Origin of the sequence: Lysinibacillus sp. NPDC098008 (genome assembly GCF_044760715.1) — a bacterium.
Lineage (GTDB): Bacteria > Bacillota > Bacilli > Bacillales_A > Planococcaceae > Lysinibacillus.
In genome coordinates this window covers 28835-136581 of the sequence record NZ_JBIWBA010000006.1, presented here as the reverse complement: position 1 = coordinate 136581, position 107747 = coordinate 28835, and the positions used below count along the sequence as shown (strand labels likewise).

Sequence of the window (107747 nt, the reverse complement as noted above, 5' to 3'; positions counted from 1 at the left end):
TGCAAAATAGCCAACTATCCGAAAAAAATCTAGGATAGTTGGCCATTCGTCGTGCGTACCGTAAAGGTGCGCTATTTTTTATATTTCGGGCTTACGGTCTTTCTCTGTATAGAGAAAGTGGATTGAAATTAAAGCTGCAGCACGGTTACCAATAAAGCGCGTTTGTCTTTCTCTGTATAGAGAAAGTGGATTGAAATTCTATAAATGATTTTGCAATATCTCGCTTAGATGTCTTTCTCTGTATAGAGAAAGTGGATTGAAATGGCTCTTGGAATAACGCTATTGAACTTGCAGGGTATGTCTTTCTCTGTATAGAGAAAGTGGATTGAAATACCATTGCAAGCCCTAATCCTGAAATATCTGCAAGTCTTTCTCTGTATAGAGAAAGTGGATTGAAATCCAAAGGCATCACCTCATTATGCTAGTTGCTTTGGTCTTTCTCTGTATAGAGAAAGTGGATTGAAATTTTTGTAATACGTTGTAGTTCACTGTATACGTAGTCTTTCTCTGTATAGAGAAAGTGGATTGAAATGAATATCCCGCATTACGTCTTTGTGTTGACGCCCGTCTTTCTCTGTATAGAGAAAGTGGATTGAAATGTCTGATTAATAGAATCCTGCATTTGCTGATAAGCCGTCTTTCTCTGTATAGAGAAAGTGGATTGAAATTAAACTAGGCATTGGTGCTCTAAAGATAATGGACGTCTTTCTCTGTATAGAGAAAGTGGATTGAAATTTGCTTGAAAACGAAACATATTTCGAAGAATTGGTCTTTCTCTGTATAGAGAAAGTGGATTGAAATGTTGATGGTGCTGGGATGACATTTGATTAATACGTCTTTCTCTGTATAGAGAAAGTGGATTGAAATATGCACAATGACTTGTAATTGATTCATGGTAAAACGTCTTTCTCTGTATAGAGAAAGTGGATTGAAATAATCAGATCCAGCACCAATCCATTGGGTAACATGTCTTTCTCTGTATAGAGAAAGTGGATTGAAATTAAATATCTAAGTTGCTGCATAGCGTAGTGTGGACAGTCTTTCTCTGTATAGAGAAAGTGGATTGAAATGTTAAATTGTGATATATTCATAGCCCTCACAAACAGTCTTTCTCTGTATAGAGAAAGTGGATTGAAATAACATTCCGCGTGCTGTAGCATCGATTGAACGTGCTGTCTTTCTCTGTATAGAGAAAGTGGATTGAAATAATGAATGCTATTAAAGGTTGGACTTTTGGTGATTGTCTTTCTCTGTATAGAGAAAGTGGATTGAAATATCTGCTACTTAGTTGTGGATGGCGATACATTTGTCTTTCTCTGTATAGAGAAAGTGGATTGAAATAGAACCGTTCGTGAGATGGCTAATCAAGCGATTGGTCTTTCTCTGTATAGAGAAAGTGGATTGAAATCAAGCAGGTATAAATGCTTTTCGTAAATGCTCTGTGTCTTTCTCTGTATAGAGAAAGTGGATTGAAATTACCAGCGCCTAGCCCTCCCTGGAACAAAATATGTCTTTCTCTGTATAGAGAAAGTGGATTGAAATCGCCACCTTGTACCAATCTGTGTAATCTAGCATTGTCTTTCTCTGTATAGAGAAAGTGGATTGAAATCACCATATTAGTTACTGCTGCATCTGTTTGTACTGTCTTTCTCTGTATAGAGAAAGTGGATTGAAATACTCACTAACTCTATGAAGCATATAGCCCCAAAGCGTCTTTCTCTGTATAGAGAAAGTGGATTGAAATAAAGAAAATGTGTTTTTGGTAGTAACACACCGTTGTCTTTCTCTGTATAGAGAAAGTGGATTGAAATAACTGAAGGTTGAAAGGGATTCGAGAGCTTGCAAAGAGTCTTTCTCTGTATAGAGAAAGTGGATTGAAATAATTTTGCGCTGGCGCATTGTACTCATGTCATCGTCTTTCTCTGTATAGAGAAAGTGGATTGAAATTGCTGGGGCTAGTAATACCCCAGCAGAAAATACGTCTTTCTCTGTATAGAGAAAGTGGATTGAAATTTCTTGCGCTAAATCCAAAAAAGAGATTGGTACTGTCTTTCTCTGTATAGAGAAAGTGGATTGAAATTGCGTTACAGCGAGTATGTCCGCCTGCGTATCGGTCTTTCTCTGTATAGAGAAAGTGGATTGAAATGTAGATGGGGATGTAGTAGATGATCGCTCGCTAGTCTTTCTCTGTATAGAGAAAGTGGATTGAAATATAATCCATGGTTTTGCGATGCTCCAAAAGAACCGCGTCTTTCTCTGTATAGAGAAAGTGGATTGAAATGGTTTTTTACGTTTATTACCAATATTACAAATTGGTCTTTCTCTGTATAGAGAAAGTGGATTGAAATCTCCTTAGCGCTTAAACACGCCCACTTTATTAATTGTCTTTCTCTGTATAGAGAAAGTGGATTGAAATAAGCTATCTTGAACGCCAATACAAGAAGGACAACCGTCTTTCTCTGTATAGAGAAAGTGGATTGAAATAAATTCATTTGCCGTTTCTGTTGCAGCCCCTGTAGTCTTTCTCTGTATAGAGAAAGTGGATTGAAATAAAATCATCGCCAATTATACCTGTTTGAGCTGACAGTCTTTCTCTGTATAGAGAAAGTGGATTGAAATTGCTCATAAATAAAGACACGTCTTACTGAGATAAAGTCTTTCTCTGTATAGAGAAAGTGGATTGAAATTTACAAAGGCATTGAATTAGTCAATACAGTATTGTCTTTCTCTGTATAGAGAAAGTGGATTGAAATTCTAAAGAGAATGGCGAAAGAATGATAGTAAATGCAGTCTTTCTCTGTATAGAGAAAGTGGATTGAAATCCTGTACCAGGAGAAGATGACGATACAGAAACGCGTCTTTCTCTGTATAGAGAAAGTGGATTGAAATTGATGACAACGGTTGATCTGTTGGAGTTGAACTCCGTCTTTCTCTGTATAGAGAAAGTGGATTGAAATTATGGTATTGAGGCTTCTAAACTATTGAAGAAAGTCTTTCTCTGTATAGAGAAAGTGGATTGAAATGATCAATAACAGTTAACAGTCCATTTCTTTCACCGTCTTTCTCTGTATAGAGAAAGTGGATTGAAATGGCTCCTTATCCTCCTTGCGCTACGCTACAGTCCGTCTTTCTCTGTATAGAGAAAGTGGATTGAAATGTTGTATTTTTCTTCGGACAGGCTCTTTTTTCTGTCTTTCTCTGTATAGAGAAAGTGGATTGAAATACTATTATAGCTGCTCGTCCGAGTATGGGGAAAACGTCTTTCTCTGTATAGAGAAAGTGGATTGAAATCAGCCAGTCCTCAAAAGTAATGTAAGGCACAGTTGTCTTTCTCTGTATAGAGAAAGTGGATTGAAATCAAAACTGTTAAGTTATGAATACGTTTTAATATACGTCTTTCTCTGTATAGAGAAAGTGGATTGAAATGGTTATCGACAGACTTGACGATTTAGCTGGCAGTGGGTCTTTCTCTGTATAGAGAAAGTGGATTGAAATAAGATAATCATATGGTGATTGATGGTAAAACATAGTCTTTCTCTGTATAGAGAAAGTGGATTGAAATAAAATAAACACCTCAATCAAAAAAAGGCAATTGGCGTCTTTCTCTGTATAGAGAAAGTGGATTGAAATGATAGTATCTAACCGCATATCTTTATCGAGTAGAGCGTCTTTCTCTGTATAGAGAAAGTGGATTGAAATTTCGAGATGAGGTAGAGGGAGATACGATAAAAACGTCTTTCTCTGTATAGAGAAAGTGGATTGAAATCAAAAATCGAAACAATTGAAATGACAACTGGTGCGTCTTTCTCTGTATAGAGAAAGTGGATTGAAATTTTTATTAGCTCGTAGACGTCTACTGATTCAGGTGTCTTTCTCTGTATAGAGAAAGTGGATTGAAATCCTTTGCCGTACTCATTTAAAAATCCCTGGTATTCGTCTTTCTCTGTATAGAGAAAGTGGATTGAAATCACAATTTTTGCAGTGGATGAGGATGGACGTGAGGTCTTTCTCTGTATAGAGAAAGTGGATTGAAATTTTAAAAGCCCCGACTATATTCATGCCGATGTAAAAGTCTTTCTCTGTATAGAGAAAGTGGATTGAAATGTTGTGGAAGGCTCAACCGTTTTCTTACCACGTAGTCTTTCTCTGTATAGAGAAAGTGGATTGAAATAATTGTTTATGCATAGTTGTCACGCTTAACTACGTCTTTCTCTGTATAGAGAAAGTGGATTGAAATTATATGTCGATGTGATTGTGGGAATATCACAGAGGTCTTTCTCTGTATAGAGAAAGTGGATTGAAATCTCAAATGATTGAAAATGAGGAATCAATGGTATCTGTCTTTCTCTGTATAGAGAAAGTGGATTGAAATTGTAGATGAAAAAACAAAGCGACACATCATCACGTCTTTCTCTGTATAGAGAAAGTGGATTGAAATGCCAAAACAGCCGAGGAAGTACATTTACTGCATGTCTTTCTCTGTATAGAGAAAGTGGATTGAAATCATTGGCAATTTACCTTATGAGCCACAAGCCCAGCGTCTTTCTCTGTATAGAGAAAGTGAATTGAAATGATAGTTAATTGCTCATCATAAAAATCAACGTGGTCTTTCTCTGTATAGAGAAAGTGGATTGAAATTTCTAGGATCAGATCGTTGTAGTGATAAGCCTGTGTCTTTCTCTGTATAGAGAAAGTGGATTGAAATCTGGTGAAGACTATGACGTGTGAATGGGGTCATGTCTTTCTCTGTATAGAGAAAGTGGATTGAAATCAGTCGTAACATTTGAAGAAATCGATATGGTACACGTCTTTCTCTGTATAGAGAAAGTGGATTGAAATTATCTAAAAGTATGATGATTGAATGGTATGGAGGTCTTTCTCTGTATAGAGAAAGTGGATTGAAATGCGTTGATTTATTGCCCTTTTCGTCTGTCGCCTCGTCTTTCTCTGTATAGAGAAAGTGGATTGAAATCTAGAAGATGCACCGGAACAAGCGAATGAAAAAAAGTCTTTCTCTGTATAGAGAAAGTGGATTGAAATTATAGCAGCTATTGGGGCTACGGCAGTAGTTGGTATGTCTTTCTCTGTATAGAGAAAGTGGATTGAAATGCTCACCTTTATATGACCAACTGGCAGGTTCTGCGTCTTTCTCTGTATAGAGAAAGTGGATTGAAATACAATTTCGACTTGAGCTTTTGTCGCACCTGTCGTCTTTCTCTGTATAGAGAGAATGGATTGAAATCTTTATAACACGGGCAGGTGTGTATATTGGGAGTTTCTCTCTGTATAGAGAAAGTGGATTGAAATGTATTAGTATTGGCTTGAGCATATGAGAATACGGTCTTTCCCTAGATAAAAACCATTGTAAATCCTATATTCGACTTTTCTGAAGCCTTACGCTGAAACAGGGAAAGATCGTGTGAATGTATTTTTAGTAATAACTAAATGAACGCTCTAGCTTACCATCAGGACTAAAAATGGTTCGGTAGGATGCGGTAGGTAGTAGGCGCTCGCAAAAGAGCTGCGCCGTATCCTCAACTGCCATTCCCCGCACTGCCCCGTATAAGCTGCTTTATAAGAAAACCTCCTCCGCAAGCAAACCTCCTCTAGCCATTTCTTTAAATCATCTTAATACTGCCTTTACATTTATTTTGTATGATACGAGAGATTACGTTATTTTAGTTGGAGGTTTACGATGAAATTTAAAAATTTAGCCGCATTCACAGCAGGAATGACCATTGCACTCACGAGCTTTCACACACCGTCAAGGGCTGAAGCATTGTTAAATATGGATGTTACGTCCCGCTATGATTCAGGTGTACAAAATGAGGATGGCGGTGCGACAGAGATTGTTGCTTATAATGCTGACAATCAAAAATACTATGTTATTAATGGTACAACGAAGCAAATTGAGGTAGTATCTTTCCCAAATAGCACAGCATACAGTGCCTTAAAGGCTGACAAAAGCATTAATCTTGAGGAAGGGCTGAAAAAAATGAACCCTGCCTTTACATATGGTGATGTAACAAGCATTAGCATCAACACAGAGCTTAAGACAATTGTAGCAGCAGTACAAGCTGCAGGTACAAACGACAATGGCTTAGCCGTATTTTTAACTTATGACGGTACGATTCAGCATGTCGTCGAAGCAGGTAAGCAGCCAGATATGATTACCTTTACATCTGATGGCAAAAAAGCGCTTGTCGCAAACGAGGGTGAGCCGCGTGAAGGCTATAACAATGCCATTGATCCAGAAGGAAGTATAACGGTCATTGATTTAGCAGATGGTGTCACAAATGCGACAGCCCAAACCGTAACATTTAAGGCGCTAGATGAGCAACGTGAGAAATTAGTAGCACAAGGGGTAATCATTAAGAAAAATACCCTTCCTTCCGTTGATTTTGAGCCAGAATATATTGCGGTCGATCAAGCAAGCGATAAAGCATATGTCACATTGCAGGAAGCAAATGCCATTGCGATATTTGATTTAACCACAAACGAATGGCTTGATGTAAAATCGCTTGGGGTAAAGGATCATAGCTTAGCTAAAAATGCACTAGATTTTAGAAAAGATAAGAAAATCGCTATTCAGCCTGAACATATATTTGGGCTTTATATGCCAGATGGAATTGCTAGCTATGAGGTAAATGGTCAAACGTATTTAGTAACCGCCAATGAAGGCGATTCACGTGATTGGGACGGCTATCTTAACGAAATTGAAACGGAATTAGATGGCAATGAAGTCGTTTTAGTTGACGCATCTGATTATGATGGTCTAGATACAACGAAAGCCTATAGCTTTGGTGCGCGTTCGTTTTCCATTTATGAGGCAGATACAATGAAGCAAGTATACGATAGCGGCAGTGATTTTGAAAAAATAACAGCAGAAGCTTTCCCGGAATATTTCAATGCCTCCAACAATAATACAAAGCTGGATAATCGCAGTGGCAAAAAGGGACCTGAGCCAGAGGATGTAAAGATTGGACAAATTGGCGACCGCTTCTATGCCTTTGTTGGGCTTGAACGTATCGGTGGCATAATGATGTATGATATTACAAACCCACATGCTCCAACATTTGTGCAATATGTCAATAAGCGTGATTTTAGTGAGGATATAAAGGGCGATGTATCACCAGAGGGGCTAGCATTTATTGCGGCAGAAAAAAGTCCAACAGGCTTGCCAACTTTACTGGCTGCACATGAAGTAAGCGGAACAGTAGCAACCTATACAATTGGTGTGCCAGTAACATTTACTGATATTCAAGGTCACTGGGCACAAGCAGCTATTGAGCAGGTAGCAAGAGCGGGGATGTTCAATGGTGTGACAAAGGAGCAATTTGCGCCAAACAAGCCAATAACAAAAGCCCAATTTATTACAGCTCTCAGTCGCACACAAGAGCTAGCACCATCTGCACAAGCACCGTTTACAGATGTAAAGGCAACACACTATTTTGCAGCTGCTGTTGCATGGGCATACAATAATAGATTGGTTGATACAACAAGCAAGCAATTCAAGCCAAGCAATGCCATTACACGTGAGGAAGCAGCACAAATACTCTATCGCTACCTACAGCATACAGGCTATGAATTGTCACAACAGCAAGCACAGCAAACTTATGCAGATGATCCAGCTATCTCACCAGCAGCAAAAGAAGCAATCTATGCATTACAGCAAGCTGGCATTATGACAGGCAATCAGCAGCAATTCAACCCACAAGCCACTTTAACAAGAGCGGAAGTAGCCAACATTTTACACATCCTATTTTCATAATGGATACATTCGTAAGCCCTGAAGTATTTTCGGGGCTTTTTACTATTTGGTAGGAAGCATTCAATAAATTTTTTATGTAGCTTGGAACTTAATGCAAATTGATGCAGTCTAATACTATAAAGTTTATGGTTTATCGATATAAACTTATTGATAAACAATAAATAAGTTGTCGATATTGAATGCTATCGTTTTGCACTAGATGAATAATGATAGCCGTACGATGAAAAGGAACTTTGAGGTGAAGCAATTTGGCAAATAGGATTGAACGTAACAGAATGCTAGCAGTATTGGGGAAGGCTCGTATCACAATGACGAGGGCGACAGCTATTAGAAGGTGGGGAATAAAATATGAAGCATAAGTTAAAGCAATTGCTCTATTTTGGGCGAGAGCAAGCATTATCCTGTCTTTTTCCAGTCGTTATTTTTGCGTCATTAGCCTTAACAAAATTTATTCCACTACCATTTCTTGCAAGATACGATTGGCTCCTTATGATATGCATTGTAATGCAATGGTGGATGGTGCGCTCTGGTCTTGAAACAAAGGATGAGCTCAAGGTAATTACATTATTTCATTTAATTGGGCTAGCTCTTGAAATTTTTAAAGTGCATATGGGCTCATGGGCATATCCAGAACACGGCTTTTTCAAAGTTTTCGGTGTACCACTCTACAGCGGCTTTATGTATGCTAGTGTCGCCAGCTATTTATGCCAAGCATGGCGTCGCTTACATGTCGAGCTTGTTAACTGGCCGCCATATTTTGCAGTTGTGCCGCTTGCCTCAGCGATTTATCTAAACTTTTTCTGGCATCATTTTTGGCTGGATTTACGCTGGTGGCTAGGATTATGCGTTATTATCGTATTTTGGCGTGCCTCTGTTCGCTATAAAGTAAATGGTATTACCTATCGTATGCCGATTGTGCTTAGCTTCGCCTTGATTGGCTTCTTCATTTGGGTTGCAGAAAACATCGCCACCTTCTTTGGTGCATGGCAATATCCAAACCAAACACATACATGGAGCCTAGTGCATTTAGGAAAAATCAGCTCTTGGCTGCTCCTAGTCATTGTAAGCTTTTTAATTGTAGCAGAGCTGAAGAGAGTAAAGGGCCGAGAGGGAAATTACGTCCGTTAATCAACAAAGAGCCTACCTAATTCAGGTAGGTTCTTTGGTAGTTTGACTATACATAACCTATCGTAATTTGATAAGGATAGTATGCTTTATGTTGCTTTAGGAAAATTTATATTCCACTTAGTTAATAGAAAACAAGCATTATAATGTTATATAGATATATCACAAGAATACACAGAAACACAACGACTACAGATAACCCTAAAAGAAGCGGATAATAAAACAGCGTTGTCCAGTCCATTCAGGACGTGAAATCAAATTCAGGATCATCGAAAAACCTATACCGATCGTTATTTACTCTGGCATTAAACATAAAATTAAGTCCAAAACCAAAGAACAAAACAACAAGTAGAACACAAGCATTAATCATCCAAGCATTAATCATTTCTACTCCTCCCTTGTATAAAAGTCATCAAATCACTAATCCTAACGAATATAATCAGCTATTGTGATCATTGCTACTACAGAAAAGACTATTCCGATCATCATAACTGTCTTTAGAAGCACATCATAAAATTCATACTTATCCAAATTTTCATCCCCTATCTTTCAAATCAATCGGTTAAAACCTATAATCATTAACTCTCCTCCTTCTTACCCTTTCGTTTATATACAAAAAGACAACTTCTACACTTAAGTAAAAGTTGTCTTAATCGGAGCGTAGCCCTAAAGAATATACAATATGAATATAAACCTTGTTTTTTCGTCCCTTTATATTCATATCGTTAAGGACAACTAGAGGTTATCATACTATGCTTGAGGTTATCATACTATGCTTGATTTTTCAATCCCTTCTCCTAAAATTCTGCTACTGCTTTGTACGTTGACCACTTACGCAGAGAAGTCCTTTTTGATAATCAAAATATACAGTAAATATTTCTCCATTATAAACCTCTCCGGTATCAATTGCCCAATTGATTACTTCAACAAATTTTTCATATGTTGTTCCCGCATTGTCTGCACTCATCTGCAATTTTTCAACTAAGCTTTTTGGGACAAAAGGAGAAGAAGAATCATTGTTTTTCCAAAAATCAGCTTCAATAGTAAAGCTAGTTTGATAACTATGTTTATTTTCAGCGATAATTCCTTCTACTATTTCAGCATTTTTCTTTTCATGTTCTCCCGCTACATATCCTTTTGGACGTGGGATTTTAGTATTAATATCATCTCGACTCCAATCACTGTACTTAATCGGACTATCACTTGTTGGACTGGATGGTTCTGGCTTCGGTGTTGGCGATGGTTTTGGCTCAGGTTTTGGCGTTGGCGTAGGTATAGGTTCTGCAACGAAATCATTATCTAGGTTCATCGCACGGTGCATGAATAGTACGTAATGAACACGAGTTAGCGAATTATCCAACTTAAAAGTGTAATCTTCATAGCCTGTCGTTACTCCGTTGGAGTAAAGGGCCTTTACATATTCCTCATACTCTGAACCTTTTACATCCTGGAATACGTAATCTGCCTTCACTTCAAGGTTAAAGGCCACTGCAAGGATCTTTGCCATTTCGCCGCGCTTCAGCTCAACCTTCGGATTGATATTGCCCTTTGCGTCTGTTTTTAGTAATCCCGCTTCGATCAGCATCTTAATATCATCATAGTAAGGACTGGTAGTGCTTAAATCCTTTGGTTGTTTGAATTCTACTTTCTTGTCTAGCGTTAAATCGTTAATCGTTAATGCGCGGCTCACAAGAGCCGCCGCGTGTTCACGACTGATCGTTGTGTTAGGACGGAAAGTGCCGTCCTCATAGCCACGAATAATACCGGCATCTCGCATTTCATGAATCATCTGATAATAAGGATTGCTAATCTTAACGTCTTTGAAGGCATCCGTTGCAATAACAACAGCTCCTTTAGATTGAGCAGCTTGAGCATGTTCCGTAGGAACTTGAGCCGTCATTACGGGAATAGCTACAGCAGCAGCCAGGACCGTTAAATATAGATTTCGTTTTTTATTTTTTTTCATCATAATTCCTCCCCATCACTATTTTTTATCGTCATAGTGGTCTTTTAATTAATTTACATTCTACACAGCTCTTGACAATCAGACAATTTAAATCCATCCACTCAGTTAATGTAAAACGATAAAGTAAAGGAATATTTCGGGGAGGCTCTTAAAAATTTATATTCCACTTAGTTAATGTAAAACTTTTGCGTTACGTAATGGTGGGATTTTTAAAGAGTAATTTATATTCCACTTAGTTAATGTAAAACCTGTGGTGCAAGCGATTCGTCAGCAAAAGCACTCATATTTATATTCCACTTAGTTAATGTAAAACATGATGAATGTAGTCGAACTATGAGACATCTTGAAGATTTATATTCCACTTAGTTAATGTAAAACACTTTTCCCTGTCCAAAATGCTAAGTGATTACATAATTTATATTCCACTTAGTTAATGTAAAACTTTTCTTCAATGCCGATTTTTTTTGTAATGAATTCAATTTATATTCCACTTAGTTAATGTAAAACCCACCTTTATCATAATCAAAAACCCTTATTTTTCAATACTTGATCAACTTGTAACTCGTCATCTTTTGGGATGGTTTGCAGTGAATCGGGAGTTTGGTAATGGCGTTTTTACACCAATAGGCCTTACAGCTAGTGGTGGTATGCTTTGGAGGCATTGTGTGCTGTTAAATGATTCACTGCAATTTTGTTATCATACATAGTCGTGTTGTAGTTTTCTACCTACTTATGTGTACAAAAAACAAACCGTTATTTAGAGATTTATTAAAAATAGCAAATAATTTTGTTCCGAAGAGGAATGTAATGAAGTTTTAGATAAAAGTAAATAAAGTTAAAGAGCCTTCCTATACATCAAATGGTAGGAAGGCTCTTCTTTTACATGTTAAAAATTAAAATAGTTTGTGATTAAACATTCCACATAGTTAATAAAAAAAGATAATTTTCAAATCAATTAAAATTTACTTGGAAATATACATTTACATTCCACATAGTTAAGGTGAACAGTATTTTTCTATCTTATCAAAGTGAATAAAGAAAATAAATAAAAATAAAATATAATTTCTATAAGTTATAAAAGTATAACCAGTATAATTACATGTTAATTTAATTTTAAGAAAATTATTGACTAAGAATAAAATATTTATTACTATAGAGGTAAGCTTTTTAAGAAATTATCTACATTATTAACTTCAACTAAGCTTACATTTGATAGTAGGAGGTGAAACCATGAAATTACAAATTATCTTCGAAACTAAAAAAATCCCAAGGCACTATAATTTTTTAGGTGTCAGTGTTGTTAAAGCTGGTTTAACTGCTGCTAATTCGGAATTAAAAGAAAGTCTATATCACTTGGATGATAAACGAGCGAATAAGGCGATGCGTCCTTTTACAGGGGCAATTTATTTGAATGGTTACACGCTAGAAAATGATGAGTTTTTGATTCATCAAGATATCCGAATGACAATTTCCTCTCCTGATATTGGATTTATGCTCAACCTTTACAACGGCTTGCTTGAACAAGAACAAATCCAATACAAGACCTATACATTAATGATTAAAGACATTAAGTTTTTACCCGAAAAATTACCAACAAAATCCCAAGCTTTGTTTAAAACGAATAGCGCGATTGTTGTGAAGAATCGCAACAATCGATACTTAAATATTGGTGATTCGAACTATGAGAAAGAATTAAATTATGCAGCAAATGAATGCTTGAAATCTATAGCTGGACGACCATTATATCAATCGCTTGTATTTACGCCTGTAACGATGAAGAAGAAAGTAGTACAGCTAAAGCATGAAAAATTTAAAAATTTAAATGCAAAAGGCTTACTCTATTTAAATGCATTTGAAGGAACATTTGTATTAGGTGGGCATCCTGAGGATTTAGCAATTCTAGCACAAGCAGGTTTGGGCTTTAGAAGATCACAAATGCTTGGCTGTATCGAGATGATAAATGAATAGGAGGTGAGAAAATGATTGAATTGCAATTGGAGGAAACGATTTACAATGCTAGTATACTTGGGCTTTGTCGTATTTTGGAATATGCAAATTTGGATTACGAAAAAGATGGTCAAACCATTCGCTTTCCAGAAAGTTATTTGGAAAACTTTCACGAACACTATTTTGCCTACTTAGCGAATGAGTATGGACATGAAACAAACTACTATCGAATGACGAATGGTGTTATAAGCGATTTTTTGCAAAAGGCAAGGAAAGATATTGTAGATGCTAAAAATTTAACGCGTTTAAATGACCATATTGACAAAGTAAAGTATTGGTTATCATCCAATAGCTATAAAAATGTGTATCCATTTTTATCTGCCATTCCTTTTGATTTTTTAGAAGCAGGGAAGAGTTTGAAAAAGGTGACACACAAAAAAAGTGAGACACTTGAGCAAATACAGCCACAAATTGTCAAGGCTGTAGATGCATTATTAGAAATTATGAAGCATTTAAAGCATGCGGATGCGAAACGCTATATTGTACCGCGCGTTCTTTCGTATCAAATTATTCAAAGTTTTTGGTCAAATGTTTCATTTTTGAATAGTACAGCGAGCAAAAAGGATTTATATGAGGAATATTTTAACTATTTCATCCAGCCCGCAAAAGATTTTTTAGCTGCGAAAGAGGATGTTAAAAAATATGAAAAGAACAAGCTGACATGTGCGTGTTGTGATCATAAAATGAAATCAGTTTCAAAGGCATTTGATTTGACATGGGTACAAAATTTAGGTGTCGATGGTGCAAGGAAATCTTCGCATTACTGGAATCACCAGCGTAATTTGTTTATCTGCCCAATCTGTAATATTGTGTACAGTTGCTTACCATTAGGGTTTACATTGAAAAATGGAGTAGGGCTATTTATTAACAGCAATCAATCCATTGAGAAATTAATAGCTTATAATAAGATTCAGCTGCGAGATGCTAAAGGAGAAGAATATTCGCGAGATAAGCTTGAGGCAATGGCCTATTCAAAGATTGTTGATGAAATGTACCAACATGTTGAAAATAAGAAAAACTTTGAAATCGACAATATTCAAATTGTTAAGTACGACCGAAATCATGCCACAAGACCATACACATTTAATATGTTATCACGTGAAAAAGCACAACAGCTTTATGATAGACGAAAAGATTTTCACTATTTAACGGGGAAATTTGCACAAGAGAGAGGCGAATATATCAGTCTGTATCAAGAAGTTCTTCGACGATTTTATAATGGACAAAGCTTGCATGATTTATTGTACTGTCTGCTTCGATTGAAAGTAGAAAAAGAGTATCAAGATATTTTTTCTATCTATAGAATTTTGAAAATTTCGAATTCAGGAGGGAAGCATAAGATGTCAGACCAAGAATTAAGAAACATTCGTATTAGTGGCTATAAGCTAAGAGAATTGTATAGGGGACAAGAACCAAAATTAAATGCGATTTCACACCGCTTGTTAAATGCTTTAAAAGTGAAAAATCCAAATAAATTTATGGAAACGATTGTACAAGCCTATAGCTATAAACGCCATGAAAAATTAGGTATACCGCTATTTTTTACAAAAGCATTAAATAATCCAGAAAAGTTTCAAACGATTGGCTATGCATTTTTAATTGGATTAAACGGGGCAGAATTTGAGCAAAAGGATAAAGTGAAGGAGGAGAAAGAAAATGAATAAAAAGGGACTAACAATTAGCATTATATTCGAAGCGGAAAGTGCGAACTATGGGGAAGGTGTAGGGAATGTGGCTTCGTTGAAAAAGATTTCGCGCGGAGATCATGAAGTTTACACGTACATTTCTCGACAAGCATTGCGCTATAACATTGTTGATCAAATGGGCGTGAATAATACGCCATTAGGAGTGGATGGCTCAGTTATTCAATTTCACCCAGAGGCAACAATTGTAGACTATCCAGAAATTGATTTATTTGGCTATATGAAAACAGTAAAGCCGACGAAAACACGTGCTGCAGTTGCACGTTTATCGAATGCAGTTGCGCTTGAAAGCTATAATACAGATTTAGAGTTTTTAACAAATAAAGGATTATTTGATCGCCATCAAAGTGCCACTACAGGGGAGGAATTAAGAGGAGGCAATATTGCACAAAGTGAAATTCATAAATCCTTCTATGCTTATACATTGACAATTGATTTAGATAAAGTGGGAATTGATGCGAACGATAACATTGAAATTCCATTGGAAGAACGAGCAAATCGCGTAATTTCATTGCTCCGTACATTGAAGTTCCTATATCGAGATATTAAAGGGCGTCGTGAAAACTTAGCACCGATTTTTGCGATTGGTGGCGTCTACGATTTGAAAAATCCATTCTTTGAAAATCGCTTAAAACTTCAGAATAATAGGCTTGCGGTATCGACGGTTGAAGGGATTTTAGCATTGGATGCTCATATTCAAGAAAATACACATGTTGGCTTAGTGAAAGGATTATTGGCGAACGACGATGAAATTGAGCATAATTTACAGGCAAAGCTAATGGCAGATTTTTTCGCACAGCTTGAGCAAGCAGTTGCAGACTATTATAAGTAGGTGAACATATGAAGGGGATTCGGATTGAGGCTTATCAAAATTTAGTGAACTATAAGAAGCCAACGAGTTTTCAATTAAAAGAATCGTATCCATTACCCCCATACTCGACTGTCATTGGCATGGTGCATGCGGCATGTGGCTTTACAAGCTATGTGCCAATGCAGGTGAGCATTCAGGGGAAATATCATTCAAAGGTCAATGATTTATGGACACGCTATGAGTTTGCGGGGAGTTCCTATGAGCAAGGACGTCACCAATTAAAGATCGAATTATCAGATGGTAAAGCACACGGGATTACACGAGGCGTTTCTACAACAGAGCTATTAGTCGATGTTGAGCTCATTTTGCATGTTGTGCCAGAGGACGAGCAGTATATTCCAATAATTGTCGAGGCACTAAAATCACCTGAGGAATATTTGTCTTTAGGTAGACGTGAGGATTTATTACAGGTGAATTTGGTGAAAGAGGTGGAGATAACATCAGAAAGAACAAAGCGACGGCAGCCAGTTCCTTACGATATATTTATGCCACATGCAATTGCGGAAGAGAAAGGTATCTATAAAAAGAATGGAACATCATATCGTTTAAATAAGACCTATGAGTTAATTGAAATTGCTAAAGGAAAGCAAATTCGCCAATGGGAAAAAGTGAATGTATTCCACGTTCCTGCGACATTAACAAATATAATGTATGGGCGTAAAGAATTAGAGTTTGACGAAGATGGTTTTACTGTATTGTTAGCATAAGAATGGAGAAGAATCTCCATTCTTTTTTGTAAAGGAGGATAGTATATGTTCAAAACATTATTAGCAAAATCAGCAAAAAAAGACAAGCCCGCACAAACAATTGCGGAGCATACAAGTGAGCTGATTAAACAATGGGATTTATTTTGTAAAATATACCCTCGTGCATTGTCCGAGAAAGATAAGGAAATTTTATTACTCGCAGTAAAGTATCATGATGTAGGAAAAGCAAACACTAAATTTCAAAATAAAGTACGTGATATAACAGAAAGGATTAAAGACTTGCTCCCTGAAATTGCTGAAATCCCTCATGGCTATTTAAGTTGTGCATTCATACCAATAGATGATTTATTGGAACAATATAGTGAAGAAGAGGTTACTATATTGATTTTAGCTGTTTATTATCATCATGAACGTGCAGAACAAAATTTTGATGATAGCCCTGAAGAGCTCGAAAAGGAATTAGAGCAATATATCCCGATGTTGATTAAGGATTTTGACACATTTAATACAACAAAGGATATCGTTATTCGTGAAGAGCCTGTATTTGATTATGAGGAATTCACTGAACGCGAGTATCTCGAAAATAGTAACCACCTCTACCATTTCGTACGAATCAAAGGGTTGTTAAACAAAATAGACTATGCAGCGAGTGGGGGCTATGAGGTTGAAATCCCACCTGGTAATTTGCCGAAAAAGATGGAAAAATATTTTGATGATAATAACCATACAAGGAATGAGCTACAGGAACATTTATATGCTCATCAACAGAAGAACCACATCGTTATTGCTTCGACAGGAATTGGAAAAACAGAAGCAGCTCTTTGGTGGCTCGGCGATGATAAAGGCATTTTCACACTACCACTAAAAGTGTCTATCAATGCGATTTATGACCGATTAATTGAGAAGATTGGCTGTGAGAAAAAGAATACAGGGTTACTTCACAGTGATATGCATGCGGAGTATGTGAAACGTGCAGATGACCAAGACTTAGATTTAATCACCGTCACACATGCCAAAAATTTATCAATGCCATTAACTGTAACGACTATTGACCAAATTATTGATTTTGTCGGTTTGTATCCAGGTTTTGAAATAAAGCTTGCTACATTGTCCTACAGTAAACTGATTATTGATGAAATTCAAATGTATAGTCCACGATTAGCTGCCTTTATTGTACTAGGGCTGAAATATATTACGGATATGGGTGGCAAGTTTTTAATTATGACGGCGACATTACCACCAATTTTTGTAGAAGCGTTGGAGGAGTTAAAAGTCCCGTTTGTTAAGCCAGAAAAACCATTTTTAAAATATAATAAAAATAATGAAATGATCAAACGCCACTATATGCAAATTGTCGAAAGGGATTTAACAATTGAGGAAATTGTTAAGCATTCATTGAATCGAAAAGTGCTGATTATTGTCAATACCGTTATGAAGGCACAGCAACTATATCAGGAGTTTCGACATGCCAAAATAAAAGCCTCTTTATTACACAGTCGCTTTATAAGCAAACATCGTCAGAAAAAAGAAAAAGAAATTTTGAGATTGGGAGATAGAGATTGCTCTGATACAGGTATATGGATTACGACACAGCTAGTAGAAGCCAGTGTTGATATTGATTTTGATATTTTGTTTACAGAGCTTTCAGATGCATCAGGATTATTTCAGCGAATGGGGCGTATTTATCGTGAACGGGATTACGTAGAAAATAGCCCGAATATTTATGTGTTTACAGGGGATGAGCTGCCATCGGGGATTGCCAATCATACCAAATCAGTTGTAGATTATGATATTTATATGCAATCAAAGAAAGTGCTATTGCAATATAACAATCAATTGATTGATGAGCAAACCAAAATGGATATTGTTGAGCAAGTGTATAACAGAGAAGCGCTAGGTGAAGAGTGCAAATATATGAAAATATTCGATGAAACATTAAAGTGGTATAAAGATTTAATCCCCTATCAAGAAGAGCAAAAGCCAACACTGCGCGATATTCAAAATCAATTAGTGATCCCTTATACAGTATATAAAGATAATGAAACTGAAATAGAAGATATAAAAGATAGACTGTCAGAAAAATTACAATTGGAAGAACGAACTAATGCATTAATCAAGCTACAAAAATTTACTGTACCCATTGCGACTTGGGCATACGAAAATGCTAGGAAACGAAAAAATGGAGAGATTTTTTCAACCATTAAAGTTGATTGCTATACAGAATATCCGATTATCACTTATAAATATACAGAGGAACTTGGTTTAATTTTTGAACATGATTACGATGCGCTGTTCCAATAACCATTCATGAAGGGGTGAAAGCATATGCAATTTGAAGATTTGAAGGCAACTGGCTTGCAAGTTCAATATTTAAAAGTATGCGAACGGAAGTTATGGTTACATGCCCATCAGCTCGGCTTTGAGGAGGAAGATGATCGTGTACAACAAGGGAAAGTGCTGCACGACACGTCCTATCAGCGTCAAAAATCGAAGGAAGTATTAATTGATAATTTGATTCGTATTGATATGATGGACAAGCATTATGTCGGAGAAGTGAAATCAAGCAGTAAAATGGAAGAGGCAGATAGGGCACAGCTTCTATACTATTTATTTGTTTTAGAACAAATGGGGATTTATCGAAAGGGGAAAATACACTATCCGAAAGAAAAGCGGGTAGACGAAATTGAATTAACAGATAAAAATCGAGAAGAAATTCCACAATGGTTAGCTCAAATTCAACAAATTATTCAGCTAGACAAGCCACCAAAGAAGAAAAAATTTAGGTATTGTACTAAATGTGCTTATTATTCTTTCTGTTGGGTAGGTGAAGAGGAATGAAAAATGTCTATTTATTTAATAATGGAAGAATCCAGAGAAAAGATTCTACGATTTCTTTAGTGCTAGAGGATGGCACAAAAAAAGCATTACCAATCGAAAATACAGAAAACCTTCATGTATTTGCGGAGATGGACTTTAATACCTCTTTCTTTAACTTGATGAATCAAAAAGATGTTAACATTCATTTTTATAATTACTATGGCTACTATTCTGGTAGCTATACACCTCGAAGAAAAAAAGTGGCGGGCTTTCTTGATGTCCAGCAGGCTGCACATGTGCTTGATTTGGATAAACGATTATATATCGCACAGCAGTTTATCTATAGTGGCGTTCACCATATATTGCGCAATGTTCGGCGATACAAAGAGGAAGTCGAGCCATTCATCAATGAAATTGAGCAATTAAAGAGCCAAGTCGCTGAGGCTTGTGACATCCAAACTTTAATGGGAATTGAGGGGAAAATTCGCTTTACTTATTACCAATGCTTTAATTCGGTTATTAAAAATCCTGATTTCCAATTTACAAAACGAGAAAAACGTCCACCAACCAACCCTATCAATGCACTTATTTCATTTGGTAATAGTTTGATGTATACAGCTGTACTATCTGAAATGTATAAAACACAACTTAATCCAACAATTAGCTATTTGCATGAGCCAGGTTCACGAAGATATTCGTTGTCACTAGACTTAGCAGAAATTTTCAAACCATTAATAATGGATAATTTGATTTTTATGTTAATTAATAAAAAGATGATTCGTGCGGAACATTTTGAATATGTTGAAGAGCATATTTGCCTGTTAAATGAAATGGGGCGTAAAATTTTTATCGCCGAATTTGAAAAACGCATGAACACAACAGTTAAACATCGAAAATTAAACAGACAAACGTCATATCGTTTTTTAATTCGATTAGAATGTTATAAGCTCATTAAGCATCTAATTGGAGATGAAGATTATAAAGCATTGAAGGCGTGGTGGTAGGATGTATGTACTAATCGCTTATGATGTGGATGTAAAGCGTGTAGGAAAAGTTCATAAAGTCTTGAAAAAGTATTTAACATGGACACAAAATTCCTTATTTGAAGGCGAAATTACAGAAGGGCTTTTAAAGCAATGCTTAGCTGAGCTCGCCACAAAAGCCAATCCCAATGTCGATTCTATTTATGTCTATCGAATTGCTAATCCAAAAAATATGAAAAAAACGGTCTACGGTGTAGAAAAAGATTTTGAAAGCATGTTTTTATAGAGAGTGCATAAGACATAGAGAATCTATTGGATTCAACCGATGCTTATCAAAGTGGAATCCAATAGATTCTCTTTTTTAGAAGATTGCAGTGAATCATTTTTTAACACAAAACCACTTCAAAGCACACCATATCTAGCTTTACGGCACATTAATGTCAAGGACGAATTTTTCAATTACCGATTGACTGCAAATTACTTAAATTCACGGCTACCCCCACCCCGCCAAACCATTGAAAAATAAGGGTTTTTTCATTATGATTAAGGTGGGTTTTCTATTAACTATGTGGAATGTAAATTCTACATAGCGTTGTATCGTGCCTTGCGAAAACCCGTTTTCTATTAACTATGTGGAATGTAAATCAAGAGTTTGTTTTGCTGAAATTTTGAGAAAAAACCGTTTTCTATTAACTATGTGGAATGTAAATCAAGTTTGACATGTCACTCGTTGATTGTCGGTGTCTGTTTTCTATTAACTATGTGGAATGTAAATTTGGGTCGTATCGACTATGGTAATTCCCTTGTGCTAAGTTTTCTATTAACTATGTGGAATGTAAATAAGGTATGGTCGTTTTGGATTTAGAAAGTGAAATTCGTTTTCTATTAACTATGTGGAATGTAAATTTTTCTAAATTCAAGAAACGTTTTCGTAATCTATCAGTTTTCTATTAACTATGTGGAATGTAAATCAGTTGAGGAAGTGGTAGCGAGCGCATTATTAAATTCGTTTTCTATTAACTATGTGGAATGTAAATTATATTTCTCTGCCACTCTCTACTACCTCCTTTCAGTTTTCTATTAACTATGTGGAATGTAAATTTTGTAGTTGCTCATCGTCTGGAAACGCTATAGCGTTTTCTATTAACTATGTGGAATGTAAATACTTAGCACTCGCAGAGTTAGCGCGTGACTTTAGCGGTTTTCTATTAACTATGTGGAATGTAAATTATTATCCTTTGGCGTAATTCTATTAGATTGCGATTGTTTTCTATTAACTATGTGGAATGTAAATTTAGTCATTCCTTGTATGATACGGTTGCAGAACCAGTTTTCTATTAACTATGTGGAATGTAAATAATACAGAAAAACAAGCAGATGAATTTTGGGAAAAGTTTTCTATTAACTATGTGGAATGTAAATCGGCAACGGTGAAAGGCTCAAGTCAAAACGTTCATAAGTTTTCTATTAACTATGTGGAATGTAAATTCATCTTCAGTCGTTTCATCTGGCTCATTTTCTTTCGTTTTCTATTAACTATGTGGAATGTAAATTTACTATCTACTGCATAAGCTTGCTTTAACATATTCTCGTTTTCTATTAACTATGTGGAATGTAAATCTTGATGTTTTATCAGTAACCGCACCTGTCGTTGAGTTTTCTATTAACTATGTGGAATGTAAATCTCGTTTGAGTGACTTAATTGTTTATTGAATTTCTACGTTTTCTATTAACTATGTGGAATGTAAATATTTTTATGATAAAAAAGGCGAAGCGGGCTATATAGTTTTCTATTAACTATGTGGAATGTAAATTGCTTTTATGATGCAGGAACAGTACAGCGATTTAAGCGTTTTCTATTAACTATGTGGAATGTAAATGTAACAGTAATCCAAGCGCGATACCGCAACTCTTTGCGTTTTCTATTAACTATGTGGAATGTAAATTTGATACAACAGCGTGGAAAATGATTGTGGCACTCGGTTTTCTATTAACTATGTGGAATGTAAATATTACTTCCAAAATGTTAACATACCCCCCTATCCAGTTTTCTATTAACTATGTGGAATGTAAATCTAGGCAACGTAACCGTTAAAAAGTCCAATCCGTTTGTTTTCTATTAACTATGTGGAATGTAAATACATTTATTGAAACGTGACCACTTGAAACCGTTTGAGTTTTCTATTAACTATGTGGAATGTAAATTTTTATCTTCATATTTATCGAACATTCCTAAACATTCGTTTTCTATTAACTATGTGGAATGTAAATCAATGCTATCAGCGTTATCCTTATCAATTAAGCTAGGTTTTCTATTAACTATGTGGAATGTAAATCATTAACAAAAATAGACAAGTTTTAGGGTTGGAACCAGTTTTCTATTAACTATGTGGAATGTAAATCGCTTAGGCTTATCTGTAGCATCTGCGCCCGGTACGTTTTCTATTAACTATGTGGAATGTAAATTTTGAAAAACAACTTAATGAATATTTACGCATGGAGTTTTCTATTAACTATGTGGAATGTAAATAATGAATCAACTCTGACCTTAAACCAATTGTCACGAACAGTTTTCTATTAACTATGTGGAATGTAAATTTTAATCGAAATGCTTGGCATTGTGGGGACGGTGGAGTTTTCTATTAACTATGTGGAATGTAAATTAGAACAAGCTGAAAGGAATGCAAGAAAACGAGATGCGTTTTCTATTAACTATGTGGAATGTAAATGTATATAATCATAACTTTTATACAAAACGTCTTTACGGGTTTTCTATTAACTATGTGGAATGTAAATTTTTCAATCTATTGACACATCATTATCATCAAGTTTTCTATTAACTATGTGGAATGTAAATATAAATTATTTTTTTCAAATGCAGAAAGAGTATCAGTTTTCTATTAACTATGTGGAATGTAAATTCTTTGGGCTTGATTCATATAAAAATAATCTACATAGTTTTCTATTAACTATGTGGAATGTAAATCATTCATATCCACAGTAGCAACCTCAATGTTCTGATAGTTTTCTATTAACTATGTGGAATGTAAATGACAACATATGTGTCTGCCACTCCATATTCGCATAGGTTTTCTATTAACTATGTGGAATGTAAATCAAAATCGTGAGCGCTACTTCATGGTAGGGATACGCGTTTTCTATTAACTATGTGGAATGTAAATCATAATGATCCGCATTTAACTCGTCAAGCTCATCAGTTTTCTATTAACTATGTGGAATGTAAATTAATTAATAGGAATGATTATCTTAGGATTAACTTTGAGTTTTCTATTAACTATGTGGAATGTAAATCATTAACAAAAATAGACAAGTTTTAGGGTTGGAACCAGTTTTCTATTAACTATGTGGAATGTAAATCGCTTAGGCTTATCTGTAGCATCTGCGCCCGGTACGTTTTCTATTAACTATGTGGAATGTAAATATCTACAAACCATCTTATCCTACTTGCCCTTGTAGCGTTTTCTATTAACTATGTGGAATGTAAATCAAGGCAAGGCGCAATTAATCACTTCATCGAACTGCGTTTTCTATTAACTATGTGGAATGTAAATACATTTGAAATGTATGACGATTTTGGCAGTTTAATGTTTTCTATTAACTATGTGGAATGTAAATATACTTCATCCAAATAGTTTCTACACGTAAAAATCGTTTTCTATTAACTATGTGGAATGTAAATTATCATGCGGTAACGGGTCATCTGTGTCAGATAACTGTTTTCTATTAACTATGTGGAATGTAAATTCGTCAAAAATTTTGACAAAACTATTTCAATCTACGCGTTTTCTATTAACTATGTGGAATGTAAATCCTTTCTGAATCTATAATAACATTGTTTCGGAAGTGTTTTCTATTAACTATGTAGAATGTAATAGCGAGGCGGCAATTATTGTGTTTGAAGCTTCCAACGGTTTTAAAGGAAATGTAAATGCCAACGGGCGACACAGCGATGGTTATTGGTATGTGGTTTTCAATTATCCAAGTGGAATGTAAATCATTGAATAATTATCAGTGTGTTCGGTATATAAATAGGGTATGACTATTTTTATGCTGAAGGAGCGTGTGTATGGCAACACTTGTGGTGAAGAGGAGCATTATGCATCGGTATCAGAGTATCGGGCAGGCGATTGAAGAGGCAGCGCCGGGCGATACGATTGAAATTCGGGATGGTATTTATGAGGAAAGCTTGGATATTGCGAAGCGGCTGACGTTTTATGGGGTAGGCAATGTGACGATTAAAGGTGGCGTGTTTATTCGCTATCAAACACATGTCAGTATGCGTAATTTGCGTTTTCGTCAGGGGCAGGGCATCTATGTTAAAGGCGATTTACAGCTAGAAAATTGTGTGATTGAGGAGCAATTGATTCGCACACAAATTATGGTTAGCTATGGCAGCTTGTTAATGCGAAATTGTGCTGTGCTGGCAACACCGCTTAATCATTTTGGGCTAAAGGTGGCAAATGGCTCAAGCGTGATCTTGGTCGATACAACCTTTGAGCATCATGAGAAGGCACAGATTATTGCGCAAAACTGTGAGCTGACCTTAACGAATTGTATGCTGCTGGAGGGGAAAAAGCATGGAATTTTTGCGATACGTCATGTTCAGCTAACAATGAATGAATGTGAGCTTCATGGGCATCAGCAGGCACAGGTTATGGCAGCCTCCAGCCAGCTTACTATCACCAATAGTCTAATTCATCAAGGGCAAGGAGTGGGGATACAGCTTTTTGATAGTGCCACCTTGCGAATGGATGGCTGTGAGCTAAAGGAGCATCTTGACACCACGCTCATGGTGCATCGCAGTGAGCTGATGTTATCGGATTGTACATTTGCGGATGGGCAGGGGCACGGGCTATACCTTGGCGAAAAGGCAGAGGCAAAGCTTTATGATTGTCAGTTTTACCGTCATGTAAAGGCACAAATATTGGTGGAAAATAGTCAGGCTGAGCTGCGGAAATGTCGCGTGCAAAATGGCATGGCAGTGGGTGTGATGATTGTGGAGGAGTCGGATGTGACGATGACGGAATGCCAAATTCAACATCATCAGCAATTCCATATCATTGTGGATGCAAGCGGGCTTCAGCTACAGCGATCCACCCTACAATTTGGACAGTCAGGTGGTATTTATGGCAATGAGCATGCTAAAATTACCTTGCAGCATACCGTGATGCGTGAGCTGAAAAGTCATCATGTTTACATTAATCAGGCACGCTTATTTACACAGCATTGCACCTTTGAGCAAATGCAAGAAAATGGGATTACGTGTATTGATGCTATTTTTGAGGTAGCCCATAGCCATTTCAAAAACGGGATAACAAGCCCCTATGCCATTGTCTGGTCTGATCGCTCAATGGGGCGAATTGAATATTGCCAGGTGGATCAGGCAGCACGTCCATTTTTAGCCTTGTCGAATCAATCATTATTGGAAATGCGCCATACGGATGTTCATGCGCTGAAAATACCCGCGGTTGTGCAGGAGCGTAGTCAATTATATGTGCAGGGCTGTGACAATACGGCGACATGGCAAAAGGATACAACCTCTCGTATAACAACAAAATATGTGCAATAAAAAGTAGTTTCAAATTTGAAATTACTTTTTTTATGGATATAATAGACGAAAAATACTAAAATTCGACATAGAATGGTATAGACAGCCTATTTAAAATGTAGGTAATATTCCGAAATATTATAAGAAAGTCAAAAAAATTATAATACAAATAATAAAATTTTTTAATGAATGTAAAAATTTTATTAAATAAACCTCCACCATCGATTGATTATTTTCCATGTTTTAGCCTATAATTAGTAAAAATGGTTCATAATTAAGGTGTTGTTTCGTTCGTTAAAAAGTATATGTCATGATTTTACAATAATAAACAACAAGAGAGGATGCGGTGACAAAATATGTTTGGGCTGACAAAAGAAGAAATTATGCTGCTATTGGAGGAAAGTGATTTAGCAGAAAAGCAAAAAAGTATCATTGCTGATATTTTTCATCTTAATAATATGCGCATCGAACAGCAGCTTGCATTTATCGTGCATGTAATTATGGAAGAACGCGAACAAAATATTTCTAATAATACATATTTAAATTAAATCTAGACATAATGAAAAATCACAAATGTGTCCATGTAAACATTTGTGATTTTTTGCTGTATAACGAAACAAAATTCCTGTAAAAACGTACAAACTAGTAAGGGCTGATTGGCAAAAAAATGCATATCTCACATTACTTTTTAAAGCGAGGGAATTTTATCATGTCATTATTACAAACATTTATTGAGCAGGCAAAAACCCCCACTGGCAAGGTAGGTGCATGGATGCTGCGTATCATGAATCGGGCACATCAAGGTATGTATGCTTGGTTTATGAGGCAGGGGGCAATCAATAATGGTGATTGTGTATTAGATATTGGCTGTGGTGGAGGGAGGATGCTGCAAATTTTATCGAACCTAAACCCAAATGGTATAATTTATGGGATTGATATTTCCGAGCAGGCTGTCAAGGAATCGCTAAGGCTGAACAGGGGGAATGAACGTATTATCGTGACAAAGGCATGTGCGTCCCATATCCCATATCAGGATCACTTTTTCGATACAATTACAGCGATTCAAACACATTATTTTTGGCCGTCACTCGAGCAAGCAATGAAAGAAATTAAGCGCGTGCTGAAAAATGGCGGGAAATTGATTGTAATGGCAGAGCATTATAAAATGCAAACGCATATGGAAGTCTATCAAACACCTGATGCTGTCAAGCAATTATTGGAGCAACTAGGCTTTCGAACCGTATATATTACTGAAAAAGCTAGTAAAGGATGGCTATGTATTACAGCCATTAAATAATGGGAGGAATCACAATGACAAGATGTGCATGGGTAAAGCTGGATGAGCCATTATATGTCGAATACCACGATAAGGAATGGGGTGTGCCTGTTTATGATGACCAGCAGCTATTTGAAATGCTTTGCTTAGAGGGGGCACAGGCTGGCTTAAGCTGGTGGACAATTTTACAAAAGCGTGAGGGCTACCGAGAGGCCTTTGACCAATTTGATGCTGAAAAGGTTGTTAACTATACAGAGGATAAGCTCGCAGCATTACAGCAGGATACACGCATTGTCCGCAATAAATTAAAAATTGCGAGCGTGGTGTCAAATGCTAAAGCCTTTTTACATATACAAGAAAAGCATGGCTCTTTCTCCGATTATATTTGGGCATTTGTTGAGCATCAGCCGATAATTAATGAATGGTCATCCATTGTGGAAGTGCCTGCTACCACAGCACTTAGCGAGCGTATGAGTAAGCAGCTAAAGAAGGATGGCTTTAAATTTGTGGGGAGCACTATTTGCTATTCATTTATGCAGGCTGTAGGGATGGTAAACGATCATACAATGGATTGCTGCTGCCGTCGCACGGAGGCTACAGATGACCATTAAGAGCATCCAGACACAGCTTGCTAAGCAGGCGACGATTTTTCAAACAGGTGGTATACGACCAACACACCAGCTCTTGGAAAGCTGGCTTGGCTATGTCGGTTGGTCCTTACCAGAGGAGCAGCAGCCAGCAGCGTTTCAGCCGCTTGCCACCTTCTTTTTAAAGGATTTACCCTATCGCCCTCAAGCGTTACAGTCACTGGAATTAATAACGCTATTTGTGCATAAGGATATTGTTGATTATTTAGTGGAGGATGATTTAAGCGCTTATTTTGTGATTCGTGCATATCCAGCATTGGATGGCTTAGTGAGGCGTGAATGGCAGCACCCCGCTATCCGTGCCTTTCCACTTGTACCGCAAAAAGTGACAAATGATTATCCAGTATGGGGTGGAGGCGGTATACCATCACAGCTGGAGGATAAGATTTTACAACTGGAGCAGGAGGGCAAGCTCGATTATTTTGATGATATTGTCGAGTCGCTCTATCCACTGCATAAAATCGGTGGCTATCCAACCTTCTGCCAAAGTGGCTATGATTTTGGTGAGGATTATCCGTTTGTGCTGCAGGTTGCCTCAGATGCTAAGGCAAATTTCAATATTGTTGATCATGGCAATTTTTATTTTTTCTACAATCCAAACAAGCGGCTGTGGCGTGTGCATTGCGATTTTTACTAGAACTAGCGCTGTTTGGAGCGACAAGGAACAGGGTATAGAGCAGTAGCGTTCATAATTTTAGAGCGATTAGCATAAATAACAAAGTGCTCTTTTCACAAGAAGTATGAACGTAGAAGAAAGGTTGATAGAATGACACATCAAGTAACTGCTTTAAATTATGTAAATGGCAATGCTACAGGCGTGGATGGTATTTTGCAAAATGTAGCATTTATTTTATCGACATTTGCCCTACCTTGTTATAGCATGAGAAAAATTAATACTAAACGCCTCATTGAATGTATTCAGCGCTTTGAGCCAAGAGCCATTGTGGTGGAGGTTGCTTATTTGGGTGACATGTATAGAGGAAAGCTAGAGCCGACTGTAAAAGTAATTGTCAATGAATCTTAAAAAGGAAATGGAGCGTATGGATGAAGAAGATGATGCAAGGCTTCTTCCTGCTGTTATGCTTATTGATGGTTATCTTTGTGTGGACGGGACAGCAACAGCCAACAGCCGCACCGAAAAATACACACACATCTGCTCTCTATGCCGAGGAGCTAAGTAAAAAATTACAGGCAACCAATTTTACCCAGCAAGTGATAGAGGCATTGCGAGAAGCGGGCTATTCTCCTGACAGTACGATTGGCTATTTAATTGATTCACCAAACTATCAAATTATTACAATTCAACTGCACGATGGCGCAGAAATTGATAAAAGCGCGGAAGGCAAAATTCAATCCATTATTAATAAACTAACAGCTACACATCACATGCATCCATTTATTGTGAATATAGAATTACTAGAAATCAATTAAACAACGGGGCTGTGTAAAAAGGGATCATCTTTTTTGCACAGCCTCTTTCCAAGAGGTGGCAATCATGAATATTTTAATAGTAGGGGCTACAGGACGTGTTGGCAGGCAGCTTGTCACACGAGCCTTAAAGGAGCAGCACCATGTCACAGCCCTTGTGCGTAACCCAAGCCAGATGCCAGTCCATCATCCACAGTTACGCATTGTTCAAGGCAATGTATTAGATAAACAGGCACTTGAGCAGGCGATGCTGCACATAGATGTAGTGGTAAGCGCACTTAATACCGATGGCAGCACAACACTATCCGCCAGCATCCCACTTATTCTAGAGGCAATGACTGAGCATAATGTGACACGCATTATTACAATTGGTACAGCAGGCATATTGCAAAGCCGTGTAACACCAACGCTGCTGCGCTATCAATCCAGTGAATCAAAGCGCAAATCTACCTTTGCCGCGCAGGAGCATCAATATGTGTTTGAGCAATTACAGCAATCAACAATGAATTGGACAATTGTTTGCCCCACTTATTTACCTGATGGCGACCTCACAGGTAGCTACCGCGTTGAACGCAACTTTTTGCCAGAGGGCGGCACACATATTTCAGTCGCCGACACAGCCGACTTTGCCTACGAGCAAATTTTTAGTAAGAAATTCCTTAATACGCGTGTAGGTATTGCGTATTAAAAAGAAGGGGATATGGCAATTATGTGAACTTAATTACCTAATTTAAACACTATATTCATAAGAGTGAAAAATATATAGAAATTTTCCTTTTTATAGAAGGTTTGCTATACTTTACGTTGAATATAGTATGTAGAGGTGATTGTATGGACAAAGAGATCATAAATAATTGCCAATATCCTCACCACCTAACAAGTCACCATGAAAATGACACAACAGAGTTATATACGATAAAAATTACAAAGGAGCATGTGGATCGGTTAATTGAGGATATTGATCAAACATTAAAGGCGTCAACGTGACGTCTTTTTTTTCTGGAAAAAAGGCCACTTTCTCTATTGGAAAGTGACCTCAAAACAGGAGTGTTTCAGTAAAGCTAGATTCACTTTACATTACTATATATATGACAATATAGTTTATTACGCTAGCCATTTGTCTACAGGCTAGATAAAAATTTCTTATTGATTCTATTAAGCTTTTATGTACAGCTACTAGTCCCTTTGACATGAAAAGGAGTAATTCAGTGCCAAGTAATCTCTAATAATGGTTGGCTGTCCTCCATGTTCCAGACATAGCTTGCTAGCAATTTGTATTTCCTTTTGATTGTAGTACGATTGCATCCCAATTAAAAACATGCCAGACAGTATCAATAAAGCACCGATTGCGATGCCCCGCTTCAATCACCTTACCTCCCTTATCCTTAAAATCCTTACACTCCTATTCTATGTTTCACTATAAAAGCAATATGTTTGATTGACAAAATGTATACCTTTGTATACAATTATCTTAATTAATGTATGCGTATGTATACAAAAGGAGGAGTTTTATAATGAGAGGCGAAGGTTTTAGAGAAGGGCATCATCGCAGAGGACGTCATCGAGGCATGGAGGGCGGCGCTCCACAACGCGGTGCTAAAACATTCCGTCGTGGCAAAGCAATTACTTTTTTAGAAATGCTGCATGTCAAGCGTGCCACAATTAAACAGCAATTAGAGCAACCAGAGTTTCAAGCCATTCAGCAGCTTCTAGTCGGTGAATTAAAAGCCATTGATATGGTTATTCAGGAATTTAGCCAGCTCTTTGATATTCAAGAAAATGAAATCGAAGAACAGCAAGCACATGAACCAACCGAATAATGTTCTATCCGTCAATTCGAGCATCCTATCCGCCAGTTCAAGCGTTCTATCCACTTAAAGAAAGAATTTTGTGGTAGAATAAGGGTATAACGGGAGGAGATGGCTATGAAATATGCAGTGATTGGCACGATTGTGGCGGTGTTAAGTGTTGTCGTTTCGATGATGCTATTGGGTGCAGAAAGAGCTTATTTTCTGCCAGGTATACTAGGCTTTATATTCCTTGCCGTATCGATGCTCTTGTCTGGTACGCTAGTAAGCGGAGATCGAATGCGTGCGAACTTTGCCACAGAAACAACAGCAAGCCGATATACACGTCATGGCGTGATGACAAGTGCATTACTGCTTGCTGTGCCGAATCTTATCGTTGCTATAATTGCGTATACGCTCTATCCATGAAAATCATGTAAAAGGGTCACATCTAACTAGGTGTGTCCTTTTTAGTTGCATTTACTAACAATAAGTACATTTGCAATAGAGAGGTGGTACAATGCAACTAACAGATGGCACATGGCTATTTGATACAGAGGCGATTGATGAAGCAGCGAAAAAAGTACAGCGTGATGAGCAGGAGCGGGAAATGCTTAATGCGTTTGCACGCTATGCCTATACGCGCTATAAGCAAATTCGAGATAAGGTCAATCCGCGGAAATGCAAATATATGTTTATCCATCAAGTACGCCAGCAATTAGCCTCACCCGCTAGATTACAGCGTGTTTGTAGGCTATTAACGATGACGGAGGAAGAAGTTTTATATATTGTGGAATTTGTACGCAAATATTTAAAGTACGTGAAATAAAGGTGATTATTTTTCAACGACCCACGCTTATAGTATGATAGATGTGGATAAAGGAGTGTGAGCCGTTGAGAATACTAAAATTTCTAGTTGTTTTGGTGATTTTTCTTGGTATTGCTGGCTATGGCGTACTTCATTTCGGTACAAAATTTGCCTCTGAAAAAATCGTGGATACGCTCTCAACAGAATTAGAGAATAGCGGGCAAATGGAAGAGATTAAGCAAACGATTGAAAATGATCCAGAGCTAAAGGCATTTATGGAGGAGGCTCAAACGGTCGATAGCAGCACATTGCCATTTACGACAAAGGAAGAGGCAACGAAGGTCTTAATTCAAAAGGTAGGCATTACAGAGCTAAATGATATTCGTGTGAAATTGCAGGATGGCTCGATGACCAAAGAGGAAGCGCTGCAGCAAGTACAAGGAAAATTATCAGCAGAGGAAATCGCTGCGTTAAAAGTGATTGTCTATAAGGAACTTTATGAGTAAGGACATACTGCCAAGGTATGTCTTTTTTTATGCCCTTAAAATGTCCTTTTTCCTGCATTTTTTTGTATATAACAAATAAAGCGGAAAGAGGGAATGGCGATGGCTATTTATCGAGTGCCGAAAAAGGGCAATTTTGTTGTGTTAGATAAGGGCTTTTTAAATGATCCACGCTTAAGCTGGAAGGCAAAGGGGCTGCTTGCGTATATGCTGTCATTGCCCGATGATTGGTCATTTTGCATGGCAGATTTAGCAACGCGCAGTAAATGCGGACGGGAGGCAACCACCAATATTGTGAAAGAGCTTATGCAGGCAGGCTATTTGCAAAAGGAGCAGTCAAGGACGGCGAAGGGAAAGTTTAGCAGGGTGGAGCTTTTTGTGTTTGAAGCACCGCCTCATGCTGCCATTCCGTTAACGGGAAAACCATCCACGGCATTACCACCAATGGAAAAGCCGCCACTACTAAATAATCAATTACTAACTAACCAGTTACTAAAAAAGATAGATAATCAGCAAGCACCTACTGCTGTTTATCAATTTTATGAGCAGCAGGGCTTTGGCTTTCGTTCAGCCCATATTACAACCCAAATGCATCACTGGCTAACGATTTTTTCAGAGGAGATCATGATCTATGCGATGCAGCTTGCTGTGGAAAATAATGTGCTACGCTGGCGCTATGTCGAAAAAATTTTGCAAAACTGGCATGCGAAAAAGCTAAAAAATATGGCGGACATTCAAGCAGATAGACAGCAATTTCAAGCATCTAGGAGAGGGCAAAGGCGTGAGGTGGTGCCAGAGTGGTTTTACCAGCGTCATCAGCAGCAGGAGGAACAGCCATCCACCATTGATTTTGCAGCAGAGCGTCAAAAAATATTGGCGATGCTAGAGGATGTAAAAGAAAGGAGCGAAAGCACAATTAACTAGAAAATATAGATTTACGTGCATTTATTAAAAGTAAGTGAATAGCTTTGTATTCACGAAAAATAAAGGAAAGGAGGGACGGAGATTGAGCTATATTATTGAAAAGCAGTTGATGTCTGGCTTGCCGAATCTACCGCTCACCGCGATTAAATATATTGTCGCCCATGAATCAGGCAATCCTAGTAATACAGGGCCAAATGCATTAGAAAATGAGATTGCGTATATGAGGCGCAATAAAGCGAATGCCTTTGTGTCCCACTGGGTTGGTGGTGGTGGGCGGATTGTACAAGTAGCACCTGTCAATCGTGTGCAATATGGCTGTGGTCCAAGGGGGAATCCTTATAGCTATGCACAGGTGGAATTGGCACGAACGGCTGATCCGCAGCAATTTCACAAGGATTATGCGGCATATATTTGGCTCTTACGCAAGCTGGCGATAGAGGCAGGCGTTCCGACGATATTAGATGGCAATGGGAATGGCATTAAATCACATCGCTGGATTACTGACAATTTAGGTGGTACAACGCACCGTGATCCATTTAGTTACTTAGGGAGCATGGGGATTTCTGAGGCGCAGTTCCGACAAGATATTCAATATGGACTTGAGGGGGGATTAACATTGTCACAGTACAATGAGCTAAAGCAGGAAATCGCAGCCTTAAAAAGCTTACTTGTAGAAAAAGCGAGCATCCAGTCAAATCAAAATGTAGGTGCATCGCATAAAGAGGCATGGGAATGGGCAGTGAAGGAAGGATTGATTCGAGGAGATGGTAGTAAAAATATGAATCCAGCAGGCGTGTTAACGCGCGAACAAATGGCAACGATTCTTAAACGTTATTACGATAAATTTATTGCCGATTAATCGAAGAAGGATAAAGCTTGTTAGAATCGTAAGCTTTATCCTTTTTTTAATAAATAAAGGTCTTTGAAAATTTTTGTCGAATAAGGTATAAGAGAGGAGATGTTTCGATGTTAACCAAAATTAAAAAGGTAAAGTTGGAACAAGCAAGAAAAAAACCATTATATCAAGTTGTGATGGAGTGTCCCAATGGCAAACAGCTTTATGTAAAGTTTGATTACACGTATGCAACAAAAAATTTCTGGCCGCTAAAGGTGAATTATAATCGCAAAAACTACGGAGCTAAGCTAGCATGGTATACCAATGAAGTTGAAAATATGACAGTCGCCCTATTTTTAGAAACAATCGCGCAAAAAATTAATAAGCAATACCAATTTGACTTAAAGCAGCATCCATAAAAGGACGCTGCTTTTTTTGATCGCGGGTAAGGCTATTTTGTTGCAATATGAACTGTTAATGTTGCTTCATCAAATGTGACATTTGCACCGAGTGCTTGGCTGACAAAGCGTAGTGGCACCATTGTTGTTCCTTGATAAATTTCAGCAGGATGATTAAGTGTAATGGTAGATGTTGCGCCATTTGTATCAACATATGCGACTTTATTGCCAACGCCAATGACAATTTTTTTATTGTCCTTGATGGCAGTTACTTTTTTTGTTGCATTTTCATAAGAAACTGTTGCGCCAAGTGATTGAAAAATAGCTTTCATTGGTACTAATGTTGTGCCATTTTTCATATAAGCGCCAGGTGCATAGTTTTGCTTTGTGTTATTTAGGTAAACGGCAACCTTTGTAAGTGCTGGAGCTGGCGTCGCCTTTGGTGGCTGCGGATTGTGGCTATGACTATTTCCAGCATCACCGTTATGGTAATGGTAGCCAGAGCAAAGCCCCTTTGCCTTGGATTTGTCGGAGCAGTTGTGACCGCCATTGCTGTCTAAACGTCCTGGATGCGCCTCAGCAATAGAGGCTGTTGTCAAAAATACTGTAAGCATTGCCATCAATAAAACCAATTTTTTCATAGTTATCCTCCAATTTTTAAAATATGTAAGCATTATACTATTAAAAAATGGAATTTGATATATTTTTATTGTAAATAAATGAATATGCAGCTATCTAGACAATAAATTGATTGTCAATGGTTTGTTGGAATAGCCGCTGAAGCACCGTGGCAAAGGCTGCGACAATGCTTGTTGCCAAAATGCTGATAAGCGCCAGCATCACAATAGCTGTCATATCTTCTTTGCCATAAAAGACAATGAGCGATGTCACAATGCCTGCTACAAGAAGTAGCACGATGCTGAGTGCACAATGTTTAATTTTGACTAAAGCCTTTATAGAGGAGGCAGAAAATGTTTGATTGCGACTAATATTTGTGAATAGCAGATAGACTTGATACAGTGCTATCAAAAATGGCACACAGAGCATATATGCATACAGTAAAAAAAGATAGGATATATAGGTTGTATCAGGATGTGCTGCGGCATCTTTCCTTGCTATTTCTGGTAATCCAAATAGCGCTACAGCCAAAGCAGCCACACCTAGCATGATCACAACACCCTTTAAGAACAGAAGCGCTCCTTGTTGACGTTTCATCATAACACCTCGTTTATTTTGTGATAGATTGATTTTAAAATAAAATTTATCGTTTATCAATAAAAAAATATTGCAAAACAAAAAGGCATCAATCCATTACGGATCAATGCCTGTCGTTTAACATCTTACATATTTGCGTTTAAAGCCAACTCTGCCTCGTTCTATATCCTTTTGAATCGTTTCATAGGCATGGAGAGTGGCATTTTTTTTATTGTCACGCTTCATTTCCACTGGTCCGATTGCTTGTGCTGTTGCGACAGCCTGCTTATGAAGCGGCACATAGGAAATAGCAACCGTATAGAGGAACGTATTCATGGCTGACTGTGTACGTGGAGGCGCCTCAGTAATCGTATTTTTCACCGTTTCCAGCATAGCGGCAAGCTTGCTTTCGGAAAATTCATGGTCTTTGCGATTGCCAATTAGCCAGCAGTAGCAGCTCCAGCCCGCTGACATGCGCAGCTCATCACTGCTTGCAATCCATGCATCCGCAACCTCCTGTGCAATAGGTGCTTCCGCCAATGTAACGGCTACCACATAGTCCGACAGCATATAAAAATAAGCCCCGTCCATCCAACGGTCAAAATCTGCCGCTGTCATTGCCTTCGGGTCTGCAATTACCCCTGCAAAGTACATAGCATCATAATTGCCTGTTGCATAAAGCTCCTCTGCTAAAGCTTGATTAATCTTTATTTGCTTTGCGAGAGGCTTCATTGCACCTGTTGCTACACCAAATAATGGCTCCTGCGCCCCATTTGATAGATACATTTTTTTCGTGCGCTCCTTGCCCAGAGCCTCTAGCTCCTGCATCACTGTTGCTGCGTCCATTGATTCACACATCCTTTTTATTATTACTACTAATTATCCTATAAGAAGTACCTATTTGTCATGGCTTGCGCTTTATTTGAATAGTAAGCTTATGGTAGTGTTAGAGAAAAAGCAGAAGGAGTGATAGTATGACAATTCCATCAATTACATTAAATGATGGGCTACAAATTCCGAGTATAGGACTCGGCACATATGCATTAAATGGCGCACAAGGTGTAGCGGCTATCCAAAGTGCCTTAGACAATGGCTATCGCCTGCTTGATACGGCCTTTAATTATGAAAATGAAGGAGCAGTTGGTGAGGCGATTCGCAGAAGCTCTGTTGCTAGAGAGGAAATTATTGTAACATCTAAGCTGCCTGGCAGACATCATCGCTATGATCGGGCATTAAAAACCATTCAGGAATCATTGTATCGCTTACATGTCGATTATGTAGATATGTATTTAATTCATTGGCCAAATCCAAAGCAGGATTTGTATGTCGAGGCTTGGCAAGCATTGATTGACGCCAAAAAATGGGGCTTAGTGCGCTCCATCGGCGTCTGTAATTTTAATGCGGAGCATATTGATCGTTTAGTACAGGAAACAGGTGTTGCCCCAAGCATCAATCAAATTGAATTACATCCGCGCTTTTCGCAGGTCGAGCAGCTTGCCTATAACCAATCACACGGCATTGTGACAGAGGCATGGAGCCCGCTGGAGCGCTCAGGCACTGTGCTACAAGACGAAAAACTACTCCAGCTTGCCCATCAACACGGCAAAACACCTGGTCAAATTATTTTACGCTGGCATATTCAACTAGGCACTGTGCCATTACCAAAATCAGCTTCACCAAAACGCCAGCTTGAAAATCTCCAAGTTTTTGATTTTGCATTAAATGAACAGGAGATGCAAGTAATCTCCTCCCTGACAAGCGCAGCAGGTCGCATTAACAATCAAGACCCTGCCGAATACGAGGAGTTTTAAAAACAGCCTTCTCACTCAATAGCTTTGAGTGGGGAGGCTGCTTACTTAATATTATCTATATAATAATATATTCAGAAAATAAAATATATTTTAAATATTATATATCAACACTTTTGTTTTTTTAGAAAATACAGTTGTATTATTGTAATATACATTGTATGATTATTTTACAATAAAATAATTATACATCTAAGGATTGTGGAGGAAGGAAATGAAGGCATTATTTCAAACATGGAACCGTATCAATCTCGTTAGTCGCATTGTGGTGGGGATTATTGTCGGTATACTTTTAGCAGTAACGGTTCCAGAGGCAGTAAGTGGCGTGTCCATTTTAGGAACGCTATTTGTAGGGGCATTAAAGGCTGTTGCGCCTGTCCTTGTATTTATTTTAGTGATTAATGCACTGGCATCCCATGTGAGTGGCAAGGCAACAAATATGAAGATGGTGATTGCGCTCTATTTAGCAAGTACATTTTTAGCAGGATTAGTAGCGGTTATTGTCAGCTTTTTATTCCCAACAACGCTCACATTAAAAACAGGTGCGGAGGAAGTTGCTCCACCAAGTGGGATTACAGAAGTATTAGAGTCACTTTTATTTAATATTGTATCCAACCCTGTTAGTGCCATTATGGATGCGAATTATCTTGGTATTTTAGCATGGGCAGTGTTATTTGGGATTGCATTAAAGGCAGCTAGTGACACAACCAAAACAATGCTTAGCAATGTATCAGATGCTGTAACAAAAATTGTGCAATGGATTATTAGCTTAGCACCTATTGGGGTTATGGGAATTGTTTTTGATATTATTTCATCAACAGGCTTATCGGCATTGGCAGAGTATGGACGATTAATTATTATTTTAGTGGCAACAATGTTCTTTATCGCTTTAGTGGTCAATCCATTGATGGTTTTTGTGGTGGCACGTCGCAACCCATATCCACTTGTATTAACATGCTTAAAGGAAAGCGGCACAATGGCATTCTTTACACGTAGCTCGGCTGCCAATATTCCAGTCAATATGGCGTTAGCTGAAAAGCTAAAGCTCAATAAAGATACATATGCAGTATCCATTCCATTAGGCGCAACAATTAATATGGCGGGAGCGGCTGTGACGATTTCGATGTTAACAATGGCAACAGCACATACGCTCGGCATTGAAGTAGATATTTTAACAGCGGTAATTTTAATGGTACTAGCAGCGGTATCAGCGGCTGGTGCATCAGGTGTGCCGGGCGGCTCCTTATTATTAATTCCACTTGCTTGTAGCTTATTAGGCATTTCGGATGATATTGCGATGCAGGTTGTAGCAATTGGCTTTATTATCGGCGTTGTACAGGATTCCTGTGAAACAGCGTTGAACTCATCATCAGACATTGTCTTTACAGCGGCTGCGGAGTATGCAAAGGAACGACAATCATAAACAACAAAGTACCTTTTCTCAGGAGTATGAGGAAAGGTATTTTTTATTTGCCAAAAACTTTATTTTTTAACCTAATTTTAACCTTCCATCATTATAATGCGGGATAAGGCTTTGAATGTTTCAAAGGAAGGTGATAAAGGGTGGATTTTTGCATTTTACTATTTGCTCATTAAATAGGGCTAGCATTAGGCAGTGGTGCTGCAAGAGGGCAGGCACATGTTGGCGTACTAAAGGTGCTGGAGGAAGAGGGCATCCCGATTGATATGATTGCAGGCACAAGTGTTGGCGCAATTGTTGGAGGTGCCTATGCTGCTGGGATGTCTGTTGCAGAGGTAAAAAAGATTTGTGCAGAGGTAACATGGGGAAAATTGGTACGTCCAGCGCTATCCATTCGTTCCTTTGTGCATAATACCCCGATTATCAGCTTTGCGGAGCAATACTTAGGGCATCGTTTAATTGAAGAATTACCGACGCCATTTGCGGCTGTGGCGTCCGATTTGGCGACAGGCGAGGCACATATTATGCGAAAAGGCTCTCTAGCCCATGCCATGCAGGCGAGCTCTGCCATTCCTGCTGTGATGAAGCCTGTGCATTATGAAGGCAAAACATTGGTGGATGGAGCCGTTGTGCATCCAGTCCCTGCCGCGCTTGTGAAAAGTATGGGGGCGGATATTGTGATTGCCGTTAATATTTGCGCAGAGTCCTTTGCCAAAGGAACGACAAGGCATTTTATTGATTCCTTAATGAATACGATTGATATGATGAGCGCAAAGATGGTGAAGGAAGAACTGCAATTAGCCGATGTAATTTTACGGCCAGATTTAGGCTTCCAGCAAATTCGCTTTGGCAAAGAGCTAGCATTTTGTATGGCGGCAGGAGAAGCTGTTACAAAGCAATCCATTGAAGCTATTCGTCACACTCTCAATGCCAAAAGCTAACTTGTGAAAATAGGGCATAAATTGAGGCAAGTAGGGCAAGGTAATACTACTTGGAGGTGATGATGTGACAAAGGGAAAGCAATATAAGCGTGAGTCGGAGCTGGCAGAATTGGCGATGGATTTAAGTCCAGATGATCTAGATGTGCGTGAAGATAATGCGTTAACACAGGAGCAAAAGAACAATGCAGATAACCATAACGATTCGAAAAAATCCTCAGCACGTAAAAAATAAATATAACGTAAAAGGCTATGGAGAACGTCGCAACCTTCTCGATAGCCTAATTTTATTGAGCGAGTAGCCAAAAATCAGCTATCATGACATTTTCCTCATCATGTGGCTAGCGATTCTGATGCCAGCAATCCATACATACACAAAGCCTATCATAGCAAAAAGAATCGATATTTGCTGACAGATAGCGTAAGATGAAAAAATAGAGAGAAATGCTGGAGGGAATAACGATGATACGATTTGATAATGATTATGCAGAGGGCGCACACCCACAAATTTTACAGCGTTTAGTTGCCACAAATGAGGAGCAATCACCAGGCTATGGTATGGATGAGCATAGCGAAAAAGCGAGAGCCTATATTCAGCAAGCAATTGGGGCAGAGCATGCGGCTGTTCATTTTTTAGTTGGAGGCACACAAACTAATACGACTGTGATTGCCTCAATTTTGCGACCTTATCAGGGGGTGATCGCTGCTAATACAGGTCATATTGCCGTGCATGAAACAGGGGCTATTGAAGCAGCAGGTCATAAGGTTTTAACCATTGCTAGCGATGATGGCAAAATTACCGCTGCACAGGTAAAAGCCCTTTATGATGGGCATTGGCAGGACAGCACACATGAGCATATGGTACAGCCAGGCTTAGTCTATATATCGCATCCTACAGAAAATGGCACAACCTATAGCAAGGCAGAGCTAACAGCCCTTAGCGAAATGTGTCGTGCTTGCGGCTTGCCATTATTTTTAGATGGCGCACGCTTGGGCTACGGGCTTGTTGCGCAGGGAAATGATTTATCTTTAGCGGATATTGCTCGGCTTTGTGATGTTTTTTATATTGGTGGCACAAAGCTGGGCGCAATGTTTGGTGAGGCTGTTGTGATTATGAATCCTACCTATCAAGCACATTTTCGCTATATGATGAAGCAACGAGGCGGGCTGCTTGCCAAAGGTCGCCTGCTAGGCATTCAATTTGAAGCATTATTTGAAGATACGCTATATTTGGATATTGCTCATCATGCTGTAGCAATGGCCATGCAAATACGTCAGGCATTTGTTGCTAAAGGCTTTACATTGCGCTATGATTCCAAGACAAATCAGCAATTTCCGATTTTGCCAAAGCCGATTTTAGAAAAATTAAGTGAAGCATACTCCTTCGCAATATGGGAGCCGTATAGTGATACACATACTGTTGTGCGCTTTTGTACAAGCTGGGCAACAAAGCAGGAGCATGTGGATCAGCTTATCGCGGAGATTGAGCAGCTATGACTACATATATCGCACTGTTAAGAGGCATTAATGTAGGTGGGCATAATAAAATAAAAATGGCTGCATTACGAGAGGCATTGCAAACATTGGCACTCCATAATATTCAAACCTATATACAAAGCGGCAATATACTGTTTGAATCAAGCGAAAGTGAAGCTGTGCTGCAACAGCAAATTCACGCTACGATTCAGGAGGTGTTTGCTATTACAAGCACCGTCATTATTAGAACGGCTGAGGAATTTCAAGCAATTGTGAAGGAATGTCCTTTTTCAGCGGAGGAAATAGCAGCGGCAGGTGCTACCGCTATAGGAGAGTGCCTTCATGTTGCATTCCTGCCAGCGCCGCCAACAGCGGTAAGTGCTGAAACCTTTTTAGCCTATGCCAATGATAAGGAACGCTGCGTGATAGCGGGAAGAAATATTTATTTATTATTTTATGAAAGCGTCCGCAATGCCAAACTCAGTCAAAAGCTCCATCAGCTAGAGCTTCCAGCAACTGTTCGTAATTGGAAGACAATCACAAAGCTGGCGGCGATGGCTGATGGCATTTAAGTAGCAAGTGAAGCGCGGGTATTTGACATCAAAGTGCGGGTATTTACTATTCAAACGCGGGTAACAGTTCAACAATCGCGGGTAACGATAGCCACCAGTTCATATAGAAAAAAGCTGTAGCGTCAACATAGACACTACAGCTTCAGAATTGGTTGATGCCCTTTGAGGTTCTCAAATGCATTATAACATATTAACAATGGTTCTACCAAGGTGCTGCCCATTTTTGATAGCATCAATTGTTTGAGGTACTTCTTCCAGTGTAATTTCCTCTGTTAAGGCATTGTGAGCAATATTCCAATCGTTTGCCATTTTTGCCCACACATCTGCTCGTTGTTCAATTGGTGCATTAACCGAATCAATGCCTAGAAGCTGAATGCCTCGTAAAATAAATGGTAAGACATTCGTTGATAACTGAATCCCACCAGCATTGCCACACATGCTAATGCTACCGCCATAAGCAATTTGTGGAATAACTGTAGCAGCAACATCTCCGCCTACTGTATCCAATACATAATCATATTTTTGCTGTTGTAATGGCTTTTTCAGATCACCAAGCTCACTAGCAAAAATAATATCCGTTGCGCCTAAAGACTGTGCCACAGCCACTTGATGCTCTTTTCTCACCAATGCCGCAATATTGCTATAGCCGATTGTTGTCAGCATCTGCACAGCAAGGCTACCAACACCGCCTGTTGAGCCTGTTACAAGGATGCGTGGATTATTCTCTACCTTCATGCCATGCTGCTCTAGGGCGATAATCGACAATGCCGCCGTATAGCCTGCTGTGCCAAAAACCATCGCCTCTCGTAAATCTAAATTCGCTGGTAACGGCACAATCCACTCAGCAGGCACACGCGCATATTTGGCAAATCCACCTGTATGCGTCATACCCATCGCAAAGCCTGTAACAATTACTTGCTGACCTGCTGTAAAGCGCCCATCTGCCGATTGAACGACTGTCCCACTTAAATCAATACCGGGAATCATTGGGTAGTTGCGAATCACACCGCCATTTTTCTGAACCGCCAGCATATCCTTGTAGTTAATGGAGGAGTATGCCACTTGAATTAGCACATCACCTGCTGATAAATCGTCCAAAGTAACAGTATCTACCTCATATATAATTTGCTCGTCCTGCTCTTTGACAACTAGTGCTTGAAAAGAATCCATAGTAATCGTCTCCTTTGATTTTAGTGCAAAATAGTTTTGATGCAGAAATATTTCCAATCAAAAGTTATCATGATAAGATAGGTATTGTCAAGATGGAGGAGATTACATGGAATTACAGGAATGTATAAACTTTTTATTAAGCACAAGTCAAAATAAGGTGTTTAAACATTTTAGCAAGCTATTAGAGGCATATGAGGTAACACCAGCCCAGTACGGTGTATTAAATTGCTTATGGCATGAGGGGCAGCTGCTTCCTAAGCAAATCGGGGAAATGCTGTATTTAGAAGCGCCAACGGTTTCTGGTATTTTAGATAAAATGCAAAAGGCGGGCTTCATTGAGCGCTCGGTTGACCCTGAAAACCGCCGAACGGTATTAGTCGTTGCCACACCAAAGGCAAACGAGCTAAAGGAAAAAATCGACAAGGCAACAGAGGCATTGAATGCAACAGCTTTCCAGCATTTATCAAGCCATGAGCAGGAGGTGCTAAAAAAGGCTTTAGTAACAATGATTAATACGGAATTTTAATTGAAGATATTTAATTTATACTGCAGAGTGATTGTTTATAATATATTTTAGAAATTTTCAATAAATAAATAGATAATCAGTTCTCATTAAATCAGTGTTATAATTATGGTGCATAGTAAATGTACAGAAGGAGTTATACTGATGTTAAAAATTGAAGAACGTGGTAGAGGTAGATTTAAACCAGCCCCAAATTATAATATTGATGATGTAAAAAAAATACTCTTGGAAAAAATAGAAGAAGAAGTGCGAAACCAGTCTACGATAAATGATTATGATGCAGGTGAATTAGTTTACAAAACAGATAAAGTTAACGTTATTGGTTTATTTGCTGGTGCTGGGGGATTAGATTTAGGTGTGGAGCTAGCTGGATTAGATGTAGTTATAGGCAAAAATAAAACAGACTCTGTTCTATCAAATTATGCTGATTTTAACAGAGTAAGAGAAAAAAGTATTTTCCATCATCTTTATGTTAACGATATTTTTAAGGAAGCGTTAGAAACATACAGACATAACTTTCCTAATGGTGTATTAATACATTTACAAGATATTCGCAAGGTAAAAGATTTTCCAACTGCTGATGTTGTATTAGGGGGACCACCTTGCCCTGGATTTAGTGAGGCAGGACCAAGATTAGTAGATGACCCAAGGAATTTTTTATACATTCACTATATTCGTTGTTTAATGCAAGTACAGCCTAAATTCTTCATTATGGAGAATGTAAAAGGCATGCTGACACTTGGAAAAGGTGAAGTGTTTAGACAAATCAAACAAGACTTTGAGGCAGCAGGATATCGTGTGTATCATAAATTAGTTAATGCAAGAGATTATGGGGCACCACAAATACGTGAGAGAGTTTTTTTAGTTGGGGTGCGTAATGATATTAACTATGAATATGAATTTCCTGAAGCGACTCATGGAGAGGGATTAAAGCCGTTCGTGACCTTAAAAGAAGCCATTGGTGACTTAGAATCTAACCCAGGACCTTACTTTACAGGTTCTTATTCCACTATTTTTCTAAGTCGTAACCGTAAAAAGAAGTGGCATGAACAAAGCTTTACTATTCAAGCTAGTGGTCGACAAGCACCTATTCATCCAGCAGGCTTACCAATGGAGAAAGTAAAAAAAGATAAATGGATTTTTTCAGATGGAGAAGAAAATAATCGTCGGTTATCAATTAAAGAAATTTCTCGAATCCAAACATTCCCTGACTGGTTTACTTTTAGTGATGGGGATAACCTGAAAATGTCTGAAAATGGTAGATTGGATAAAATCTATAAACAAATAGGGAATGCTGTACCTGTTGTATTGGCAAGAGCAATTGCAACTCCAATAGCGGAGTGGTTTTACCAACAAGATAAAGGAGAGAACAAATGTCATTCAGACCAACTACAAATGTTTTAATTGCATTAGCTAATATTTTAAAAAGACAACAAAATACAATGCCGATTGTTCTTGACCACGTTAATCAAAATCGAATTAACAGTACAGGAGATCTGCTTGAATATTATGTAAAAGATGCGTTTTGTAATGAAGCTGCAGAAACAGAATTAACGAATGAAAAGTTAAAAGCTTATCAAAATACATTTAGTTATCTTGGAAATTCAAACAATCCTCCTGACTTTGTGGTAAGGTATGGACCAGCTATAGAGGTAAAAAAATTTGAAGGTAAAGGAACAAATGGGATTGCCTTAAACAGTTCTTTTCCTAAAGATTATTTATATGCGAATGATATTAGAATAAAAAAAGAATGTGTGAGTTGTGAGGATGAATTTGGCGGCTGGAAAAAGAAGGATATGATTTATGCTATTGGTAATGTTAGCAAAAATCATTTACATAGCTTGTGGTTAATCTATGGAGATTGTTATGCAGCTAGCAAAGATACTTATGAGCGAATCACTAATACAATTAAAGAAGGCGTATCTAGTATTCCAGGTGTCGAGTTTGGGATAACAAAAGAACTTGGTAGAGTTAATCGTGTAGATCCATTAGGCATTACTTATTTACGTATAAGAGGTATGTGGGGCATAGAACATCCATCTGCTGTGTACCGTCCGTATATCAAAACAGATACAGAAAAAACAAATATCTATGTATTGATGAACAAAGAAACATATAGAGAAATACATGATAAACCTAATTTAGAACCATATTTATCGAAAAATATTTTAACAATGGAAGGTATACAAATTCCTAATCCAAATAATCCAGCTAAAAATATAGATGCAATCCTATTTTCAGCATCATTCTAAAGGCATGTGTATAAAGAGAATGAAAAAATAGTTTTATTAAAAGGAAAGCCGAACCATCTGAAAAAATTCTCTAATGAAGAGTCCATGATAGTTCGGTTTTTTCTTGTTTTGTTTATGCATAGAAATGTTTATAAAAATACTTACTCACAACCAACCCCATCACCATCTCGGTCAAGATGACGAGCATAGCCCGGTTCACCGCTGTAAATAGGAGCGGCTCCTGCTGCACGCACTTGGCTACAGTTTTTATAGAAGACATGTTGGGAAGAGCTTGAGGATACTTCCTCTGTTTGGCTTGTTGTTGATGTGCTGCTATTTGTATTGGCTGCTTGAGCACTTGCAAGCTGTGTAGTAAGTGCTTCGTTATCTTTTTGTAATGCTGTCACCTGCTCTTGGAGTTGCTGTTGCTTCTCCTGCAACATTTTTTTCTCTTCCTCGAATGCTTGAAGCTGCATGTCTTCCGCTTCCTTTATTTTTTGACTAGCTGTGGAAGCCTGCGCTAGCTCCTCTTTAACACCCTTCAGTTCACTCGTTAATGTATCCACCTGTGCTTGTAAATCTTTATTTAAACCTACTTGCTCCTGATATTGTGCACCAGAAACAGTATCAAACTGCATGGAAATTGCTATTAATACTAAACTACCAACAAATGTTGAGAAAAAGAGCTTTTTTGAAAAAGTACGATGCTTTTTAAGCACCCTCATCATCATAAAATAAATAAGATAGCCTATCGCAAAAAGCAGTGCAAGGCTTCCTAATACATCTAAGACAACCATTTTACATTTCTCCTTTTTATAAAGATGACCTATTTACATTGTCCTGCGTCAATATAACTACAAGTGAGGTAAAAAAATTTACCTATTAAAAATATTTTAACAATGAAAATATAAAATAGGCTCTTTCTTATAGTAGGATGGAAATAGAGGATTGTCCATACATGATAGGGAAATTTTTCATAATTAAAAAGAGCTTTTTTATTGATGGCATTAAATTACTATGATATTTAGTGATTTAGTAATAGACCTCTTAAAAAATTGAATGTGACCATCGATCTTTCACTACAGCCAGTAAAATAGCACTGATTACTCATAGTATAATGAACAAAGATTGTCCATACATATTAGGGGCATATTCCTTTGTAAATTAGCAACATGAGATATTTAGTTGTATAATGAAACGTTAGCAAATGTGCAAATTAGAAAGAAGGTCCTTAGATTGTTAGAAAAACTGAATCGCTTTTTCCAAAAATGGATGCCTGTATTAACGCCATTAAGCTTAGTCATAGGTGTGCTTCTTGAACAGATAGGCGAGCATTTATTATTTATGGTATCCTGGCTATTTGCCTTTATGACATTGGTGAGTAGCTTAAGCATGAATCTAAAAGACGTCAAAGTATTTGTGAAATACCCAAAAACCATCCTTTTTAGCATTGCTTTTTTACATATTATTATGCCTGTTTGGGTTTATTTTTTATCCACGATTATTTTTCATGATCATCTCTTAACGATTGGTTTTATTCTCGCTGTTGCTGTGCCAACAGGGGTGACGAGCGTCATTTGGATTACCATTTCAAAGGGGAATTTACCGCTTGGTTTATCCATTATTTTAATTGATACATTCATTGCGCCCATTGTTATGCCTGCATTGCTACATGTCATTGTCGGTGAATCCATCACGATTGATAGCACCGCACTGATTTTAGATTTAGTATGGATGATTGTATTGCCATCAATTGTAGGAATCATCTGCAATGAACTGTCGAAGGGTGCGATTCATCAAAAGTATGGTAAGAAGCTTGCACCTTTTTCCAAGCTTAGCCTTTTTGGCATTGTGATGATTAATAGTAGTGCCATTGCACCATATTTACGAAATATCACATGGGAATTAGTCGGCGTCATTGCGCTTGTCTTTTTCATTGCTGTTTCAGGCTATATGTTTACGATGCTATTAGGGCGGCTGATTTGGAAAGACCAAAGCATCACGACGACATTTGTTTTTATTGGGGGCATGCGCAATATTGCGGTAGGCGTAATTATTGCTACCACGTATTTCCCATCGAAAGTAGCGATGCCTGTTGTGTTCGGGATGCTCTTCCAGCAAGTATTAGCATCTGTCTTTAGTAAAATCATCGAGAAAAAACAGGAGAAGGAGAGTGTGTATTGTTAAAAATTTTATTTTGGTTTAGTAGAGTTCAAACGCTCACTGAATCAAAATAAAAGCCTCGGCAGATGTTGAGGAGCTTTTCGAGGGAGCTCGAAAAATCCGAACGCATTAGCGTCAGGGACAATTACGCTGGAGTGTAATGGATACATGATATTTGTGATCATCAGCAGGCTATTGCTTGGTGATGAAGGACTTCCAGTTGAATTTTTTAATGCTTCTCTTTATGGGACTGGCACTACTTGTTTTAGCAATTAGAGAATTTCAACAACAACGTAAATTGTATGTTTATTTTCAATATTTGTTGCCATCCAAAGTCTTGCCCTAACATGAAACAGTATGTAGAGGGCGTTCTTTGAAAAAGTAATGATAGAATTTCCGCTATGCGCCATGTATAGTTAAGGAGAAGGGAGATTTATCGATGAAAAAAATTTTACTAGTATTACTAACAGTTATGCTAGGGGTTATACTTGCTGCATGTAGTGAAGATAAAAAATCTGATGAGCTGGCAGAGGTTACGATTCCTGCAACATTCTTTGAAGGACAGGATATTGATGCGGCGATTGCAAGTGCCAAACAAAGCGGCATAAAAGAGGTTAGCAAGAACGATGATGGTTCTGTCACATATAAAATGACGACAGCTGAACATGAGGAAATGCTCAATGGTATTAAGGAAGGCATTAAAGCAACGATTGAGGATATGAAAACGGGTGAGGATTTTCAATCTATTAAAGATGTAACCTATAATGATACCTTCTCAGAGTTTACGCTAGCGGTAAATAAAGAAGAGTTTGACAAGGGTCTTGATTCCATTGCATCCTTTGGGCTTGGGATAGCAGGCATGTACTACCAATTATTTAATGGTGTTGCTGTCGAGGATTATCAAGTAACAGTGAGCTTTACAGACGAAGCAACAGGTGAAGTCATTAAAAAAATCGTTTATCCAGATGAATATAAAGAGTAATAAATGTAATGGGGCTATGCAAAAGGCGAAAATCTTTTTGCGTAGCCCTTTCTTTTATTTATAGCTAATTGGTAAATTTGTTTATTAGTGGCTCAGTTGCACAATCGTCAATGAACGATTGGTATAGCCAGCAAGCGGTGAGTTTGAGGATACACTAACGCCCACTTGATCACCCGCAGCCAATTCTGCCTGTACAACAAATGTGGAACTACTTCTATTGAGAACGTTAAAAAGCGCTAAGCCTTGGAGAAAAATAGGTGCGCCATTCACGGTAATACTAGCTGTAAAAAAAGATTGCGTTGGGTCAGGCTCGGATGTAGCGACGGCATTCAGTGATACTGTAATTTGATAGACACCGCTTTCCATCACGACTAATTCATTACCTGTACCGCTAACGCTCACATTACGCAAAGGTCCAGCGACTGAAAATGGTACAGGTGTTGCTGTAGGAAAAACAATTTCAGCCGTTTCACCTCTTAATGAACCAAAGCCAAGAACATCAGCAGCAGGAGGCATCTCAGGATTGGACGTCGCAATAATTTTTGCATAATAATTTTTCGCACCGTCACAGCAACATTCATTTTTACGGGTAAATGACATATGTCAACCCTCCTTCCTATCATCTATAGTATGTATAGGCATAGAAAGAGGAAATGGTTATTCACCCTACACTTGTTACTTTTATTATGGAAATAACATTACTATTGCAATAAATAACAAAATAGGGGTGATGCTTGTGAAAGGTATAAATTTTCACTACTATTCGTGCTGCTTCTTGGGACAATTAGATAAAAGATTTCATCTTCAACCAGCTACAGAAATTCTTGGAGGTGTTGTTCAACTCAATTGAAGAGGCAGCTATTTATTTCGAATGAGGGCATAGTGCTGCTAATGGTCAAGCTTCACCATGAGCAATTACTAGAACAGCTAACTGTAGAACAACAAAAGAGGACAGTCACTGCCTTTGTAAAATTACCGAATAGCTCTTCATGTATCAGCTCGTATTGCTGGAAATGCGTCTTAGGGTTGGTCGCATAACTCTTATACAATGAAAAGACTAGATAGGGTAGAGCATTAGGGAGCTATATGAAAGAAACGTTAAGCAATAGCATTATTCTGGAAATATGTATGTTGACATTTAAAGCACTCTAAGCTAAGCCGAAAGCTCTTGTGACCGTAAAATATGTTAAAATAGGCTATAGTATAAATAGGGAGGAATGGTTTTGGTAACCGAAAAAAGCTTAAGAACTTGTGACAAAGGTCATCAGTATTATAAAAGCACGGACTGTCCAAGCTGTCCTGTTTGCGACAAAGAAAATAAACCAAAAGATGGCTTTCTATCAAAGCTTAGTGCACCTGCAAGAAATGCACTGCTCCATGAGGGGATTGCTACCTTGGAAAAGCTATCCACGTATACAGAAAAGGCTATTTTACAATTGCATGGGATTGGTCCAGCTTCCTTACCCGTGATGAGGGCGTCACTAGAAGCAGAAGGATTATCATTTCAACCAGCTACTGCAAGGAGGAAAAACAAGATGACAAACAGCAAAGAGCTATCAGCACAGCAGCGCGAGCAATTACTGCAAACCTTACAGGCACGCTTTGAGAAACATACAAGCCGTCATGAGGGGCTTGAGTGGGCAAAGGTGCAGGCAAAGCTTGAGGCGAATGAGGACAAGCTATGGTCGCTTTATCAAATGGAGGAAACGGGCGGCGAGCCTGATGTTATCGGCTATGATGAGGGAGCGGAGGCTTATATTTTTTATGATTGTGCAGCAGAAAGCCCTAAAGGTCGCCGCAGTGTTTGCTATGACCATAAAGCATTGGAGGCACGCAAAAAGCATAAGCCTGAAAACAGCGCAGTTAGCATGGCAGCCGATATGGGCATCGAGCTATTAACAGAGGAGCAATACCGAGCATTACAGCAGCTTGGTGAGTTCGATTTAAAAACATCAAGCTGGGTGCAAACACCTGATTCGATTCGAAAGCACGGAGGAGCTATCTTTTGTGATCGCCGCTATGATACGGTTTTTGTTTATCACAATGGCGCAGATTCCTACTATGCTGCACGAGGCTTCCGCGGCTCACTCTACGTATAGCAATAGTTTGGTGGCATTTTAATGGAACCACGGCAGGAGCTACAAGGATGGCTATAGAAGTAAGGGCTGTCTGTCTATTCAGACAGCCTCTTTTAAGTGCTATGCTGCAAGTATGAAATATGAATTTGCGATGAAAGAGGAGTTACGATGAATGTAAAGTTCGAATTTAAGGATTTTCCTACATTAGCAACAGAACGTCTTATCCTACGAAAAGGAATAGTTGATGATTGCCAAGATATTTTGGCGCTTTATGCTGATGAAAATGTAGTAAAGTATCTTCCATTAACATTATTTACTGCAACGGAAGATGCAATAGCTGAGTTAAACTGGTATGATAAAATTTTTCGGGAGCAGACTGGTTTAAGGTGGGTCATTGAAGAGGCTAAGACCAAAAAGGTTATTGGGACATGTGGCTATTTGAATTATGAAAAAGTGCATAACCGTATAGAAATCGGCTATGATTTAAACCCTGAATACTGGGGGAAAGGGCTAATGCAAGAGGCTTTAAGCAATATTATACATTTTGCCTTTACAGCAATGGAAATAAATAAAATCGAAGCAAAAATAGAGCCAGAAAATATAGCATCGATAAAATTATTGGAAAAGTTAAGGTTTGCTAAAGAGGGTGTTTTAAGACAGCATGAATTTGAAAAAGGGAAATATGTAGACCTCGCCATCTTTTCAATATTGAAAAATGAATACTAGAAGGCTTATCAAAAAATTCTCCCAGCAATAAAAACAGCGGTCGCTATGGGCTACACGAAATAATTGTTGTAGGCTTCTAGACATATACATAAGAGCATTTTCGCACACAACTACTTTTTCAAAATCCTGAAACTACTGAAAATCGAAACATTATACTTTCATACAAAACCTTGCTATAATAGGCGTTGCGAATACATATGAAAGAGGGCGAAGAGATGAACGCTTATGATGAATATATGAAGCAGGTCGTGAAGCCGATGCGTGAGGAGCTGGTGGAGGCTGGATTTACGGAGCTAACAACGGCTGATGCGGTGAATGACTTTATGGCGGAGGCAAAGGGTACGGCGTTAGTGGTGATTAACTCGGTGTGTGGCTGTGCGGCAGGGCTTGCGCGTCCAGCAGCGCGTGAGGCGATTGCGGCGGTAAAGCCAGATCATCTTGTGACAGTGTTTGCGGGGCAGGACCCTGAGGCAACGGCGGCAATGCGTGGTTATTTTGAGGATGTGCCACCAAGCTCACCATCGATGGCGATTTTAAAGGATGGGGAGTTAGCGTACTTTATTCCACGCGAGCAAATTGAAGGATTCCCTGTGGAGCAAATTGTGGCGCATTTAACAGGTGTGCTAGAGCAAACATGCGCGAAATAATAACGATTGTGACGACAGCGGGCAGACCAGACGAGGAATCAATGGCGCTCGCTGCTTTTGCATGCAAAGAATTAGGTGCTGCGTTTGAGCCACGCAAAAAGCGCTCCATTCGTAAGATGTCGCAGGAATTACAGGCACATGTAATCGTTGCGGGAAAAAATCGCTATGATTACTATGCCTATGGTGCACAGGAGCCGTTTTTCTTTCATCCTAATTCGGCTGCGTTTCGCTTAAAGCGAGTAGCGCGTGGGGAGCGTGAGCCATTTTTAGCGGCGGCACAGCTTCAGCAGGGTGATACGGTGCTGGATTGCACGCTGGGACTAGCAGCGGATGCCATGCTGGCAGCTTATGCGGTTGGTGCAGCGGGGCGTGTTGTCGGGCTAGAGGCAAATGCAAATGTGGCGTTTATCGTCAAGCAGGGGATGCAAAGCTATGATATTTCGGAGTTGCCATTAACTGCCTGTATGCGACGGATTGAAGTTGTGCAAAAAGAGGCAGTGCATTATTTACAAGCATTGCCTGATCAATCGTTTGACGTTGTTTATATGGATCCGATGTTTGAGGAAACGATTGAAGAGGCGAATAATTTTCAGGCATTACGACAGGCTGGGGAGCATGTTACATTGACGGATAAATGGGTTGCGGAAGCGAGGCGTGTAGCGAGAAAGCGTGTAGTATTAAAGGCACATTTTCGCTCGGAATGGTTTGCGAACTATCATTTTCGGCAATATAAACGAGCAACGGCGAAATTTCATTACGGTGTTTTAGAACTTTCGAGGGGGAATTAGATGGCAAAGCATGAGATAAGAACCTCTTTTGAGCTGGGCTTACTTGCGAAAGCACAGTCATTAAACTGTACGAAGCCCCCTAGTCCTTGGGTGTATGAAACGATTATTCCAGCCGCTGGGGTATTTGCCTGTGGATGGGATCAGGATGAAAATGTAGTGTTAATTAGTGGGTCAGGCTATAGTGTGACAGCGCCAATAACAGGTAAACGTCTTGATCGGGAGCGGGATGCAGATTTCACCAATAGCTGCATTAGTAACGATTATTTATTTTTTCAGCTACCATCATCACAGCAACGAATTTCAATTTTTGGCTTTGAGGCAGGAGATGGCATTCATCTAACGGCAGATGGCTGGCAGGTTGAGGTGATTTACCCTTGGTGGCCGCGTGCAACAGTTGTGCTTGATTATCTTTTTACAACGCATTATCAATATTTACAGCAGGCAACAGCGATTGACCTTCAGCGCTTGGATGGAGCCATTAAATGTGGCTTTTCGCCATCAGGCAATCACCTTATGCTGATGGGTTCAGGAGGAGCCTTGATTTATTCGAGAAAGGAATGAGGCGATGTATTATAACAAGGATGGCTATGTGTCCATATGGGCGGGCAAGGTTCATAGTGAAGTACAGCTTTATACATATTTAACAACTGTTTATCAGGGCAGGGAGGAAACAGATCAGGCTTTTGCTGAAAAGCTTGGGCAGCTTTTTTTGCCTGAACATCAATGTCGGGCTTACGAGAGCGACTTGAAAGCTCTTTTTGATGACTATTATCATCAATTTACCTATGATTTTGGCATAGTATTTGATGAAGATTTTTGTGAGGCACTCTATTATAAAGCGCCCTCCAATGAGCTTTCACAATTAATTCATCCTGATTTTTCCTATGTCGAGCACTTTACAGCTAATTTCATCGCTAAAATGGGCAATAAGCTACCTGAGTCATATAATGCGGTGATTATCTTATACGATTGTCACTATGATGGGCATATTGCATCTGTTCGACATGAAGCCTATCAAATTGATTTTCTTGGTGCTGTGGAAATGTCTTTACTTTTATAAAAAATAATGCTATAATAACAAACGTGCTATTTTAGGTAGCATATTTCCGTAATCTGGCATTCTGCTTTTTGTTTTTGTAGATACTTATTCACACTGGCGCATGCTTTGGGGCTGCAAGGACGCAAAAGAAGGTAGGGTTTGCGTTGCTTAAGTTAGAAGGCATACAGTGGAATTTTACCGCGGTGATGAAACAAGGTTGTTTCAAGATAATATTCCCCAGACGATTGGGTTGAGACGTTAATAATTTACGAAAATGTTACCTATAAATACTAAAGGGGTGGCTTCGCAATAGCGAGGCTACCCCTTGTCTAATATGAGGGCTTCCAATATTTAGTTGGTATGCATTGCCGTTTACGCCACTCGTTAAATACGTAATAATAAAGACAAACAATGAAAAGGCGAGGGATTTTTATGGCAACAACTATTTTGACACAATTAACGGCAATGGCGGAGGCACAGCAAAAAAGCTTAACACAATTGCTGACAGCCTATTGTCAGGAGAGGCTGCTATATCGTTTATCAGTATCCTCCTACAATGACCAATTTTATTTAGAGAACATAGCCTTACAAGAGATTGCATTATTAACAACCGCAAATGCCCAGCAAGCTACGATTGCCAAGCATGCTTTTCAGGAAATATGTGCAATGGAAGGCTTAGAGGATGAACTTATATTTTTAGGAAGCGAATTAGCAAGTAGTGTTACGGCTAACTGTATACGGCTGAAGATTCCAGCCAAAATCGCTGACAAAACCATATACATAGAAGTAATGATTTATTGTCAGGAACGCACTCGCATCACACCAAAGCTTAGCAGTGTGCCAGCCTTACTTGACATGGAACCTGCTATGCTGTATACATATCCAGTAGAATTTGTGCTAGCACAAAAAATCGTAGCACAGGATGATAGAGCCATTGTTCAGCTTATGGCAGCTCATCCTATCGAGGGGCGTGCATTGCAGGGCTATGTTGAGGAGCTGCTTGATCAGCAACGACTGACAATGGAAGCCTGCCAATCACTTACCGTTCATCAGCAGCTACAGCCATTTTTGGCAGCCATCTTAACAGAAAATGAATATTTCCAGCAGTGGTACGCTAATAATCAGGCTTGGCAATAGAGTGAACTAACAGTAAGCTGCTTTAATAAGATTATCTCGATTGAGGTAATCTTATTTTTTGTCTAGAGCATTGGATAATCTCTTTAAAATAATCGAAAAACTACGAACTGCATATGCCCTTTTGCCCCAAAATCATGTCCTCCATCATTATCACCTGAGTTACGCTTTGAAGTATAAATAAAATCGAAATGGATAATTTAATATTTAGAGATAGCAGTAACTTTAGGCGTTATAGCTTGCGCGATAGCGTTAAAGATTATGGATGAAAGAAGGTAGAGGATGGACAAGAATTTGCATTATGGTGAAGATTATAAATTTATTCCTGCTACTTCTGTTCGGAGTGGTGTAGGCATAGAAGTGTTGCCTGATTTATATCAATATACGATTCAAATTGTAAACATTGTGCTTTATGGCGACCCAAGCACGAAGGAATTTGTGCTTATTGATGCAGGGATGCCAAAAAGTGCAGAGGCCATTATTTCAGTAGTTGAAGACCGCTTTGGACGTGATTCTCGACCGAAAGCAATTATTTTAACTCATGGTCATTTTGATCATGTTGGAGGCATTATTGAATTACTGGAGCATTGGAATGTTCCTGCCTATGCCCATCCTTTGGAAATGCCGTATTTAACAGGAAAAGAAAGCTATCCACAACCTGATCCTACTGTAAGTGCTGGCATGGTGGCAAAAATGTCACCTATTTTTCCAAATGAGGCGATCAATTTAGGTGAGCGTATTACAGCAATTCCTTCGGATGGGAGCATCCCATATATGCCAGACTTTCGCTGGATTCACACCCCAGGACATACCCCAGGACATATATCTTTGTTTCGTGAGCAGGATCAGGCACTGATTGCAGGAGATGCATTTGTGACGGTTAAACAGGAATCTCTTTATAAAGTTTTTACCCAAACAAAGGAAATCAGTGGTCCCCCTCAATATTTAACAACGAATTGGCAAGCTGCTCAAGCATCTATTGAAAAATTAGCTGCATTAAAACCGTCCGCTGCTATCACGGGGCACGGATTACCAATGCAAGGTGAAGAGCTTACAAGGGAACTGAGGAAGCTTGTCGATCATTTTGAACAGATCGCTTTACCAAAGCAAGGCAAATATTTAAACTAAAGTATCGAACAGTTGCCTAGAACTCGAAAACGTATGATTCTAGCCTGCGAAAAAATATTTGATATTGCTAGTGATGTAGTCAGAAATCATAAAGGGTCACTCTGGCACAGTGACCCTAAGCCCCACAATAGTAGGAATCAGCTATTTGTTGACCAGCATTAAACTTGTGTTACTAATTCTACAGCCTCTACTACTAATGGTGTTCCTGCTGTGATTGTACCAGTCACATCGTTAAATGTTAACTCCGTTGCAGAGATTGTATAGGCCCCCCCTTCCTGTAAGACGCCATTAATATAGAAATTATAATAACCATTTGCTACTACAGGAAAAGCGGTTGCGGCATTGCCACTGTCATCTAAAAAGGCAGTTGCAGCAATGGTAGTCCCGTCTGTGACAGCTAAATTGGCTGCTAAAATATTAAAGAATCTAGTCGAAGAGCCTGTAACATTTACATGAATATTGATAATCGAAAGCGCCATTTTCTTCACCTCCTTTCAAGAACAGCAATATTTATTGGAAGCCTAAGGATTCGATAATAATTGGCGTTCCAGCAAAAATAGTGGCATTAAATGGGTTAAGGGTTAATGCATCTGGGGTTACATTATAGGCGCCGCCCTCTTGCATAACGGCATTAATATAAAGATTGACGTAGCCGTTAGGGTGAAAAAGCGTAAATTCGGTGATAGGAGCGCCATGATCATCTGTAAATAAATGAGCTAGAAGGGTTGCTCCATTTGTTAAATTAATAGCCTCTGTCACAATATAGAAATATCGATTGATAATGGGCATAATCGTTCCTGCAGGGATAACGGCTGGAGGAGGTTGAATAGCACCTATGTCAATAGCCTTTATACGGGACCAAAAAACGCGATTATTGTCACAGCAACTGTCACAAGCCAACTTTTGGAGGTCCAATTTCTTCATGATTTTTCTCACCTCTCTTTTCAATATGTTTTTGCCCCCGAAAGTGATAGGCATTTGTTACAGAAAAAGATGTTTAAAGAATCTATCTTACTGTTACTAATAGTCTATGAATTAAAATGGGAGGGTGATTGGCACTATGTCTATTTAATCGAGAGTATTTATAAAGAAGTAGCGTAGCCATTGTTATTGTGCAGTAGCTAGTAAAAGGTTCCGATATATTCCGTATCGTAAATATCGAGTAAACCATCATTTTTATCGCTAAGATGTAGTTGTAAAGGAGGGAAATGAATGCTACAACAATTTAATCATTTAATGGACTACATTGAAAACCATTTAACGGAAGAAATCTCTGGCAAAGAAATATCAAAAATTGTAGGGTTATCTGATTATCATTTTAAAAGAATGTTTTCGTATATGGCGGGCATGTCATTGAATGACTATATCAAAAACAGAAGATTATCAGTTGCCAATGTTGAATTAATTAACGGTGCAAAAGTAACCGATATTGCCTATAAATATGGCTATCAATCGATCGAAGGGTTTTCAAGAGCCTTTCGTGAATGGAGCGGTTTTTTACCGTCAGAAGTAGCGAAAAATAAAATTCAAAAATCATTTCCCAAATTTTCATTTTTTATCGATATAAGAGGAGGGATATCAATGGAATTTAAAATTGAGAGGAAAGAGAAGTTTCATATCGTAGGTGTATCGAAAAGAGTACCCATTCAATTCGAGGGTGAAAATAAGGCTATCATAGAGCTAGCCCAGTCCATTACCGAACAGCAAAGACATGAAATGCATCAATTAGCTGATGTATATCCACATCAAGTCTTGAATGTATCCTATGATTTTGATGATGGTTTCTTAGAAGAAAAAGGATATTTAACGCATATGATTGGTTTTGCAACGACAAAAGAAAACCGATTCGATGATTTAGAGCAGCTTTCGATTGAAGAAAGCTTATGGGCAATTTTCCCTAATCGAGGGCCATTTCCTGCTACACTGCAAGAAACTCATGCTAAAATCTATGCTGAATGGCTACCTTCGTCCGATTATGAGGTAGTGGATATGCCTGGGATTTCCTTTACAGAGCACAATGGTACTTCGGAAAATGTCTATAGCGAAATTTGGATGCCTGTGAAGGAAAAAAATAGCGGGCGATAAACGCGAATAATTATTATAGGGCAATACTAGACCAGTGAGGAAAAACCCTGCTGGTCTTGTTGAAATGGTTGTGTAATCGAAAAGCTTATTACTGACACGGAATTCTCAATACACATCCTAGTTCGTTGAAGTTTGACTTGTGTTCAGCAGTTAGCTCATAATATGGAATCATAAAGCTCTATTTACTTAGAATGAAGGGGGGGAATGTCAAGATGGAGGTAGTATATTTTGCAGGCGGATGTTTATGGGGCGTACAAGCCTTTATAAAAACCTTACCTGGCGTTCAGCTTACAGAAGCAGGAAGAGCGAATGGCACAAGCCAGACACTGGAGGGGGATTATGATGGGTACGCCGAATGTGTAAAAACAGAATTTGACCCAACCGTTGTCACAATCAAGGAATTAATGGGCTATTTCTTTGAAATCATTGATCCATACAGCTTGAACAAACAAGGACAGGATGTTGGGGAGAAATACAGAACAGGCGTCTATAGTGAAAACCCTAAGCACTTACAGGAGGCGAGGGCATTTATTGATAAGCGAAATGATGCCAACCTTATCGTTGTTGAAGTATTACCACTGACAAACTACATAAGAAGCGCAGAGGAGCATCAAGACAGACTAACTAGATGTCCAAATGATTACTGTCATATTCCAGAAGAACTATTAAATAAGTATAAGTAGGAGAAATTGCTGAAAAATAAGTTGACATAGCGAATTCAAAGGTAACTGTCCTTGTTGCAAAAAAGGTCAAATGATTGATCGTAAAACGTTCATTGGCTGTAGTGAGTACAAAAATGGCTGTAAGTTTTCTATTAATAAAACAGTTGCATTTAAAAAGCTCACTGAGAAAAACATCCTAAAGCAAGGGGTTACAGCTGTCATTAACGGTTTTAAATCCAAAGCGGGTAAATCGTTTGATGCAAGATTGAAAATTTTGGATGGAAAAGTGACTTTTGATTTTTCCGAATAAATTGTTTTGAGGATTCACCAAAATATGTTTCAATAAGTAAATATAATTCTCCTTATTTAAGCAAGGAACGTAACCTAAGATAAGTATAATTGTCGTATGTTAATAAATTTGATATGATTATTTCGTTGTAAATGAAAGGAGCATTAGATATGTGTTGCTCATGTTGTCCAGTAGTAGATATGCAAAAGTTTCTATAATTTTAAAAAATATAGGAGGTTATTTTGTATATGCTATTACAGGAAAAATTAATTAATATAATTAAAGAGAAGTGTGAAAAGGATCCTCGTATTTCTGCGTGTATGATGTATGGATCGTTTACAAAAGGTGAAGGGGATCAATATTCGGATGTTGAGTTCTACATCTTTTTAAAGACTACAGAAATTGAACAATTTGAGTCTTCTGACTGGATTAGAGATATTGCTCCATATGATTTACACTTCATTAACGAATATGGGTCAGAAGTTGTCGTGTTTTCCAATTTAATTAGAGGAGAGTTTCATTTTCTGTCTGAATCTGAGATTGAAGTTATTAAGACATTTAAAGAAACAGGTGTTTTCCCTGACACAGAATCCATGTTTATTTATGATATAACAGGTAAATTAAAAGTATGTTTAGATTATCTAAAGGGTGAAGGACCAGAAAGAATGACAAATGATAATGTCAATTCTGCCTTTAATAACTTTGTTAACGCATGGATAATGGGTATAAATGTTTTGAAAAGAGGGGAAATTGCACGTTCGTTGGAATGTCTAACATATGTTCAAAAATACGTTTTACAATTGATTAGAATTCGTGAAAAAAGCGTAGAACGTTGGCTAAATGCTACAAAAAATTTGGAAGATGATCTTTCAGAAAAGGCATATAGTGAATATACTTCAATTACGTCAAAGTTGGATAAAGAAGAATTATATCATGCTTATTCAAATGCACTGCATGTAGTTGAGGGATTGGCTTGTTTACTTGTTGATGATTATAAATTTGACATTAATTTAGCATTTCTAAAGAAATTACATTCTTATTTAACGAATCGTCCTTAAATTGTAAAGGGATAGTTAATAAATAGGAGAGGGTACCAAAAATTTGGATACCCTCTCTATTTTTTGATTAGGTATGTGAAAAGCAGGTGGTCGGATATTCCTTTATCTTTAAAAGCTCAAGCTTTATTGAGTACAATAGAAGAGTACCTTGATAGTAATGGAGTTTGTCTAACAAATGAAATTGTTGGAACAGGTGTATTTATATATGGCAATACAATGTTATCTCCATCACCTTTAATAACAGAAGTATCCTTCTAAAGGTAAGCCATTCAAGAGCATTACTTTAGACAGCCATTAATGGATAGGTGGCTATGTGAAAAAACATTGATAGATAGTTTAGTTTTCGATTAAACTTTATTCCAAAGCTACAAATGTTATATAAAGTATTTTGCAATTAACACCGTAGTTCACATATGCAATATATATGGATTTTTATAGTGAAAAGATTCGCCAAAGCCAAAGCTGGCGAATCCTTTTTATTTTATATTATAAATACTATTCTGCATTTTCAATAATACAGCAATGTGTATAGGTGGAAAAGATAAGTCGAAAACTATTTTATGAAATGTCTAACTATTAATGTACATTCAAAGACTTCGTGCATTGTTGCACTAAGTTCTCATACATATATATAATCTCGTTGGTTAATTTCTTCATCAGTTTTTTTTCATTCTGTTTTTAACACCCTCTATCTTTTCTGATAATTGTCGTTGGCGCTGTTCTAGTTTGTGTAAAGCCGTTCTTTATTCAGTTTTTCTCGTAAAGCTACTTTTAGTTCTGATCGGTATAGATACTCAATCGGGTTTATGTCTTTCTTATGGTGAAAGGCTCTCTTAATCTTATATTCTAATTGTTGTATGTCCAACTCTAATTGATATTGTCGTTGTTTAAGTAGATGTAAAGCTTGTTCTATATCAGCCATGTTATGCCTCCTTTTTAATGGAGTTAATACTCATGATTAATGATGCAGGTAATTTTAAGTTAGCTTTTCAAAATTTTTTAAAACTCAATCGCTGGTACTAAGTTTGTTAATACCATCTGTTCAGTTTTAATTCTATAACTTACACGCTGCCAAGCAATTTTTTTAGCCCCAACTCCGTGCATTGTTTTGCACTAAAATGCAATGTAAAGAAAAATGGAAAAACCCCAGAAAACCTTTCAGATCAAGGTAACTGGGGCATAAAAGAGTGTTTATTGCAAAATAATAAAATTAGTCCGTGAAGCATAAAGATGATAAGTAACCTAACATTAATAAAAGACCAATACCGATTGCGATATCCATGCTTGTACCTCCTTTAAAAAAACGACACATTATTCATAAATATTGTACAATGAATTATAGAAATATGAAACCTTTTAATGGCGAGAACGTATATAATAATAAGGAGAATTACCAATTTGTACATAAAGAGTAGGTGTGAGTAAATGAAAACGTGGGTGAAAAAAAGTATTGTTATCATGGTGGCGTTTTTAACATTTGGTTTAATTACGCCGACACATGAAATTTGGGATGCATTTGATCAAGGCTCTTCTAACCGCGCATCTATCGGTTCTGCATCGGGGACAGGCACGGCGGTTGCAGCAGAAACAGCGACTAGCTGGGAAGAAGAGAGCCAAATACAGGAGGAAGTGGTTGATTATAATGCCCTGCTTCTCGATGCAGCAAGGGAGCAATCGTACATAAAGTTTGGTACAAAAATCGGTCCGAAAATTAGCCATGAATTCGATAATATTATCTTCCCAAAAATCGAAGAAGCTATTGCAATGACCGTAGCTAGCTTGGACGAGCAATCACTAGCATCCTTAACAATCTCTGAAAAGCCAAGCGGTCATTATGGTGAAAAAATTTTTAATGTGATCAATCATGCAACAGGCACAGATGTCATTCGCTTCCATGTACGTACGGAAAAAAGACCGTTGGAAGGCTACTACTACAACTTCCATTACCACAGTGCCGAGGACAACTTTATGGCACATCACAACCTAGGCGATATCTATTGGAACAAAAACACACCACCGAAATGGTTATCATAAACGACCAAAAACACTCGTTGAACATGCGAGTGTTTTTATTTTGATAAACATTACTTGGAAGAGTGACGGATAGAAGTCCAAATGTGGTGGATAGAAATGCAACTATGACGGATAGAATCCAAAATTTGCAGGATAGCTTGTAATAAAGGCTCCCAGTTAAACAGAAAAGGCAGAGGTGTTGTTTTTACACAACATCTCTGCCTTTTTGATTGATTATTTTTGTGTAATGCGCTCGAAAAATGCGATGGTTTTATCTATGTCTGTTACATGAGCATTGCACGTTTGGCTATCTGCACAAATGTAATTGCTGTGGTTGGTATAGGTCCCTACAGCTTGCCCTTTAACGGAAGTGGTAAAGAGCCCTACATCTGAATGGCGATTACAGACAGCACAAATCCCACGAATTGTATTGTTGGAGAATGTGCCTTTAATGGCTTTAAACTGTCCATCCTGCTCAAGCACCACATATTTACGATGTGTGCCAGGGTCATCCCAAGCTAAATAGCAAATTTGAGAGAAGTCAAGCTCCTCCAGCTTTGGTAGCTTGAGCTTTTTCTCTTTTTTAAATAAGCTTTTTAGCGTGCTGACTGTAAGAGGCGTGAACGGCATAACGTAGGGCTTAATCTGCGCTAAAAATGCCTCACCTTGTGCGCGATCTGTCACGGTAAATAGCTGTTCAATAAGCTTTGTTTCCTCTGTGGAAAGGGCTAATTTTGTCGTAATTTCATGGTCCACAAGACCACGTACAGCTAAAATTACGTTTTGATCCTTTGTCGTTGTTAATGCATGTAAAATTTTATTTAATTGCTGCTCAAGTAAATGATAGTTAGCAACCGTTAAGAACGGCTGAATTGTTTGGTTGTCCATTTGAAATCTCTCCTGTAATGTAGGCTTTTTTGTGCATTTGGCCTAAAGAGATCCTTCAATGTATATTTTATAGACCTCTTTGACCAGAAGAGGTAGTTCTAGAGCAGGCATTACAAGTGAATGCGTTCAAATTGATTCCTCCTTAAAAGAAAACGATTGGTATAGATACCTATAGATATATTAACATGAAAAAAACGATGCTGTGCGGAAAAAGACATAAAAAAATATATCTAAGCAAAGTAAATTCTAGCTTGCTTATTTTTTTATGAATTTTAATAACTGAAAATAACAAATATGAAGGCTTATTCTAATAAATAGGTCTTATTATTTTAGTTAATTTGTAATAAAAGTAATTATATAGTATTATAATACTGGTTTATTTTTTGAATTTTATGTGAAAGGTTTGATAATATTGCCATTTGTTGAAACGGAGTATTTAGGAAAACCAGGAGAATCTGGTGAAAAAAAAGTTTGGGATTCAATTAAACAAGCTTATCGTGAGAAAGAAAAGGTTGATAAATGTCTAGCTTACTGGCGCTATCCTTTATTCACAAATGTTGGTCAAACACGTAAAGAGCCTGATATCTTGATTGCAGATAAAGATAATGGAATTATAATTATTGAGGTAAAATCAATAACTATTCATCAACTTGTGGCAGTTAACGGTCATTTATGGGAATATAAAGATTTTTATGAACATACAGGAAATCCTTATCAGCAAGCAGAAAATCAATTATTTTCCCTTCTTGGTATCTTTGATCGTGAAGCAGCGATTCGTAGGAAAATTAGTGGTAAAGTTTTGATTGCACTGCCTAATATTTCTGAAGAGGAATGGATTTCTCATGGTTTTGACCGTCTGCCTAGTGTGCCTCCTATTATTTTTAATAATGACTTAGGGCGTGCTACACTTCTAGCAAAAATAGAAAATACTATTAATATTCAAAAAGGTGAAGAAATTAATGATGAGCACTGGAAAATGATACTATCCATTTTAAGTGGCTCACCAATTTATAGAAAAGAAATTACTGTAGCACAAAGTGATATTACAACTCGTTTGGGTGTTGTGAATTCACTTAGTGAAAAACTTTCTGAAATGGATATTCAACAAGAAAATATTGGGAAAACTATTCCGTCTGGACCACAACGTATCCGTGGAATTGCAGGGTCTGGTAAATCCGTTCTACTTTGTCAAAAAGCAGCGCATATGCATTTAAAGCATCCAGATTGGGATATTGCACTTGTATTCTATTCAAGAAGTTTATACGAAGAAGTTGTGAGTCAAGTGGATAAGTGGTTAAGACACTTTAGTAATGGTGATGTATGTTATAACAAAGAAGTAGGAAAAAAATTGAAAATTCTTCATTCGTGGGGAGGAAAAAGTAAACAGGGGTTCTATAGTTATATTTGCGACGTGCACGGTGAAAGAAAATTAACTGTAAACGATGCTAAGGATCAGGGAATCAGAGGAACGGGAGATTCCTTAGGCTATATATGTACACAATTTTTAAAAAGTGTGCCAGAAGTTACACCTTTATTTGATGCAGTTTTAATTGACGAAGGTCAAGATTTTATGGTGAGCGATGCCTATAAGTTTGAAGATAAACAACCATTCTATTGGCTTGCATATCAAGTATTACGTCCAGTTGATAAAACTGATCCTACCAATCGTAGACTTATTTGGGCATATGACGAAAGTCAAAGTCTTGATAATCTAGTTGTTCCAACAGCTCGTGAGCTCTTTGGAAATGCTCCTGAGTTTAAGCAGTTTGTTTCTGGTATACATAAAGGTGGTATTAGAAAAAGTGAAATTATGCATCGCTGCTATCGTACACCGGGACCTATTCTAACAGCTGCACATGCTATTGGTATGGGTCTATTACGTCCAGATGGTATGCTGCGAGGTATTACAAATAAAGATGATTGGAAAAATATTGGTTATGAAGTATTAGAAGGGAACTTCCGTCAAGGAGAAAAAATAGTGTTACAACGCCCTAGTAAAAACTCTCCTAATCTTGTTCCAAAGGTTTGGAATAATCCGGTATTGGAATTTAAAACGTATATCTCAAGAAATGAAGAACTTCAAGCTCTTGCGACAGAAATTAAAAATAATTTACAAAAAGATTATTTAAAGGCTTCAAAAAATATTTTAGTCATTGTATTAGGCGAAGCTTGGGAAGCATCTGATCTCCAAAAAGAGGTAGCAAAAGTATTAATGCAACATCAAATTGATATTTATATACCTGCTGAAAGTGGTAAAAATATTTTGGACACTTTGAATTGGAAGAATAAAAAGCCAGATCAATTTTGGGAAGAAGGGGCTGTAACGATTTCACTTGTCCCACGTGCTAAAGGAAATGAAGCACATATGGTTTATGTAGTAGGTGCTGATTTAGTGGCTAGTAATGAAGGAAATATACAATTACGCAATCAACTGTTTGTTGGCTTGACACGCTCAAAAGGTTGGGCTAAATTATCGGGTATTAGTCATTATGATATGTATGATGAAATAAATCATGTAATCGACAGCGGTGATACATTTGAATTTACCTTTAAACGTGCACCGTTACAAAATATTAATGAAGATATTGAGGAAACTGTATTTGCATAAAAACCGTAACAGTGACCTTTAAATACAATAGAAACAGGTTTTAGCAAGCAAAATATGCAATGTTATTGCGAACTAGCAGCTTGAAAAAATTTAACGAACCTACTCTTAAAGAAGCTTTAACGAGTAGGTTCTTTTAGTTACCTAAAAATAAAGGCTTTAAATATATCGTTATTTACGATATAATCGCTTGGAGCGATATATTAAAGGAGCTAAAGCGATGATTAATGAGATTAATAGTTATTTTACGACGATATTTTATCATCTCCATACAACACATGAGGATGTGATTTCCCACCAAAGTGTGCGTATTTTACAGATGATTCAAAAGGAAGATGAGGTGACGGTGCGTGCGATTGCGGGGTTATTAAATATTTCACACAATACAGCGTCTGAGCATGTCAAAAAGCTAGAGCGTCATGGCTGGGTGCAGAAGGAGCGCGCCGCCGAGGACCAACGCAAGGTGCTGCTTTATTTAACAGCAGAGGGGCAGCGGGTGCTGAAGAAAAATACTGAATTGGATGATACGAAGCTACAGGCTGCTCTTGATCGTTTAACGGAGCAGGAGCAACAGGCAATTTTGCAGGCATTTCAGCGTCTAAGCGAGGTGGCAAAATAATGTATATGCTAGTGAAAATTATCAGCTCGGCAGCCATTATTGGGGTTGTAACAGAGATTGCGCGTAGATTTCCGACCTACGGAGGCATTATTGCTGCATTGCCATTAGTGAGTATTTTAAGTATTATTTGGCTGACGGTGCAAAGTGAGTCGAGCGAGCATATTCAACGCTTTACAGTAGGCGTTATTGTTGGTTTACCAGCTACGATGTTTATGCTGTTTGTAATCTATATGGCAATGAAGTCCTCCATGCATCTTGTGTTCGCCATTGGCTTAGGTATTTTATCGTGGGCAGTGTTTTTAGGCATTCAAAAAGTGATTGCAGGGGTTTTTCATATTTCAATGTAAGGAGCTAACGGATGACAATACAAACAATTCAACAAGTTCCTCAGCAAAAGGTGCTACAGTTTTTTACAACCCATTGGGGAAGTAGTGAAATGGTTATTTCTACGGGCATCTATGACTGTAGTCAGCTTGAGGGCTTTATTTATAGTAATGAACAGCAAGAGATTATTGGCTTAGTCACGTATAGCATTTGCGAAAAGGATTGTGAGATTATTTCGCTGGATAGTGTAGAAGCGGGTAAGGGAATTGGTGCTATGCTTGTGCAGGCTGTTGAGCGACAGGCGTTAAAGCAGGGCTGTACAAGCGTATCACTTATTACAACGAATGATAATTTACATGCGCTAAAATTTTATCAAAAGCGTGGCTATTATCTTGTCGAAATTTTGCCGAATGCAGTCGAGCGGGCAAGAGCCTATAAGCCCTCCATCCCGCTTATTGGCAATGATGGTATTCCGATACGAGATGAACTACGTTTACAAAAACAGCTTGACTTGCGATAAGTTGGGCTGTTTTTTTGTTATACTGAACAAGAGGAGGTTGCTATGAAAAAAATAGTATTTGCATTATTATTAAGTGTGCTTATCGCTGGGGTGTTATTTTTATTTTATTTAAAAAGTAATCCACCGCTGAAGCTGGAAAGCTATATGACAAGGCAGGACAATGAGGCAGTCACGATTATTGCGCTAGATAATAAAGGCTTGCGTGATATTCAACTGAAGCAGGTGCTTGTTAATGATAAGCCACCTGAACGCGTGGAGCTTGTGATTAGTAAGGCTGAGCCATTTGAGGTCGAAACAAAGCTGGAGGGGAATCAACATATCTCCTTTCGGAAATTAACGCAAGTTGCGCTATTGCCGCGACAATACATAGACCCCAAAGCTCTTGGTCAACAGCCACAGCATTATGCGATTCAAGTCACAGCTTCGCATATGAAGAAAATCACTATTCAATATGAGTATTTACATATACCATTTACATTAACAGCCGAGCTTCAACCTGCCCAGCAGGATTGAAAGTAATGATACAAGATTAGGAGGGACTATCCAATGAAAAAATGGATTTTTCCAATTGTGCTGCTGCTGATGCTAGCAGCTTGCCAAAGCCCTCAGCAGGAAGTGCATTATATCGCTAAAAGCAAACATTGGAAGGCGGTATACCATAGTAATACAGAGGAAGGCTTACACTTATTTTATCTTGGCGATCACCATAATTTAGGTCCTTTAGTGATTACGGTGGAAGGAACGAAGGAAGCGATCAATGTGGCGGATGTTCAAGTAAATCAAGAGGGCTATTATGCTTTTACGAAAAAGGAAAGTGCTAAGCTGTTTAAACATGATGCCAAGCCAACGATTGAGATCGAGTGGCAATCCAATCGTGAAACATTAGAAGTGAAAAATCAATCGTAAAAAAAGAAAGCTTGCTTTGAACAATTAATTGTCAAGGCAAGCTTTTTAAGTTATTAAAAATACAGCTACTAAAATGAATGACATACACATACAGTAAATTAAGATGCCTTTGAATATTTATTTAATAGGACATCCAGTTCCTGGCTATAATCTACCACAGTAGGGTGGGTGAAACCAAGGTCTTTTGCTTTTTTATACATAATTCTTCGTTTGATTTCGATTTCTGCCTTCAAGAATTTTTTTAGTAATAAGTTTACCACAATATTTTCCTCCTATATTTTCCCGATACTCTTGCACGAAATTCCCTTGACCTCGATTCAACTTTTTCATTGTATCTCAATGTTCGTGAAAAAAATGTCACATTGTGTACGGCAGGTGAATTTCGTCATATAGTCTTAGATAAGAATATAGACCCTTATTAGGCATAAGGAGGAAAGTGAATAATAGCGCAAGATACAGCCATATTTTGACTATTTTGAGTATGTAGAATAGTCAAAAAAATTGTATCTTTTTTACTATGAAGAAAATAGTTAGGAATGATTAGAATTATGAATCGCGCTAGTGTTTTGTCATATTTTATCAAATTAGCTTCGATTATGTTTAGAAATAGAGGATTTTATTTGCTAAAGTATAAGAAATCGAAAGTTTACGAGAAGGGGAGAGGCTAATGCGTACAACCTATTTTCAGCAATTACAACAGCACTTACCAGAAGAGGAGCAGCTACAATTACAGCGAGCGCTTGGGGCAACAGCTCAACAACTTCAAAGCTTGCTTGCTATTTTTCCAAATTGCCCACAATCCTTGCTGGAGCTGTTACAGGATGTGAACGGTACATACTATTGCAAGCATGGCGACGAAACGCTTTGTGTCCTTGTGCTAGGCTCTGACTTAGGGGACTATCCGTATTATTTAAAGTCAGTTGAGCAAATCGTGGCAGATTATCATAATGAGCATGAAAGCATTGCTGAGCGCTATCAAGATTATTTAGAATATGTGGAAGTAGATGATAAAATCGCTATGGATGTGCCATTGAATAAGCGCTTATGCTTTGCGGACTGCATGAATAATGGTGGCACGTCGAGCCTGTATATTGATTTTTCGCCGAATAAAGGTGGGCAAATGGGGCAAGTCATACGCTATGTCCATGACCCTGATAGCTTTGAGGTCATTGCTTCGTCCTTTGAAGAATACTTACAGCAGCTAATGGCAGAGGATTATGAATTTGCAGCTATTTACGAGGAGGAATTCGAATGACCATGCTGCTCATGTTCTATAACCTCCAGCTTGTTGGGGCATAACGGTATGTTATTTGTGCGCACTATGATTGTCCCATGGTAGCGCAAAAAGAAATAGACTTTTATTGAAATTTTTAGTAGGATGTAGGTAGAGGCATGTCAAAATGCACTTTATGCAACAATCACAATCCACATCTATGCAAAAAAGACATTCTGCAATGAGAATGTCTTTTAATGTTGCACGTCTATATTAGGTGAAGATTATAGTTTCACTACATTCGTTGCTTGAGGTCCACGGCTACCTTCTTCTACACCGAATTCAACCTTTTGGCCTTCTTCTAATGTTTTGAAGCCATCTGCTTGGATTGCTGAGAAATGTACGAATACATCGTTGCCACCTTCCACTGCGATGAAGCCGAAGCCTTTTTCTGCGTTAAACCATTTTACTGTTCCTTGTGTCATTTGTAAACACCCTCCCAAAAAAATTCAACAATCAATTACTTCAATAGCAATTTGAATCTGTGTTTCTTCATCGTAGCACTTGAAGGAATATAATCATTTCCTCTATTATAATACATCTTCACTAATATATCCAGTAAATTCCGCTTTTAGTAAGAAAAATATATACTGCTACATGCTGACTAGTGAATCCAAGCCTTTTCCTTCGCGACAATAACAGCCTCTGCACGTGATTCCACATTCAGCTTAATAAAGAGCTTCGATAAATAGTTTTCCACCGTGCGCTGTGTAACGCCTAGTGCTGAGGCAATGGCTTTATTTGTACAGCCTTGCGCAACAAGCTGTAAAATTTCCTGCTCCTTATCGCTTAATAGCACCTCCTGCTGCACATTTGGTAAATGCGTGCGCCGCTGGATAAAATCTAAAAAATCGGCTGATAGTAAAATTTCACCACGAAAGGCTGCCTGAATCGTTTGAATAACCTGCTCCTTTGTGGCAAGCTTGGACAATAAGCCATCAATTTTTTTCTCAATTAATAGCTCATAATAATCCGATAGCTCATAGCCTGTATAAAGGATAATTAATGCCTCTGGCTGCTTTTTCTTAATCATTTCGGATAGCTGGATGCCATTGATTGGCTTCATATTAATATCAATTAAAAATAGCTGAAAGGCTTCTGATTCCATTCTTGTTAGCACCGCACCGCTATCCTGCTCCGTCTTAATATGGACATTTGTTAAATCCTGTAACAATGTTTTTGTACCATCTAACACGACAGGATGGTCATCGATAATCAGTATATTCATCATATAAATCCTCGTCCTCCTGTATTTGAATAAAAATATGCATTCCTTCATTGCGATTGGATTCAATCGTGATCGTCCCGTTAAAAGCACGAACACGCTCCCGAATACCGTTAATGCCCATTGAGGCAGAGGATTGCATTAAATGCTCAATATCGCAGCCAACACCATTATCATCATACTGCAATGTAAAGCCATGTGGGATTGCTTGTAATTGCAAGGACACCTCTGTTGCTTCGGCATGCTTAATCGCATTATTAAGTAGCTCCTGCACAAGTCGGTAAACAACTAAATGCAATGTGGCATCCTGAAAGTGTACACGCTCTATTTGCGTAGTTAATAAAAAATCAGCACGTATTTTTACTTTTTGAATTAATTTTTTTAATGCCATTTGTAGCCCAAATGTATCCAAAAGAGGGGGGCTTAAGTTTTCACAATACTCCCGCAAGTCCTTCGAGGCATTTAATAGCTGCTCCCGAATTGCCAGCACGCGTTCCTTTTTAATGGTAGCGGATTCTGCCAGCATATCTAGTTCTCTTGCCAAATGAAGCTGCTCCTGCAAAATGGTATCGTGTAATTCCTGTGCCAAAATGCTTTTTTCCTTCTCAATAATATTCCATAGCAATTTATCAAGCCAAGGCAGTGTAGTGTCATTGGTATTTTTCATATGCTGAATTTCACGCACTAAATCTTCAATTAACTGTAAATTATTAATAAACATAGATACATACAGTGCCAGCAGCTCTAACCATAGCAGCTCTTCTCTTTGTAATGTGTGCCGAATTTCAAGCACAATTTTTTCGTCGCCTGCATCATGTAGCAGTATCTGTGTATAGTTGTCTAGCTGCTGGAAAGAGGCATTGCCCTCTGTAACGGTTAAAATATGAAAGGCGGTTGTGCCAAGCTTTTCGGTGATTTCATATTGAAAGCATTCCAGTAGCTCTTGCTGCGTTTTTGCCTTGCCCATCCGCTGCACGGCTGCATATAAATTATGTACATAATTGCCAGTAGAGGAGAAAATAATTTTCCGATATTTAAAATCAATGCGTTCCTTCATATAAAAGCTTGCCAATATCACCATAAACACTAGCAAAAAAATACTTGTGAGATGGACAATGGATAGCTGCCCCATAAATAAGAGCGCAATGCCCGCTGTAAGCAACAATGCACTAAAAAATGCCAATGTCGAATAATAGCGCAAGCGAGATAATTGGTATTCAATATCAAACAGTCGCTCATTCACCTGAATAAACAAAAAGGAGAAAGGAATAAACAATAAAAACAATGCTGCCACCTCTGCATGTAGCCATGGCTTATGCCCTAAAATTTCAGGTGTCACAAAGAATAATAGAAACGGTAAAAAAGGAACAATAAAGGCAATGGCAATTAAACGCAGCTTTGCCAATTTAGTGCGTAAATAGCTTGTCACTAAAATATAAGTAGCGTAGAGCACAAGCACGGCAAATAAACTTAAGTTTAACAGTGGTATGACTTCTCGCAATGCAGGTATAAATGCTTCTATCAAGTAACAGCAAGGAATAATAGGTGTTAGGAAATAGAGCCATTTACTATGGATAGCTCGCCATTGGATGTTTTGATAACGGAAAAAATGCTGTAAAAAGTGGATAAAAAGCACCATACATAACACAATGCAAATGCCAATAACAAAGCCCCCAACTAAATTGCCTCTGGCTGAAGCACCTGTACTAATATAGGCTAACGAGCATGTTAATAAAAACAAGGTCAATAAAAACATTGGCACATTATTTTTATTGCGCGCATCTAAATACACAGCTACAGCAAAAGCTAAAAGAAAATAAAAGATGGGGAATAAAATTTGTAAATACAATTCTTCTGGAATATCGCGATGCCTTGCTGTCACAGTATGTGTTGTACCATCAGCCTTTTGAATGGTTAAGGTGCGTGCCCCTCGAATAACGCTAGAAAGCTGCACAGATTGATTTTCTAAGGCTGGCTTACCATCAATCATCACCACAATATCGCCTTGTTCAATACGCTGCTGCTGTGCCCATTGTGAATAGTAGGTGTTCTCAATAACAGGCTGTCCACTTGTGGTATCAAGCAGAATACTAACAAAAGGTGTGTGAATCGTAATGCCTAATACATAGATGCCCAGCACTAAATAGAGCGTAAAAATACTATATTTCAATGTTTTCATTGCTAAATCCCCATTTCATTGCCTAACTTATTTCTATTATCGCTAATTCTTGCTAATTTTGGAATACCGAAATGGCGAGTTTCGGAAAACCACTATTGCTTTTTCGGAATAACGAAATAGTTTTTTCGGACAAGGCTATGATAGTGTAAAACAAAGAGCTGTGACGAAAAGGAGGAGTATTGCGTGAAAAATGGCAGTTTAACACTTATTTTGTTATGCTTCATCGCCATTATTGCCAGTCCATTGACCGCAATCGCTAGCACTACAGATCAGGAGAAGGTAAAAGTCGAAATTTGTATGATTGGTAGTGATAATTATTTTGTCTATAAAATCCCAAAGCAGTTACATAAAGATGTGCCCTATCACGAAATGAGCAACAGTATTCAGGCAACCTTAGCCAGCCAGTGGCATATTAAGGATGCACATTATAAAGCAGAGCAGTCAGATGTTGCCTATACGTTTTATATTCAGGATTTATTTCAAAAAAAGCAGGATGGTCAGTTAAAGGTTGCGATTCCCTATCGCATTTTAGTAGGAATGTTTAGCGAGCAGGACCCGATTCAATTGCGAATTTTAGCGAGCAAGCTATCCGATTGGACGGTCAATACGAAGGATTGGGCAACGCTTGGCTTTAAGGAGCCGCTCACATCTTTTAGTGAACGTGAATATATTTATGAGGGAGCTGTGCATGAGCTACTGCATCAACGTGTCGGTCATTTTGATGGGAAAATTCAAAAACAGCAATTTCTCACATATAGTTTTCTATACTTTAGCTTTATAGGGCTACAGCTATTAGCCTGCTTTTTCTTATCGAGAAAATTAAAGCACAAGGTGATTCATAATCCAGAAACAATGCATCATTTCCGCAGGCTGAATTATATGTATCAAATTGTGCCTATCATTATTATTGTAGGACAGGTGATTTTTCTTGTCTTTTCAGGCTTGATTACCGCCTTTAGCCTTTATTTTAGCGCAGGCGTTGATTTACTAATGATGGTTGGGCCGATCTTACTGAATATTATTTTACTGCCAACCTTTTTCGTCACAGCAGAGAGTGAGATTTCACGAGAGCTGAATAATCTTTAACAATGACGTACGAAAAAACGCAATGAAATGGTATAATGGTCAACAGCAAACTTGAGGGAGCTGTTGACAAACAATGACACATCCAGAAATGGCGTACTTACATTTACTACAACATATATTGGAGCATGGTACAAAAAAAGAGGATCGTACAGGCACAGGCACGTACAGCATCTTCGGCTATCAAATGCGCTTTGATTTAAGCAAGGGCTTTCCACTCTTAACAACAAAGCGCGTGCCCTTTAAGCTTGTTGCCAGTGAATTATTATGGTTTATTAAAGGCGATACAAATATTCGTTATTTATTGCAGCATAATAATCATATATGGGACGAATGGGCGTTTAAAAAATGGGTGGAATCTGACGAATATTCAGGGCCTGATATGACGGATTTTGGTCGTCGCTGTTTAGTGGACGAGTCCTTTAATGCCTTATATCAGCAAGAGCTTGCAGCATTTTGTGAGCGCATTTTAACAGACGATGCTTTTGCCGAAAAATATGGTGATCTTGGCAATGTCTATGGCAAGCAATGGCGTCGTTGGACAGATTCAGAGGGGCAGGAAATTGACCAATTACAAGATGTGATTAACCAAATCAAAACAAATCCCGACTCTCGTAGATTAATTGTAAATGCATGGAATCCTGAGGATGTTATCAATGCAGGTGCAAAGGGCAGCAAAGCAGCGCTACCACCATGTCATGTGATGTTCCAGTTTTATGTGGCAGATGGTAAGCTAAGCTGTCAATTAATGCAACGTAGCTTAGATACACTTTTAGGTTGTCCGTTTAATATTGCCTCTTATGCCTTATTAACACATCTTATTGCCCACGAATGTGGCTTAGAGGTGGGCGAGTTTATTCATAGCATTGGGGATGCACATATTTATGCCAATCATCTAGAGCAAGTGAAGGAGCAGCTTTCACGCACGCCGAAAGATTTCCCAACATTGCATATTAATCCAGCAAAAACATCTATTTTTGAAATGGAGCTGGAGGATTTATCGATTGAGGGCTATGATCCGCATCCTGCGATTAAAGCACCCATCGCCGTTTAACAGAAGCAGCAGCCAAAGCGGTTGCTGTTTTTTCAAAAATGCCAAGCCATCAGTAATTGACATAAAAAGTAATAAATGCTTAGATGGATAGTGGGGTTATTTGGAATAATAATAGAGGTGAGAGCTGTGAAAAAAACAATCGTATCTCAGGTAGATCAGCATACAAAACAGCCTTGTCAGCAAATGATTGACCAACGGCAAACGCTTTCTGCCAATACATTCAAATTGTCGCAACAGCAAATTCACGAAATGATGCAAGTGATTGAGGAAATTCGATTAAAAGGCTTTAAAGAAACACTATAAATGAAAGCGCCTTCTAAGCTATAATAGCTGAGGAGGTGTTTTTGGTGAACGTTGTTTTTGTGGATTCTCTTTCTGGACAGGAGCTGCTGCAAATGGTATCACAAGATGTAGCAGGCATTTTAGCGGCAGTTCAAGGGGAAAGTATAACCTTCCCTGTAGGTCATTTTAAATATGAATTTCATAATGTAGATTTTTATGAGGAGGAAGGGCAAATCTGCCAAGAGTTAGTCATTTATGTGAAGCAAATATAGCAGGATGGTCGCACTGTAAGGCGACCATCCTGTTCACTTTATTATGGCTGAACGAGTAGCTGCTCGCTTTTTTCTGTGCCGATATAAAGAGCTTGCTTGCTAAAGGATGCGCTTGGGAAATGCAGTATACCTGAGCCATCATCCTCATGTGTGGCGGAATCCCAAGTGTAGCGCTCACCATTTTTGTCAAATAGCGCGAAATCAGGCTTTTGCGAAGCGTTGCTATAGTAGATGGTTGTTGAAATAGGGGTTGTAACGATGCGTTCAACTGTCAAGCTTTGTCCATCAGCTAGTGTTATAGGCTGCTGAATTGGGTATTCTTTTGTTTGCTGTTGAACGGCTGCCTGTGTTGCCACAACATTGAATGTCCAAGGCTCCTCCAATAGCTGTCCAAACGGCTGTGTACCATTTGGCAACAGCATACGGTTATAGCTTAATTGTATAGATACTTGTGCGGCGTCTACTGGCTGCGGCAGCTTGATTTCACTATAGATGGTAAACATCGCATCATTTTGCTCAATGGACTGTGCGCTATAGCCTACATCGTCAATTGGCTGTCCATCGATAGAAATCGTTGGCAAAAGCTGATGGCGATAGGAAAATGCTTGCTTATCAGCTGGCTGTAATGTTGCGCTGACAAGGATTTTATCGTAGTCAAGCAGTACCTCATTGACCGTTAAAGCACCAAATTGTGTTGTGACGGTTTGACCTACAACATTTTTATAGTCACCCCAATCGACGGCTTTGTCCTGTTTCCATTCCTCCAATAAACTAGCGACAAATGGCATATTGGCAATGGTTTGATGCTGAAAGATAACAATACTAAGCGCTAAAATAGCGACAGTGCCAATGCGATAGCCAAGACGGCGGCGCTTTTTAGGCAATTGCTTAATAATACGGCGCTTTAGTCTTTTGTGCTCTAGCTTTGTCAGGGACTGCTCCTCAAATTCAGTGACATCTATTGTTATATCATTAAAATCCTTATACATACTCATTGCTACACCTCGTCCCTTAAAAATAATGTGCGTAATTTATGACGACTACGTGATAATTTATTATGCACCCATGATGCTTTAGTCTGATAATGCTGGGCAATTTCCTTCGCTGCTAATCCTTCAAAATAGTATTTGTGAAAAATTTCCTGCTCCTTTTGTGGCAATTGCTGAAGGATAGCTTGCCAATCTAGCTCCATGTTTTGCGTTGTTGCAAGCTGCTCAGGTAATTCAACGGTTGGCTGCTGTCGTTCAATTTTTCGTAAGGCATCAATCGCTTTAAATTTAGCAATGACCGCAATCCAGTTTTTAAAGGAATTTTTCGTTGCATCAAAATCGTCAATATGATACCAAATGGCAACAACAATATCAGCCAAACATTCCTCAATTTCCTGTGGTCTGCCGCCAATATATTTGCGTACAATGGCATTTAATAAGCCACCATATTGCTCCAGCAACAATGTCACACCTTGCTCTTGCTTTTGCTGAATTGCTTGAAGTATTTGTTTGTCCATGCTCCACCTCTCTAAACGTTTTCACGAAAATTCCGTTCATAGTTATATTCGTTGCGTGTGCCGAAATCTATCATACTTTCTTTAAAAATAAATAAAGCGTGTTGTCCCAATTTTCTGAAATATCCTCATTTTTTAGCAGATTTCTCACCTTTTCAAGAAAGAATATAAAATGACTGTTTACAATACCTCATTAATTAGCTACTATCAAGGGTGAGTATTACATAAAAGGAGACGACATAATGTCAACACAACGTATAGAAAAAGATTTTTTAGGTGAACGCGTATTACCAGCAGAGGCGTATTATGGGATTCAAACATTACGTGCAACAGAAAACTTCCCAATTACAGGCTACACAATCCATCCAGCATTAATTAAAGCAATGGGTATTGTAAAGAAGGCGGCTGCGCTGAGTAATATGGAGGTTCATCTATTATCAAAGGATATTGGTGAGGCAATTGTCGAAGCAGCACAAGAAGTAATTGATGGCAAATGGAATGCCCAATTTATTGTAGACCCAATCCAAGGTGGGGCAGGCACGTCCATTAATATGAATGCTAATGAAGTGATTGCAAATCGCGCGCTAGAAATTTTAGGGAAAGAAAAGGGCGACTATCAGGCAATTAGCCCAAATAGTCATGTCAATATGTCCCAATCGACAAACGATGCATTTCCAACAGCTATTCATATCGCTGTCTTACATTTAATAGATGAATTACTAGTAACGATGGAAACAATGCAAGCGGTGTTCCATCAAAAAGCAGAGCAATTTGCCCATGTCATTAAAATGGGACGTACCCATTTACAGGATGCTGTGCCTATTCGCCTAGGGCAAGAGTTTGAAGCATATTGCCGTGTGATTAACCGCGATATTGTACGTATTCGTCAAACACGTCCAAACTTATATGATGTGAATATGGGAGCAACGGCTGTTGGTACAGGCTTAAATGCCTTCCCAGATTATATTAAAACAGTGGATGAGCACCTTGCGGAAATTTCTGATTTACCATTAAAAGGGGCGACACATTTAGTGGATGCCACACAAAATACCGATGCCTATACAGAGGTATCAGGGGCATTAAAAATTTGTATGATTAATATGTCTAAAATCGCTAATGACTTACGTTTAATGGCTTCAGGTCCACGCGCAGGCTTGGCAGAAATTATTTTACCAGCACGTCAGCCAGGCTCATCCATTATGCCAGGGAAGGTTAACCCTGTAATGCCAGAGGTGCTGAACCAAGTAGCATTCCAAGTGATTGGCAATGACCATACAATTTCCCTAGCCTCTGAGGCTGGTCAACTAGAGCTAAATGTGATGGAGCCTGTCTTAGTCTTTAATCTTATTCAATCCATTAGCATTATGAACAATGTGTTCCATGCGTTTACAGAAAATTGCTTAAAGGATATTGAGGCAAATGAAGAGCGCATGAAGGAATATGTTGAGAAAAGTGTAGGGGTGCTCACAGCCGTTAACCCACATATCGGCTATGAGGTGGCTGCTCGTCTTGCACGTGAGGCAATTTTAACAGGTCGCTCTATTCGTGAGCTTTGTATTGAAGCAAATGTGTTAACGAGCGAGCAACTGGACTTAATTTTAGACCCATATGAAATGACACACCCAGGCATTGCGGGTTCTAGCATGATGCAACTTAAATAATTTAGCTAGACTGTAGATAGGTCTTTTAGACAATCTACAGTCTTTTTTCTAGCCTATAAATTTTGTCCAGTAGTTTCTTTTGTTTCCTGAGAAAGCAGTGTACGTAGTGATACTGCGGCTTCTTCTGTAAGGGTATAGGGCGTATGTGTATCTGCTGCCGCCATTAAGCTACCTTTTTGCCCCTCTTGCCCTAACCATAGATAATAATGGGATTTCTGCCCCTTTGCCTTGACAAGCTGTAAATCAAATTCAGGTTCCGCAACATCCACAACTCCCTCCTGCTGCACCGCAGTTGTGATGGCATGTTGGAAGACATCCAATGCTGCTTTGTCTGTATAGATTGCAAAAAAATCATCATTCATTTCGCCAAATCCTTGGCTTTTTGAAATGCTCACTTTAGTAAGCTGTCCCTGACCGCAGCCCGTAACGATCACTAGAAGCAGTAATAATAAAAGGATACGCCCCATTGTAGTCATCACCTCACCTTATTATACAATAAACCAGCTGATGCTGTCGTAGGCTTCGTTCCTTTGTAATATAGTAGAAAAAAGGAGGGGACAGATGGGGTTATTTGATGGATTAATCGGCAATGCCAGTGAGGTAAACCTGGAGAAATTACAGGGAGAGGTGGGGGAGCTATTAATCACCAACGAAACAATTCAAAATGCCTATAAAATTATTCGAGATATTTTTATTTTTACAAATAAGCGCTTGATTTTAATTGATAAGCAGGGCGTAACAGGCAAAAAAATTGAATACCATTCGATTCCCTATAAAAACATTCTGCATTTTTCTGTGGAAACAGCAGGCACATTCGATGTAGATGCAGAGCTAAAAATTTGGATTTCAGGCAGCCCACAGCCGCTACAGCGTAGCTTTAATAAGTCCACAAATATTTACAAAGTCCAAAGCGTTTTAGCAGAGTATGTGCTAGGATAGCCTTCTCATAAGTTTAGAAGAGGGCGTTATGGAAAAATTGACTTCTAAATTCCACTCCTCTACAATAAATGCTAATAGGACGAGAATTCCTTCACAACTAAATAGCGTGTAGTAATAGGTGTAAATTGTGTGCAATTTGCTTAAAAGGGAAGTCGGTGTGAGCCCGACACTGTCCCGCAACTGTAAATGTGAGCAACCTTTCAGCAACCACTGTCCTTGGACGGGAAGGAGAAAGGGAGCGATGACCATAAGTCGGGAGACCTGCCTATTACGAGTACACACCGGTAGCCTATGTAGAAAAAGAGCTAGACATGAGCCTGCTCTTTTCCCGTTTTAATGCTTAACGTTAAGCATTAATAATCAATACCAAAAATACAGTTGTCATATGTCCAACGGATGATTTTTTCATCATTGTTCGTTTCATAGAATTGTGATAAAAGTTCATTCCATTTTTCTAGTTTGCTTTCTTCGATGTGCAATACACCGTTGCCATTTAGTAGCATAATATAGTTTGCGGAAATAAGTGCTGTGCGTTTGTTGCCATCCCAGAAAATTTGTGTACGCATAGCATAATACATATACTTTAATGCACGATAAGTAGTAGTCGAAACGCTATCATCCGCTAAAATAGTTTGAATATGTGCTGCCACTTCATCCTCTACAGGGATACTAGGCTGATAATTCACACCATGGATACCTACGTTCCCGTTTCGTACAACTCCCCACGCGAGAGATTCATTGTAAGAAACAAAAGAATTAATCTTTTTTGCCACCTCTAATGTAAAGGGAGCTGTTTCTTTTAAGATGTATTGATAGGCGTTTTTGAGATTTAAAATGACTTGAATGTCGTCTATGCTTACACCGCTAACACTCATACCTTCCACAATGGTCTTTGTTTGGGGGAACGTTGTATTTACTTTTTCTAATCGTGAATTTGCATGTATCAGTTCAACTAACGATTTCTTTAATAGAAACCTTGACTCACGTTCATTTAGATTATATTTGTTATCTATTGAATGCATTATTTTCTATTCAACCCCTTCCTATTTCTGATAGATTTTTTTAGCCTGTTTCGTGCTTTTGTGAGGCTGATAACATTCTTGCTTTTTTCTCGTCTATTAATTCCTGCCGTATAAGAGCCAGTTCTTTGTCTACTTCTGCTTCAATAGATTCCTCCACTGTAACAGCCGTTTCAGCGTGCTTTGCAAAAAGCTGCTGTGCTGTTTCGAGGATAGCTTGACGTACATCCTTATTCAAATCCATATAGCTTTTAATGATGTCCAGCTCCAATTCGGTGAGCTGGTTTTTTTGTGCGTATTCATCAAGTGAAAAAGTAGCAGGCTTAATAAACATTTCACCTTCACCAGTGCGTAGCCAGTTTTCATTGACATTAAAGGCATTAACAAGAAGTCTAATATGTTGTTCCGTGACATTACGAAGCCCCTTTTCAATGTTTGAAACACTAGATTTCGTTAGACCAATACGTTCTCCGAAATCTTCTTGATTTAAGGATAATATCTTTCGTAATTCCTTAATTCGTTCGTTGCTATTCATCTATTTCCCTCCTCTCGTACTTAATATAGCACATCTAAGTTGTGTATGAAAACTTTTTCGTTAGAAAATGATTGACTAAGTTATGTATATATACTGTTGTATATTCATAAGAAACTTATTGAAGCGGAAGGAGTGAGAAGTTGGAGGTAAGAAAAACCATCATCTTTAATCCGATGATGGTATGAGTGATTGGATAAAGGATTGAAGGGTAAGGCGATTTTCTGGTGGGAGCTTGATAAATTTCTCAATGAAGGTTTTATCAAAGTCGATTAGTTTGTATTCGATAGTAAGTTGTTCTAATAGGCTATCATCGCTTTCCACGAACATTTCGCCTGTACGCAACCATTGTTCATTAACATCGAATTCTCGACAAATATCAGAAATTATTCTATCTGTTGCCTCCCTAGCTCCATTCTCTAAAGAAGAATAGGAGGTGGCATGTTGACAAAACAGAATGCTCTGTTCGTCACAGTACGTCAAACGCCCAAAGAAAATGAGAGATTATTCATTTTTAAACGGGATTTTTTGGCGTTGTGTGAACAAGGACGATAAAGCAAAGGATTTCCTCGATATGTAGGGAATCCTTTTTGTTTTGCAAATATGTACGCAAAGGGGATAAAGTATTATATGGATATAGAAATTTGTAAGCAGCCACGGACAGAAACAACTAAAAAGGTGAAAACACGAATGGCTGTAGAGTCGCTGATTGATCAATTATTAGCAACAAAGCTTATTCGCAATGACCGATTTTTTGAGCAAATTTTATATAATAAAGAAATTATATGGCTGCAGAATGGCGATGTGGATGGACATCTTTTTGCAAAGGCAGCGCTAGCAGACCAGCTAAAAACAAAGACAAACGGCTTTATGATGTATATGCCAACAAATCCAATTGTTTATAAGGTGAATGGAGAGCCGTACCATTTACTGACACGCATTGATTCAACGCGCGCCAAGCCGAATCTTGCGCGCCTTTCGCAGGAGCCAAAGCCAGTGCTAAGTGCCGCGCGTGTTAATGATTTATTATGCACGATTGTCATGCGCTTTTATGAAACCTATATTCATGATTTAGCGACAATTCCTTATACCGATCAATTAGTTGCATTTGTGCAGCAGGAGTATAGAGGATTTTTACAAGCCGTTCAAGCGTTGAATGATGTTCATTTTAATTGGCATCCTCGTGGCAACGGCCATAACAAGCTGTTGCAATTAATTGCAGACCTACAAATGATTAAAAGTCATCCGGGCAAGCTCTTAATTGATTTTGCTAATACGCATGACTATATTGTCGTCAAGCCTGCTTATTTGCCAGCAAAGCCAGCACTATAAGCCCAAGCCCTCCAAAAAGCGGAGGGCTTGTTTTCCTATTAGGGAGCGCAGAGGCGAAATACCCGAGCAAGACTATAAAATACCCGCGGAGCAGGAGCGAATACCCGTGTAAGGAGTTAAAATACTCGCGACCAGATGAATATCCGCGAAATCAGAGCAAATACCCGCAGAGCAGGAGCGAATACCTGCGCAAGGAGTTAAAATACTCGCGACCAGATGAATACCCGCGAAATCAGAGCAAATACCTGCGCCAACAGCTAAAATACTTGCGAATCCAGAACAGTCGCCTGTACTACTGGCAATGCATGGCTGCTTGGGCTTGGTCCCATGGCACGGAATAGCCCTTGCCCTTGGCACAAAAAATGCTTGAGGATGTATAGTCAGGGTCAGCGTTTTTATCGTAGCCTATTTGAGCGATAACTTCCTCTGCATTATGGCAAACATCATAGCCATCAAACTGAAGCGACAAGGCTCCTTTGCCATTTGTATAGGCAGCAAAAGTAGTGCTATAGCCCATCAAGGTGGCAACGGGTGCACGTCCTGTTAAAATAGCATCTGTTTCTGTTAAAATAGGGTCATGAAATGTACCAGCCATTTGTTGGATATCTGTCATCATACGACCGATGAAATCCTTGGAAGCCTTCATTTTAAAGCGATAGTAAGGCTCCAGCAAAATATTGTGTGCTTGCTCTAGCCCTTGACGCAATGCCCGGAAGGTTGCCTCGCGAAAATCGCCACCAGATGTATGTTCATTGTGCCCGCGACCTGTTAACAGCGTGAAATGAATATCTGTAACAGGAAAGCCCGTTAATAAGCCGTGATGGTCACGCTCAAATAAATGCTTTTCTACAAGGCGCTGGTTGCCTACCGATAAAGCATCCGCATGGCAGGCATTGCTAAAGGTATTGCCTGTGCCACGCGCATTGGGCTCCATCAATACATGCACCTCTGCATAATGCTTTAATGGCTCAAAATGCCCATAGCCTGTTACTGTATTTGCAATGGTTTCCATATATAAAATTTGCGGAGCGCCAAAGGACACCTCCAGCGAGAAGCGCCTTATCAATACATCAACAAGCACCTCCAACTGAATAATGCCCATAATATGGACATGAATTTCTTGAAATTTTTCCTGCCACACAACACGTAAAGATGGCTCCTCAGCTTCCAGCAGACGAAAAATCTTTAGTACCTCCTTTATATGCTGATCGCCCTTATACTGAACCTTCGCCTGTAAAGTAGGCATAAGCTCATAAGGCTGTGTATATGCCGTACTGCCGATTTGCTCACCAATTGTAGCGGCACTCAGCCCTTTGACAGCGAAAATTTCGCCAGCCTCGACCTGCTGAACCGTATCAAAGCGACTGCCGTTATAAAGACGAATCTCCGTAATTTTTTCGGTAACCTCTCCAACTGTCAATTCATCACGAATATGTAGTGATCCCTGTAAAGCTTTTAGAAAGGTTAAACGCTGATGCCCGTCATGACGAATTTTAAAAACCTCTCCTTGAAACGGTGCATCCTGCTTAAAGTGAGTAGCCGTTAATAGCGGAAGCTGTGCCAATAATTCCTGAATGCCTCTATCCTTTAAGGCAGAGCCTATAAAGCACGGAAAGGCACACTCGTCTTGAATCATCGCCTGTAGCTGTACAAGGCATTGCTCACAATCCAGCGTGTCCTGTAAAAAGGCATCCAGCAATTGCTCATCACGCTCAGCAAGCCACTCCATTATGCTGCTTGATACATAATTGGCTTGCAGCGGTTCATCCACCAAGAGGACATGCTCAGAGCAATCCTTACGAAGCTGTGCCATTACTGCCGCTACATCTGCGCCTTCACGGTCAATTTTATTGATAAAAAAGAAGGTTGGCACATGGTACTTGCGCAGAAGCTGCCAGACGGTTTCGGTATGTCCCTGTACGCCCTCCACAGCGCTGACAATAATAATGGCATAGTCCATCACACGAATGGCACGCTCCATTTCAGGGGAAAAATCGACATGCCCTGGTGTATCAATGAGCGTATATGTATCCTCGCCTAGCGTGAAGCGACCTTGCTCAGCAAATATGGTAATACCGCGCTGTCGCTCCAGCTCGTGATTATCTAAAAAGGTGTCCTGATGATCGACACGCCCTCGTGCTTGAATACTATTTGTATGAAAAAGCACTTGCTCAGAAAAGGTAGTTTTCCCTGCATCTACATGTGCAAGCACGCCAATTGTTTTATACATGATAAATCCTCGTTTCCATTGCTTTTTTCGTTTTGTAATCAAATACTATCATATAATATTCTGCCCTTATGTCGAAATAGTGCTAAGATAAGTATGATTATTTATTTATGCATTGCCATAAAAATATTCTTCTGCTAGTCTATCAATAGTATGAATAATCATAAAACATATTGGTGCAAATAGCATTTGTTATTTGCTTAAAAGGGAAATCGGTGCAATTCCGATGCTGTCCCGCAACTGTAAATGGGGAGTCTATACAATATGCCACTGTAGCATTGAGCTATGGGAAGGCGTATAGATGATGAACCTAAGCCAGGATACCTGCCAATATGGATGGATGAACTACGAACCACGAGGATGGGGATAGTGATAAAGGTTGACGAACCATTTTTTCACTATGCTACTCTCTTGGTGACAAGAGGGGTTTTTTTATGCCTTCTTGCCATTTTTATAGCAAAGGAGAACAGGAACATGACAAAATGGAAAAGTAGTTGGCTTGTGTTAGTCATTGCCCTTGTAGCGATGTTAGCAGCATGTAATACGGAGTCAGCAGAGCAGGAAGAACAAACAGAGCCAGCAGAAGCAGCGGCAACGGAAGTAACGATTGACAATAATGATACAACGCAAACCTATAAGGAAGCACCAACAAAAGCGATTAGCTTAAATCAGCATGTGACAGAAATTATGCTAGCGCTAGGCTTAGAGGATGCTATGGTAGGTACGGCTTACTTAGATGATAAAATTTATGAGCCATTGCAGGAGGCATACGAGAAAGTGCCTGTTCTATCAGACCAATATCCAACAAAGGAGCAGGTCATTGATGTAGAGGCAGACTTTTTATATGGCGGCTGGAAAAGTGCCTTTGGTGAAAAGGGAGTTGGCACACCTGAGGAGCTGGAGGAGCTAGGCATTCATACGTATTTACATACATCTTCGAATATGACAAAGCCAACATTGGAGGATATTTTCACAGATATTCGCAATGTGGCGAAGATTTTCCGTGTGGAGGAGCGCGGAGAGGCATTGATTGAGCAAATGACGAAGGATGTAGATGCTGTTCGTGCGAAATTACCGCAGGAGGGCGAAAATTTACGTGTTTTAGTATTTGATAGTGGTGAAAAGGATGTGTTCACGGCTGGTCAAAACTTTATGAATGAGCTTGTAACCATTGCTGGCGGTCAAAATGTTTTTGGCGATGTGGAATCAGGCTGGACAACTGTATCGAAGGAGGATGCAGTAGACCGAAATCCGGAGGTGGTTGTTGTTATTGATTATGGTGAAACAACAGCCCAACAAAAAATAGACTTCTTAAAAAATGATCCAGCATTAAAGGAAATGGAGGCTGTTCAAAATAATCGTTTCGTTATCCTACCACTATCAGCAGCATCTGAGGGGGTACGTGCAGCAGAGGCGATTGAAATTTTAGCAAAGGGCTTCTACCCTGATAATTTTTAAGAAGGAGCCGCCAGACAAATGAATGCATTTCAGAAAAATATACCTGACCAAACCTTTGAAACATTGAACCGTCAAGGTGACTTTACACGTTTAGTTATTAGCCCAGGTATTATTAATAAGCATTATACACCTGCACAATTTCAAACGATTGCAGAGGTTGTTGGGGAGCAGGGTGCGATTAAGTATTCGACATCCTATAGCCTATTATTAGCCATTCCAACAAGCGATGTAGAGGAAGCGATTCATACGTTACAGCAGGCAGGGCTGTATAGTATGCCTGCGGGAGCAATTGTAGCGATGAAGGCCTGTGATTTTTGCGATGGCGACAAAATGGAGGCAGCGCCAATTACAGAGCAGCTCTATCATACATTGGAGGGCATGACAGTGCCTGCAAGAGTGCGTGTCAATATCAACGGCTGTGCATCTGCCTGCTATAATGCGGTCTATGATGATATTGGACTTGTTTACCAGCAGGAAAGCTTTGATGTCTATTTAGGCGCAGTGCCAATGGGCGCAAAGGCACAGGCAGGCACATTATTTGCCAAAAGGGTAGCAGTGACAAGGATTGAAGCGTTTTTACAGCAGATTATTCAGCTTTATCAGAAGCATGCACGCCCAAATGAGCCCTTTTATAAATTTTACCGCCGAACAAAGTCGGACGATTTTTGGCAGAGCCTAAGCAGGAATAATAATTAGCCTGTCGAAATATTATAAGTGAATACTTATGATAAAGGGGCAAAAAGATGACAGCAAAACAAGGCATTCAACCACAAGACCTATATCACTTAAAATCGGTATCTGCTCCACAGCTATCGCCTGATGGTACAGAGGTTATCTATATAGAAACAGTGATGGATGAAAAGAGCAACGACTATATATCTCATTTATATTATCTTAATTTACAAGCTAAACAGCCACAGCAATGGACATTTGGCGAGGCGAAAACAAGCGCTCCAGCATGGTCACCAGATGGCAGTCATATTGCATTTGTATCTACAAGAACAGGCAAGCCACAAATTTTTGTATTGGCAAAGACAGGCGGGGAGGCAAGGCAAATAACCCATTGTAAGCATGGAGCTACCTCACCTGTCTGGTCGCCATGCAGCAAAAAAATTGCGTTCTCGGTTAAGCTTGGTCAAGAGGATAGCATTCACGATCAGCCTGAAACAGATAAACAGCAGCAGGAGCTAAAGCCGCTGGAAGTGAGTGCTATGAAATATAAATCAGATGCGGCAGGCTTGTTAGATATGGAGCAATTTACGCATATTGCTGTTGCTCATCTTGAAACAGGTGAGCTGGAGCAGCTAACAGCAGGAAACCATCATTTCCACCTTGATACATGGTCGCCAAATGGGCAATACTTGACATATATCGCTGATTTATCAGAGGATCAAGATTTTTCATTTAACAATGATATTTTCTTATTGGATGTAGCGACAAAGCAGACTCAGCAGCTAACAGCAGAAATAGGCACATTTTATCAAACTTCATGGTCACCGAACAGTCGCTATCTTACGTTTCTTGGTAGCAAACGCGAATTTCAAAATGCTACACAAGCAAAGCTATGGCTATATGATGTAGCACAGCAGCAACTGACATGTATAACAAGTGACTTTGATGCGCCGATTGGTGACTTAATGATTGGCGATTTTCTACAGGGCGTTGTAGCCCCTCGTGTGCAATGGCTGGAAGATAATCACAGCTTTTATTTCCAAGTGACAGACCAAGGCAGCACAGCGATTTATTTTGGTAATCTTGCAGGCGAATTATATCCAGCTATTTTGGATGACCAATATGTTTATGGCTTTTCACTGGATGCTAAGCGCGATAAAGCCGTTGTCGCCATTAGCACGCCAACAAATCCCGGCGATTTATTTTATATTAATTTACAAACGGGCGAAAAGGAGCAGCTTACGGCGGTAAATCAGGAGTTTTTACAAGCAAGAGCCTTAGCTGTGCCTGAAGCAATTGAATTTGAAGGGGCAGAGGGCTGGAGCGTTCATGGCTGGCTGATGAAGCCGATTGGCTATCAAGAGGGCAATAAATATCCACTTATTCTAGAAATTCATGGCGGCCCACATGCGATGTATGGCAACAGTTATTTCAATGAATTTCAGATTTTAGCTGCACAGGGCTTTGCTGTGCTATATACAAACCCGCGTGGTAGTCATGGCTATGGGCAAGCATTTGTTGATGCTGTGCGTGGTGATTATGGCGGCAATGATTATCAGGACTTAATGGCAGCGGTGGATTATGCACTGGCACACTTTGATTTTATTGATCCAGCTCGTCTTGGCGTGACAGGTGGTAGCTATGGTGGCTTTATGACGAACTGGATTGTTGGACATACGAAGCGCTTTAAAGCTGCTGTTACCCAACGCTCAATTGCAAACTGGATTAGCTTTTATGGTGTGAGTGATATCGGCTATTATTTTACAGACTGGCAAATTTTTGCGGGGCTAGAGGATATTGATAAGCTATGGCATCATTCACCATTGAAGTATGTAAATGCGATAGAAACACCGTTATTGATTTTACATGGGGAAAACGACTATCGCTGTCCAATTGAGCAGGCAGAGCAATTATTTATTGCCTTAAAGCAGCGCAAAAAAGAAACCAAATTTATTCGCTTCCCAGCAGCTAATCATGAGCTATCGAGAAGTGGTAAACCATCACTAAGAATCCAGCGCCTCACGTATATCCGTGATTGGTTTGTGGATTATTTATAAACAAAAAGGACGTGTTTCAAATGGCTTTTGAAGCACGTCCTTTTCTAGTTAGCTAAGCTTTTGAATAAAAACAACCTTTAAGTAATTAAATTCAGGGTATTCACGCGGGACGCGGAAATCCTTTGGCAAACTATGCTCTTCCATGATTTTATAGCGCGTATTGGTCGCTTGAAAGGCTTGGTCAATAAAGCCTTTAAACTTTTTCATACCAAAGCTGGCATTATTCGTTGAGGCAACAATAATGCCATTTTTCGCTGTAATGGCAATGGCATCCTTGAGTAATTTAGGATAGTCCTTTGCAGTGGAAAACGTCATTTGCTTTGTACGAGCAAAGCTTGGTGGGTCTAGCACGACAAGGTCAAATTGTAGCTCGTGGCGCTGTGCATATTTAAAATAATGAAAAACATCCATTACCTTTATATCCTGCGCCTCATAATCGATATTATTGACACTAAATTGCTCAATCGTTTTCGCTAAACTGCGCTTCGCTACATCGACACTCGTTGTTTGAAGCGCGCCTCCTAGTGCCGCCGCTACTGAAAATGCGCCTGTATAGGAGAAGGTATTGAGCATATTTGTCTGCTTCGCATAGCGCTCACGAATCGCCAATCGTACATCACGCTGATCAAGAAAAATTCCTGTCATTGCGCCATCGTTTAAATGCACAGCATAGGTCATACCATTTTCCTTCACCATAATAGGGAATTCACCCGGTATGCCCATAACAAAATCATCCTGCTCCATATACTGTCCCTTGCCATCAAAGCGCTTTTTCTCATAAATCGCCTCGTACTGAACCGTTTCAGCCAGCGCCGCATAAATCATGTCCTTAAAGCAATAAATTCCCTCGCTATACCAGCTTACCATATAGTAGCCATTAAAAAAGTCAATGGTCAAGCCGCCAATGCCATCTCCCTCACCATTAAACACACGAAAGGCTGTTGTGTCGTCATTGTTGAAAAATGCTGCACGATTCTCAATTGCTTTTTTCAATTTTTGGCTAAAAAAAGCTTGATCAATCGCTTCATTGGCATCTGTTGTCAGTACCCAGCCAATGCCTTTATTTTGGATACCGTAGTACCCTGTCCCAATAAAGCGCTGATGCTGGTCAACGAGCCTTAGCAATGCACCCTGCTGCGCTGGGAGCTGGCGTACATCCACGGCATCCTTTGTAAGAAGTGGGTAGCCCTTTTTTAATGGATTAGCAAAGGGCTGTTTAATTTGTAAAGTGATTGTTTGTGTCATCATGTCATCCTTTAAAAAGCATTTTGCCTTATTATCGCATTGTTTGAGCAGGATGGCTAAAGTTATTTCAGAAACTGGGCAATTTTTTCAACCGTATCAATTGTCGCTTCCTCAAAATAGGTCATTTTACTAAAATAGCTATGGATTAAGCCGTGCATCGTGATATGCTCAACGGCAACACCTGCCTGTGCCAGCTTTTGTGCATAGGCATGCCCTTCATCGTAGAGTACATCCGCATCCGCCGCAATAATCAGTGTTTTAGGAAAAATGCTTGCATCCTCAATTAATAAAGGCGAAATTAGCGGGTCTGTAAAGTTTTGCACATCTGTATAATGGTGGGCAAACCATTCCATCCCTTGCTTATCCAAGCCATAGTTTTCACCATAGGCAGCATAAGAGGCTGTGGAAAAATCCAGATGAACAACAGGATAAATCAGTGCCTGTGCATGGATAGCTGGTCCATTTAATACAGCAGCTAAATAAGTAACAACCGTTGCCAGATTCCCCCCAGCACTATCACCAGCAATCGTAATTTTCGTCGCATCACCACCCAGTGCCTCCAGCTGCTCCTGCACCCATAATAAGCTATCATAGGCATCATAAAGTGGGATTGGGAAAGGATACTCAGGTGCTAGACGATAATCGACGGATACAACAAGTGCCTGTGCTTTCTCGGCTAATAATTGACAGCCTGCATCGACAGAATCCAAATTGCCATAAACCCAGCCGCCTCCGTGGTAAAACACAATCACAGGGAGCTTTTTGCCAACAACAGGCGTATAAATGCGTGCAGAAATTTGTGCGCCATCACGCACGGTAATCGTTTTATCCTCAATAGCTGCAAGCTGTGGCTTCTGTGCGGATTGCCACGGTGCAACGGTGCGCATCGCTCTTGCTTGCTGTGGGGTGCACTGATAATAAGGTGTATTCGTATTATTTGCTTGAATGAATTGGACTGCTTCATCTCTTAATTTTGTCATGGTCATCCATCCTTTATTTCCATTGTTTGTTTCTATTATAAACTAATCTTATAAAATTACTAGGATTTAAATTAAAAAAATTTTAGTATCACGCAAAAATATGGTTATAATAGAGTTTGACTGGAGGGATAGCATGATTTCTTTAATTGTAGCGCACGACCAACATTATGTTATTGGCTATAACAATGATATGCCATGGCATTTACCCGGTGATTTGCAATATTTTAAACAGAAAACGATGGGCAAGCCAATGATTATGGGGCGCAAAACATTTGAATCCATTGGACGTCCACTGCCCGGTCGCCGCAATATTGTCATTACACGCGACTCGAACTACTCGGCAGAGGGCATTGAAATCGCGACAAGCTTAGAGGCAGCACTTGCGCTTGCAGGAGATGTGCCTGAAATTATGATTATTGGCGGCGAGCAAATTTTTAGCTTATCCATGGCGCTTGCTGACCGCTTATACATTACCAAAATCAATCATTCGTTTCAGGGAGATACGTATTTCCCGAGCTACGAGCAGGATTTTGTACAAGTTTCATCAGAAGCACCTGAAACAGCGCCAGAAGGCTACACATTCCAATACCAAATTTTTGAACGAAAACCCGCGGATAAGAGATAAATACCCGTGAAACCAGAGCGAATACTCGCAAAGCAGGAGCAAACATCTCTATGTAAAAAGTAAAAATCCTCTCGCTGCACAATGGTGAGAGGATTTAGATGTTTTATTATAAGTAAAAATAGACACAGGCGTACATGGAGCCACAGCCAGCTAGTACAAAGAGATGCCAAATTGCATGATTGTAGGGCAGGGTGCGCCATGCATAAAAAATTGCACCAATTGTATAAAATAGCCCACCCGCTAGAAGCAATGCAAAGCCGTGAAAGCCTAAGTATATATAAACAGGCTTAATGGCAAAAATAATGAGCCAGCCCATCCCGATATAAAAAATTAATGACAGCAGCTCAAAACGATTAATAAAGAAGCATTTAAAAAGTACTCCAAGAATTGCTAATGACCAAATAATACATAGTAGTGCTAAGCCTGTTGCGCCACCAACAGCGATTAATAAAAACGGCGTATACGTACCAGCGATTAAAATATAAATAGATGAGTGGTCAAGAATGGCGAAGAAGCGCTTATATTTTTCTGGCATGCTATGTAGCAATGTCGACATTAAAAATAAAATAATGACCGAAGCGCCAAAAATACTAAAAGTTGTCACATGGAGGGCATTTCCTGTTTGCACCGCTGTCAACAGTAAGACAACAAGCGCTGGAATACTGATAATAAAGCCAATACCGTGTGTAATGGCATTCCACAGCTCTTCCTTCCATGATTTATAGTCAAATGAATCCACCATTTGCAACACTCCTTTCGTTGATATATTTACTATACCCCAATAACATCTAAACAACCATTTACATTTGTCATATCTTTTCTATCTAAAATGTCATATGCCTTGATGGGCTTTTATTATTGTCATTTTAAGAGAGCGCTTACAATAAGCTTTGGCTTAATGACAAATGTCATGTTTACATAATGATTCATTCATCTATATAATAAATGCTAATGAAGTAAAAGGATGTGTCGAAGTGGGACGAATTCATATAGTGACGGACTCAACTTGTGATTTAACAAAAGAAGAGGTAGCACAGCATAATATACATATTGTGCCTTTAACAATTCAAATTGACGGTAAGACGTATATAGATGGTGTAGATTTGGAGCCCCAGTCTTTTTTAGGGCTTATGAAAAATGCAAAGGATTTACCGAAAAGCTCGCAGCCTGCACCGGGAAAATTTAAAGAATTATACGATGAGCTTGGTAAAGATGGTGACCACATTATTTCCATCCATATGACAGGCGGCATGAGCGGCACGGTTGAGTCTGCACGTCAGGCGGCACAAATGACGGATGCCCATGTTACGGTGATTGACTCCCGCTTTATCGCTATTGGGCTTGCTATCCAGCTTCGAGAAGCCATTAAGCTGCGTGATGCAGGCGCAACGGTGGAGGATATTGTAGCTCGTCTTGATACGGTACGTGCCAACACGCATTTGTATGTGATTGTGGATACGCTGGAAAACCTTATAAAAGGCGGTCGAATTGGGAAAGGAACGGGCTTTATCGGTTCATTGCTCAATATTAAAGTGATTGCTAATTTAGAGGGTGGCGTCTATAATCCTGTGTCAAAGGTGCGTAGTCATAAGCAGGTCGTCAATTATTTATTTAAGCAATTCCAAGCAGATACGGCTGGCAAAACCGTGAAGGCAGTAGGCATTTCACATGCAGATGGTCTTGCTACAATGGGCAATCCATTAAAAGAGCTGGTTGAGGGTACAGGCTTTCAGGATGTCGAAATCGCCTTTACTTCTCCCATTATTTCAACCCACACAGGGCCGGGAGCCATTGGGTTTATTTATTACGCAGAATAATCAACAGAAGCTACTACATTTGTGAGTGTAGTGGCTTTTTTGTATAGTGAGGATTGAGCGCTTTCAGCAAGGAATTGAGCGAAATCCTAGACAATCCATCAAAATTATCAAGAACAAAAGGGAAGTCACTTTTCATAGAGGTATGACTATTCTATAATAGAACTAATAGAAAGGGATGGAAGGTGGTCAAATCGACATGTGGCGATTTCTATTGTCATGTTTGACCGTCTTTGTACTAAGTGGTTGTGCAATATCAATCGATGAACCGAATCCGCAAGCAGAGCCAGATGGTGAGCAGGCAGAAACGGAGCAAGAGATGACGCAGGATGAGCAACAAACAGAGGACGAGGAAAAACCCTCTAAGAATATGTTGACGCAAATTTTTGAACATTTTTTTGAGCCATCAGAAGAGGATTTATCGCAAATTGATGAAGAAAACGCAAAGCAACTGCATTACTTGGCACTGGGAGATTCCTTAACAGATGGTGTCGGTGATGAGTATAGTCAAGACGGTTATGTAGGAAGGTTGGCAGATTCATTGTTAACATGGCCCTCTGTAGCAGAGGTAGAGGTTGATAATCGTGGAAAACGCGGAAGACGTAGCGATCAACTACTAAAATTAGTGAAAAAGGGGCATTATGATGAAGAGCTGCAGCAGGCACAGCTCGTTTCTCTAACAATGGGTGGCAATGATGTCATGAAGGTCGTGAAGCAGGATTTATTTAATTTAAAGCGTGATGCTTTTGATAAAGAATTACTTGCCTATAAGGAGCGCTACAGTAAAATTATCGAAGGTATTCGAGCAAAGAATCCAACAGTGCCTTTATTGCTTATTGGCTTTTACAACCCATTCTCCATTGTTACAAATGAGGCGAATGAATTCGATACAATTATTACAGAATGGAACAAGGTGATTGAAGAAGTAGCAAGTGAGGATTCAAATGCTTGCTATATATCGGTGGAAGATTTATTTGATTCAAACGAGGAACTTGTCTATCATACAGACTTTTTCCACCCCAATGCAAAGGGCTATGACAAAATGACAGAGCGTATACTCACAACAATGGAGCAGTGTAATATGGAAAAAAAGATTAACAAGGCAATAGGCTTCGAGGAGTGACAAAATGAATAAATGGAAAATCGCATTTTTTGCCTTAGCGGGCACAGTGCTTTTTGCAATCCTCCTCGTTGTTTTTTTAGCAACTAGACCAGTAGATGGTGTTGATGTCGCAAAGAATGCAGTAGGTACAAGTGAAGGCAAAGAGAATGTTCTCGTTGTGCAAACAACAGCAAAAGAGTTAGAATCAATATCCAAAAAATATGTAAGGGATGCTGTAGAGGGCTCTCCTTTACCGATTGATTATACGATTGGGGATGATATTCAATTAAAAAGCACGCTCACAGTGTTCTATACGGATATTCCGATTTCCATGAATTTTGACCCAATTGTCGATGAGAGCGGTAATATTATTTTAAAGCAAACAGGCATGAATGTGGGGCTACTGAATATTCCACCAGAAACAACGATGAAAATTATGCGTGATTCGGTGGAATTCCCCTCATGGATTACCATTAATCCAAATGAAGCGGAAATCTATATTGATTTATCGCGTATTAATATTGCGTCAGGTTCACGTGTTCGTGCAAAGGAATTGGATTTAGCCAATGATAAAATTTTATTGGAAATACTTGTACCTGGTGAATAAGGAGTGAAAGTTATGGCAAGGCAATATGCAACATTTGCAGGTGGCTGTTTTTGGTGTATGGTTAAGCCCTTTGATGAAATGCCCGGCATTGAATCCGTACTATCAGGCTATACAGGTGGACATGTTGAAAATCCAACCTATGAGCAAGTATGCTCTGAAACAACAGGGCATGTAGAGGCTGTACAAATCACCTTTGATGATGAGCTTTATAGCTATGAGCAATTGCTCGCAACATTTTGGACATTAATTGATCCAACAGATGCAGGCGGTCAATTTTATGATCGTGGAGAATCCTATACAACGGCGATTTTTTACCATGATGAGGAGCAGCGTGAGCTAGCCGAGCGCTCGAAGGCAGATTTAGCGGCATCAGGCAAGTTTGATAAACCGATTATGGTGAAAATTTTACCAGCGAGCACGTTTTATCCAGCTGAGGACTATCATCAACATTATTATAAGAAAAATCCAATGCACTATGAACGCTATTCGATTGGATCAGGTCGTAGGGCATTTCAGGAGCAACACTGGGGGGCTAAGGATGAATAAAGAGCAACGTTTAAAAGAGCTGACAGATATGCAATATTATGTAACACAGGAAAATGGCACAGAGCCACCATTTCGCAATGAATATGATGACCATTTTGAAGAGGGCATTTATGTAGACATCGTATCTGGAAAGCCTTTATTTAGTTCATTGGATAAATTTAATTCAGGCTGTGGCTGGCCAGCCTTTGCCAAGCCAATTGAAAAAGAAGAAGTAACAGAGCATTTCGATACATCTCATGGTATGCGCCGTGTAGAGGTGCGCAGCAAAGAGGCAGACTCTCATTTAGGACATGTCTTTCCAGATGGGCCAAATGAGCTAGGAGGCATGCGTTATTGCATTAACTCCGCCGCCCTGCGCTTTATCGCAAAAGAAGACTTAGAAAAAGAAGGCTACGGCGACTATCTAGCACTGTTTAAATAAAACAATCCTAGCAAGGTGTGAACTACGACACACTTGCTAGGATTTTTTGTATTGCGCTGTTCGCAAGTATTATAGATTCAATTGCATGTCCAAGCGCGTGTATTCGCCTGAACGCAGGTATCGCTATACTTTAAATTCGCTGACAAGGTGGCGTAGGCTATCTGCTTGCTGTGCTAGCTCTGTAGCGGCTGCATTGATTTCCTGCATGGATGCGGAGCCTTGTGTTGCCGCTGCGGCAGATGTTACGGTGTTGGCAGCAGATTGCTCGGCATAGGCATTGACATGCACAAAATCGCTTGCTACAGCATTGCTATAGACAATCGTTGTGCCAATTGTATCAACCATTTCGGCAATAATGGCGGTTGTTTCCTGTGTATGCGCTAAAATATTTGCCAGTGATTGGTTTGTTTTATTCGTCACTTCCACGCCTTGAATAACCGATGTAACCCCCTCATGATTTTGCGCGACAATGGATGTCACCTCATCTTGAATGGATGTCACAATCGTCGTTACTTCCTTTGCTGCACTTTGCGATTGCTCAGCTAATTTACGCACTTCATCCGCCACCACCGCAAAGCCTCGTCCATGCTCACCAGCTCGTGCCGCTTCAATCGCCGCATTTAAGGCAAGTAAATTTGTTTGCTCAGCAATCGCAGTAATCGTGCCAATAATGGAGGTAATATCGGCTGATTTACGTCCTAATGCTTCGACAGTGGTTGTTGTAGAAGCCATCGTTTCCTCAATCGACTGCATAACAAGCGATGATTGCTCCACGGAACGGCTGCCCTCATCCGCTGCCTGCTGCATTGCAAGTGAGGCACGCTGTACAGCACTTGCTTGTTCATTTAATTGATGCATGGAGTGCTCTAAATCGCTCATTTTTTGCTGGGCACTATTCATGCTGGCAATTGTCTGGTCACTGTCACTGGCAATATCGGCTGTTGCATCGGCAATAGCTTGAATGGTACGTGCATTTTCATCAGCTAAGGACATTAGCTCCTGACTGCTGCTTGATACGTGATCAGCCAGCTCACTGACACGTCTAATTAAATTAGAAATCGACTCGATTAATGTATTAGTAGAAGCAGCAATAATCGAAAATTCATCGCGATTACGCACTTTGACACGCCTTGTTAAATCGCCGCCAGCCTGTGCAATATCAAGGATAGAATCATTAATCTTTTGCGTATTGCGCTTAAGCGATTGAAACAGCATATAACCAAAAATAACAATCGCTAAAAAGCCAATAACAGATACAAGGAAGAATGTCACAATGGATAGATTGACGCGCTGATTCAGCTTGTTCAATTTTGCTTTATTCGACTCATCCATTACAGCATTAATCGTTTCAATATTATCGTCAATATGATTTTTCATTGTTTCCCCAGTGGCATTCAGCATTAATTTACGTGCCTGTTCAAGCCCTAGCTCATCACGCATCGTCATTACTTTTTCTGAATAATCTAGGTAATTTCGATAATATTGTTCAATGGCTTGAATATGTGCAAGCTCTATTGGATGATTTTCAAATTGCTTTTTTAATGATGTGAGCTTTTTTTGAATCGTATCCAGCTTCATATGATAAGAAGTAAAATAATTGCCATCACCTGTAATTAAATACGTCTGCTCCAAATTTGTTAAGCGTGCAATCTCATAAGCAAGCTGATTGACCGTTAATTGCTCCTGCACATTTTTCTTTGTAAAATCCTCCATTTGCTGCTGGAGGTTTTGGATATTGACATACGATAAAACCCCCATAATACCGTTAATCACAATAAGAAGTGCGAACATTAAAAGCACCTTGCCTCGAATCAAATGATAAAAACGTGGCTGTTTTTCTTTAATAGGAGGGGAATTAGTCCCGTTTTTCTCTTTTGTTGCTTTTTTCTTTCTTAAAAAATGAAAAGCAGAGAGAGAAGGGCGCTGTTTCGCTGTATTACGGTCTTTTTTAGTCTTATTCATCGCCATCACCTTCCTATTTTTTAATCATCGATTTCAATTTTAGCTTATTTTACTAGATATTTCTATTAGAATTTCTAAAAATAGAAATTTTCTGATAAAGATTGGTGCGACAAAAGTCTGTGCTATGCAAGAAAATAGGGCTATATTCATGACTAGGTAAAAATCCTTAGCAATAGAGGCTATGACGAATGTTTATTTTTTTGGTACACTAACGAAAAAGCAGTTGTGGTAAAAGGGGATATTGTACAATGAAAAAAAGTTTTTATCTATATGTACTAGCTTTTCGTGGTGGCGATTGGTCAGACCCGAAAGTACGCTTTGCGGAAGAAATGTTTCATGAGCATAATTTTCCAAAGCAAAGCACAGACTTTAATGAGCTATCTAGCTATATCGAATCCTATGCAACAGAAAATTTAACAACAGAAGCATTTGATGCGCTATGGGCGTTGTATGAGGAGCAGGCATAAGAAATGAATAAATTTTCAGTTGCTAGACGTCTAGCATTGCGAAAATAATCAAAAAACAGTATGATGGATATGATAACTGACAGAAAAGAGGGATTGCAGTATGAGTATTCATATTAATGCAAAAAAAGGTGAAATTGCCGATACAATTTTACTTCCAGGTGACCCATTACGTGCAAAGTATATTGCTGAAACATTTTTAGAGGATGTAACTTGCTATAACGAAGTACGTAATATGTTTGGCTACACAGGAACATATAAGGGCAAACGTATTTCTGTACAAGGAACAGGTATGGGTGTGCCATCGATTTCAATTTATGTAACAGAATTAATGCAAGAATATGATGTTCAAAAATTAATCCGTGTAGGTACTTGTGGTGCGATTCAAAAGGATGTAAAAGTGCGTGATGTTATTCTAGCACAGGGCGCAACATCGGATACACGTATGAATCAAATTATTTGGGGCGGTGCTATCGACTTCGCACCAATCGCTGACTTTGATTTACTTTTAAAAGCTTACAATGCTGGTAAAGCAGCAGGGCTAAACTTGCAGGTGGGCAATATCTTCACAGCAGATATGTTCTATTCGGACGAGCACCAAAATGAAAAATTAGCACAATATGGTGTACTTGCTGTAGAAATGGAATCCGCAGCACTTTACACATTAGCAGCTAAATTTGGTCGCCAAGCACTATCTGTTCTAACAGTAAGTGACCACATTTTAACAGGCGAAGTAACAACTGCAGAAGAACGTCAAACAACATTCAATGACATGATCGTGGTAGCTTTAGACGCAGCGATTCAAGAATAGTTGATAACTCAACACATTTAAACTTAATTTTAAAAAGGCAACCGACTAAACGTCCCATTTTATCAAATGGCGTGAAAGTAGTCGGTTGTTTTTTGTTAATAAATAAAGAGGAGGACAGTAGTTTTATTAGGAGTGATAAAGCTAAAATTTAGCTTTTCTTTTTGATAAAAATTCCAATAAGAAGCGTCACAAGCCCAATAATAAATAGAAGAGGAAACAGCACTATCATTACGGCGACTGCAGCAAACCCACTACCTCCCCATATCATAGCAATAATCCATGATAATAAAGGTGCTATGACTAGCATAATGGTTATTCCCCAAATGATCCATTTTGTTTTAGTTGATTTACCAATACTGAAAATAAAAGGTATAACCAATATCAAAGCTAGTAGCAAAATAATTAATCCAATCATCAATGGAAACCCTCCATCCTTTCAAAAGGTGCATTCAATTTAGTGTAACATATTTCAAAATGTAGGATTATTGGATGCACGTAAGTATAAACAGCTATTGACATACCTAAGCTCACCAGTAATCTTAATTCATTGATGCTCATTGCACTTTGAGATTAAATTGGGCAATGTTTAAAGGATACAAGTGAGAAGAACATATAAAATTATTAAAAATGAACACAGCTAATATAACAAAACTGGTTTTGAGTGTTGAGTATCTTAAGCGGAAAAATAATAAAATTAATTATTTGCGATTATAAAGAATGCTAAATAAATATACCTAGTTTGGAGGAGCATCGAGTGTAGTTGTAAATAGCAATAAATGGGCTTATTTTCAATTATTGAATCATAATATTGACAAACCTATAAATTGTAGTCGTCTTTACAGATTTATCGAACGGGAAAGCCCATCGTCTTTAGACATGAGATGATAGTGAGGTCGGTCAAGGGATAGCTTTTGCTATCTCAATTGACCGAAATTTTCACTACCTATATTTTTATACATTTGTTGCAGTTTGTTTTGTTAATTGATACAATTTTGTTATGGAAGAATACAGAAGAACAAATACAACCGTATCATTGATTAATTATCATTTTGTGTTTTGCCCTCGATACAGAAGAAAGATATTTCTTGATGACAAAATAGAACAGAGATTTAAAGAAATGGTACACGAAATATGTGAATCTTTAAAAATAAAAGTGGTAGCCTTAGAATGTGACAAAGACCATGCCCACCTATTTCTAAATGCACTACCTACATTAAGTCCTGCAAACATCATGGCAAAAATCAAAGGAGTGACATCTAAACAGTTGCGTGAAGAATTTCCTCACCTACAACACTTGCCGAGTTTATGGACACGTTCTTATTTTGTTTCCACCGCTGGAAATGTATCGAGGCAAACCATCAAACGCTATGTTGAGCAACAGAAAACAAGAGGGTGAAATCATGTCGCAACCAATCACTGTCAAAATAAAATTGTTGCCTACAAAAGAACAGGCTTTGACTTTAACTGAAATGAGTAAAATATACATTTCAACAATCAATGACCTTGTATTTGAAATGGTAAAAGAAAAGAAAAGCACTAAGAAAACAAGTAAAAACCTTCATGTATCTTTGCCAAGTGCAGTAAAAAACCAAGTAATTAAAGAGGCAAAAAGTGTTTTCAGGAAGGCGAAAAAAACAAAATTCGAAACAGTTCCAGTTCTAAAGAAGCCTATGTGCATCTGGAACAATCAAAACTACTCTTTTGATTCCACTCATATCTCCTTGCCTATCATGGTTGACGGCAAAACCAAGAAAACGCCTATTCGTGCTTTATTGGTTGATAAAGGTCACCGAAATCTTGATTTGCTTAAACATAAGTTAGGCACACTGCGTATCACAAAAAAGTCGGATAAATGGATAGCACAAATTTCTGTGACCATTCCTACTGTTCAAAAAACAGGAGTAAGAGTAATGGGTGTTGATTTAGGACTAAAAGTACCTGCTGTTGCTGTAACAGACGATGAGAAGGTACGATTTTTTGGTAATGGCAGACAAAACAAATTCAAGAAAAGAAAATTCCGTTCAGTTCGTAAAGAATTAGGGGAAAAGAAAAAGTTAACTGCTATTCGTAAGTTGAACAACAAGGAACAACGTTGGATGCAAGACCAGGACCATAAAGCGAGTCGTGCAATTGTTGATTTTGCGAAAGAGAATAAAATTTCTGTCATTCGTTTAGAACAATTAGCGAATATTAGACAGACGACAAGAACCAGTCGTAAAAACGAAAAGAATTTGCATACATGGTCATTCTATCGACTATCTCAATTTATTGAATACAAAGCAAGGTTAGAAGGAATTAAAGTTGAATACGTAAAACCTGCATATACAAGTCAAACATGCCCTAAATGTTCAGAGAAGAACAAGGCGCAAGATAGAAAATACAAGTGTAAATGTGGATTCGAGAAGCATAGAGATATAATTGGTGCTATGAATATTCGCTATGCACCTGTGGTTGATGGTAAAAGTCAATCAGCATAGGGAACTAGATGTTCTGCCCTATGAGGGGTAATGAGATACCCTCATCTTGAGGACTGTTTAAAACAGAAATGGACTGCGAACGCTTAGTCACTCAAGAATCCCATTGCTTTAGCTGTGGGAGTCTCAAATATACAATTTCATGATTCTAAAGAAAAAGGCAGTAACGACAAAGCCCCCCTTGTCGTTACTGCCTTTTTCTTATGCATTGTCGTATTAGGTTATTATTTCTTACGAAATCACCATTAGGCGAATCTATGTAACATAAGTTAGCCTAAAATAAGCATAAAATAAAGATAAATCTAGCTTAATTTATAGCTAAAATTAGGCCATTGGAGTTGGAGAAATGTTAATACCAATTGGGAAAATCACAAAAGAATTAGCAATTGAAGCACATCAGCTGCGTGAGTGGGAGAAACGGGATTGGCTCGGAGATGTTTTGAAAGATCCAGATAACAATAATCAACGGGTTTACAACGATCATCAGATTAAACGAATTCATTTAATCCATGAAACTATTCAAAAACAACGAGAAAAAGGGTTTAAACGGACAGATTTTACAGAGGTCGAGGAAAAATTGTTTGAGAAATTCGGTGGAGAGGTCATAAAAAGGGAATCTGAGATGACAATCCACCTAGGTTCGATGGAGAAATTAATTGAAATGATCGGATTACAACAAAAAATGATGATGGAGATGCAGCTGCAAATCGAAAATCTCCAAAATAAAGAGTTACCAGCATCCATCGATTATTCTCAACACTTTGAAGAAATGAAAAATCAGCTTAAATTTAGCCAAGAACGAGAAGAGAAACTGATTGGATTGATTGAAAAGTTGCAAGATGATGTTGAAGAATTGAAAAGGATGCCTCAAAAATCTCGTTGGAAGTTTTGGGGGCGCTAAACACCAATTTTTCAAATGTATGGCTTTATTTGATAAATTAATAGTCATAGAGTATATTTACAAGTTGCTAACTTTAGCGTATGGTAAGAATAACTAAATCGAACGTGAAAAAGCCATTCCACAGTGACTAATAGAGAGTTGGAGCTCTTTATTAATCGCTTTATCGTATAATGCAGATACGATGCAGCATATCGTGAAATGACTCTTTATCTGTTGTAATAAGTATAGATAATATCTATATATGTCATTCTAGTATGAAATAGAAGACATTTCAACAGTTAATTAAAAGGTCATTAGAGATTATTCCTTAATCTAAAGCGTTTTGCATCGTTAAGACACGATGTGAAACGCTTTTTTGCTTCAAAAAGGGGCAACTACCATGGAAAACAAACTAAAAACTACACCAAACCAAGCAGTCCAAACATTTATTACATACGGCAATCAAAAAGGAGATCGGCAACTCAAAGAAGAACGCCTGCAGCAATTAGAAGACGTACTGGCCACACAAGGTATTTATCCTGGAGGGAAAGTACATAGAGTGCTAGAAAAATTGATTTATGATCTTACATACAATGGCATTATCAAAGTAAGCCGAGAGCATTTGAGCAACAAATTAGAGGTTGGATTTAATACAATCTCAACAGCTTTCAAGTTGATGGAGCAATCTAAGCTATTTATCCTTTCCAGAAACAGATCAGGAAAGACGAATAGTGGTTGTCGTGTCATTGTGGATGTACAGCACGGAAACTTTGAAAGCATTTTAAGCGAAGTTTATCATCTGAATGCGTATGAAATTGCCATCGTTAAAGATGAATTTAAACAACCAAATAAACATCAAAATAAACATCAGGATTTGGCTCAAAATGCTGTTATATCAACGCTGAATGGCTCAAATTCGACTCTTAACTATAATAACCAAAATAAATCAATAAAAGATATAAAGACGTCTACTAAGCAGTCGTCTAATCATAAAAATAATCTTTATAACCGTTTGAAAAACCTTTATCAAGCCCGTACAGGCTCTTTAGAGGGCTTTAAAGCCTTTGTGGGTGTTATCTATGGGTCATTGAAAAAAATCAAAGCAGAGGACAAGCTAGGGCTGTCTAACGGCCATTTAGAAACAATTATGTATCAATCCTTAGATGCAGCCATTTCAGCGAGCGATCAATACGTGAAAACCAACCGTTTAGCCTTACTAAGTGCCATTATTCGCAACAAAATCAACGATTTAACCGTTTCGAATGCATCTACAGCATCAGAAAAAGAGAAAACTAGAAAAGTAGAAGTAGTCCCAGCATGGTTTGCGACGCGTCATGAACAAGAAGAAGAAGTAACCGAAGAAAAGAAAGCCTATTTTGCACAAGAACGTGAGCGAATTTTGACCAAGTTACGGGATCTTTAATCCAATGAGGAATGGTGAAAAATCATACCTCTAGTTTACTGTGCTCATTTTTACTATTGAAGATAGGAGTGGAAAGAAACATGCAAAAAAATAACGCATTGTTAGGAGTTCATATTCGAAGTAAAAAAGAGGCAGCAGTATTAAAGCTGCATCACAAGCAATATATATGGCTTGTTCCAGAACATTTAATGGAGTTGAATATCCAACCAGGAGATATTGTAGCAGTTGGAAAAGGTGCTCCCGTTCTAGTGATGGCTGTTTTTAGAGATGACACAGAATCTCATAAATATATCTATAAATTCTTAGAAAGATCTCCACAATCTTCGAAGAAATTAATGAAGATTTAATAAACATTTTCCTTCCTAGTTTGATGGAAAAGTTAATTTATAGACCATTTCCGTTTGTTTTAAGACGGTTATTTTATTTTTGCTTTACTTTACTTCATGCTCTAATTTCCAAAGGCTTAAAAAGCCCGAGGGAAGCTTAGAGAGCTGGACCTCCTAAAAGATATTCAACGAACAAGGGGGTTTTTCTACATGGAAGGGTCGAGTAATATTTTTGTCCTCCTAAACGCTGCGCCATTAAGAGTAATGAATCGATTACTTAAATCTAAAGACAGTAGGGACAATGTGTTGTCCCTACTGTCTTTAGATTTTTGAAACTTCTATTTTTTCTTCTTTTCTGTTGATTTTATAATTATTAAGCTAACAATACTTATAAGCGCAACTCCATACATAATAGTTTTATTGGTTTCGCCCCAAGTATCAACCATTGCTATGAGAATTATTAGTAGTAATAAAAAGTAAAGTAAGTAACTTCGCATTTGTAAACTCCCGTTTTTTTCTTAATTATAGGAAAAAAGTGGAATTAATAAATTTCCACTTTTAACCACGTTATGTTAAGCTAAATTCTTTAAAGCATTTTCATTAAAGAAGTAATTTTCATCTTCAGTTTTAATGTTTTCGTATGAAAATAAAGCTCCACAAGCTCCCATGATTGCACTTATATTAAAGAAATCCATAAATAATTGTTTTGATCCAGCTGATAACTTACTAGCAACAGAAAAATCTTCTAGAGCTTGACTAAGAGCCTGTTTTTGGCTATAGTTTTTGTCTTTACGGTAATATTTATAATTTGTCAGAACTTGTTGCATTACTTTCGTGGCACCACCAAGAGTGTCCAATAATTTGTGAACTTTAAGGATTTTTGTTACAGGGACAAGACCTCCAAGAGCTCCGATACATGCAGCTATTTCTGTAAATGAAAACGAGTAAGCTGAAATTTGAGCTTCATTTTCACTAAATTGCTCAGAACCAAAGTTTAAATATTCACCTTCAGCTGTGATTGTTAGACCAGAATGATTTGATAACCATTCTGCGACTTCTTCAGCACTTTGCTTTTCAGGTGGTAGTTGCTCAATTGCATGCAATAATTTATAAAATTCACTATCTTTATTAAATCCTAATTCATTTAAATATAATTCTTCTTCATTTGTTAGTTCAGTTGCTTGAGTAGAAGTCGCCGACATAGTTACTCCACCAATTAATAATGCAGAACAGCAAAATGTTGTGAATGTCTTTTTGAATAAATTACTATGAATCATTATTTTTACGCCTCTCCTTTAAAATATGGTTATTTACTGGGAAACAATGAATAAATTGGTTTTTATTCATATAATTTACTATTATTACAATAACATTATTCCAGTTTAATGGAAAGTGTTTGTATAAATGATTAAATATTCATTATTTTCTGTTTTCTAAAGTGGGTACAGGCGTTATCTATGGTTCATTGATTAAGAAATAGCCACATTTGTCATAGGAAATATACACGATTTTATGCAAAGTGAAGAATAAACCAAGTAAGTAAAAACACTGCTACATCAGCGTTTATGTTGCTTGTATAAAAAGGTGTATAAAAAATGTTCATAAGAAAAACCACGAAACGTTGATTTAACAACATTCGGGGCTTTTTGCTGTGTTTCCAAACGTACATTTGGGAACGTTATTGGCTTTATGAATGTATATGTTATAAATTCTTATTGAAGGCAAGCAAAGGGAAGTGTGCAAGAGAAAAATCAGAAGATAGGAGCGCTTATTATCTTTTTGAAAAAGGAACAAAGTAGATTACGAAATTATGTAGAGATTGCTTTGATATGTTTATTGCTTGGAGTTTTGACATTTATTTTTGATTGGCCAAAACATATATACATTGTTCTAGGTTTTGGTTTCTTGATTAATTTAGTAGCCGTGGAAATTCTGAAAAAAGACACCTGATAAAGGTGTCTTTTTTTTATTTTGCTTTGTAAATTAGGATCTTTCTTATCTTGAATCTTAAAGAAAAAAGTGATGAGTGGAAGAAAAATTAAAGGAAGTGAAAGAGCATAAGGGAAATCTGCTATCACTTGGGGTGATAGACTAGGCAGAGCCTAGTGTTTCGGTGTCCCCATAAAAAAGTGCATTTCTACATGTTTTCTATACAAACGTTTATTCGTTTCTATATGTTTTCTACATAGAGTATCCAGTCATTTTAGTTCTTTCAAACGTCTCCTAATAGTTGCTTCAGAAACACCTAGTAATCGAGCAATTTCTCGATTACTTTTCCCAGCATCTTTTAAAGACAACAGTTTAAATTCATCGATGGTTAATTTAGGACGGCCATTTGGGTTTCCACCTCGCCATAGTTCCTCTTTTTTTTCATTTTTAAAAAATCTCTTTAGCAAATTATCCCCCTCCATAAATGCGTCTTAACTCTAAATTTTAAGTTTTGACGCACATAATATCAACCTTACATTTTGGTAGGGCTCAATAAAAGATTAGGGAATTTAATTATTCAACAAGAAAAAAGTAACTGGAAAGTGAAATTGTTTAGGAGTTGCGAACAAAACAAGGGAAGTTGATAGGGTGAATTGAAATGATTCGCTCTGGTGAAAAGAAAAAAGATGCATCTGAAGATAAGAGAGTTTAAAAAAATCAGTGTTTTTGTATACAAAAACATTCATTAAGGATAAAAAAGATTGAATAAAGATTGAGAGGGTTCAGGCATTTCAAAATAAGAAAAATGCCTGGAACTCTCTTTATTTCATCAGTTTGTATGTATATATAGTGTATATATTGAACCTAATTTATGGAAAACGGGATTGAGTTTTGTATATATTTTGTATATATTTCACGAATTACCTGATATCACGAAAAAGTTAGGCTCTGCCTAACCCCCCGACATGTTGGGGGCACTTTTTCCTTATGCTCTTGATAAAATTACAAAAACTCCAGCGAACTTAGAGCGAGGTGTTACAAAATGAAGAAGGATCTTATAAGAATGATTGAGGATTTAAGTGATGAGAAATTAATAAGAAGATTATTTCATATAGTCAGAATCTCCAAAATTTCTATAAAAAGATGAAAAAGGTTTCAGATCTTACAGATTTATCGAACGGGAAAGCCCATCGTCTTTAGACATGAGATGATAGTGAGGTCGGTCAAGGGATAGCTTTTGCTATCTCAATTGACCGAA

General features: G+C 38.5%; 109 protein-coding genes, 1 pseudogene, 3 CRISPR repeat arrays and 2 riboswitches. Of the genes and pseudogenes, 81 read left to right on the top strand and 29 right to left on the bottom strand.

The window, feature by feature from the left end; translation table 11 throughout:
- Positions 1-96: 96 nt before the first annotated feature.
- Positions 97-5307: a CRISPR direct-repeat array (repeat unit 33 nt; unit sequence GTCTTTCTCTGTATAGAGAAAGTGGATTGAAAT).
- A gap of 388 nt (positions 5308-5695) precedes the next feature.
- Together ACIQVU_RS08790 and ACIQVU_RS08785 are read left to right on the top strand one after the other, a co-directional pair.
- Complete coding sequence (locus ACIQVU_RS08790) at positions 5696-7771, top strand: choice-of-anchor I family protein (RefSeq protein ID WP_340805571.1); 2076 nt, start codon at positions 5696-5698, stop codon at positions 7769-7771.
- A gap of 348 nt (positions 7772-8119) precedes the next feature.
- Complete coding sequence (locus tag ACIQVU_RS08785; protein WP_402894996.1) at positions 8120-8899, top strand: DUF817 domain-containing protein; 780 nt, start codon at positions 8120-8122, stop codon at positions 8897-8899.
- 805 nt (positions 8900-9704) lie between these two features.
- Here ACIQVU_RS08785 and ACIQVU_RS08780 read toward each other — a convergent pair.
- A complete protein-coding gene (locus tag ACIQVU_RS08780; protein ID WP_402894993.1) occupies positions 9705-10862 on the bottom strand; it encodes an S-layer homology domain-containing protein in 1158 nt (385 codons plus the stop codon).
- A gap of 154 nt (positions 10863-11016) precedes the next feature.
- Positions 11017-11369: direct repeats of the CRISPR family, unit length 29 nt; unit sequence ATTTATATTCCACTTAGTTAATGTAAAAC.
- 723 nt (positions 11370-12092) lie between these two features.
- On the opposite strand from ACIQVU_RS08780, the gene cas6 reads away from it, so the two are divergent.
- From cas6 to ACIQVU_RS08695, 17 genes are all read left to right on the top strand, one after another.
- Positions 12093-12830, top strand: coding sequence for a CRISPR-associated endoribonuclease Cas6 (gene cas6, locus ACIQVU_RS08775; protein WP_402894990.1), 738 nt, complete (start codon positions 12093-12095; stop codon positions 12828-12830).
- Positions 12831-12841: 11 nt separating this feature from the next.
- Positions 12842-14533: a Cas8a1 family CRISPR/Cas system-associated protein gene (locus ACIQVU_RS08770; RefSeq protein WP_340805575.1), complete on the top strand. Its 1692-nt coding sequence runs from the start codon at positions 12842-12844 to the stop codon at positions 14531-14533.
- Positions 14526-15404: a type I-B CRISPR-associated protein Cas7/Cst2/DevR gene (gene cas7i, locus ACIQVU_RS08765; protein ID WP_340805576.1), complete on the top strand. Its 879-nt coding sequence runs from the start codon at positions 14526-14528 to the stop codon at positions 15402-15404. The genes ACIQVU_RS08770 and cas7i overlap by 8 nt, the downstream gene beginning before the upstream one ends.
- Before the next feature lie 8 nt (positions 15405-15412).
- Entirely contained in the window at positions 15413-16150 is a 738-nt protein-coding gene (gene cas5b, locus ACIQVU_RS08760; RefSeq protein WP_340805577.1) for a type I-B CRISPR-associated protein Cas5b, read from the top strand.
- Positions 16151-16195: 45 nt separating this feature from the next.
- Positions 16196-18451 carry a CRISPR-associated helicase Cas3' gene (gene cas3 / locus ACIQVU_RS08755; protein WP_340805578.1) on the top strand — a complete coding sequence of 752 codons (2256 nt, stop codon included), beginning with the start codon at positions 16196-16198 and terminating at the stop codon, positions 18449-18451.
- A gap of 24 nt (positions 18452-18475) precedes the next feature.
- A complete protein-coding gene (gene cas4, locus ACIQVU_RS08750) occupies positions 18476-18988 on the top strand; it encodes a CRISPR-associated protein Cas4 (protein WP_340805579.1) in 513 nt (170 codons plus the stop codon).
- On the top strand, positions 18985-19971 hold the full coding sequence (cas1b, locus tag ACIQVU_RS08745) for a type I-B CRISPR-associated endonuclease Cas1b (protein ID WP_340805580.1): 987 nt from the start codon (positions 18985-18987) through the stop codon (positions 19969-19971). The genes cas4 and cas1b overlap by 4 nt, the downstream gene beginning before the upstream one ends.
- A gap of 1 nt (position 19972) precedes the next feature.
- The gene (gene cas2 / locus ACIQVU_RS08740; RefSeq protein ID WP_340805581.1) at positions 19973-20236 is read left to right on the top strand and encodes a CRISPR-associated endonuclease Cas2; all 264 of its coding nucleotides are present in this window, start codon (positions 19973-19975) and stop codon (positions 20234-20236) included.
- Between the two features lie 266 nt (positions 20237-20502).
- A CRISPR array of direct repeats spans positions 20503-23845; the repeat unit is 29 nt; unit sequence GTTTTCTATTAACTATGTGGAATGTAAAT.
- 222 nt (positions 23846-24067) lie between these two features.
- A complete protein-coding gene (locus tag ACIQVU_RS08735; RefSeq protein ID WP_340805582.1) occupies positions 24068-25540 on the top strand; it encodes a right-handed parallel beta-helix repeat-containing protein in 1473 nt (490 codons plus the stop codon).
- Between the two features lie 335 nt (positions 25541-25875).
- The gene (locus ACIQVU_RS08730) at positions 25876-26067 is read left to right on the top strand and encodes a hypothetical protein (protein ID WP_340805583.1); all 192 of its coding nucleotides are present in this window, start codon (positions 25876-25878) and stop codon (positions 26065-26067) included.
- A 161-nt stretch (positions 26068-26228) separates the two neighbouring features.
- Positions 26229-26816 (top strand): class I SAM-dependent methyltransferase, encoded by a 588-nt coding sequence (locus ACIQVU_RS08725; RefSeq protein ID WP_340805584.1) that lies wholly within the window; start codon positions 26229-26231, stop codon positions 26814-26816.
- Between the two features lie 14 nt (positions 26817-26830).
- On the top strand, positions 26831-27406 hold the full coding sequence (locus ACIQVU_RS08720; RefSeq protein ID WP_340805585.1) for a DNA-3-methyladenine glycosylase I: 576 nt from the start codon (positions 26831-26833) through the stop codon (positions 27404-27406).
- The gene (locus ACIQVU_RS08715; protein WP_340805587.1) at positions 27396-28079 is read left to right on the top strand and encodes a DUF1963 domain-containing protein; all 684 of its coding nucleotides are present in this window, start codon (positions 27396-27398) and stop codon (positions 28077-28079) included. Before ACIQVU_RS08720 ends, ACIQVU_RS08715 begins: the two co-directional genes overlap by 11 nt.
- 129 nt (positions 28080-28208) lie before the next feature.
- Positions 28209-28466 (top strand): hypothetical protein, encoded by a 258-nt coding sequence (locus ACIQVU_RS08710; RefSeq protein ID WP_340805588.1) that lies wholly within the window; start codon positions 28209-28211, stop codon positions 28464-28466.
- A gap of 20 nt (positions 28467-28486) precedes the next feature.
- Entirely contained in the window at positions 28487-28873 is a 387-nt protein-coding gene (locus tag ACIQVU_RS08705; RefSeq protein WP_402894979.1) for a hypothetical protein, read from the top strand.
- A 64-nt stretch (positions 28874-28937) separates the two neighbouring features.
- Positions 28938-29558: an NAD(P)-dependent oxidoreductase gene (locus ACIQVU_RS08700; RefSeq protein WP_340805590.1), complete on the top strand. Its 621-nt coding sequence runs from the start codon at positions 28938-28940 to the stop codon at positions 29556-29558.
- Between the two features lie 143 nt (positions 29559-29701).
- A complete protein-coding gene (locus ACIQVU_RS08695; RefSeq protein ID WP_340805591.1) occupies positions 29702-29857 on the top strand; it encodes a hypothetical protein in 156 nt (51 codons plus the stop codon).
- A 189-nt stretch (positions 29858-30046) separates the two neighbouring features.
- Here the strand turns inward: ACIQVU_RS08695 and ACIQVU_RS08690 are convergent, their stop codons facing one another.
- Positions 30047-30235: a hypothetical protein gene (locus tag ACIQVU_RS08690; RefSeq protein WP_340805592.1), complete on the bottom strand. Its 189-nt coding sequence runs from the start codon at positions 30233-30235 to the stop codon at positions 30047-30049.
- Positions 30236-30384: 149 nt separating this feature from the next.
- Here ACIQVU_RS08690 and ACIQVU_RS08685 point away from each other — a divergent pair, with 149 nt between their 5' ends.
- The 7 genes from ACIQVU_RS08685 to ACIQVU_RS08655 all read left to right on the top strand — a co-directional run bounded on the left by ACIQVU_RS08685 (position 30385) and on the right by ACIQVU_RS08655 (position 34146).
- Entirely contained in the window at positions 30385-30690 is a 306-nt protein-coding gene (locus tag ACIQVU_RS08685; protein ID WP_340805593.1) for a hypothetical protein, read from the top strand.
- Between the two features lie 105 nt (positions 30691-30795).
- The gene (locus tag ACIQVU_RS08680) at positions 30796-31086 is read left to right on the top strand and encodes a DUF5316 domain-containing protein (RefSeq protein WP_402894974.1); all 291 of its coding nucleotides are present in this window, start codon (positions 30796-30798) and stop codon (positions 31084-31086) included.
- Positions 31087-31177: 91 nt separating this feature from the next.
- Positions 31178-31486, top strand: a complete 309-nt coding sequence (locus tag ACIQVU_RS08675; protein ID WP_340805595.1) for a hypothetical protein — start codon at positions 31178-31180, stop codon at positions 31484-31486.
- Between the two features lie 65 nt (positions 31487-31551).
- Entirely contained in the window at positions 31552-31971 is a 420-nt protein-coding gene (locus tag ACIQVU_RS08670) for a hypothetical protein (protein ID WP_340805597.1), read from the top strand.
- 99 nt (positions 31972-32070) lie between these two features.
- The gene (locus ACIQVU_RS08665) at positions 32071-32892 is read left to right on the top strand and encodes a DnaD domain protein (protein WP_340805599.1); all 822 of its coding nucleotides are present in this window, start codon (positions 32071-32073) and stop codon (positions 32890-32892) included.
- Positions 32893-32974: 82 nt separating this feature from the next.
- A complete protein-coding gene (locus ACIQVU_RS08660; protein ID WP_402894970.1) occupies positions 32975-33751 on the top strand; it encodes an N-acetylmuramoyl-L-alanine amidase in 777 nt (258 codons plus the stop codon).
- Positions 33752-33858: 107 nt separating this feature from the next.
- On the top strand, positions 33859-34146 hold the full coding sequence (locus tag ACIQVU_RS08655; RefSeq protein WP_340805602.1) for a hypothetical protein: 288 nt from the start codon (positions 33859-33861) through the stop codon (positions 34144-34146).
- 32 nt (positions 34147-34178) lie between these two features.
- On the opposite strand, the gene ACIQVU_RS08650 is transcribed toward ACIQVU_RS08655, so the two are convergent.
- The 3 genes from ACIQVU_RS08650 to ACIQVU_RS08640 form a co-directional block, all read right to left on the bottom strand.
- The gene (locus ACIQVU_RS08650) at positions 34179-34766 is read right to left on the bottom strand and encodes a copper amine oxidase N-terminal domain-containing protein (protein ID WP_340805603.1); all 588 of its coding nucleotides are present in this window, start codon (positions 34764-34766) and stop codon (positions 34179-34181) included.
- Positions 34767-34860: 94 nt separating this feature from the next.
- The gene (locus tag ACIQVU_RS08645) at positions 34861-35340 is read right to left on the bottom strand and encodes a DUF2975 domain-containing protein (RefSeq protein ID WP_402894966.1); all 480 of its coding nucleotides are present in this window, start codon (positions 35338-35340) and stop codon (positions 34861-34863) included.
- Between the two features lie 117 nt (positions 35341-35457).
- A complete protein-coding gene (locus ACIQVU_RS08640; protein ID WP_402894963.1) occupies positions 35458-36165 on the bottom strand; it encodes a DNA alkylation repair protein in 708 nt (235 codons plus the stop codon).
- Between the two features lie 128 nt (positions 36166-36293).
- Here ACIQVU_RS08640 and ACIQVU_RS08635 point away from each other — a divergent pair, with 128 nt between their 5' ends.
- The 6 genes from ACIQVU_RS08635 to ACIQVU_RS08610 all read left to right on the top strand — a co-directional run bounded on the left by ACIQVU_RS08635 (position 36294) and on the right by ACIQVU_RS08610 (position 41533).
- On the top strand, positions 36294-37130 hold the full coding sequence (locus ACIQVU_RS08635; RefSeq protein ID WP_340805606.1) for an aldo/keto reductase: 837 nt from the start codon (positions 36294-36296) through the stop codon (positions 37128-37130).
- 211 nt (positions 37131-37341) lie between these two features.
- Complete coding sequence (gene sstT, locus ACIQVU_RS08630) at positions 37342-38550, top strand: serine/threonine transporter SstT (RefSeq protein WP_402894960.1); 1209 nt, start codon at positions 37342-37344, stop codon at positions 38548-38550.
- A 173-nt stretch (positions 38551-38723) separates the two neighbouring features.
- Complete coding sequence (locus ACIQVU_RS08625; protein ID WP_402895003.1) at positions 38724-39488, top strand: patatin-like phospholipase family protein; 765 nt, start codon at positions 38724-38726, stop codon at positions 39486-39488.
- Positions 39489-39552: 64 nt separating this feature from the next.
- The gene (locus ACIQVU_RS08620) at positions 39553-39720 is read left to right on the top strand and encodes a hypothetical protein (RefSeq protein ID WP_340805609.1); all 168 of its coding nucleotides are present in this window, start codon (positions 39553-39555) and stop codon (positions 39718-39720) included.
- A gap of 227 nt (positions 39721-39947) precedes the next feature.
- Positions 39948-40982 carry a threonine aldolase family protein gene (locus ACIQVU_RS08615; protein WP_340805610.1) on the top strand — a complete coding sequence of 345 codons (1035 nt, stop codon included), beginning with the start codon at positions 39948-39950 and terminating at the stop codon, positions 40980-40982.
- Positions 40979-41533, top strand: a complete 555-nt coding sequence (locus ACIQVU_RS08610) for a DUF1697 domain-containing protein (protein WP_340805612.1) — start codon at positions 40979-40981, stop codon at positions 41531-41533. Before ACIQVU_RS08615 ends, ACIQVU_RS08610 begins: the two co-directional genes overlap by 4 nt.
- 180 nt (positions 41534-41713) lie before the next feature.
- Here the strand turns inward: ACIQVU_RS08610 and ACIQVU_RS08605 are convergent, their stop codons facing one another.
- Positions 41714-42703: a YhdH/YhfP family quinone oxidoreductase gene (locus ACIQVU_RS08605; protein WP_402894955.1), complete on the bottom strand. Its 990-nt coding sequence runs from the start codon at positions 42701-42703 to the stop codon at positions 41714-41716.
- Between the two features lie 106 nt (positions 42704-42809).
- Here ACIQVU_RS08605 and ACIQVU_RS08600 point away from each other — a divergent pair, with 106 nt between their 5' ends.
- The 3 genes from ACIQVU_RS08600 to ACIQVU_RS08590 all read left to right on the top strand — a co-directional run bounded on the left by ACIQVU_RS08600 (position 42810) and on the right by ACIQVU_RS08590 (position 45478).
- Positions 42810-43229, top strand: coding sequence for a MarR family winged helix-turn-helix transcriptional regulator (locus ACIQVU_RS08600; protein WP_340805615.1), 420 nt, complete (start codon positions 42810-42812; stop codon positions 43227-43229).
- 141 nt (positions 43230-43370) lie between these two features.
- Positions 43371-44630 carry a DNA cytosine methyltransferase gene (locus ACIQVU_RS08595; RefSeq protein WP_340805616.1) on the top strand — a complete coding sequence of 420 codons (1260 nt, stop codon included), beginning with the start codon at positions 43371-43373 and terminating at the stop codon, positions 44628-44630.
- Positions 44600-45478, top strand: coding sequence for an NgoPII family restriction endonuclease (locus ACIQVU_RS08590; protein WP_340805617.1), 879 nt, complete (start codon positions 44600-44602; stop codon positions 45476-45478). Before ACIQVU_RS08595 ends, ACIQVU_RS08590 begins: the two co-directional genes overlap by 31 nt.
- A gap of 140 nt (positions 45479-45618) precedes the next feature.
- Here the strand turns inward: ACIQVU_RS08590 and ACIQVU_RS08585 are convergent, their stop codons facing one another.
- A complete protein-coding gene (locus ACIQVU_RS08585; RefSeq protein WP_402894950.1) occupies positions 45619-46254 on the bottom strand; it encodes an excalibur calcium-binding domain-containing protein in 636 nt (211 codons plus the stop codon).
- A gap of 439 nt (positions 46255-46693) precedes the next feature.
- Here ACIQVU_RS08585 and ACIQVU_RS08580 point away from each other — a divergent pair, with 439 nt between their 5' ends.
- Positions 46694-47644 (top strand): bile acid:sodium symporter family protein, encoded by a 951-nt coding sequence (locus ACIQVU_RS08580; protein WP_340805626.1) that lies wholly within the window; start codon positions 46694-46696, stop codon positions 47642-47644.
- Positions 47645-48059: 415 nt separating this feature from the next.
- Positions 48060-48602: a hypothetical protein gene (locus tag ACIQVU_RS08575; RefSeq protein ID WP_402894946.1), complete on the top strand. Its 543-nt coding sequence runs from the start codon at positions 48060-48062 to the stop codon at positions 48600-48602.
- Between the two features lie 84 nt (positions 48603-48686).
- Here ACIQVU_RS08575 and ACIQVU_RS08570 read toward each other — a convergent pair whose 3' ends face one another.
- The gene (locus tag ACIQVU_RS08570) at positions 48687-49202 is read right to left on the bottom strand and encodes a hypothetical protein (RefSeq protein WP_402894943.1); all 516 of its coding nucleotides are present in this window, start codon (positions 49200-49202) and stop codon (positions 48687-48689) included.
- A 617-nt stretch (positions 49203-49819) separates the two neighbouring features.
- Here ACIQVU_RS08570 and ACIQVU_RS08565 point away from each other — a divergent pair.
- The 9 genes and pseudogenes from ACIQVU_RS08565 to ACIQVU_RS08525 all read left to right on the top strand — a co-directional run.
- A pseudogene (locus ACIQVU_RS08565) lies at positions 49820-50098 on the top strand (RNA polymerase alpha subunit C-terminal domain-containing protein); the annotation flags it as partial.
- 39 nt (positions 50099-50137) lie between these two features.
- Complete coding sequence (locus ACIQVU_RS08560; protein ID WP_402895000.1) at positions 50138-50701, top strand: DUF4256 domain-containing protein; 564 nt, start codon at positions 50138-50140, stop codon at positions 50699-50701.
- A gap of 147 nt (positions 50702-50848) precedes the next feature.
- Positions 50849-51406 carry a GNAT family N-acetyltransferase gene (locus tag ACIQVU_RS08555; protein ID WP_340805631.1) on the top strand — a complete coding sequence of 186 codons (558 nt, stop codon included), beginning with the start codon at positions 50849-50851 and terminating at the stop codon, positions 51404-51406.
- A 215-nt stretch (positions 51407-51621) separates the two neighbouring features.
- Positions 51622-52053, top strand: coding sequence for a BrxA/BrxB family bacilliredoxin (locus tag ACIQVU_RS08550; RefSeq protein ID WP_340805632.1), 432 nt, complete (start codon positions 51622-51624; stop codon positions 52051-52053).
- Entirely contained in the window at positions 52041-52841 is an 801-nt protein-coding gene (locus tag ACIQVU_RS08545; RefSeq protein WP_340805633.1) for a class I SAM-dependent methyltransferase, read from the top strand. Before ACIQVU_RS08550 ends, ACIQVU_RS08545 begins: the two co-directional genes overlap by 13 nt.
- Positions 52842-53402 (top strand): hypothetical protein, encoded by a 561-nt coding sequence (locus ACIQVU_RS08540; RefSeq protein ID WP_340805634.1) that lies wholly within the window; start codon positions 52842-52844, stop codon positions 53400-53402.
- 4 nt (positions 53403-53406) lie between these two features.
- Positions 53407-53901: an immunity 22 family protein gene (locus tag ACIQVU_RS08535; protein WP_402894938.1), complete on the top strand. Its 495-nt coding sequence runs from the start codon at positions 53407-53409 to the stop codon at positions 53899-53901.
- A 411-nt stretch (positions 53902-54312) separates the two neighbouring features.
- Entirely contained in the window at positions 54313-55017 is a 705-nt protein-coding gene (locus ACIQVU_RS08530) for a nucleotidyl transferase AbiEii/AbiGii toxin family protein (RefSeq protein ID WP_402894935.1), read from the top strand.
- Between the two features lie 279 nt (positions 55018-55296).
- Complete coding sequence (locus tag ACIQVU_RS08525) at positions 55297-56142, top strand: MBL fold metallo-hydrolase (RefSeq protein WP_402894933.1); 846 nt, start codon at positions 55297-55299, stop codon at positions 56140-56142.
- Between the two features lie 158 nt (positions 56143-56300).
- Here the strand turns inward: ACIQVU_RS08525 and ACIQVU_RS08520 are convergent, their stop codons facing one another.
- Entirely contained in the window at positions 56301-56621 is a 321-nt protein-coding gene (locus ACIQVU_RS08520; RefSeq protein ID WP_402894930.1) for a DUF4183 domain-containing protein, read from the bottom strand.
- 31 nt (positions 56622-56652) lie between these two features.
- Positions 56653-57066, bottom strand: coding sequence for a DUF4183 domain-containing protein (locus ACIQVU_RS08515; protein WP_340805641.1), 414 nt, complete (start codon positions 57064-57066; stop codon positions 56653-56655).
- Between the two features lie 288 nt (positions 57067-57354).
- On the opposite strand from ACIQVU_RS08515, the gene ACIQVU_RS08510 reads away from it, so the two are divergent.
- The 4 genes from ACIQVU_RS08510 to ACIQVU_RS08495 all read left to right on the top strand — a co-directional run bounded on the left by ACIQVU_RS08510 (position 57355) and on the right by ACIQVU_RS08495 (position 60236).
- Positions 57355-58227, top strand: a complete 873-nt coding sequence (locus ACIQVU_RS08510; RefSeq protein WP_340805642.1) for an AraC family transcriptional regulator — start codon at positions 57355-57357, stop codon at positions 58225-58227.
- Between the two features lie 212 nt (positions 58228-58439).
- Positions 58440-58910, top strand: coding sequence for a peptide-methionine (S)-S-oxide reductase (locus ACIQVU_RS08505; RefSeq protein ID WP_340805643.1), 471 nt, complete (start codon positions 58440-58442; stop codon positions 58908-58910).
- Between the two features lie 70 nt (positions 58911-58980).
- On the top strand, positions 58981-59199 hold the full coding sequence (locus ACIQVU_RS08500; protein ID WP_340805645.1) for a topoisomerase C-terminal repeat-containing protein: 219 nt from the start codon (positions 58981-58983) through the stop codon (positions 59197-59199).
- A 227-nt stretch (positions 59200-59426) separates the two neighbouring features.
- A complete protein-coding gene (locus tag ACIQVU_RS08495) occupies positions 59427-60236 on the top strand; it encodes a nucleotidyltransferase (RefSeq protein WP_340805647.1) in 810 nt (269 codons plus the stop codon).
- Positions 60237-60957: 721 nt separating this feature from the next.
- Here the strand turns inward: ACIQVU_RS08495 and ACIQVU_RS08490 are convergent.
- A complete protein-coding gene (locus ACIQVU_RS08490; protein WP_340805649.1) occupies positions 60958-61158 on the bottom strand; it encodes a hypothetical protein in 201 nt (66 codons plus the stop codon).
- Positions 61159-61661: 503 nt separating this feature from the next.
- Here ACIQVU_RS08490 and ACIQVU_RS08485 point away from each other — a divergent pair.
- Positions 61662-62270, top strand: coding sequence for a YpjP family protein (locus ACIQVU_RS08485; RefSeq protein ID WP_402894926.1), 609 nt, complete (start codon positions 61662-61664; stop codon positions 62268-62270).
- A 213-nt stretch (positions 62271-62483) separates the two neighbouring features.
- Here ACIQVU_RS08485 and ACIQVU_RS08480 read toward each other — a convergent pair whose 3' ends face one another.
- A complete protein-coding gene (locus ACIQVU_RS08480; RefSeq protein WP_340805652.1) occupies positions 62484-63137 on the bottom strand; it encodes a FusB/FusC family EF-G-binding protein in 654 nt (217 codons plus the stop codon).
- Between the two features lie 412 nt (positions 63138-63549).
- On the opposite strand from ACIQVU_RS08480, the gene ACIQVU_RS08475 reads away from it, so the two are divergent.
- The 6 genes from ACIQVU_RS08475 (at position 63550) to ACIQVU_RS08450 (ending at position 68111) form a co-directional block, all read left to right on the top strand.
- Positions 63550-65745 carry a DEAD/DEAH box helicase gene (locus ACIQVU_RS08475; protein ID WP_340805654.1) on the top strand — a complete coding sequence of 732 codons (2196 nt, stop codon included), beginning with the start codon at positions 63550-63552 and terminating at the stop codon, positions 65743-65745.
- A 217-nt stretch (positions 65746-65962) separates the two neighbouring features.
- On the top strand, positions 65963-66361 hold the full coding sequence (locus ACIQVU_RS08470; protein WP_340805656.1) for a MarR family winged helix-turn-helix transcriptional regulator: 399 nt from the start codon (positions 65963-65965) through the stop codon (positions 66359-66361).
- Positions 66361-66708, top strand: a complete 348-nt coding sequence (locus ACIQVU_RS08465; RefSeq protein WP_340805657.1) for a DUF3147 family protein — start codon at positions 66361-66363, stop codon at positions 66706-66708. Before ACIQVU_RS08470 ends, ACIQVU_RS08465 begins: the two co-directional genes overlap by 1 nt.
- A gap of 11 nt (positions 66709-66719) precedes the next feature.
- Positions 66720-67205: a GNAT family N-acetyltransferase gene (locus ACIQVU_RS08460; RefSeq protein WP_402894922.1), complete on the top strand. Its 486-nt coding sequence runs from the start codon at positions 66720-66722 to the stop codon at positions 67203-67205.
- 42 nt (positions 67206-67247) lie between these two features.
- A complete protein-coding gene (locus tag ACIQVU_RS08455) occupies positions 67248-67718 on the top strand; it encodes a hypothetical protein (RefSeq protein ID WP_340805659.1) in 471 nt (156 codons plus the stop codon).
- Between the two features lie 33 nt (positions 67719-67751).
- Complete coding sequence (locus tag ACIQVU_RS08450) at positions 67752-68111, top strand: membrane lipoprotein lipid attachment site-containing protein (protein ID WP_402894919.1); 360 nt, start codon at positions 67752-67754, stop codon at positions 68109-68111.
- Between the two features lie 98 nt (positions 68112-68209).
- On the opposite strand, the gene ACIQVU_RS08445 is transcribed toward ACIQVU_RS08450, so the two are convergent.
- Positions 68210-68371: a Spo0E family sporulation regulatory protein-aspartic acid phosphatase gene (locus ACIQVU_RS08445; RefSeq protein ID WP_340805661.1), complete on the bottom strand. Its 162-nt coding sequence runs from the start codon at positions 68369-68371 to the stop codon at positions 68210-68212.
- A gap of 407 nt (positions 68372-68778) precedes the next feature.
- Here ACIQVU_RS08445 and ACIQVU_RS08440 point away from each other — a divergent pair, with 407 nt between their 5' ends.
- Positions 68779-69366 (top strand): SMI1/KNR4 family protein, encoded by a 588-nt coding sequence (locus tag ACIQVU_RS08440; protein ID WP_340805663.1) that lies wholly within the window; start codon positions 68779-68781, stop codon positions 69364-69366.
- Positions 69367-69608: 242 nt separating this feature from the next.
- Here the strand turns inward: ACIQVU_RS08440 and ACIQVU_RS08435 are convergent, their stop codons facing one another.
- The 3 genes from ACIQVU_RS08435 to ACIQVU_RS08425 form a co-directional block, all read right to left on the bottom strand.
- A complete protein-coding gene (locus ACIQVU_RS08435; RefSeq protein WP_274797030.1) occupies positions 69609-69809 on the bottom strand; it encodes a cold-shock protein in 201 nt (66 codons plus the stop codon).
- Between the two features lie 179 nt (positions 69810-69988).
- Complete coding sequence (locus ACIQVU_RS08430) at positions 69989-70615, bottom strand: response regulator (RefSeq protein ID WP_340805665.1); 627 nt, start codon at positions 70613-70615, stop codon at positions 69989-69991.
- Complete coding sequence (locus ACIQVU_RS08425; RefSeq protein WP_340805666.1) at positions 70590-72788, bottom strand: ATP-binding protein; 2199 nt, start codon at positions 72786-72788, stop codon at positions 70590-70592. Before ACIQVU_RS08425 ends, ACIQVU_RS08430 begins: the two co-directional genes overlap by 26 nt.
- Before the next feature lie 183 nt (positions 72789-72971).
- Here ACIQVU_RS08425 and ACIQVU_RS08420 point away from each other — a divergent pair, with 183 nt between their 5' ends.
- The 4 genes from ACIQVU_RS08420 (at position 72972) to ACIQVU_RS08405 (ending at position 75479) form a co-directional block, all read left to right on the top strand.
- Positions 72972-73874 carry a hypothetical protein gene (locus ACIQVU_RS08420; protein WP_402894913.1) on the top strand — a complete coding sequence of 301 codons (903 nt, stop codon included), beginning with the start codon at positions 72972-72974 and terminating at the stop codon, positions 73872-73874.
- Positions 73875-73947: 73 nt separating this feature from the next.
- Positions 73948-74925, top strand: coding sequence for a thymidylate synthase (locus ACIQVU_RS08415; protein WP_340805669.1), 978 nt, complete (start codon positions 73948-73950; stop codon positions 74923-74925).
- 126 nt (positions 74926-75051) lie between these two features.
- On the top strand, positions 75052-75228 hold the full coding sequence (locus ACIQVU_RS08410; RefSeq protein ID WP_340805671.1) for a hypothetical protein: 177 nt from the start codon (positions 75052-75054) through the stop codon (positions 75226-75228).
- 44 nt (positions 75229-75272) lie between these two features.
- Positions 75273-75479 carry a thymidylate synthase gene (locus ACIQVU_RS08405; protein ID WP_340805672.1) on the top strand — a complete coding sequence of 69 codons (207 nt, stop codon included), beginning with the start codon at positions 75273-75275 and terminating at the stop codon, positions 75477-75479.
- 41 nt (positions 75480-75520) lie between these two features.
- Here ACIQVU_RS08405 and ACIQVU_RS08400 read toward each other — a convergent pair whose 3' ends face one another.
- Both ACIQVU_RS08400 and ACIQVU_RS08395 read right to left on the bottom strand, forming a co-directional pair.
- Positions 75521-76474: a DUF5643 domain-containing protein gene (locus ACIQVU_RS08400; protein WP_340805674.1), complete on the bottom strand. Its 954-nt coding sequence runs from the start codon at positions 76472-76474 to the stop codon at positions 75521-75523.
- A 2-nt stretch (positions 76475-76476) separates the two neighbouring features.
- Complete coding sequence (locus tag ACIQVU_RS08395) at positions 76477-76986, bottom strand: sigma-70 family RNA polymerase sigma factor (RefSeq protein WP_340805676.1); 510 nt, start codon at positions 76984-76986, stop codon at positions 76477-76479.
- A 239-nt stretch (positions 76987-77225) separates the two neighbouring features.
- On the opposite strand from ACIQVU_RS08395, the gene aspA reads away from it, so the two are divergent.
- Positions 77226-78644 carry an aspartate ammonia-lyase gene (gene aspA, locus ACIQVU_RS08390; RefSeq protein WP_340805677.1) on the top strand — a complete coding sequence of 473 codons (1419 nt, stop codon included), beginning with the start codon at positions 77226-77228 and terminating at the stop codon, positions 78642-78644.
- Between the two features lie 53 nt (positions 78645-78697).
- On the opposite strand, the gene ACIQVU_RS08385 is transcribed toward aspA, so the two are convergent.
- Entirely contained in the window at positions 78698-79111 is a 414-nt protein-coding gene (locus ACIQVU_RS08385) for a YhfM domain-containing protein (protein ID WP_402894907.1), read from the bottom strand.
- Between the two features lie 94 nt (positions 79112-79205).
- On the opposite strand from ACIQVU_RS08385, the gene ACIQVU_RS08380 reads away from it, so the two are divergent.
- Positions 79206-79583 carry a PH domain-containing protein gene (locus ACIQVU_RS08380; protein ID WP_402894904.1) on the top strand — a complete coding sequence of 126 codons (378 nt, stop codon included), beginning with the start codon at positions 79206-79208 and terminating at the stop codon, positions 79581-79583.
- Between the two features lie 99 nt (positions 79584-79682).
- Positions 79683-79866, top strand: a riboswitch (cobalamin riboswitch).
- A 70-nt stretch (positions 79867-79936) separates the two neighbouring features.
- Here the strand turns inward: ACIQVU_RS08380 and ACIQVU_RS08375 are convergent.
- Positions 79937-80605, bottom strand: coding sequence for a Fic family protein (locus ACIQVU_RS08375; RefSeq protein ID WP_340805680.1), 669 nt, complete (start codon positions 80603-80605; stop codon positions 79937-79939).
- Positions 80606-80645: 40 nt separating this feature from the next.
- Positions 80646-81137: a helix-turn-helix domain-containing protein gene (locus ACIQVU_RS08370; RefSeq protein ID WP_340805682.1), complete on the bottom strand. Its 492-nt coding sequence runs from the start codon at positions 81135-81137 to the stop codon at positions 80646-80648.
- Between the two features lie 627 nt (positions 81138-81764).
- On the opposite strand from ACIQVU_RS08370, the gene ACIQVU_RS08365 reads away from it, so the two are divergent.
- Positions 81765-82466, top strand: a complete 702-nt coding sequence (locus ACIQVU_RS08365) for a hypothetical protein (protein WP_402894901.1) — start codon at positions 81765-81767, stop codon at positions 82464-82466.
- Positions 82467-82758: 292 nt separating this feature from the next.
- Here the strand turns inward: ACIQVU_RS08365 and ACIQVU_RS08360 are convergent, their stop codons facing one another.
- Complete coding sequence (locus ACIQVU_RS08360) at positions 82759-84696, bottom strand: GTP-binding protein (protein WP_402894898.1); 1938 nt, start codon at positions 84694-84696, stop codon at positions 82759-82761.
- Positions 84697-84850: 154 nt separating this feature from the next.
- A riboswitch (cobalamin riboswitch) is annotated at positions 84851-85039 on the top strand.
- A gap of 128 nt (positions 85040-85167) precedes the next feature.
- On the opposite strand from ACIQVU_RS08360, the gene ACIQVU_RS08355 reads away from it, so the two are divergent.
- The 3 genes from ACIQVU_RS08355 to ACIQVU_RS08345 are packed head-to-tail and all read left to right on the top strand — an operon-like array spanning position 85168 to position 88880.
- Complete coding sequence (locus ACIQVU_RS08355) at positions 85168-86151, top strand: ABC transporter substrate-binding protein (protein ID WP_402894895.1); 984 nt, start codon at positions 85168-85170, stop codon at positions 86149-86151.
- 18 nt (positions 86152-86169) lie between these two features.
- Entirely contained in the window at positions 86170-86847 is a 678-nt protein-coding gene (locus ACIQVU_RS08350; protein WP_340805687.1) for a precorrin-3B methylase, read from the top strand.
- Positions 86848-86894: 47 nt separating this feature from the next.
- On the top strand, positions 86895-88880 hold the full coding sequence (locus tag ACIQVU_RS08345; RefSeq protein ID WP_340805688.1) for a S9 family peptidase: 1986 nt from the start codon (positions 86895-86897) through the stop codon (positions 88878-88880).
- Positions 88881-88928: 48 nt separating this feature from the next.
- On the opposite strand, the gene ACIQVU_RS08340 is transcribed toward ACIQVU_RS08345, so the two are convergent.
- Together ACIQVU_RS08340 and ACIQVU_RS08335 are read right to left on the bottom strand one after the other, a co-directional pair.
- Entirely contained in the window at positions 88929-90125 is a 1197-nt protein-coding gene (locus tag ACIQVU_RS08340; RefSeq protein ID WP_402894891.1) for a class I SAM-dependent rRNA methyltransferase, read from the bottom strand.
- A gap of 62 nt (positions 90126-90187) precedes the next feature.
- Positions 90188-91105, bottom strand: a complete 918-nt coding sequence (locus ACIQVU_RS08335; RefSeq protein ID WP_340805689.1) for an alpha/beta hydrolase — start codon at positions 91103-91105, stop codon at positions 90188-90190.
- Positions 91106-91238: 133 nt separating this feature from the next.
- On the opposite strand from ACIQVU_RS08335, the gene ACIQVU_RS08330 reads away from it, so the two are divergent.
- Entirely contained in the window at positions 91239-91730 is a 492-nt protein-coding gene (locus tag ACIQVU_RS08330; protein WP_340805690.1) for a dihydrofolate reductase, read from the top strand.
- A gap of 106 nt (positions 91731-91836) precedes the next feature.
- Here the strand turns inward: ACIQVU_RS08330 and trhA are convergent, their stop codons facing one another.
- The gene (trhA, locus tag ACIQVU_RS08325; protein ID WP_340805691.1) at positions 91837-92472 is read right to left on the bottom strand and encodes a PAQR family membrane homeostasis protein TrhA; all 636 of its coding nucleotides are present in this window, start codon (positions 92470-92472) and stop codon (positions 91837-91839) included.
- Positions 92473-92704: 232 nt separating this feature from the next.
- On the opposite strand from trhA, the gene ACIQVU_RS08320 reads away from it, so the two are divergent.
- From ACIQVU_RS08320 to msrB, 5 genes are all read left to right on the top strand, one after another.
- A complete protein-coding gene (locus ACIQVU_RS08320) occupies positions 92705-93547 on the top strand; it encodes a DegV family protein (RefSeq protein WP_340805692.1) in 843 nt (280 codons plus the stop codon).
- A gap of 196 nt (positions 93548-93743) precedes the next feature.
- A complete protein-coding gene (locus tag ACIQVU_RS08315; RefSeq protein WP_402894887.1) occupies positions 93744-94667 on the top strand; it encodes a GDSL-type esterase/lipase family protein in 924 nt (307 codons plus the stop codon).
- A gap of 4 nt (positions 94668-94671) precedes the next feature.
- Positions 94672-95253 carry a YpmS family protein gene (locus ACIQVU_RS08310; protein ID WP_340805696.1) on the top strand — a complete coding sequence of 194 codons (582 nt, stop codon included), beginning with the start codon at positions 94672-94674 and terminating at the stop codon, positions 95251-95253.
- A gap of 12 nt (positions 95254-95265) precedes the next feature.
- Entirely contained in the window at positions 95266-95799 is a 534-nt protein-coding gene (msrA, locus tag ACIQVU_RS08305; RefSeq protein WP_340805697.1) for a peptide-methionine (S)-S-oxide reductase MsrA, read from the top strand.
- A complete protein-coding gene (gene msrB / locus ACIQVU_RS08300; RefSeq protein ID WP_340805698.1) occupies positions 95792-96220 on the top strand; it encodes a peptide-methionine (R)-S-oxide reductase MsrB in 429 nt (142 codons plus the stop codon). Before msrA ends, msrB begins: the two co-directional genes overlap by 8 nt.
- 123 nt (positions 96221-96343) lie before the next feature.
- Here the strand turns inward: msrB and ACIQVU_RS08295 are convergent, their stop codons facing one another.
- Positions 96344-98182 carry a methyl-accepting chemotaxis protein gene (locus ACIQVU_RS08295; protein ID WP_340805699.1) on the bottom strand — a complete coding sequence of 613 codons (1839 nt, stop codon included), beginning with the start codon at positions 98180-98182 and terminating at the stop codon, positions 96344-96346.
- Positions 98183-98430: 248 nt separating this feature from the next.
- Between ACIQVU_RS08295 and ACIQVU_RS08290 the strand changes: the two genes are divergently transcribed.
- Positions 98431-98649: a YozE family protein gene (locus tag ACIQVU_RS08290; RefSeq protein ID WP_340805700.1), complete on the top strand. Its 219-nt coding sequence runs from the start codon at positions 98431-98433 to the stop codon at positions 98647-98649.
- A 100-nt stretch (positions 98650-98749) separates the two neighbouring features.
- On the top strand, positions 98750-99457 hold the full coding sequence (gene deoD / locus ACIQVU_RS08285; protein WP_340805701.1) for a purine-nucleoside phosphorylase: 708 nt from the start codon (positions 98750-98752) through the stop codon (positions 99455-99457).
- 148 nt (positions 99458-99605) lie between these two features.
- On the opposite strand, the gene ACIQVU_RS08280 is transcribed toward deoD, so the two are convergent.
- Positions 99606-99872: a hypothetical protein gene (locus ACIQVU_RS08280; RefSeq protein ID WP_340808569.1), complete on the bottom strand. Its 267-nt coding sequence runs from the start codon at positions 99870-99872 to the stop codon at positions 99606-99608.
- Between the two features lie 582 nt (positions 99873-100454).
- Between ACIQVU_RS08280 and tnpA the strand changes: the two genes are divergently transcribed.
- The 5 genes from tnpA to ACIQVU_RS08255 all read left to right on the top strand — a co-directional run bounded on the left by tnpA (position 100455) and on the right by ACIQVU_RS08255 (position 104581).
- The gene (gene tnpA, locus ACIQVU_RS08275; RefSeq protein ID WP_340805703.1) at positions 100455-100853 is read left to right on the top strand and encodes an IS200/IS605 family transposase; all 399 of its coding nucleotides are present in this window, start codon (positions 100455-100457) and stop codon (positions 100851-100853) included.
- Between the two features lie 4 nt (positions 100854-100857).
- A complete protein-coding gene (locus ACIQVU_RS08270) occupies positions 100858-101934 on the top strand; it encodes an RNA-guided endonuclease InsQ/TnpB family protein (RefSeq protein WP_340805705.1) in 1077 nt (358 codons plus the stop codon).
- A 343-nt stretch (positions 101935-102277) separates the two neighbouring features.
- Positions 102278-102832, top strand: coding sequence for a MerR family transcriptional regulator (locus ACIQVU_RS08265; protein WP_402894880.1), 555 nt, complete (start codon positions 102278-102280; stop codon positions 102830-102832).
- 379 nt (positions 102833-103211) lie between these two features.
- The gene (locus ACIQVU_RS08260; RefSeq protein ID WP_402894877.1) at positions 103212-104234 is read left to right on the top strand and encodes a hypothetical protein; all 1023 of its coding nucleotides are present in this window, start codon (positions 103212-103214) and stop codon (positions 104232-104234) included.
- An 80-nt stretch (positions 104235-104314) separates the two neighbouring features.
- Positions 104315-104581 (top strand): DUF5839 family protein, encoded by a 267-nt coding sequence (locus ACIQVU_RS08255; RefSeq protein ID WP_402894874.1) that lies wholly within the window; start codon positions 104315-104317, stop codon positions 104579-104581.
- Positions 104582-105132: 551 nt separating this feature from the next.
- On the opposite strand, the gene ACIQVU_RS08250 is transcribed toward ACIQVU_RS08255, so the two are convergent.
- Positions 105133-105837, bottom strand: a complete 705-nt coding sequence (locus tag ACIQVU_RS08250; protein WP_402894872.1) for a hypothetical protein — start codon at positions 105835-105837, stop codon at positions 105133-105135.
- Positions 105838-106758: 921 nt separating this feature from the next.
- Positions 106759-106956 carry a helix-turn-helix domain-containing protein gene (locus ACIQVU_RS08245; protein WP_340826618.1) on the bottom strand — a complete coding sequence of 66 codons (198 nt, stop codon included), beginning with the start codon at positions 106954-106956 and terminating at the stop codon, positions 106759-106761.
- Positions 106957-107747 lie beyond the last annotated feature (791 nt).

Bases quoted from the DNA above. Each gene is read 5' to 3' on its own strand.
- ACIQVU_RS08395 (WP_340805676.1), bottom strand. From the start codon at position 76,986: ATGGACAAACAAATACTTCAAGCAATTCAGCAAAAGCAAGAGCAAGGT.
- ACIQVU_RS08730 (WP_340805583.1), top strand. From the start codon at position 25,876: ATGTTTGGGCTGACAAAAGAAGAAATTATGCTGCTATTGGAGGAAAGT.
- ACIQVU_RS08310 (WP_340805696.1), top strand. From the start codon at position 94,672: ATGAATAAATGGAAAATCGCATTTTTTGCCTTAGCGGGCACAGTGCTT.
- ACIQVU_RS08435 (WP_274797030.1), bottom strand. From the start codon at position 69,809: ATGACACAAGGAACAGTAAAATGGTTTAACGCAGAAAAAGGCTTCGGC.
- sstT (WP_402894960.1), top strand. From the start codon at position 37,342: ATGAAGGCATTATTTCAAACATGGAACCGTATCAATCTCGTTAGTCGC.
- ACIQVU_RS08590 (WP_340805617.1), top strand. From the start codon at position 44,600: ATGTCATTCAGACCAACTACAAATGTTTTAATTGCATTAGCTAATATT.
- ACIQVU_RS08265 (WP_402894880.1), top strand. From the start codon at position 102,278: ATGTTAATACCAATTGGGAAAATCACAAAAGAATTAGCAATTGAAGCA.
- ACIQVU_RS08490 (WP_340805649.1), bottom strand. From the start codon at position 61,158: ATGGCTGATATAGAACAAGCTTTACATCTACTTAAACAACGACAATAT.
- deoD (WP_340805701.1), top strand. From the start codon at position 98,750: ATGAGTATTCATATTAATGCAAAAAAAGGTGAAATTGCCGATACAATT.
- ACIQVU_RS08705 (WP_402894979.1), top strand. From the start codon at position 28,487: ATGAAGAAGATGATGCAAGGCTTCTTCCTGCTGTTATGCTTATTGATG.
- ACIQVU_RS08470 (WP_340805656.1), top strand. From the start codon at position 65,963: ATGATTAATGAGATTAATAGTTATTTTACGACGATATTTTATCATCTC.
- cas1b (WP_340805580.1), top strand. From the start codon at position 18,985: ATGAAAAATGTCTATTTATTTAATAATGGAAGAATCCAGAGAAAAGAT.
- ACIQVU_RS08510 (WP_340805642.1), top strand. From the start codon at position 57,355: ATGCTACAACAATTTAATCATTTAATGGACTACATTGAAAACCATTTA.
- ACIQVU_RS08530 (WP_402894935.1), top strand. From the start codon at position 54,313: ATGGCAACAACTATTTTGACACAATTAACGGCAATGGCGGAGGCACAG.
- ACIQVU_RS08340 (WP_402894891.1), bottom strand. From the start codon at position 90,125: ATGACACAAACAATCACTTTACAAATTAAACAGCCCTTTGCTAATCCA.
- ACIQVU_RS08675 (WP_340805595.1), top strand. From the start codon at position 31,178: ATGCAACTAACAGATGGCACATGGCTATTTGATACAGAGGCGATTGAT.
- msrB (WP_340805698.1), top strand. From the start codon at position 95,792: ATGAATAAAGAGCAACGTTTAAAAGAGCTGACAGATATGCAATATTAT.
- ACIQVU_RS08480 (WP_340805652.1), bottom strand. From the start codon at position 63,137: ATGGACAACCAAACAATTCAGCCGTTCTTAACGGTTGCTAACTATCAT.
- ACIQVU_RS08540 (WP_340805634.1), top strand. From the start codon at position 52,842: ATGGCAAAGCATGAGATAAGAACCTCTTTTGAGCTGGGCTTACTTGCG.
- ACIQVU_RS08685 (WP_340805593.1), top strand. From the start codon at position 30,385: ATGAGAGGCGAAGGTTTTAGAGAAGGGCATCATCGCAGAGGACGTCAT.
- ACIQVU_RS08385 (WP_402894907.1), bottom strand. From the start codon at position 79,111: ATGGGGCGTATCCTTTTATTATTACTGCTTCTAGTGATCGTTACGGGC.
- ACIQVU_RS08370 (WP_340805682.1), bottom strand. From the start codon at position 81,137: ATGAATAGCAACGAACGAATTAAGGAATTACGAAAGATATTATCCTTA.
- ACIQVU_RS08515 (WP_340805641.1), bottom strand. From the start codon at position 57,066: ATGAAGAAATTGGACCTCCAAAAGTTGGCTTGTGACAGTTGCTGTGAC.
- ACIQVU_RS08250 (WP_402894872.1), bottom strand. From the start codon at position 105,837: ATGATTCATAGTAATTTATTCAAAAAGACATTCACAACATTTTGCTGT.
- ACIQVU_RS08650 (WP_340805603.1), bottom strand. From the start codon at position 34,766: ATGAAAAAATTGGTTTTATTGATGGCAATGCTTACAGTATTTTTGACA.
- trhA (WP_340805691.1), bottom strand. From the start codon at position 92,472: ATGGTGGATTCATTTGACTATAAATCATGGAAGGAAGAGCTGTGGAAT.
- ACIQVU_RS08345 (WP_340805688.1), top strand. From the start codon at position 86,895: ATGACAGCAAAACAAGGCATTCAACCACAAGACCTATATCACTTAAAA.
- ACIQVU_RS08375 (WP_340805680.1), bottom strand. From the start codon at position 80,605: ATGCATTCAATAGATAACAAATATAATCTAAATGAACGTGAGTCAAGG.
- cas5b (WP_340805577.1), top strand. From the start codon at position 15,413: ATGAAGGGGATTCGGATTGAGGCTTATCAAAATTTAGTGAACTATAAG.
- ACIQVU_RS08460 (WP_402894922.1), top strand. From the start codon at position 66,720: ATGACAATACAAACAATTCAACAAGTTCCTCAGCAAAAGGTGCTACAG.
- ACIQVU_RS08335 (WP_340805689.1), bottom strand. From the start codon at position 91,105: ATGACAAAATTAAGAGATGAAGCAGTCCAATTCATTCAAGCAAATAAT.
- ACIQVU_RS08585 (WP_402894950.1), bottom strand. From the start codon at position 46,254: ATGGTTGTCTTAGATGTATTAGGAAGCCTTGCACTGCTTTTTGCGATA.
- ACIQVU_RS08575 (WP_402894946.1), top strand. From the start codon at position 48,060: ATGAAAAAAATTTTACTAGTATTACTAACAGTTATGCTAGGGGTTATA.
- ACIQVU_RS08425 (WP_340805666.1), bottom strand. From the start codon at position 72,788: ATGAAAACATTGAAATATAGTATTTTTACGCTCTATTTAGTGCTGGGC.
- msrA (WP_340805697.1), top strand. From the start codon at position 95,266: ATGGCAAGGCAATATGCAACATTTGCAGGTGGCTGTTTTTGGTGTATG.
- ACIQVU_RS08255 (WP_402894874.1), top strand. From the start codon at position 104,315: ATGCAAAAAAATAACGCATTGTTAGGAGTTCATATTCGAAGTAAAAAA.
- cas6 (WP_402894990.1), top strand. From the start codon at position 12,093: ATGAAATTACAAATTATCTTCGAAACTAAAAAAATCCCAAGGCACTAT.
- ACIQVU_RS08680 (WP_402894974.1), top strand. From the start codon at position 30,796: ATGAAATATGCAGTGATTGGCACGATTGTGGCGGTGTTAAGTGTTGTC.
- ACIQVU_RS08485 (WP_402894926.1), top strand. From the start codon at position 61,662: ATGAAAACGTGGGTGAAAAAAAGTATTGTTATCATGGTGGCGTTTTTA.
- ACIQVU_RS08790 (WP_340805571.1), top strand. From the start codon at position 5,696: ATGAAATTTAAAAATTTAGCCGCATTCACAGCAGGAATGACCATTGCA.
- ACIQVU_RS08710 (WP_340805588.1), top strand. From the start codon at position 28,209: ATGACACATCAAGTAACTGCTTTAAATTATGTAAATGGCAATGCTACA.
- ACIQVU_RS08600 (WP_340805615.1), top strand. From the start codon at position 42,810: ATGGAATTACAGGAATGTATAAACTTTTTATTAAGCACAAGTCAAAAT.
- ACIQVU_RS08495 (WP_340805647.1), top strand. From the start codon at position 59,427: ATGCTATTACAGGAAAAATTAATTAATATAATTAAAGAGAAGTGTGAA.
- ACIQVU_RS08315 (WP_402894887.1), top strand. From the start codon at position 93,744: ATGTGGCGATTTCTATTGTCATGTTTGACCGTCTTTGTACTAAGTGGT.
- ACIQVU_RS08605 (WP_402894955.1), bottom strand. From the start codon at position 42,703: ATGGATTCTTTTCAAGCACTAGTTGTCAAAGAGCAGGACGAGCAAATT.
- ACIQVU_RS08770 (WP_340805575.1), top strand. From the start codon at position 12,842: ATGATTGAATTGCAATTGGAGGAAACGATTTACAATGCTAGTATACTT.
- ACIQVU_RS08615 (WP_340805610.1), top strand. From the start codon at position 39,948: ATGATACGATTTGATAATGATTATGCAGAGGGCGCACACCCACAAATT.
- ACIQVU_RS08500 (WP_340805645.1), top strand. From the start codon at position 58,981: ATGATTGATCGTAAAACGTTCATTGGCTGTAGTGAGTACAAAAATGGC.
- ACIQVU_RS08560 (WP_402895000.1), top strand. From the start codon at position 50,138: ATGACAAACAGCAAAGAGCTATCAGCACAGCAGCGCGAGCAATTACTG.
- ACIQVU_RS08550 (WP_340805632.1), top strand. From the start codon at position 51,622: ATGAACGCTTATGATGAATATATGAAGCAGGTCGTGAAGCCGATGCGT.
- ACIQVU_RS08365 (WP_402894901.1), top strand. From the start codon at position 81,765: ATGGATATAGAAATTTGTAAGCAGCCACGGACAGAAACAACTAAAAAG.
- ACIQVU_RS08360 (WP_402894898.1), bottom strand. From the start codon at position 84,696: ATGTATAAAACAATTGGCGTGCTTGCACATGTAGATGCAGGGAAAACT.
- ACIQVU_RS08555 (WP_340805631.1), top strand. From the start codon at position 50,849: ATGAATGTAAAGTTCGAATTTAAGGATTTTCCTACATTAGCAACAGAA.
- ACIQVU_RS08330 (WP_340805690.1), top strand. From the start codon at position 91,239: ATGATTTCTTTAATTGTAGCGCACGACCAACATTATGTTATTGGCTAT.
- ACIQVU_RS08400 (WP_340805674.1), bottom strand. From the start codon at position 76,474: ATGAGTATGTATAAGGATTTTAATGATATAACAATAGATGTCACTGAA.
- ACIQVU_RS08610 (WP_340805612.1), top strand. From the start codon at position 40,979: ATGACTACATATATCGCACTGTTAAGAGGCATTAATGTAGGTGGGCAT.
- ACIQVU_RS08455 (WP_340805659.1), top strand. From the start codon at position 67,248: ATGAAAAAAATAGTATTTGCATTATTATTAAGTGTGCTTATCGCTGGG.
- ACIQVU_RS08720 (WP_340805585.1), top strand. From the start codon at position 26,831: ATGACAAGATGTGCATGGGTAAAGCTGGATGAGCCATTATATGTCGAA.
- ACIQVU_RS08665 (WP_340805599.1), top strand. From the start codon at position 32,071: ATGGCTATTTATCGAGTGCCGAAAAAGGGCAATTTTGTTGTGTTAGAT.
- ACIQVU_RS08695 (WP_340805591.1), top strand. From the start codon at position 29,702: ATGGACAAAGAGATCATAAATAATTGCCAATATCCTCACCACCTAACA.
- ACIQVU_RS08645 (WP_402894966.1), bottom strand. From the start codon at position 35,340: ATGAAACGTCAACAAGGAGCGCTTCTGTTCTTAAAGGGTGTTGTGATC.
- ACIQVU_RS08640 (WP_402894963.1), bottom strand. From the start codon at position 36,165: ATGGACGCAGCAACAGTGATGCAGGAGCTAGAGGCTCTGGGCAAGGAG.
- ACIQVU_RS08430 (WP_340805665.1), bottom strand. From the start codon at position 70,615: ATGATGAATATACTGATTATCGATGACCATCCTGTCGTGTTAGATGGT.
- ACIQVU_RS08635 (WP_340805606.1), top strand. From the start codon at position 36,294: ATGACAATTCCATCAATTACATTAAATGATGGGCTACAAATTCCGAGT.
- cas2 (WP_340805581.1), top strand. From the start codon at position 19,973: ATGTATGTACTAATCGCTTATGATGTGGATGTAAAGCGTGTAGGAAAA.
- ACIQVU_RS08450 (WP_402894919.1), top strand. From the start codon at position 67,752: ATGAAAAAATGGATTTTTCCAATTGTGCTGCTGCTGATGCTAGCAGCT.
- ACIQVU_RS08525 (WP_402894933.1), top strand. From the start codon at position 55,297: ATGGACAAGAATTTGCATTATGGTGAAGATTATAAATTTATTCCTGCT.
- ACIQVU_RS08655 (WP_340805602.1), top strand. From the start codon at position 33,859: ATGTTAACCAAAATTAAAAAGGTAAAGTTGGAACAAGCAAGAAAAAAA.
- ACIQVU_RS08280 (WP_340808569.1), bottom strand. From the start codon at position 99,872: ATGATTGGATTAATTATTTTGCTACTAGCTTTGATATTGGTTATACCT.
- ACIQVU_RS08415 (WP_340805669.1), top strand. From the start codon at position 73,948: ATGACACATCCAGAAATGGCGTACTTACATTTACTACAACATATATTG.
- ACIQVU_RS08465 (WP_340805657.1), top strand. From the start codon at position 66,361: ATGTATATGCTAGTGAAAATTATCAGCTCGGCAGCCATTATTGGGGTT.
- ACIQVU_RS08355 (WP_402894895.1), top strand. From the start codon at position 85,168: ATGACAAAATGGAAAAGTAGTTGGCTTGTGTTAGTCATTGCCCTTGTA.
- ACIQVU_RS08440 (WP_340805663.1), top strand. From the start codon at position 68,779: ATGCGTACAACCTATTTTCAGCAATTACAACAGCACTTACCAGAAGAG.
- tnpA (WP_340805703.1), top strand. From the start codon at position 100,455: ATGGAAGAATACAGAAGAACAAATACAACCGTATCATTGATTAATTAT.
- ACIQVU_RS08545 (WP_340805633.1), top strand. From the start codon at position 52,041: ATGCGCGAAATAATAACGATTGTGACGACAGCGGGCAGACCAGACGAG.
- ACIQVU_RS08785 (WP_402894996.1), top strand. From the start codon at position 8,120: ATGAAGCATAAGTTAAAGCAATTGCTCTATTTTGGGCGAGAGCAAGCA.
- cas4 (WP_340805579.1), top strand. From the start codon at position 18,476: ATGCAATTTGAAGATTTGAAGGCAACTGGCTTGCAAGTTCAATATTTA.
- cas7i (WP_340805576.1), top strand. From the start codon at position 14,526: ATGAATAAAAAGGGACTAACAATTAGCATTATATTCGAAGCGGAAAGT.
- ACIQVU_RS08270 (WP_340805705.1), top strand. From the start codon at position 100,858: ATGTCGCAACCAATCACTGTCAAAATAAAATTGTTGCCTACAAAAGAA.
- ACIQVU_RS08380 (WP_402894904.1), top strand. From the start codon at position 79,206: ATGGGGTTATTTGATGGATTAATCGGCAATGCCAGTGAGGTAAACCTG.
- ACIQVU_RS08505 (WP_340805643.1), top strand. From the start codon at position 58,440: ATGGAGGTAGTATATTTTGCAGGCGGATGTTTATGGGGCGTACAAGCC.
- ACIQVU_RS08735 (WP_340805582.1), top strand. From the start codon at position 24,068: ATGCATCGGTATCAGAGTATCGGGCAGGCGATTGAAGAGGCAGCGCCG.
- cas3 (WP_340805578.1), top strand. From the start codon at position 16,196: ATGTTCAAAACATTATTAGCAAAATCAGCAAAAAAAGACAAGCCCGCA.
- ACIQVU_RS08725 (WP_340805584.1), top strand. From the start codon at position 26,229: ATGTCATTATTACAAACATTTATTGAGCAGGCAAAAACCCCCACTGGC.
- ACIQVU_RS08520 (WP_402894930.1), bottom strand. From the start codon at position 56,621: ATGGCGCTTTCGATTATCAATATTCATGTAAATGTTACAGGCTCTTCG.
- ACIQVU_RS08700 (WP_340805590.1), top strand. From the start codon at position 28,938: ATGAATATTTTAATAGTAGGGGCTACAGGACGTGTTGGCAGGCAGCTT.
- ACIQVU_RS08260 (WP_402894877.1), top strand. From the start codon at position 103,212: ATGGAAAACAAACTAAAAACTACACCAAACCAAGCAGTCCAAACATTT.
- ACIQVU_RS08290 (WP_340805700.1), top strand. From the start codon at position 98,431: ATGAAAAAAAGTTTTTATCTATATGTACTAGCTTTTCGTGGTGGCGAT.
- ACIQVU_RS08595 (WP_340805616.1), top strand. From the start codon at position 43,371: ATGTTAAAAATTGAAGAACGTGGTAGAGGTAGATTTAAACCAGCCCCA.
- ACIQVU_RS08570 (WP_402894943.1), bottom strand. From the start codon at position 49,202: ATGTCATTTACCCGTAAAAATGAATGTTGCTGTGACGGTGCGAAAAAT.
- ACIQVU_RS08295 (WP_340805699.1), bottom strand. From the start codon at position 98,182: ATGAATAAGACTAAAAAAGACCGTAATACAGCGAAACAGCGCCCTTCT.
- ACIQVU_RS08535 (WP_402894938.1), top strand. From the start codon at position 53,407: ATGTATTATAACAAGGATGGCTATGTGTCCATATGGGCGGGCAAGGTT.
- ACIQVU_RS08350 (WP_340805687.1), top strand. From the start codon at position 86,170: ATGAATGCATTTCAGAAAAATATACCTGACCAAACCTTTGAAACATTG.
- ACIQVU_RS08780 (WP_402894993.1), bottom strand. From the start codon at position 10,862: ATGAAAAAAAATAAAAAACGAAATCTATATTTAACGGTCCTGGCTGCT.
- aspA (WP_340805677.1), top strand. From the start codon at position 77,226: ATGTCAACACAACGTATAGAAAAAGATTTTTTAGGTGAACGCGTATTA.
- ACIQVU_RS08715 (WP_340805587.1), top strand. From the start codon at position 27,396: ATGACCATTAAGAGCATCCAGACACAGCTTGCTAAGCAGGCGACGATT.